Annotated in this window: 113 protein-coding genes and 1 other annotated feature (2 of these 114 running past the window's edge); of the genes, 39 read left to right on the top strand and 74 right to left on the bottom strand. The window is 40.9% G+C overall.

Going from position 1 to position 115,343, the window contains the following annotated elements; translation table 11 throughout:
* Both PSPO_RS04635 and PSPO_RS04630 read left to right on the top strand, forming a co-directional pair.
* Window positions 1-91, top strand: the end of a protein-coding gene (locus PSPO_RS04635) for a YceI family protein (RefSeq protein ID WP_010560592.1). 470 nt of this gene lie to the left of the window's left edge; the window shows 91 of its 561 coding nt (coding positions 471-561); the start codon falls outside the window, past its left edge; it ends in the stop codon at window positions 89-91.
* A gap of 134 nt (window positions 92-225) precedes the next feature.
* Window positions 226-519 (top strand): PAAR domain-containing protein, encoded by a 294-nt coding sequence (locus PSPO_RS04630; protein ID WP_010560593.1) that lies wholly within the window; start codon window positions 226-228, stop codon window positions 517-519.
* A 26-nt stretch (window positions 520-545) separates the two neighbouring features.
* Here the strand turns inward: PSPO_RS04630 and PSPO_RS04625 are convergent, their stop codons facing one another.
* The 24 genes from PSPO_RS04625 to PSPO_RS04510 all read right to left on the bottom strand — a co-directional run bounded on the left by PSPO_RS04625 (window position 546) and on the right by PSPO_RS04510 (window position 31,822).
* Window positions 546-1,781 carry an anthrax toxin-like adenylyl cyclase domain-containing protein gene (locus PSPO_RS04625; RefSeq protein WP_010560594.1) on the bottom strand — a complete coding sequence of 412 codons (1,236 nt, stop codon included), beginning with the start codon at window positions 1,779-1,781 and terminating at the stop codon, window positions 546-548.
* A gap of 9 nt (window positions 1,782-1,790) precedes the next feature.
* On the bottom strand, window positions 1,791-3,917 hold the full coding sequence (locus PSPO_RS04620) for a PDC sensor domain-containing protein (RefSeq protein ID WP_040642451.1): 2,127 nt from the start codon (window positions 3,915-3,917) through the stop codon (window positions 1,791-1,793).
* Between the two features lie 45 nt (window positions 3,918-3,962).
* Window positions 3,963-5,630 (bottom strand): hypothetical protein, encoded by a 1,668-nt coding sequence (locus tag PSPO_RS04615; RefSeq protein WP_148665226.1) that lies wholly within the window; start codon window positions 5,628-5,630, stop codon window positions 3,963-3,965.
* 191 nt (window positions 5,631-5,821) lie between these two features.
* Complete coding sequence (locus PSPO_RS04610) at window positions 5,822-7,066, bottom strand: hypothetical protein (protein ID WP_010560597.1); 1,245 nt, start codon at window positions 7,064-7,066, stop codon at window positions 5,822-5,824.
* Between the two features lie 29 nt (window positions 7,067-7,095).
* Window positions 7,096-7,623 carry a DUF6931 family protein gene (locus PSPO_RS04605; RefSeq protein WP_010560598.1) on the bottom strand — a complete coding sequence of 176 codons (528 nt, stop codon included), beginning with the start codon at window positions 7,621-7,623 and terminating at the stop codon, window positions 7,096-7,098.
* 9 nt (window positions 7,624-7,632) lie between these two features.
* A complete protein-coding gene (locus PSPO_RS04600; RefSeq protein WP_010560599.1) occupies window positions 7,633-9,645 on the bottom strand; it encodes a type VI secretion system Vgr family protein in 2,013 nt (670 codons plus the stop codon).
* A 23-nt stretch (window positions 9,646-9,668) separates the two neighbouring features.
* Window positions 9,669-13,031, bottom strand: a complete 3,363-nt coding sequence (locus tag PSPO_RS04595) for a type VI secretion IcmF C-terminal domain-containing protein (RefSeq protein ID WP_010560600.1) — start codon at window positions 13,029-13,031, stop codon at window positions 9,669-9,671.
* Window positions 13,028-14,167 (bottom strand): DotU family type IV/VI secretion system protein, encoded by a 1,140-nt coding sequence (locus PSPO_RS04590; RefSeq protein WP_010560601.1) that lies wholly within the window; start codon window positions 14,165-14,167, stop codon window positions 13,028-13,030. The genes PSPO_RS04595 and PSPO_RS04590 overlap by 4 nt, the downstream gene beginning before the upstream one ends.
* 1 nt (window position 14,168) lies before the next feature.
* Complete coding sequence (gene tssK / locus PSPO_RS04585) at window positions 14,169-15,488, bottom strand: type VI secretion system baseplate subunit TssK (protein WP_010560602.1); 1,320 nt, start codon at window positions 15,486-15,488, stop codon at window positions 14,169-14,171.
* Window positions 15,488-16,000, bottom strand: coding sequence for a type VI secretion system lipoprotein TssJ (tssJ, locus tag PSPO_RS04580; protein WP_010560603.1), 513 nt, complete (start codon window positions 15,998-16,000; stop codon window positions 15,488-15,490). The genes tssK and tssJ overlap by 1 nt, the downstream gene beginning before the upstream one ends.
* Window positions 15,985-16,803: a hypothetical protein gene (locus tag PSPO_RS04575; protein WP_010560604.1), complete on the bottom strand. Its 819-nt coding sequence runs from the start codon at window positions 16,801-16,803 to the stop codon at window positions 15,985-15,987. Before PSPO_RS04575 ends, tssJ begins: the two co-directional genes overlap by 16 nt.
* 3 nt (window positions 16,804-16,806) lie before the next feature.
* Entirely contained in the window at window positions 16,807-17,523 is a 717-nt protein-coding gene (locus PSPO_RS04570) for a substrate-binding periplasmic protein (protein ID WP_010560605.1), read from the bottom strand.
* 6 nt (window positions 17,524-17,529) lie between these two features.
* On the bottom strand, window positions 17,530-20,103 hold the full coding sequence (tssH, locus tag PSPO_RS04565; RefSeq protein WP_010560606.1) for a type VI secretion system ATPase TssH: 2,574 nt from the start codon (window positions 20,101-20,103) through the stop codon (window positions 17,530-17,532).
* A 10-nt stretch (window positions 20,104-20,113) separates the two neighbouring features.
* Complete coding sequence (locus PSPO_RS04560) at window positions 20,114-21,043, bottom strand: type VI secretion system baseplate subunit TssG (RefSeq protein WP_010560607.1); 930 nt, start codon at window positions 21,041-21,043, stop codon at window positions 20,114-20,116.
* Entirely contained in the window at window positions 21,034-22,836 is a 1,803-nt protein-coding gene (locus tag PSPO_RS04555) for a type VI secretion system baseplate subunit TssF (protein ID WP_233430457.1), read from the bottom strand. Before PSPO_RS04555 ends, PSPO_RS04560 begins: the two co-directional genes overlap by 10 nt.
* A 4-nt stretch (window positions 22,837-22,840) precedes the next feature.
* Window positions 22,841-23,284, bottom strand: a complete 444-nt coding sequence (gene tssE / locus PSPO_RS04550; protein WP_010560609.1) for a type VI secretion system baseplate subunit TssE — start codon at window positions 23,282-23,284, stop codon at window positions 22,841-22,843.
* On the bottom strand, window positions 23,285-24,565 hold the full coding sequence (locus tag PSPO_RS04545) for a type VI secretion system contractile sheath domain-containing protein (protein ID WP_010560610.1): 1,281 nt from the start codon (window positions 24,563-24,565) through the stop codon (window positions 23,285-23,287).
* Window positions 24,566-24,666: 101 nt separating this feature from the next.
* Complete coding sequence (gene tssC, locus PSPO_RS04540) at window positions 24,667-26,139, bottom strand: type VI secretion system contractile sheath large subunit (RefSeq protein ID WP_010560611.1); 1,473 nt, start codon at window positions 26,137-26,139, stop codon at window positions 24,667-24,669.
* Window positions 26,139-26,636, bottom strand: a complete 498-nt coding sequence (gene tssB, locus PSPO_RS04535) for a type VI secretion system contractile sheath small subunit (RefSeq protein WP_010560612.1) — start codon at window positions 26,634-26,636, stop codon at window positions 26,139-26,141. The genes tssC and tssB overlap by 1 nt, the downstream gene beginning before the upstream one ends.
* An 11-nt stretch (window positions 26,637-26,647) precedes the next feature.
* Window positions 26,648-27,178 carry an Hcp family type VI secretion system effector gene (locus PSPO_RS04530; protein ID WP_010560613.1) on the bottom strand — a complete coding sequence of 177 codons (531 nt, stop codon included), beginning with the start codon at window positions 27,176-27,178 and terminating at the stop codon, window positions 26,648-26,650.
* 65 nt (window positions 27,179-27,243) lie between these two features.
* Window positions 27,244-28,545 carry a type VI secretion system protein TssA gene (locus tag PSPO_RS04525; protein WP_010560614.1) on the bottom strand — a complete coding sequence of 434 codons (1,302 nt, stop codon included), beginning with the start codon at window positions 28,543-28,545 and terminating at the stop codon, window positions 27,244-27,246.
* A gap of 133 nt (window positions 28,546-28,678) precedes the next feature.
* On the bottom strand, window positions 28,679-30,589 hold the full coding sequence (locus tag PSPO_RS04520; RefSeq protein WP_010560615.1) for a sensor histidine kinase: 1,911 nt from the start codon (window positions 30,587-30,589) through the stop codon (window positions 28,679-28,681).
* Window positions 30,586-31,563: an ABC transporter substrate-binding protein gene (locus PSPO_RS04515; protein ID WP_010560616.1), complete on the bottom strand. Its 978-nt coding sequence runs from the start codon at window positions 31,561-31,563 to the stop codon at window positions 30,586-30,588. The genes PSPO_RS04520 and PSPO_RS04515 overlap by 4 nt, the downstream gene beginning before the upstream one ends.
* Window positions 31,564-31,579: 16 nt before the next feature.
* On the bottom strand, window positions 31,580-31,822 hold the full coding sequence (locus PSPO_RS04510) for a DUF6868 family protein (RefSeq protein WP_010560617.1): 243 nt from the start codon (window positions 31,820-31,822) through the stop codon (window positions 31,580-31,582).
* A 189-nt stretch (window positions 31,823-32,011) separates the two neighbouring features.
* On the opposite strand from PSPO_RS04510, the gene PSPO_RS04505 reads away from it, so the two are divergent.
* Window positions 32,012-32,293, top strand: a complete 282-nt coding sequence (locus PSPO_RS04505) for a YebG family protein (protein ID WP_040642448.1) — start codon at window positions 32,012-32,014, stop codon at window positions 32,291-32,293.
* Between the two features lie 45 nt (window positions 32,294-32,338).
* Here PSPO_RS04505 and PSPO_RS04500 read toward each other — a convergent pair whose 3' ends face one another.
* From PSPO_RS04500 to PSPO_RS04485, 4 genes are all read right to left on the bottom strand, one after another.
* Window positions 32,339-33,529 (bottom strand): amino acid aminotransferase, encoded by a 1,191-nt coding sequence (locus tag PSPO_RS04500; RefSeq protein WP_010560619.1) that lies wholly within the window; start codon window positions 33,527-33,529, stop codon window positions 32,339-32,341.
* A gap of 121 nt (window positions 33,530-33,650) precedes the next feature.
* Window positions 33,651-34,310 (bottom strand): GAF domain-containing protein, encoded by a 660-nt coding sequence (locus PSPO_RS04495; RefSeq protein ID WP_010560620.1) that lies wholly within the window; start codon window positions 34,308-34,310, stop codon window positions 33,651-33,653.
* Between the two features lie 312 nt (window positions 34,311-34,622).
* Window positions 34,623-36,272, bottom strand: a complete 1,650-nt coding sequence (locus PSPO_RS04490; protein WP_010560621.1) for an ATP-binding SpoIIE family protein phosphatase — start codon at window positions 36,270-36,272, stop codon at window positions 34,623-34,625.
* 3 nt (window positions 36,273-36,275) lie between these two features.
* Window positions 36,276-36,581 (bottom strand): STAS domain-containing protein, encoded by a 306-nt coding sequence (locus PSPO_RS04485; RefSeq protein ID WP_010560622.1) that lies wholly within the window; start codon window positions 36,579-36,581, stop codon window positions 36,276-36,278.
* A 179-nt stretch (window positions 36,582-36,760) separates the two neighbouring features.
* Between PSPO_RS04485 and yciH the strand changes: the two genes are divergently transcribed.
* On the top strand, window positions 36,761-37,090 hold the full coding sequence (gene yciH, locus PSPO_RS04480) for a stress response translation initiation inhibitor YciH (protein ID WP_010560623.1): 330 nt from the start codon (window positions 36,761-36,763) through the stop codon (window positions 37,088-37,090).
* A gap of 45 nt (window positions 37,091-37,135) precedes the next feature.
* Here the strand turns inward: yciH and PSPO_RS04475 are convergent, their stop codons facing one another.
* The gene (locus PSPO_RS04475) at window positions 37,136-40,153 is read right to left on the bottom strand and encodes an EAL domain-containing protein (protein ID WP_010560624.1); all 3,018 of its coding nucleotides are present in this window, start codon (window positions 40,151-40,153) and stop codon (window positions 37,136-37,138) included.
* Between the two features lie 191 nt (window positions 40,154-40,344).
* Window positions 40,345-40,461, top strand: a sequence feature (Phe leader region).
* Window positions 40,462-40,485: 24 nt separating this feature from the next.
* Between PSPO_RS04475 and PSPO_RS04470 the strand changes: the two genes are divergently transcribed.
* Window positions 40,486-41,643 carry a chorismate mutase gene (locus tag PSPO_RS04470; RefSeq protein WP_010560625.1) on the top strand — a complete coding sequence of 386 codons (1,158 nt, stop codon included), beginning with the start codon at window positions 40,486-40,488 and terminating at the stop codon, window positions 41,641-41,643.
* A 23-nt stretch (window positions 41,644-41,666) separates the two neighbouring features.
* On the opposite strand, the gene tyrA is transcribed toward PSPO_RS04470, so the two are convergent.
* From tyrA to ffh, 6 genes are all read right to left on the bottom strand, one after another.
* Window positions 41,667-42,794, bottom strand: coding sequence for a bifunctional chorismate mutase/prephenate dehydrogenase (tyrA, locus tag PSPO_RS04465; protein WP_010560626.1), 1,128 nt, complete (start codon window positions 42,792-42,794; stop codon window positions 41,667-41,669).
* 595 nt (window positions 42,795-43,389) lie between these two features.
* Window positions 43,390-43,749 (bottom strand): 50S ribosomal protein L19, encoded by a 360-nt coding sequence (gene rplS / locus PSPO_RS04460; protein WP_010560627.1) that lies wholly within the window; start codon window positions 43,747-43,749, stop codon window positions 43,390-43,392.
* A 34-nt stretch (window positions 43,750-43,783) separates the two neighbouring features.
* Complete coding sequence (gene trmD, locus PSPO_RS04455) at window positions 43,784-44,530, bottom strand: tRNA (guanosine(37)-N1)-methyltransferase TrmD (protein WP_010560628.1); 747 nt, start codon at window positions 44,528-44,530, stop codon at window positions 43,784-43,786.
* Window positions 44,531-44,548: 18 nt separating this feature from the next.
* Window positions 44,549-45,079, bottom strand: coding sequence for a ribosome maturation factor RimM (gene rimM, locus PSPO_RS04450; protein ID WP_010560629.1), 531 nt, complete (start codon window positions 45,077-45,079; stop codon window positions 44,549-44,551).
* Between the two features lie 16 nt (window positions 45,080-45,095).
* Window positions 45,096-45,344, bottom strand: a complete 249-nt coding sequence (rpsP, locus tag PSPO_RS04445) for a 30S ribosomal protein S16 (protein WP_010560630.1) — start codon at window positions 45,342-45,344, stop codon at window positions 45,096-45,098.
* Window positions 45,345-45,543: 199 nt separating this feature from the next.
* The gene (ffh, locus tag PSPO_RS04440) at window positions 45,544-46,923 is read right to left on the bottom strand and encodes a signal recognition particle protein (protein WP_010560631.1); all 1,380 of its coding nucleotides are present in this window, start codon (window positions 46,921-46,923) and stop codon (window positions 45,544-45,546) included.
* 169 nt (window positions 46,924-47,092) lie between these two features.
* On the opposite strand from ffh, the gene PSPO_RS04435 reads away from it, so the two are divergent.
* Entirely contained in the window at window positions 47,093-47,899 is an 807-nt protein-coding gene (locus tag PSPO_RS04435) for a cytochrome C assembly family protein (protein WP_010560632.1), read from the top strand.
* Window positions 47,900-47,996: 97 nt separating this feature from the next.
* A complete protein-coding gene (locus PSPO_RS04430; protein ID WP_010560633.1) occupies window positions 47,997-49,265 on the top strand; it encodes an HlyC/CorC family transporter in 1,269 nt (422 codons plus the stop codon).
* Window positions 49,266-49,394: 129 nt separating this feature from the next.
* Here the strand turns inward: PSPO_RS04430 and PSPO_RS04425 are convergent, their stop codons facing one another.
* Window positions 49,395-50,000 (bottom strand): transglycosylase SLT domain-containing protein, encoded by a 606-nt coding sequence (locus tag PSPO_RS04425; protein WP_010560634.1) that lies wholly within the window; start codon window positions 49,998-50,000, stop codon window positions 49,395-49,397.
* A 102-nt stretch (window positions 50,001-50,102) separates the two neighbouring features.
* Window positions 50,103-51,671: a glutamate--cysteine ligase gene (gshA, locus tag PSPO_RS04420; protein ID WP_010560635.1), complete on the bottom strand. Its 1,569-nt coding sequence runs from the start codon at window positions 51,669-51,671 to the stop codon at window positions 50,103-50,105.
* 269 nt (window positions 51,672-51,940) lie between these two features.
* Between gshA and PSPO_RS04415 the strand changes: the two genes are divergently transcribed.
* On the top strand, window positions 51,941-52,363 hold the full coding sequence (locus PSPO_RS04415; protein WP_010560636.1) for a hypothetical protein: 423 nt from the start codon (window positions 51,941-51,943) through the stop codon (window positions 52,361-52,363).
* A 39-nt stretch (window positions 52,364-52,402) separates the two neighbouring features.
* Here the strand turns inward: PSPO_RS04415 and clpB are convergent, their stop codons facing one another.
* The 3 genes from clpB to rluD all read right to left on the bottom strand — a co-directional run bounded on the left by clpB (window position 52,403) and on the right by rluD (window position 56,798).
* Complete coding sequence (gene clpB / locus PSPO_RS04410; RefSeq protein ID WP_010560637.1) at window positions 52,403-54,979, bottom strand: ATP-dependent chaperone ClpB; 2,577 nt, start codon at window positions 54,977-54,979, stop codon at window positions 52,403-52,405.
* A 107-nt stretch (window positions 54,980-55,086) separates the two neighbouring features.
* On the bottom strand, window positions 55,087-55,821 hold the full coding sequence (gene pgeF, locus PSPO_RS04405; RefSeq protein ID WP_010560638.1) for a peptidoglycan editing factor PgeF: 735 nt from the start codon (window positions 55,819-55,821) through the stop codon (window positions 55,087-55,089).
* A complete protein-coding gene (rluD, locus tag PSPO_RS04400; RefSeq protein WP_010560639.1) occupies window positions 55,821-56,798 on the bottom strand; it encodes a 23S rRNA pseudouridine(1911/1915/1917) synthase RluD in 978 nt (325 codons plus the stop codon). Before rluD ends, pgeF begins: the two co-directional genes overlap by 1 nt.
* Before the next feature lie 137 nt (window positions 56,799-56,935).
* Here rluD and PSPO_RS04395 point away from each other — a divergent pair, with 137 nt between their 5' ends.
* Window positions 56,936-57,700 carry an outer membrane protein assembly factor BamD gene (locus tag PSPO_RS04395; RefSeq protein ID WP_010560640.1) on the top strand — a complete coding sequence of 255 codons (765 nt, stop codon included), beginning with the start codon at window positions 56,936-56,938 and terminating at the stop codon, window positions 57,698-57,700.
* Window positions 57,701-57,772: 72 nt separating this feature from the next.
* Here the strand turns inward: PSPO_RS04395 and glnB are convergent, their stop codons facing one another.
* Window positions 57,773-58,111, bottom strand: a complete 339-nt coding sequence (glnB, locus tag PSPO_RS04390; protein WP_010560641.1) for a nitrogen regulatory protein P-II — start codon at window positions 58,109-58,111, stop codon at window positions 57,773-57,775.
* Window positions 58,112-58,293: 182 nt separating this feature from the next.
* On the opposite strand from glnB, the gene PSPO_RS04385 reads away from it, so the two are divergent.
* Window positions 58,294-58,830: a GspH/FimT family pseudopilin gene (locus tag PSPO_RS04385; RefSeq protein ID WP_010560642.1), complete on the top strand. Its 537-nt coding sequence runs from the start codon at window positions 58,294-58,296 to the stop codon at window positions 58,828-58,830.
* Window positions 58,831-58,878: 48 nt separating this feature from the next.
* Entirely contained in the window at window positions 58,879-59,400 is a 522-nt protein-coding gene (locus PSPO_RS04380) for a GspH/FimT family pseudopilin (protein ID WP_010560643.1), read from the top strand.
* 155 nt (window positions 59,401-59,555) lie between these two features.
* On the opposite strand, the gene PSPO_RS04375 is transcribed toward PSPO_RS04380, so the two are convergent.
* The 13 genes from PSPO_RS04375 to murJ form a co-directional block, all read right to left on the bottom strand.
* Window positions 59,556-59,960 carry a type IV pilin protein gene (locus tag PSPO_RS04375; protein ID WP_010560644.1) on the bottom strand — a complete coding sequence of 135 codons (405 nt, stop codon included), beginning with the start codon at window positions 59,958-59,960 and terminating at the stop codon, window positions 59,556-59,558.
* Window positions 59,961-59,962: 2 nt separating this feature from the next.
* Window positions 59,963-63,085, bottom strand: coding sequence for a pilus assembly protein (locus tag PSPO_RS04370; RefSeq protein ID WP_021033072.1), 3,123 nt, complete (start codon window positions 63,083-63,085; stop codon window positions 59,963-59,965).
* A 1-nt stretch (window position 63,086) separates the two neighbouring features.
* Complete coding sequence (locus tag PSPO_RS04365; RefSeq protein ID WP_010560646.1) at window positions 63,087-63,554, bottom strand: hypothetical protein; 468 nt, start codon at window positions 63,552-63,554, stop codon at window positions 63,087-63,089.
* Window positions 63,542-64,549 (bottom strand): PilW family protein, encoded by a 1,008-nt coding sequence (locus tag PSPO_RS04360; RefSeq protein ID WP_010560647.1) that lies wholly within the window; start codon window positions 64,547-64,549, stop codon window positions 63,542-63,544. The genes PSPO_RS04365 and PSPO_RS04360 overlap by 13 nt, the downstream gene beginning before the upstream one ends.
* A 2-nt stretch (window positions 64,550-64,551) precedes the next feature.
* A complete protein-coding gene (gene pilV, locus PSPO_RS04355; RefSeq protein WP_010560648.1) occupies window positions 64,552-65,118 on the bottom strand; it encodes a type IV pilus modification protein PilV in 567 nt (188 codons plus the stop codon).
* Window positions 65,119-65,226: 108 nt separating this feature from the next.
* Window positions 65,227-65,934, bottom strand: a complete 708-nt coding sequence (locus tag PSPO_RS04350; RefSeq protein ID WP_010560649.1) for a LytR/AlgR family response regulator transcription factor — start codon at window positions 65,932-65,934, stop codon at window positions 65,227-65,229.
* A 2-nt stretch (window positions 65,935-65,936) separates the two neighbouring features.
* On the bottom strand, window positions 65,937-66,947 hold the full coding sequence (locus PSPO_RS04345) for a sensor histidine kinase (RefSeq protein ID WP_010560650.1): 1,011 nt from the start codon (window positions 66,945-66,947) through the stop codon (window positions 65,937-65,939).
* A 15-nt stretch (window positions 66,948-66,962) separates the two neighbouring features.
* On the bottom strand, window positions 66,963-67,892 hold the full coding sequence (gene ispH, locus PSPO_RS04340; protein ID WP_010560651.1) for a 4-hydroxy-3-methylbut-2-enyl diphosphate reductase: 930 nt from the start codon (window positions 67,890-67,892) through the stop codon (window positions 66,963-66,965).
* On the bottom strand, window positions 67,892-68,332 hold the full coding sequence (fkpB, locus tag PSPO_RS04335) for an FKBP-type peptidyl-prolyl cis-trans isomerase (RefSeq protein ID WP_010560652.1): 441 nt from the start codon (window positions 68,330-68,332) through the stop codon (window positions 67,892-67,894). The genes ispH and fkpB overlap by 1 nt, the downstream gene beginning before the upstream one ends.
* Window positions 68,329-68,817 (bottom strand): signal peptidase II, encoded by a 489-nt coding sequence (gene lspA / locus PSPO_RS04330; protein WP_010560653.1) that lies wholly within the window; start codon window positions 68,815-68,817, stop codon window positions 68,329-68,331. Before lspA ends, fkpB begins: the two co-directional genes overlap by 4 nt.
* Window positions 68,818-68,826: 9 nt before the next feature.
* Window positions 68,827-71,655: an isoleucine--tRNA ligase gene (gene ileS, locus PSPO_RS04325; RefSeq protein ID WP_010560654.1), complete on the bottom strand. Its 2,829-nt coding sequence runs from the start codon at window positions 71,653-71,655 to the stop codon at window positions 68,827-68,829.
* 25 nt (window positions 71,656-71,680) lie between these two features.
* Complete coding sequence (ribF, locus tag PSPO_RS04320; RefSeq protein WP_010560655.1) at window positions 71,681-72,607, bottom strand: bifunctional riboflavin kinase/FAD synthetase; 927 nt, start codon at window positions 72,605-72,607, stop codon at window positions 71,681-71,683.
* 74 nt (window positions 72,608-72,681) lie between these two features.
* Entirely contained in the window at window positions 72,682-74,244 is a 1,563-nt protein-coding gene (gene murJ / locus PSPO_RS04315) for a murein biosynthesis integral membrane protein MurJ (RefSeq protein ID WP_010560656.1), read from the bottom strand.
* A 289-nt stretch (window positions 74,245-74,533) separates the two neighbouring features.
* Here murJ and rpsT point away from each other — a divergent pair, with 289 nt between their 5' ends.
* Complete coding sequence (gene rpsT, locus PSPO_RS04310) at window positions 74,534-74,794, top strand: 30S ribosomal protein S20 (protein ID WP_010560657.1); 261 nt, start codon at window positions 74,534-74,536, stop codon at window positions 74,792-74,794.
* Window positions 74,795-74,865: 71 nt separating this feature from the next.
* Here rpsT and PSPO_RS04305 read toward each other — a convergent pair whose 3' ends face one another.
* On the bottom strand, window positions 74,866-75,246 hold the full coding sequence (locus tag PSPO_RS04305) for a response regulator (RefSeq protein WP_010560658.1): 381 nt from the start codon (window positions 75,244-75,246) through the stop codon (window positions 74,866-74,868).
* 99 nt (window positions 75,247-75,345) lie between these two features.
* Between PSPO_RS04305 and PSPO_RS04300 the strand changes: the two genes are divergently transcribed.
* From PSPO_RS04300 to smrA, 3 genes are all read left to right on the top strand, one after another.
* Window positions 75,346-75,798 carry a hypothetical protein gene (locus PSPO_RS04300; RefSeq protein WP_040642527.1) on the top strand — a complete coding sequence of 151 codons (453 nt, stop codon included), beginning with the start codon at window positions 75,346-75,348 and terminating at the stop codon, window positions 75,796-75,798.
* Between the two features lie 94 nt (window positions 75,799-75,892).
* Window positions 75,893-76,132, top strand: a complete 240-nt coding sequence (locus tag PSPO_RS04295) for a hypothetical protein (protein ID WP_010560660.1) — start codon at window positions 75,893-75,895, stop codon at window positions 76,130-76,132.
* A 50-nt stretch (window positions 76,133-76,182) separates the two neighbouring features.
* Complete coding sequence (gene smrA, locus PSPO_RS04290) at window positions 76,183-76,758, top strand: DNA endonuclease SmrA (protein WP_010560661.1); 576 nt, start codon at window positions 76,183-76,185, stop codon at window positions 76,756-76,758.
* A gap of 14 nt (window positions 76,759-76,772) precedes the next feature.
* On the opposite strand, the gene PSPO_RS21935 is transcribed toward smrA, so the two are convergent.
* Both PSPO_RS21935 and PSPO_RS04285 read right to left on the bottom strand, forming a co-directional pair.
* On the bottom strand, window positions 76,773-76,907 hold the full coding sequence (locus PSPO_RS21935) for a hypothetical protein (RefSeq protein WP_267890920.1): 135 nt from the start codon (window positions 76,905-76,907) through the stop codon (window positions 76,773-76,775).
* 122 nt (window positions 76,908-77,029) lie between these two features.
* A complete protein-coding gene (locus PSPO_RS04285; RefSeq protein ID WP_010560662.1) occupies window positions 77,030-77,947 on the bottom strand; it encodes a 2-hydroxyacid dehydrogenase in 918 nt (305 codons plus the stop codon).
* Window positions 77,948-78,102: 155 nt separating this feature from the next.
* On the opposite strand from PSPO_RS04285, the gene PSPO_RS04280 reads away from it, so the two are divergent.
* On the top strand, window positions 78,103-78,768 hold the full coding sequence (locus PSPO_RS04280; RefSeq protein ID WP_010560663.1) for an OmpW/AlkL family protein: 666 nt from the start codon (window positions 78,103-78,105) through the stop codon (window positions 78,766-78,768).
* Window positions 78,769-78,858: 90 nt separating this feature from the next.
* Here PSPO_RS04280 and PSPO_RS04275 read toward each other — a convergent pair whose 3' ends face one another.
* A complete protein-coding gene (locus PSPO_RS04275; protein ID WP_010560664.1) occupies window positions 78,859-79,464 on the bottom strand; it encodes a peroxiredoxin C in 606 nt (201 codons plus the stop codon).
* A gap of 358 nt (window positions 79,465-79,822) precedes the next feature.
* On the bottom strand, window positions 79,823-80,545 hold the full coding sequence (gene fadR, locus PSPO_RS04270) for a fatty acid metabolism transcriptional regulator FadR (protein WP_010560665.1): 723 nt from the start codon (window positions 80,543-80,545) through the stop codon (window positions 79,823-79,825).
* Window positions 80,546-80,815: 270 nt separating this feature from the next.
* Between fadR and dsbB the strand changes: the two genes are divergently transcribed.
* Window positions 80,816-81,340 (top strand): disulfide bond formation protein DsbB, encoded by a 525-nt coding sequence (gene dsbB, locus PSPO_RS04265; protein ID WP_010560666.1) that lies wholly within the window; start codon window positions 80,816-80,818, stop codon window positions 81,338-81,340.
* A gap of 1 nt (window position 81,341) precedes the next feature.
* On the top strand, window positions 81,342-81,644 hold the full coding sequence (locus PSPO_RS04260) for a DUF6170 family protein (RefSeq protein ID WP_010560667.1): 303 nt from the start codon (window positions 81,342-81,344) through the stop codon (window positions 81,642-81,644).
* Window positions 81,645-81,666: 22 nt separating this feature from the next.
* Here the strand turns inward: PSPO_RS04260 and PSPO_RS04255 are convergent, their stop codons facing one another.
* Complete coding sequence (locus PSPO_RS04255; RefSeq protein ID WP_010560668.1) at window positions 81,667-81,987, bottom strand: ComEA family DNA-binding protein; 321 nt, start codon at window positions 81,985-81,987, stop codon at window positions 81,667-81,669.
* Window positions 81,988-82,150: 163 nt separating this feature from the next.
* Here PSPO_RS04255 and PSPO_RS04250 point away from each other — a divergent pair, with 163 nt between their 5' ends.
* The 4 genes from PSPO_RS04250 to PSPO_RS04235 are packed head-to-tail and all read left to right on the top strand — an operon-like array spanning window position 82,151 to window position 85,227.
* A complete protein-coding gene (locus tag PSPO_RS04250; protein ID WP_010560669.1) occupies window positions 82,151-82,885 on the top strand; it encodes a TrmH family RNA methyltransferase in 735 nt (244 codons plus the stop codon).
* Window positions 82,886-82,888: 3 nt separating this feature from the next.
* Window positions 82,889-83,623, top strand: coding sequence for a 5-oxoprolinase subunit PxpA (locus PSPO_RS04245; RefSeq protein WP_010560670.1), 735 nt, complete (start codon window positions 82,889-82,891; stop codon window positions 83,621-83,623).
* Window positions 83,616-84,308, top strand: coding sequence for a 5-oxoprolinase subunit PxpB (gene pxpB / locus PSPO_RS04240; protein WP_010560671.1), 693 nt, complete (start codon window positions 83,616-83,618; stop codon window positions 84,306-84,308). The genes PSPO_RS04245 and pxpB overlap by 8 nt, the downstream gene beginning before the upstream one ends.
* Window positions 84,301-85,227, top strand: a complete 927-nt coding sequence (locus PSPO_RS04235) for a 5-oxoprolinase subunit C family protein (RefSeq protein WP_010560672.1) — start codon at window positions 84,301-84,303, stop codon at window positions 85,225-85,227. Before pxpB ends, PSPO_RS04235 begins: the two co-directional genes overlap by 8 nt.
* 48 nt (window positions 85,228-85,275) lie before the next feature.
* Here PSPO_RS04235 and PSPO_RS04230 read toward each other — a convergent pair whose 3' ends face one another.
* The gene (locus tag PSPO_RS04230) at window positions 85,276-85,725 is read right to left on the bottom strand and encodes an Hsp20 family protein (RefSeq protein ID WP_010560673.1); all 450 of its coding nucleotides are present in this window, start codon (window positions 85,723-85,725) and stop codon (window positions 85,276-85,278) included.
* A gap of 219 nt (window positions 85,726-85,944) precedes the next feature.
* Between PSPO_RS04230 and PSPO_RS04225 the strand changes: the two genes are divergently transcribed.
* The 3 genes from PSPO_RS04225 (at window position 85,945) to PSPO_RS04215 (ending at window position 87,177) form a co-directional block, all read left to right on the top strand.
* Entirely contained in the window at window positions 85,945-86,436 is a 492-nt protein-coding gene (locus PSPO_RS04225) for a TlpA family protein disulfide reductase (RefSeq protein ID WP_010560674.1), read from the top strand.
* A 57-nt stretch (window positions 86,437-86,493) separates the two neighbouring features.
* A complete protein-coding gene (gene ppiC / locus PSPO_RS04220) occupies window positions 86,494-86,772 on the top strand; it encodes a peptidylprolyl isomerase PpiC (protein ID WP_010560675.1) in 279 nt (92 codons plus the stop codon).
* A 138-nt stretch (window positions 86,773-86,910) separates the two neighbouring features.
* Window positions 86,911-87,177 carry a GrxA family glutaredoxin gene (locus PSPO_RS04215; protein WP_010560676.1) on the top strand — a complete coding sequence of 89 codons (267 nt, stop codon included), beginning with the start codon at window positions 86,911-86,913 and terminating at the stop codon, window positions 87,175-87,177.
* A 79-nt stretch (window positions 87,178-87,256) separates the two neighbouring features.
* On the opposite strand, the gene PSPO_RS04210 is transcribed toward PSPO_RS04215, so the two are convergent.
* From PSPO_RS04210 to prmB, 5 genes are all read right to left on the bottom strand, one after another.
* Window positions 87,257-87,532 carry a YfcL family protein gene (locus PSPO_RS04210; RefSeq protein ID WP_010560677.1) on the bottom strand — a complete coding sequence of 92 codons (276 nt, stop codon included), beginning with the start codon at window positions 87,530-87,532 and terminating at the stop codon, window positions 87,257-87,259.
* A complete protein-coding gene (locus PSPO_RS04205; RefSeq protein WP_010560678.1) occupies window positions 87,533-88,660 on the bottom strand; it encodes an ATP-NAD kinase family protein in 1,128 nt (375 codons plus the stop codon).
* Entirely contained in the window at window positions 88,644-89,198 is a 555-nt protein-coding gene (locus PSPO_RS04200) for an elongation factor P hydroxylase (protein ID WP_010560679.1), read from the bottom strand. Before PSPO_RS04200 ends, PSPO_RS04205 begins: the two co-directional genes overlap by 17 nt.
* A gap of 86 nt (window positions 89,199-89,284) precedes the next feature.
* Window positions 89,285-90,385 carry a chorismate synthase gene (gene aroC, locus PSPO_RS04195; protein WP_010560680.1) on the bottom strand — a complete coding sequence of 367 codons (1,101 nt, stop codon included), beginning with the start codon at window positions 90,383-90,385 and terminating at the stop codon, window positions 89,285-89,287.
* 78 nt (window positions 90,386-90,463) lie between these two features.
* Window positions 90,464-91,396, bottom strand: a complete 933-nt coding sequence (gene prmB / locus PSPO_RS04190; protein WP_010560681.1) for a 50S ribosomal protein L3 N(5)-glutamine methyltransferase — start codon at window positions 91,394-91,396, stop codon at window positions 90,464-90,466.
* A 93-nt stretch (window positions 91,397-91,489) separates the two neighbouring features.
* Between prmB and smrB the strand changes: the two genes are divergently transcribed.
* Window positions 91,490-92,029 (top strand): endonuclease SmrB, encoded by a 540-nt coding sequence (gene smrB / locus PSPO_RS04185; RefSeq protein WP_010560682.1) that lies wholly within the window; start codon window positions 91,490-91,492, stop codon window positions 92,027-92,029.
* Window positions 92,030-92,075: 46 nt separating this feature from the next.
* Here smrB and sixA read toward each other — a convergent pair whose 3' ends face one another.
* Entirely contained in the window at window positions 92,076-92,561 is a 486-nt protein-coding gene (sixA, locus tag PSPO_RS04180) for a phosphohistidine phosphatase SixA (protein ID WP_010560683.1), read from the bottom strand.
* Between the two features lie 199 nt (window positions 92,562-92,760).
* Here sixA and PSPO_RS04175 point away from each other — a divergent pair, with 199 nt between their 5' ends.
* Together PSPO_RS04175 and PSPO_RS04170 are read left to right on the top strand one after the other, a co-directional pair.
* Window positions 92,761-95,496 (top strand): insulinase family protein, encoded by a 2,736-nt coding sequence (locus PSPO_RS04175; protein ID WP_010560684.1) that lies wholly within the window; start codon window positions 92,761-92,763, stop codon window positions 95,494-95,496.
* A gap of 46 nt (window positions 95,497-95,542) precedes the next feature.
* A complete protein-coding gene (locus PSPO_RS04170; protein ID WP_010560685.1) occupies window positions 95,543-97,792 on the top strand; it encodes a sensor domain-containing protein in 2,250 nt (749 codons plus the stop codon).
* A gap of 18 nt (window positions 97,793-97,810) precedes the next feature.
* Here the strand turns inward: PSPO_RS04170 and PSPO_RS04165 are convergent, their stop codons facing one another.
* From PSPO_RS04165 to fadI, 3 genes are all read right to left on the bottom strand, one after another.
* Window positions 97,811-98,011 carry a hypothetical protein gene (locus PSPO_RS04165; protein WP_010560686.1) on the bottom strand — a complete coding sequence of 67 codons (201 nt, stop codon included), beginning with the start codon at window positions 98,009-98,011 and terminating at the stop codon, window positions 97,811-97,813.
* Between the two features lie 122 nt (window positions 98,012-98,133).
* A complete protein-coding gene (gene fadJ, locus PSPO_RS04160) occupies window positions 98,134-100,266 on the bottom strand; it encodes a fatty acid oxidation complex subunit alpha FadJ (protein WP_010560687.1) in 2,133 nt (710 codons plus the stop codon).
* A gap of 1 nt (window position 100,267) precedes the next feature.
* On the bottom strand, window positions 100,268-101,578 hold the full coding sequence (gene fadI / locus PSPO_RS04155) for an acetyl-CoA C-acyltransferase FadI (RefSeq protein ID WP_010560688.1): 1,311 nt from the start codon (window positions 101,576-101,578) through the stop codon (window positions 100,268-100,270).
* A 287-nt stretch (window positions 101,579-101,865) separates the two neighbouring features.
* On the opposite strand from fadI, the gene PSPO_RS04150 reads away from it, so the two are divergent.
* The 9 genes from PSPO_RS04150 (at window position 101,866) to PSPO_RS04110 (ending at window position 110,419) form a co-directional block, all read left to right on the top strand.
* Window positions 101,866-102,069 (top strand): hypothetical protein, encoded by a 204-nt coding sequence (locus PSPO_RS04150; protein ID WP_010560689.1) that lies wholly within the window; start codon window positions 101,866-101,868, stop codon window positions 102,067-102,069.
* A 247-nt stretch (window positions 102,070-102,316) separates the two neighbouring features.
* Window positions 102,317-103,273, top strand: a complete 957-nt coding sequence (locus PSPO_RS04145; protein WP_010560690.1) for an AAA family ATPase — start codon at window positions 102,317-102,319, stop codon at window positions 103,271-103,273.
* A gap of 7 nt (window positions 103,274-103,280) precedes the next feature.
* A complete protein-coding gene (locus tag PSPO_RS04140) occupies window positions 103,281-104,213 on the top strand; it encodes a DUF58 domain-containing protein (protein ID WP_010560691.1) in 933 nt (310 codons plus the stop codon).
* A gap of 7 nt (window positions 104,214-104,220) precedes the next feature.
* Window positions 104,221-104,682, top strand: coding sequence for a DUF4381 domain-containing protein (locus PSPO_RS04135; protein WP_010560692.1), 462 nt, complete (start codon window positions 104,221-104,223; stop codon window positions 104,680-104,682).
* Window positions 104,675-105,655, top strand: coding sequence for a vWA domain-containing protein (locus tag PSPO_RS04130; protein WP_010560693.1), 981 nt, complete (start codon window positions 104,675-104,677; stop codon window positions 105,653-105,655). Before PSPO_RS04135 ends, PSPO_RS04130 begins: the two co-directional genes overlap by 8 nt.
* Window positions 105,652-107,544, top strand: coding sequence for a vWA domain-containing protein (locus PSPO_RS04125; protein WP_010560694.1), 1,893 nt, complete (start codon window positions 105,652-105,654; stop codon window positions 107,542-107,544). The genes PSPO_RS04130 and PSPO_RS04125 overlap by 4 nt, the downstream gene beginning before the upstream one ends.
* The gene (locus PSPO_RS04120) at window positions 107,538-109,154 is read left to right on the top strand and encodes a BatD family protein (protein ID WP_010560695.1); all 1,617 of its coding nucleotides are present in this window, start codon (window positions 107,538-107,540) and stop codon (window positions 109,152-109,154) included. The genes PSPO_RS04125 and PSPO_RS04120 overlap by 7 nt, the downstream gene beginning before the upstream one ends.
* Before the next feature lie 10 nt (window positions 109,155-109,164).
* On the top strand, window positions 109,165-109,719 hold the full coding sequence (locus PSPO_RS04115) for a sigma-70 family RNA polymerase sigma factor (protein ID WP_010560696.1): 555 nt from the start codon (window positions 109,165-109,167) through the stop codon (window positions 109,717-109,719).
* Window positions 109,712-110,419, top strand: coding sequence for a DUF3379 domain-containing protein (locus tag PSPO_RS04110; RefSeq protein WP_010560697.1), 708 nt, complete (start codon window positions 109,712-109,714; stop codon window positions 110,417-110,419). Before PSPO_RS04115 ends, PSPO_RS04110 begins: the two co-directional genes overlap by 8 nt.
* 144 nt (window positions 110,420-110,563) lie before the next feature.
* Here PSPO_RS04110 and PSPO_RS04105 read toward each other — a convergent pair whose 3' ends face one another.
* Window positions 110,564-112,117 carry an AbgT family transporter gene (locus PSPO_RS04105; RefSeq protein WP_010560698.1) on the bottom strand — a complete coding sequence of 518 codons (1,554 nt, stop codon included), beginning with the start codon at window positions 112,115-112,117 and terminating at the stop codon, window positions 110,564-110,566.
* 154 nt (window positions 112,118-112,271) lie between these two features.
* Here PSPO_RS04105 and PSPO_RS04100 point away from each other — a divergent pair, with 154 nt between their 5' ends.
* Complete coding sequence (locus PSPO_RS04100; RefSeq protein WP_040642524.1) at window positions 112,272-112,805, top strand: NUDIX hydrolase; 534 nt, start codon at window positions 112,272-112,274, stop codon at window positions 112,803-112,805.
* Between the two features lie 275 nt (window positions 112,806-113,080).
* Here PSPO_RS04100 and PSPO_RS04095 read toward each other — a convergent pair whose 3' ends face one another.
* Window positions 113,081-113,653 (bottom strand): MiaE family protein, encoded by a 573-nt coding sequence (locus PSPO_RS04095; RefSeq protein ID WP_010560700.1) that lies wholly within the window; start codon window positions 113,651-113,653, stop codon window positions 113,081-113,083.
* 60 nt (window positions 113,654-113,713) lie between these two features.
* A complete protein-coding gene (locus tag PSPO_RS04090; RefSeq protein WP_267890919.1) occupies window positions 113,714-114,382 on the bottom strand; it encodes a sulfotransferase family protein in 669 nt (222 codons plus the stop codon).
* 20 nt (window positions 114,383-114,402) lie between these two features.
* Here PSPO_RS04090 and PSPO_RS04085 point away from each other — a divergent pair, with 20 nt between their 5' ends.
* Complete coding sequence (locus PSPO_RS04085; RefSeq protein WP_010560702.1) at window positions 114,403-115,149, top strand: MBL fold metallo-hydrolase; 747 nt, start codon at window positions 114,403-114,405, stop codon at window positions 115,147-115,149.
* A 3-nt stretch (window positions 115,150-115,152) separates the two neighbouring features.
* On the opposite strand, the gene PSPO_RS04080 is transcribed toward PSPO_RS04085, so the two are convergent.
* Window positions 115,153-115,343, bottom strand: the 3' portion of a protein-coding gene (locus PSPO_RS04080; protein ID WP_010560703.1) for a hypothetical protein. Its footprint extends 106 nt past the window's final position; 191 of the gene's 297 nt are visible here — the last part of the coding sequence; its start codon lies beyond the right edge, outside the window — the gene reads right to left on this strand; the stop codon is at window positions 115,153-115,155.

Here is a 115,343-nt window from a genome sequence, read left to right as displayed (position 1 = left end):
TACTACAGCGATTCAAATGAAAGACTTCGGCTATAAAATGGATTTTGGTCAAATCGATTTCGACCTTCACATTGAAGGCATCAAAAAGTAATACGCTGATCACAGCGCATTTAGGCAGCAATTAATGCTGCCTTTTTTATAGCCCGCCATAATCGCAACCCTTGTTTAACACTCAATTCCGAGTACACTAAGACATAACTTCCAACTCGCCGGCAAGGAATTTAAATGCCAGGTTTACCCGCTGCAAGAATTACTGATATGCATGTTTGCCCTATGGTGACAGGCGTAGTGCCCCATGTTGGCGGCCCGATATCTGGCCCTTCTGTGCCAAACGTGCTTATTGGCGGTTTACCCGCAGCCGTAGTTGGCGATATGGCGGTATGCGTAGGCCCACCAGATGTGATTGTGAAAGGCAGTACATCCGTTTTAATTAGCGGCCGCCCTGCGGCACGAATGGGTGATACAACAAGCCATGGCGGCAATATCGTATTAGGCATGCCAAACGTATTGATTGGTTAAAAAACGCGCTTTAAAGCGCGTTTTTTTTAAAATCCTAAATCAATATTTTGATATTCTTTTAACGGGAAGCCTTTCATATTTCCGTGTTTTCCTAACCACTCAACAAGGATCTTCATCCACTGGAAGCCCAATTTAAAATTCCAAATAGGGTTAAATAACGGCACATAATCCATTTGCACTAACTGCGCCCGTAAAGTACGCACATCTTGTTCGCTTTCCATTATCCAAATTCTGCCATCTGGAAAGTAAATAACCGCTTCGTAATCGACTTCGTCCACCATAGGTCTTCCTGCTTCATCGCTATGGTGAATTACCCAACCACCACTGCCTAGCTTCATACAACCTGCATTTACGCGCACCGCGATTTCTTCAATCAGCAGTGATAAGTTTCCGGTATGTGCACCTTCTTGGCGTCCATATTCTTGATACGTGCGAATAAACGTGTCACTGCCATCAACATCGCGCTGCCAAAAGCCATCTTTTTTACCGTTGGTGGCTGCCTGCACTACTTTGCGCTCTTCCTCTGAGAAAAACTTATTTTTCGGAAATACGCCCCACAGATCGTAATCTCCAGTTTGAACGCCCTTAAAATTAGATGGCGCCTTGGCACCAAAGCCAAGCGGGTTAGTTAAACCACATACTTGAATATAGTTTTGATCTGTTGCGACGGTAATACTGTGCTTTCGCGCCTCAGGACAATGTGCAACCAATTCGTTATCTTGCGCATAACACACAGCCCAATCACTATTAGTTGGACTATAAGCGCGCGACGTTTGGGCGATTTGGCTTACTTGAATAAGTACGAAGTTATGCTTTTTACCATCTTTTGACGCAGCAGTAATGGTGTACATATGATCATTAATACGCTGCTCTCGGTAAGCTTTACCCGCTCGTAACATCAGTGCCGGCAACGCCGCTTTGCGTTCAGAGCTAATGTAAAGTGGAATCGCCATTGCGCCATACTTGTTCATCGCTTCTGTTACTTTGCCGTCTTGCCAGCTCCTTGCCGTGCTATCTGTGCCCTTTTTACCAAGAGACGGATCAGCCAAAACAAACCCAGCCATAGGCCCCCAATCAGACGATTTCGCTTTAACATGATAGCCTTTAGTGGCATAGCCTTCACGGATAAGCTGAGTTGCATAAATGCCAACAGCGCGTGATGCAACCACAGTGTCGGTCTCTTTCGCTACATTGGCGAAAACAGTTGAGTGTTCTTGTGGTATACCTGCAAGTTGTTCCGCATTTTCAATTCCATTTTTCATTTGTTTGCCTTAGTAGTAGGTCATTATTGTTGTTATAAATATCATCACAGTTAGCAGTGGCCAGAACCAAATATTCGCGATACGTTTGTAAAATTTAGCATCTCCTCGCGACGTTACCGCTTTGTAGTATTGATGCGCAATTAGCATAAATGCCGACGCGAGCAAGTACAGCAAGAAATAGAATATCTCAAAATACACTACTTCATCTATTTGTAGGTGTTCACGAATACTATAGTGGGCAAGTAAAATAGTAAAAACCACAGCGGTTATATTGTTACGTAAATCACCATACGGAGTGTATGCCATACTCACAATACATGCATAAAGTAAACACACCATAACCATTACGGGTAATAAAGTTGTTACAAAAGGGCCTAAAAATTCACGCTCTAAATTAATACTGTAATTAAGCTCGGCACTCACATCTTGATTCGTAAACGTTTCAAGACCAAAATTTGTATTATAGTTTTGAAACGTGTACTTAAAGTAGCTTTGTACCAGTTTCCACTCTTCCATTACAATATCAGTTGCGACAGCAGGGTTATCCGCTTTACCTAGTTGCTCGTATGACTCTAAATCAGGCACAAGCACCACATTACTGCCTAAGTCAGATGCATTTAAGCGCAACACAATATTTTTATGATCAAACGGGTATTTTGAGTAATCAAATTGCTGACGCGTAACAATTGAAAAGTGCCAGCCAACTAGTAATGAACCATCACTCAGCTCTTTACGAAAATCTTCTTCAATTGATGACTCTATCGCTTCGTTAAAGCCAATTTTGGCGCTCAAAAATGCACGCTGCTTAGTCGTTAATTTCTGCCACACTTTACCCGTTAAATGAACATTGTTAGCGTTAACGAATTCTATCGATTCTATATAAACCCCTGTCGCAACATAGTTAGGCTCATCAACACGCATCTGTTGCATTCTGTTGCTATAGCTAGTTTCGAATGCTTCTCGCTGCGCCGTGGAGGTGACAATAACCGTATCAGCTGCCTCTATTGCATTGAAACTGCGTGCAAAATCTAACACCACTATACTGCTCAGCATGAGTACAATTGAAATAGAAACATTGTTCTGCGTCCAATTGATTTTGCGTCTGCGCGTCAAAAGCAGAATAATGAAAATTAAAGTAGCGGCATAACAGCTAATCGCAATTATATTAGTTTGGCGTCGAAAATCTTTGTCGATTTCAAACATGTCTGACGACATTCGTGTAATCAACAACCAGTTTGTATGTGGGATTAGCGTGCACGCTGCATAGTGTTCGTCATTATCGAGCGTTTCGCCATTAAAGAACAAGTAGTCGAGTTCGGGGTTAAAGCACTGTTCAATTTGCTTGAGGTATTTAAATTCTTCCGTGCTTGCAAGCGACGCTTTATTCTCAGATTCGCGCACATGGGCATAAACCGGGTGAGAAATTAGGTTCTGTTCTGTTGAGAATATAACGCCATAACCACCTAAACCTAATTTAAGCTTTCTCAAAGACGCTGTAAGGTAATCCAATGACACATCAGATGGAATAACACCTAGTGGGTATTCGCCATTGGCTTTTGCCGATTCAGATGCATAAAACGGCACTGAGTAGGTCGTCATTAATACATTATTTTGCGGCTCATAATAGGGTTCGGTCCAAATTGGTCCTTCTTTTAATGGCCTGTGATACCAACTAAATTCAATGTCGGGTTTATCGTAATCCAGTAAGTCAAACTTGCGCTCTACTCCAGTTAGGCGTTCATAATAAGGGCTGAAATAACGCGTATATTTATCATATTGATACGGGTGAAAAGTCACATTAAGGGAAAAAATATCCGGGTTATTTTTAAACTCATATTCAAGTAATTCAGGCGCGTAGCGCTTATCGTCAAGCTGGGTAATTTGCTTTTCAAACTCATCAACATGGAACATTGTCTCTGATAATTTTTCGCCGATTTTCTCGGCCGCATCTAACGTCTGCTGCTTAACCTGCGCTCTCACTTCAGCTTGAAAACGACTGTGTTTTTGATAAATGGCAAAGGTTGCAAAAAGTGCGCTCAATACACTAAACAAAAGACAAAATACTAAAAAAGGGGTTATTAGTCGGTTACCCATAGTTCTAGCAACCTTAACACCAGAAGTTGACGATATTTCCATTGAGATACTTTTTGTTAATCACATTTTGAAAGCAAATACTTGACACTACAATGGTGATGACACCGTTTGCACTTGTTTTAACCGCAAGTCAATACTTCGAATTTCTGCCTTTAATTTATTCTTCAGATAGGTCAACCCCTGTTTGATGTCTTCATTTGCTCGAGATACAAAGCCTTTTATTGAAGACCCTAAAATCTCACAAAAACGCTTAAACAGGTACACAATACCTGCAATCAAAACGCCTACTACGTTTACTAAAACAATAAGTGCAGCTAGCACAAACTTAATCAACTTAGTTAAGATTTTAACCAGATAACTCAGTGCTTTTTTGGCCCACGCAACCATTTTATCCATAAACTTTCTCAAATCTGACTTTGCCGCTGCCACTTTACGCTTAAGTTCAGTGTTGTCTTTTAATGGATCGTTGAAAGTAAAATCAACCTCTTCAACACTTTTCAGTCGCTTAACAAAGTTTGCCTTGGCCTTTAACAGCTCTATTTCTTTTGCATCTTGATCCGGTGACTTTGTTTTATCACTGTATTCTTTAATATTTTTTACCGTATTTTTAGTGTCCCAAATAGCTTTGCCCGTTTTGTAAGTCACTTGCGTCACTGAATTGAGGCTACTCCCAGTCTTGGTCACCATATCAAACGTATCTAGCCCAGCGCTGAAACCACCTGATGCAATTGAAATGGTATTCATTACAATCTGACCTGTTTTTGTTCGAGTGCTGAGCTTTCTGAAATCTAACTGTGTTAAATCTACTTGGGGGTTTTGCTTTTTAGCCTTAACGAAGCTGTGGATTAATGTGGCAAACGAAGACAACACATCAAACACTTTTATCCAGCGAAATACACATAAAATAATGGTTGCGCCAAAGGACGCTATTGTCGCTACAGTTGCGGTTACTGCTGACAAAATACCTGTTGTTAACTCTTGCGTATATTTGAGCAACTTAGCTCTGTTAGCCTTGCCACTAAAGCCCATGTCAAACGCACCTTGGTTCCGCGTTTCTTTATCAATTAACCCGATTACTTTATAGGTGTTATAAATATCTTTAAGCGGAGTCATCCAGCCGGAGCGATTAATAATAACCTGCTGTTCACGTGCGCGTTTAGCTATTGGCACCAACTGGTCCAACTTATCCATATCAAAGTTTTCTAAATTAGTGCCACCATTCATTACTTCTAACTGAGTTTTAGCAAAAATCAGCATTTGTTTTTTCATGATAAGACCAATCTCTCGAAAATCTTCTTTTAGTGCTTGAAGCATTTGCCAAATCAGTTTTTCAACATCGTCTTTGGTATTCTCTTTTGGTAAAGGGTGATGAATGAGTTGTCCATAGGCGACATCTTTAAAATAGTCAGTGAGCTTGCCATAGTCAGCAACTGCCTTTTGACCTTTATAGGTTTGTAAAAAGCACTGAATTTTACTGTTGTATGGGCCTTGTACTGTATCAAACAGCAAACGCACATCTTTTTCACTTAATTTACTTTGACGGTGCTGAATAATAAGTTGTTTGGTTTGTTGCCACTGAAAACAAAAACTCTCCCACTGATTGTCACTGAGGTAGAACAACCACTCAAAGTTATCCAAACTGTCCATGGATTTCTTTTTAAACTCTTCAATGCTGCCGACTTCTTTAGTAAGTTTATCGATAGCTTTCAGAAATGAGCGGTTTTTGTTTGAACGAAACGAGTTGATCCGTTTCATAATTTCATCTAGTCGACGCAGCTTATTGTAATTGGTGGTATCTACTACATGTAAAACTTTACCAACCTTTCTAGCTGCCAGGTTCAGAGCGCGAGATAGAGACATATAATTTTTTATTATTAAGCTTTTTAATTAATTGAATATAAACCCAAACGGCAGAATGTCTAGCCCAATGAGCTATTTGATATCAACTACAATCCAGTGTTAACAGGAAATGCAGATAGATTACCCTTTACCACAAACGAGTTACCCATCAATACGTCATAATGATGGCGATTAACGAGGTCATTTTGTTTGTATTTTGTTTGTTGTGCTAAACCTAAAAACAGTGTCTTAAGCTGTTGAGGATTAGTTGATTTTATACGCTGTATTGCATCTATTTTACCAAACCAGCCGTTGGTCAATTTAGTATAGGATTTACTTTGCATTTTGGCATATTCTACCTCTTTAGCCAGAATAATCTGATAGCAACCTAGCAATTGTTCTTTAGTCAGTGCAGCAAAACTATTTGCCTTAAACTGACATCCCCAACTAGTAAGTGTTTTATACGCAAAGTCTCTCGTAACGTAACCCGGATTACTCAACATGGTATTTTTAATAGGCTGCTGTTGACCATCCTCTGCCGCGTTGCCTACCAATGTGCCATGTCTGCCCGGCATAAATGTTGTGTAGTATTTTGTTTTCTTATGTAATTCAGGCATACGCGCTTTAAATCCTGTAGAGCGTTCATCTTCAGCAAAGACCCCAACAAAATGCGCAACATTGCCGCCGAGTTTTTTGTAGTCTTTAAATGGGTTTACCCCCCCTGGTACAGGGTCAAGTGCAAAAACATTTACCTTAATATTTTTTGCCAGCGAATGTTTGTTTAGTAAATTGGCAAACTCAAAACAACTTACACCACCTCGGCTCCATCCAATCAAATTTAATTGCGTAATCGGTGCATTTTTTCGAGCCGTTTGAATACGTGTAACCAATGCTCTCATATGTGCTTGTAGATCATCACTCAGCTCAACGGCTTGCTGTAACCACTTATCATAAGCAGGAGTAGTACTTTTCGTAAGCACACCAAAGCCACCATGGGAATATTTAGCGGGTTTGCTGTCAATTAGTAGTTTTTGTGCTCGCTTTCGCGTTTCGCAATTTCCTTGTGAAAATGGAAAACCCAATACAACGGCTAAAGCGTGCTGCATATTACTGGCTATCCCTGAACCAAAAATAGGCGCCAAAGCGCCACCATAGTAGCTTTTGCTGAACTTGATAAATTCGGTCTCATTTCCACTGCCAACACCATCTACAATCATATAATCTTTATACTCAATGCCTGCTGCGTGTTGGGCCAAAGAACTAACAAGCTCCCCTTGGTGGAAGATATTTTTCTTGTTGTAATCTCTCGCATTTGACGAGGTACCACAAAAAAACAGTGTGAATGTACTCATAGTTACCCTCTTAATCGCGAATCAGACACTTATTCAACTTGAACAATCTTTTTTTCCACCAAGGATAATAATATCGCTGCATTAATAGCGTGACCAACCATATTATCCGGTGGCATCACAACCGGTAGTTCAGGCGCGACAATCGAGCCAGTGCCTGACCAAAATACAGCATAGCCTAACCATCCAGCCGCGGTATCCAACCCTACTCGTTCAGCTAACTGCTGAGCTCGAATTCGCATGGTTTCATTAGGTGAACTCAACCAGTTTGCAACACACTCTAAAATAGCGGCATTTTCAGCGGCGATCCGGTCATTGTTAGATAAAACACTTAGTCCCCAGCGTATTGCTGTCATTACCGGTAAACCGTGCGCAATTAATTGAATTGCATCATGTGGTAAGTCATTCTCAACAAGCTGTGAGACTGCCATATTAGGCTGCCAATCTGGATTGGGGTGTAATAGCGCTTTAGCATTATCTGACGCTTGGTATTTAGCCAATATCACACTGACTTTAGGTTGTTTTAGTTCACTAACAATTGCATCGGTAATTATATTCATTGTGATTATTTAATTTATTTTAACCAGTGCACCGGTAATTTCTGCCATCGCAGCACCACTGAGTTTTGCCATTGCTGTTGATGTTACCTGCGCCCCTGCGGTGCCCTCTAGCTTAGCAATTGCAGTCGATTTAACATTTGCTCCCGCGGTACCTTCAAGGTTCGCTTGTGCCGTCGCTTTTATATCAACATTTGCGTTAGCACTAATTTTAGTTGAAGCATTACTTGATGTAGTAAAATTCATTGCAGAAATTTTAGTATCTTGGCTCGATTTAAGCTCAATGCTCGACGCGTCTATTTTAACCCCTGAGCTGCTAATCGTAATTTTGTTACTACCCACTTTTAGCTCAATTTGAGTATCGCCTTCCAAGGTTATTTTGTCGGCTTTTAACGTGTAATTATTTTTTACCGTAACCGTTTGAGAATCTTCAATAGATGTGGTTTGCGTCTTTTTGATGGTAACTGAATCTTCAGCGTTTACTAAGGTTGTTGCGTTATTCGCCACTGTAATAGCGAAGTCTTTACCCGAAGTAAGTGATAACTTCTCCTCACCCTTTTTATCATCAAAACAAATTTCATGTGCAGTATCATCTGCCAGCCCTGTTTTAATGGTCGATTGCGTCGCATCTTTTTGGGCATAAGGTGGCTGGGTGTTTCCGTTATAAACACTGCCAATCACAATCGGCTGATCAATATCGCCATTGATAAAGTCAACTAACACTTCATCACCAATGCGCGGAATAAACTGCATACCGGCATTTACACCTGCCGTTTGCTGCATGACCCTTAGGTAACAACTGGTCGATTTTGAATCGCTCACATCCCATAAAAAATGCACTTTGATACGACCATCTTTATCTTGGTTAATTTCACCTTTGCTATCAAATGAACCACTGTCAGCAACCACGATGGCATTTGTTATGCCGGTGTTTCTGGGTTTTGCAGGGTATTTCGGTGTAATCGGTAATTTAGGTGAGCGACATGTAACACGGCATTGGTAACTAGTACTGAGGTTACTTTGTGATACTTCAATATCATGATGACATGCCAGCACATTGTAGTCGCCTTGCCATTGTGTATTGGGGTGATTTTTCACTGACAGACTGGTACCTACAGTGACAATATTTGCATCCGTTAGCATCACAATATTTTGCGATTCACTTTGCTGAGAGTCGCTTAATTGCTTCACCAAGGTAGTGCTGTCACTGTAATCCCCTTTGTCAGACGATAATGAAAAGTGCTCTAACTTTTTATTCGTAAAGGTTGCAATAGATGTTGATGAAACCTGTGCAGAACCTGACTCGGTTTTTGCCTTATCGTAATTGTAACCCGATAACGAAATGCTTTTTGCAATTAGCTTTTGCTCAGGTTCAAACTTGCTCATGAGTAAGTTTGATGCAGACTTAGTTAAGGTATGGTCAAACTTCGCAAGGCTATTTGCAGAAAAAGGGGCGCTTGCGTTTTGTACCACTAACGTGTGCTTTCCCTCGTCTTGGGTAAAGTAAAAAATAACCCCCGCTTCAGCCATAATACGAGTAACAAACTGATAATCCGTTTCGTTAAATTGCGTACAGTACTCGTTTTTTGTTGATGGCATAGCGCCAAATTTATACGCACCTTTAAAACCCGCATTATCAAAAATGTCGGATAAAATGTCTTTAACTGTTTGCGCTTGATAAATGCGATAGGTACGACAAAATTGCAGCAGTGAAAGCCAGCTAGATAAACTAACCTCAAAGCTTCGTATAGATTCAGCGTTGGCTTCGAGTTCGCGAACCTCGGTAACATAACCATTGTATTGCAACAGCGTATTTGGACGTCCCGCCACATCTTGATACCAAGTGATCGATAGCGACTTGCCAAGTTGCTCAAATACGTCTTCACCATCAGTGATAATATTCGTTGTGATGGAAAAACTAGTGTTTAAAACATCATTAACCTTGCAGCTACTGAGTCTATACTCTTTGCCTTGCTCGGTTTTAGCAACAAGGTAACTGGTTTCGCCTGCAATATACGTATCCATAACTTTCTCTTATTTCACGCTATTTATTTTAATAACGTTGCGGGTATAGTGAGCTCTGTAAAAAACAGTGGATTTAAGATACTGCTATTATCATCAATACCTTTTATCGCGATCGCAACACCTTGTTTATTTTTAAAATTAATGCTTAGCAATTCACTATTAGTGCTAGTTTGATGCTCACTGATAAAGCGGTAAATGCCCCAGCTTCCCTGGTAATTCAGTTGCTGCTTTTGATTGTTTAAATCTGTCAACGTGATTGTTAAATTTGACTCAGTAAACTCTTTAGGCCAGCTAAATGTTTTCGGGATTTCAGGGCCATGAGTATAGTGCAATGAGCGCTCACCCGATTGTAGTGTAAATGCACTGAGCTCTGGCGACATATTTCTCGCCGACACGGTAACAGCTACTTGAAGGTCATTATTACGGCCGTACAAACGTTTTTGTAACGCAATATACTGACTCATAAACTGCTCTACTTCGCTATTGAGCGTTATTACAGTATCTTTATCAAAAATAGCGAGCTGTTTTTGATTACCAACGTTTAAGAAGTGACTCAATATGCTATCGTTAAAATTATTTACCGAACTGCCTGGGGCGAAATAACTTCTCAGCGCTGTCAGCGATAAATCTGTGCCATCTTTATTGAACGGGTAAAACGGTGATATCGTGCTGTTGTATGGCTGTATTACGCTGTCTCGCCAAGTTTGTTGCAAATAAGCCGATACTTTTTCTTCAATATGATTTGCTGATTGTACAAGTACGAGGTCGATTAAATCAGCCACAACAGGCTCTGAATAATTGCCAAGCCACAGCCCTGAAAAGGCATCAAAACGGTTTTCAGTTTGTAATTGTTTAAAGTAAGTTAAGCCCGGTACTACATCGTTATCTGCTTTTGCTAACCACTTTTTCAACTCAGTAAACTCTTTAACAAGCAACTGGTATTCATTACTAATATCTTCACGCTTTGCGATGATCAGCGTGTTTTGTGAAAACGCGTGAGCCACCTTTTCACTAATTTCATTGTGTTCCTCAGCCTTTGCAATCGCTAATTGCTGCTCTTTATTTAATAAACGATTCGCCGAGCTCGCTAATTTGTCGAGTTTTTTTGCTTTTGCGGCTAATTTTTTCGGCGCTTTCGATGCGCTTTGCGGATCTTCAAACGTCGGCACTTCGACAGGTGGAATATTAATATAACTGCGCAGCGTGCTGTACAACTGCACTAATGGGGAAGTTTGTTTTTCGGTTAACGCATTTAACATTGGCTTTAATGTTAAGCCATCAACAAGTGTTATTTGCTGATAGTACTGCCGCCAAAAGCTAATGTAATCATTAATAAACTGGTACTTTAAGTAAGTACCAATACGGGTAAGCTCACGTTGCGATGGCGATGACTTGAATAAGCCATGATTGTCTTTCACCAACTGTTGCATAAACGCCGACTCAGGAATAAATGACAGCTGTTGCAACGCTGCAGGTGTAAACAATTGAGGCACTAAGAAGCTTGCATCATCACCGTTTAACTGAAACAGCTGCGTCTGCGTTGCCTCATCACCAAATAAAGATGTTCTAATATCAATTAAACGGGAAAATTCAGGCAATCGCTTTATATATTCATACATCAATTGATTCGTGTCTTGCATTGCAAGCTGACTATCAACAATCGCTAATAATTTGTCATTGGTGTCGATCTTTTCATAACCCAGTTGATAATAATCTTCTATTAGTGCAACAAAATTCTGAGTTTGTACCTCATCCAAAATACCACCCTGCTTTAATGACTGCGCAACATAATTCGCAACAACTTGTTTATTTGAACCACTAGCAAAAGACTCATAAACATCTTTAATATTAATGACTTTTAAATAGTCTTCGAGCTCTAGATAAACAAATAACTCTTCTTCAAGGTACTTTAATAAGGTCGGTTGCAATGCCAGACTTAATTGCTTTTGATAAAGCTCTGTATAGTGACGCTCGCGCTCAATTGAAGCCAGCACTGGTAATGCAAACCACGGCTGATTATGTTGCTCGGTATCAAACTTTGCGTAGGCTAGTCGTAACACTGTAAGTGGCTCGATAATAGATTCAGGGTCGTTGATATCGAACTGGGTATTATCAAGCTCTGTACGATACTGCTGATGAACGTCACCAAATTCTTGATGTAGCGTTTCGTTGTAAATATATGCCTGCCAACCAATCCAAGCTGCCACAGAAAATATCGTTAAGCCTACCGAAAACATGCCAACTTGCTTTACAAAGTGCTTAACAACGCGACGTTTATTTGTTGGCGCTGAATTCGACAGTGGTAATACTTGCGCCGCAAAGGTTTTAGTTAATTCTGCGCGCGGTTTTAAATTTGCGTCTCGTACAACCGGTAGCATCGTTTGATTTACTTCAATCAAGGTGTGCGCTGTGGCTAAATTGACCCGATACTCACTTGATTCAGACTCAACCAAATGAAAACTTGTTAACGTAAATGGCGATTCCAAGCCATTAAAGTCGAGCAAATCTTCGATAAAGCCTTCAACAGAAAGTTTTACATATTGGAGTTGCATTGAACCTAATAGCTGTTTGCGCTTGAATTCGTCATCTAGCTGCAGTGAAACTTGATGAATATTGTTAATAAACAACTTTTTAAACAGCTCATCACAGGCATGCGATAAGGAGTGTTGCACACCCGTTGTTTGATCGGCCAAATAGAAAGATAAGTCATCAATGTCCGTTTGCTGGTGCAGACTTTCAGCTAAGCCGTCCAGTTTGTTAACGCCACACAAAAACAAATGCAATGGCACTTGAATGCCGTTACGAATATAAATTGATTCAAGTTGGGCTTTAACATCACTTAAAAAGTCTTGCTTGGTTTTCTGTGAACGTTGAATCAGACTAAACGCATCCGTTAGCAATAACACGCCATTTAATGCTTGTTTAGGTCTAACAAAATTAAGCCATGCAAAAAAGTTTTCACGGGTTACGTTGTCTTTAGCTGTTACATGCCAAATTAGTGCCCCTTTAACATGATAAAGTGCAATATCAGGGGGCATATAAGACAATTTAACACGGTTAAACTGGGCAAAACTTTCACCCACACTTTCTTCAGACACAACTAAATACCAGGCTGTTTGATATAAATTGGCATTCAGTTTTAATTTTTTTTGTGCGCCGCGAATAAGACGCGAGTATTGCTTAAATTGATTACGTTTGTGTACACCGCGCAGTAAAGCTTGGTTGATAGTTGGCAGTGTAATAATCAAAACACCTACTAGGGCAATTGCAATACATGCCCAGTACAAGGTGTTTGAGTAATGAAAAATAGCATTAAGTATCGCCAGCACTATACCAATTATAATAAGTATTGCGCCGCTATATAGACGCACTAATGAACGGCTCACTGGTACTCCTTAATAAAAGGTGACACGCGACATAAACTTGAAAAATATGCGCTCACTTTTTTAGCCGAGGTGAAGCCGTCGGCAATAAAGCCTACTCGATGGCGCGCACCGTCATCTTCGATCACGGTTTGATAGTCTTCATTGCCGCACTTTTGTTGCAAAGCAAGCGCGCGTGAGCGCTCATAAAATGCACCAAGTTGCACAAAATATTGAGTTGCTGTATCAACTTGGGAGTCAGGCTGTATTTCAGGTGCGAGTGTAATTGGCGCGGTTGTCACGACTGGCTTTTGGTTATTTTCTTTAACGGTAAATTGCGCATTTTCAATTGAGATTGGTTTATGTTTTAACTGTTGCAAATGGGCAAAGGTATTTTTGGCCATTTCATCATATTCATGATGTTGGCTTTGATATATTTTGCCGACATAAACATTGTAAGAGATCAATCCAGCGAGCATTAAGAACACAATAAAAATAACAAAAGACGTAGCAGAAACGCCTTTAAATAAGCCATAACTAATATGAGATTTTCGCTCAACGTTTGCTAATGGCGAAACCGTGTTTTGTTCTTTAAATGCGCCTAGTTCAGTAATTGCAAAATTTACATCAGCAATAATTTTATTAAGCTCTGCTTGCTGCTGGTTATTAAACTTGCCCTTAAAGCCGAGCTGTAACAACAAATAGCAAATTTTAATAAGCTCAATATGCTTTTTTGGAAACTCCATTAGCTGCTTGAGTAAACTAAAAAAGGTTTCGCCGCTGTTACGAATACCAAACAATTGACTCACAAGCGTGTTATTTTGCCATTGAGTTGTATCTAATTTACATTCATAGCTGATGCGCTCATCAAAAAACGCAGCCCAAACAAAACACAGTTTATCAAGCAGTGCTGGCGCTATATTTTCATCGCGGCCACGGCGCTTTAGCGCTTTAAGTTCCGTTACCAACTTATCGCGCAAGTTATCAAGCGAATTTACTTCATCGAGTGACGCAACCGCATCAATCATCGGCAAAAACGGTAAACTCAAACGCAATAACGCTTCACCTTGCCATTCAATTTCATTGAACAGATCTTTAAGTGCAGTATTTTTTTCATCAACTAATGAAAACTGGTTAACGGTATAACTGGCTATTTGCATACTAGTTAATTAAAAATAATTTAACGTCTTCAACATAAATACGCGCATCAATATGTAATGCGAGCATCTCCTTGTTATCAAGCACTTTTTGCCACAGCACATCATTTAAATCAATTTGGAAATAGCTGGTGTTGGCACGCTCTTTTAACTCAGGTGGCGGAAATGGCAATGCAGTAACGTTTACCCCTTGCGTTGCATTTTTTATGCATTCAACAATGGATTTATTGCCCGCCAGTTTGAAACCGGTTTCAAATACTTCTTTGGCAATATTGGCCTCAGAAGATACCGCAATAATCACCCGTTGTGCTTGCCTCACTTCTACTTGCTTAATCTTTGCCAATAGCATGCGTCTGCTATCAAATAGCGATTTATCCCATAAATACTCAATTACATTTTGCTGTTGATTGATTGAAAGCTTGTCTTTTATTCGTGATATCACACTATGAAATTGGTGATACAAGTTTTCAAATGTCAGCGGTGTCCACGATGTGCGCGGTTCAAAATCAGCGCTCAGTAATGCCGATTCGAATTGCTTTAATTCATAAAAAAAACGTCCCAGCTTGTAGTGCTGTGTACGCTGTGTCGCTTCAAGCCATGGCAACCAGTGATAGATCAAAGAAAGAAGTTGTTGCTCTTTAAACAACACACTACCCGTTTGCGTTTCAATCGTTGCGTTTAAACGTGCAAGTAGCTGATTCGCTTTTGCATTCGCTAAGGTCTCAAGCTCTTTAATTCGTTCAAGCAAAATATCCGCGGCTCCTAAGCTAAGACAGTCAGGAATAAACGCGCGGTCAATCACCACTTCTCCGTTACCATTAACCTCTAACACTTTGCCAACGGCTAATTTAACGAAGCCATCTAAGTTATCTTCTTCGAGTTGCAAGGTGATATTAAGTGACGCATGTTCAACTTCAAGCTCAGCTTGTTCACTTGAGGTGAAATCAAACACTTTAGAGAAATGTGTTCGATAGCGAGATGTTGCAAGCTGATTGTTAAAGCTATCATTGCCAACCAACATAATTGGTACGGTTAAATAAACCATTTGGTCAACCGTACCTTCAGGGATATGCAAAGCAATCTCGCTTTCTAAATTGAAGTATTGACCATCTGGTAAAATGCCTTCGCATGCTTGAATTGAAAACTGCCCAAGATTAAGCAAACCTTCATTTATTTTTAAACGGGTTAAACCACAATGTGGCGTCAACTCTCCGGTTTTCAGCCTGCTATAATTCTGTATTACGCCTTCTAAATGCGCATCCATCTGTTGAAAGTGCTGAGGATACAAAAAGGTGCCATCGCGCCAAACGATTTTATTATTCATTATGCTGCTCCCCAGCTAAATAGACTATCCCACCAACTTGGTTGTGGTACCACATTAAAGGTCACTGTACTGCCTTGAATTCCCAACCAAACAACCGTGTCTTTCGATAAATCCTCTGGCAATGTAATCAAGGCTTTTGCTGCACTTTTTTGATAGTCTGTAAATTCAACTAATACAGCTAAATGGCGCACACCTGGCAACAATTCTATGGTCTTAAACTCTGAGGTTTGCGGCATCACAGGATACCACCTTTGACGCTCTATCAGCTGCTCAGCCAACACTGATTTATCGTCATTAAATAGCGTAATAAAGTCGCTTTGCATAAAGCGATCTGACTTTTCAAGCTGATACAAGCGAACCGCCACTGGATTGGCGGTATTATTTGACCAATTAAGTTTTTCATTGGTCTCCAGTTTTAGCTGAATAGGCAGAGAAAAACGCTTCAATAAATCGTTGCTCGAGCAACCAAATAAACTAGCGATTATTATTAATATAATTATTTTTGCATGCATTCTATTAATAGCGCTTTAAACTGACGTTTAAAATGCCCTTCATTTTGTTTTCGCTGATAATAATTCTTGTATGCGACCCACTGTTTGTTGTTCCAGCGTGATGGCGGTCCAACCATCTCTTCAATCATCTCAGGATCAAACTCTTTAATAAACTGCTCAACAACATCATCCAACATCATAAGCAATTGTTTTTGCTGAATCCATGGATTTTGTGACACTTCTAAAAGTTTATCTAACTTCTTTTCAACCGTATGAGAATAAGCTCCTTGTTGGCTTGATACATCAACTTCCTGATAAGCATGATAATCAACGAACTCATCCTCTTTTGATTGATGCTCAGCCACTTGATCAAGTTCACTTTCAAGATCGGCAAAGATATTACTGGCATCAAATTCAACATTCGAAACCGTGTCATAAAAATCACTCGTGGCATTATTCGCCTTGTCTGAATCGTTGATTGATTCAGTTTGCATATCCGTGTCGGCCGAAAATAATAGGGTGTAACCATTAACCGCTATCACATCACCGTCACTTAAAGTAACAGACGAATTGGCAATTTGTGCTCGTTGGTTAACCGCAACCCCTTCAACTTTAGTCAGCAGTTTAAAACGACCAGTTGTCACATCAGGCGAAACTCGAAAGTAAATAGCGCCCGCGTCTTGGTTTGCATCAACTGCGGGTAAAATTAAATCACATTCAATTGATCCACCTAACGCCACGCCTGCCTCGGTGACAGTTGCCATGCGAGATAATAAGCGAACGTCTTCGGGGCACTCTGTCACTTGTAACATTGCCGAATTCATGAGTTAGTTCCCCGTATCCTGCACCAGGCAATTAGACGCTGCAGTATTAAATGATTGTAAAAACGTCGGATGCTCATTTAAAAAAGCCTTAGAAAACAATACACCAAGCGCTATATTCCCATAGTGCTGACGCGAAAAGCGAGTACTTTGCAAATTATGCTTTGATAATTCATAACTAAATTCTTGTTCATCCAGCAATATCGCGTCTACTTCATGGCTCACTAACAATTGCACCAACTCTCCGGCATCACGCGGCTTTTTCTGTACGTTATATGCTTGGCGTTTTAAGGTTAACCATTCGTCTGAGCCAAAATCAGCAGCCACTTTATATTTTTGATAAAGCGGGTTAGTTGTCGCGACATTAATTTTAGGGCCTGTAAAATACCAATAAAGGTGCTTTTGTGCCAACGGGATAGAAAGCTCACCAAATTCACTTCGCCTTTCGCTGTTAGCCACAGCAAAAATAGCATCAAGTTGGCCAGTACGCAGTCGTAACTCAACGTCAACCCAATCACTAAACTCTGCTTTAAACGGCGTTTCCATGCGATTAAAAGCACACTTTACTTGGCGAATGACATCACCATAAACTTTACCGTTCTCAACATAATGATATGGGTAAACTTGGTGCGTCGCTAAACGCACCCGTTCAATCGCCAAACTGTTAGCTGTAACGAATAAGCTCGATACAAGCAGCACAGAAGAAAATGCTCGATACCACATTAAATGTTATTCAACCTTCAGTTCAAAATCGGTCGCATCGGCAACGCCCGTAATCGTTACGCAGGTTACTGCATCACCATTACTAATTCGTTCGATGCATTTTTCTGCTAATAGCGGCATTAAATTACGGTTAACGATTTGCTCAATCGCGCGCCCACCGATAGTTGGCTCATTACCTTTGAGCACTACATAATCGATAAACGACTGATCATAATCCAATGATGCACCATAGGTTTCTGACAGCTTTTGTGAAATTCGTTTTAACGCAATGCCCGCTATTTGTGCTAATTCATCAGTGTTGAGTGGGTAATATGGAATAATATTACAGCGACCAAGAAACGCTGGCTTAAAGTACTCTTGCAGTGCCGGACGCACGTTATCAACCAGCTCGATTAAATCGGGACGCGTGTCCTGTGCATCACAATAGTCCACTATCGCGCTATCAGCCGCATTTGAAGTCATAATAATCAGCGTATTACGGAAGTCGATATTACGTCCTTCACTATCTTGAATGCAGCCTTTGTCAAAGATTTGGTAGAAAATATCATGCACACTTGGGTGGGCTTTTTCCATTTCATCAAGTAGTAGCACACAATATGGATTACGACGAATTGCCTCTGTTAGCACTCCGCCTTTACCATAACCAACATAGCCAGCCGGAGAGCCGAGCAACATAGATACCTTGTGCGCTTCTTTAAATTCGGTCATGTTAATAACCGTCATATCTTGTTCGCCACCAAACAGTTGGTCGGCTAACGTAAGCGCCGTTTCAGACTTACCTACACCACTTGGTCCACACATTAAAAACACACCAACCGGTTTGCGTTTATCTGTTAAACCTGCGCGCGACACACGAATGCTTTTCGCCAACTCATGCATTGCATGTTTTTGACCAATAATTCGTTGATGCAACGACGCTTCAAGTGTCAATAATTTCGCTACTTCATCTTTTAGTAAATTCCCAATAGGAATCCCTGTCCACGCACCAATTACCTCGGCAATGGTTTGTTCATCCACAATAGCATGAACCATTGGCGCTTCACCTTGCAGTGCTTTTAACTTGTCTAACGATGCTAAGAAGTCGCCTTGCTGTTCACCGCTTTGAATTGCACTAAGTTGATCGACTAATTCTTTTTCTTTTTGCCACTGCTGGTTAATCGCTTCAAGTTCAGACTCAAGTTGTGCTTTTTTTGCTTGCTTTTCAGCGATGCTGACAGCTTGGTTACCGAGCATCTCGTTTTCTTTACTAAGCGATACAAGTTCATTTTCAAGGTAGCGAATTGACTGCTCAACCTTCTCTAATTTTGCTGGCTTGGCACTTTGCGTTAATGCGATACGCGCACATGACGTGTCTAAAATACTAATCGCTTTATCAGGCAGCTTACGACTTGGCAAATAACGTATTGATAAGTTCACCGCGGCTTCCAATGCTGCCTCGGTAATAAACACTTTGTGGTGCTTTTTGAGAGATTCAGCGACGCCTCGCAGCATTTGTAATGCATCGTCTTCATTTGGCTCATCAACTTTTACAACTTGGAAACGACGTGTAAGCGCAGGGTCTTTTTCAAAGTACTTTTTATATTCTTCCCATGTGGTCGCTGCAAGCGTTCTAAACTCGCCTCGTGCAAGAGCTGGTTTTAGTAGGTTCGCCGCATCATTTTGCCCTTCTGCACCACCAGCACCAATTAAAGTATGTGCTTCATCAATAAATACCACAATCGGTACATCGGCATTTTTAACTTCGTTAATGACATCTTTTAAACGATTTTCAAATTCGCCTTTAACGCTGGCACCCGCTTGTAATAGACCTAAATCTAATGAATGAATTTGTACGCCAGATAAAACGGGAGGAACTTCATCATTCGCAATTTTTTGCGCGAGCCCTTCTACAACAGCGGTTTTACCTACTCCAGGTTCACCGACAAAAATTGGGTTATTTTGGCGTTTTCGACATAGAATATCGATTGCTAATCGCACCTCGTCAGCACGCCCCGAAACCACATCTAATTCACCATTTTTAGCCGCTTGGGTTAGGTTGACCGTATATTTTTCAAGTGCCCCATTGGCAATTGGTGCTGCAGGCGTCGCACCTTGGCTTGTGGCGCTTTTCGCCGCGCCAATTACAAGTGACTTTATATATTCTTTTAAGCTTTCAATCGAAACATTATTAAGCGCCTCAAAGTGATGGCGGTTCAATGAAAGCGGATCGGTTTGTAGCATTGCAAGTAACAGATGCAACCCCACTACTGCATTATGCGAAAATTCGACCGAGGCAATTAACCACGCTGATTTAATTAATTCGATAACATCAGGACTAATTGTAGGTTGCCCCGAATGTGTTTTATCTAAACGTGCTAGCGCCTTTTCTAGTTCAGCTTGAAAAGCAGGTAAATCAACTTTTTGTGATTCAAGGAATTGCAGTAACTTAGCGTCACGCCCTTGCAACAAAGAAACCAACCAATGCTCTACTTCAATTGCACCAACTTGCGACTTCATCGCATCTGCTGCTGCATATTCCAACGCATTTTTTAGGTTATTGTCCAAAAAGGAAATGAGCTTTGAAATTGATATTTGTGACATAAAAATCCTTTTAGCTCGACAGAGCCCTTACGGTTCGTTTATTTGTTCCATGCAGTGTGGCTAAGTTTGAGTTAATACCTAACACCAGCGCATGCTGTTTATTCTTGGTAAGTGCTAAACACGATTTATCTGGACCAGTATATTCAGCCTCAACATTAACTACAACTTCGTGATTAACATAATACTTACAAATTGATTTGATTGATTGTAAAACGTCCATTGCAGCGCTATTTTGCTGTTCAATTTGACTAAAAAATGCAGAGTCGTCTATTTTCACTACCACATTTAGCGTTCGACCCAATTGCACAAACGTTTCTCCTACAATAGCGCCATGACCTAGCTGACACCCCCCTAAACGACTGCGCGCCGTTTGCGGGATGGGCTTTTTTTCTAGCTGATTAAGCGCAATGGTAAATTGAAACGGAAAATAATACGCCAAAAGCAACTTTAAATTGTTCAGTGAATGACTCTCACCACGCACAACCAAAGTTGCCGGCAACATATTTAATTCTTCGTAATGGGCGGTAAGCGCTTCAAAATAACTCTGTTTCAACGCATTTTGCTGTTGTTTATCACCGCACTTTTCGGCGCGGTAAACAATTGAGTTATATGAATCAAGCTTCACTGACTGACGCACCATCGCATCATCAAAAATAGCAATAAAGCGTAAATAAGCGCGATTAGATTTTAAGTATGCTTCTTTTAACCAATCTAAAATAAAATGAGGTAAGCCGCCATTAATGCCGAACAAGGTTGCTTGATGCGAACGCACAACCAAGTGTTGGTCGGGTAATTGGGTGAACTTAATGTACTTATCGTGATATTGATTAGAAAACAAATCTTGTTTATAGCTAATTTTTTTAACACCGAGTACTCGCGCTAAGCGATTGAAATGAAGCACCGACTTTACTTTATAAAGTGCCTTTTGCTTTAGCTGCATACGCGAACCCCTAGCTGCGCATCAAACGTTTTAACCGGCCAATTGAAGCTAGTGTACGATACCGATAACTGGCAACAACGGTCAAATGCAGTCTGTGCTAAGAAGAAGTCATTAAGCAATGCAATAAATAAGGAATAGTCCGCATTGAGCTCAGAGTTATCCAAGGTCAATTCAATTTTCATACCTGGTACAAACACCATTCGCCCTTCCAGTAAAAACGGGGCATTAATCTTTTTAGCGGCAACGTTGTAGATGACGTTTAGCTCATGGTGCGTGGCATTTGAGTTAATGAATAAGCGCAAAAACCCTTTGAGGCTTTCTTTGGCATTATCCGCCGTTAATAACTGCGACATATTAAACGACAATAACTTGAGCATATTCCAATAATTCTGTTCATCGGTAGTTGCTTGCGTTGGCTGTATTGCTACACCGCCAACGTTAAACTCACCTGCAAGCGCCTCTTCTGTATTGACAACAATTTGGTTACCAACATGCACTTTGTTTGCTAAATGTGCATCAAAGCAGGTTACCTCTGCGTAGGCATTAAAACCATTAGGTAACTCACTGCTAGAGTGATTAATTGGAAATATTAGATGCTGAACTTCCTGCCCTGATAAGGCTTTAATATTTCGACCGCGGCCAAGTTTTGTTGTTTGTGACCAATACAATTGCTGATTAAAGTCGATCGCTTGTTTGCCCAGAATCGGTGGAATTTCTACCGCACCTTCAGTATCAACGCGCAGTACCCGATCAATTGAGTACACTTGAATATTCGACTGACTTGCATCCGCAATCACAGGGTACGAAAGCTCTTGATAATTAACACGGATTGGCTCAGATGTTTGATGAAACAAGTTACTAAACAGGGTTTTGTTTATTTTTACTTCTAGTTTTTTCTCATCTAATAGGGCTGCGCCTAGCTCGTTTAAATAGAAATCGAGATACACGCGTTGACCTGCTTCAACCGCAATATGATGAGGGTTGCGCAAAATAAAAAAGTGGCGCTTATCAGGAATAGAAAAATACTCTTTGAGCTTAAAGTAAACGGGCACTTCATTGCTAGCAATTGGCGATACAATAAAATCATCATCAATCACCAGCGGCTTAAAGTTATCTCGGCCAATCGATACCGACTGCGCTTGTTCATCAACCGTGATTGCAACGTCTATTAAAGCCTGATTAATAACATCAGCAACATTACGACCTATCGACTCATTACTAAAATGAAGTTGCAACGGCTGCGCCAACACTTGGCGCATATCAACTTCAAGACTAATTGGATCGAGCGCAACACGAAGACAAAAAAGCGCGTGCTTGGTGTCTAGGTTACTTGGAATCGCATGCTCAAAAGGCGTTTGCTCTAATTTAAAGAAATCAATTTTAATTGGGCTAAAAGTGATGGGTAATGAATTACATAAGGTAACCTGAGTGTTGTCATCCCCTTTATTAATGACTTCCAACTCAACTTCAATCTTTTTATCGAGAAATACAGGCTTGTTAAAATCATCTGGATTTGGATTAAAGTGTGCTTTCACGACTGTTGGCAAAGGTTTAAACAGATTAGGTGAAACAATTTGCGCAAATTCTTCAATATGGCGAGTGCGCAGCGAATCGATTTGAATTGCATTTTTTGCCGATACCCAGGCAAAGCTATCAACTAAACGTGTAACGTTCGGATCTTCTTGCCCTTTGTCGTTGAGGTTAATGTGTTCAGCTTCACGTCTAAAACGCTTACGAAACCCCTCCAAGCCACTTCTAATGCTCGCAAGTTCATCTTCAAAGTGTTTTAACATGCGATTAATCATAATTTGTGTCGTTCTCTATCATGACAGTCATTTTTGTCAGATTTATATCTGTATCAAACTGGAGCAATTCTTTTTTACCATTTATTAGTAGCATTGCAGATACTTCAAATTTGAGCGTATTAGTTAACTTGGCTTTTTGCGAGTCATCAACATAGCTCACTTTTATATCTTGCAGGCGTGGTTCAAACTGCATAATTTTATTTTTTATTCTTAGTGCAATTTGCTCACCTGAATTTAGGCGACTAAACAATGCCATATCTTCTATACCGAAACACAAGTTTGAGTCATCACTCAAACTGCCATCGCCTTGGTGTAAACTCGCTGCTTCGGTTTTTAAAATCAAGCCAATGTTGTGATGAATAGACAACACAATTTCATCCATTGAGTTAGTGCCAATTTCATCCTGTTCCAAATAAAACGCGCTAAAAAATGACATTTATTCAACCGCCGTCGATAAACTAACTAAACTTGCAACGCGGTCGTATTGGTACTGTGGCATTAAATCAATTTGGCAACTGTAACGCTTAAGGCTGCCAGGTTCTTCATCCACCGTTACTTTCGCCGATCGTAACGGCATACCAGCTAAGGTCACCTCATCATTAACGATCGAGTTAGAGCAATACTGCTCTAACCAATGGCTGATGCGGTTCTCACAGTCATGGGGTTCCATAGCTGCGCCAATCATTTGTCTTAATTGCAGTTTAATATAATGGGCAATTCTGCTGATCATTAATGTTGTTTGAATCAAAAAGCGATTTTCACCGTCTTGCTCTAATTTAACCGAACTGTTCGATTGGAAAAAATAGCGATTATTTAGAGGGTTGTAAAAAATCGGAATTAACCCTAATTGGGATAAAAACGCAGCACTAGAAGCCGACAAATGAATTTTAAAGCGTGGTTCTAAATTAGCTTTTAAACCATAGTTTTTAATTGCACTGCCACCTAGCGAGTCTAGCTTGCGCGACTTTAAAAAACCAAACCAGCGCACACGATTAAACTCAATAATTACGTTTTTTAAAAACGTGGTCGCAGCATTGCCCCATTTAAACGCTTCGGTTTCGTCTTCATTAAAGACAAAACCAGCGGGGTAATATTCGTAACTTTCCCGAATCGCTACTTTATTAAATACCAAGCCGAGAAAATGGCTATTTGGGCTTTCTCTTAAGCGATGCCACGTATCAAAGTCGTGATCCGTCAGTACACGTTTTACTTTTTCTACATCAGCCAAATACTGTTCACCTTGAGCGCCTAAAAAACCATCGTCAGCATCGAGTAGAATTGGACATAAACTCTTTTCACCTAACGCAGCAAGCAACTCTAAGGTATATAAATCATCAAACTCGTTATCGTAATCAAAGTCTAATGTTAAATTGTGATCGATAACCACTAAGCCATATGGCTCACCACCTAAGGTATTAAACTCTTTATTCGCGATTAAATTAAACAGACGTGAGTGCGATACCGAAGTAGAAATATTTAAATCTTGCGATATTTCTCGCCAAGAAATATTAAGAATGCGAACTTTTATCGCTTTATAGTTAACAGGTAAACTGGTTAGCTCCTGTAAATTAAGCCATCGAGCTTCTAAAGCTTGGAACTTTTTGTCAGACATCACTTTAGATAATTGAGCACTGATAAGTTGGTCAATTTCAGCAATCAAATTGTACGCTAACGCTTTTGATTGTTCTAATGAAGCTGTCTGATCGCTCAGATTCACACAGTATTCCTTGTTTTTATTATTTTTAAATCAAAAGCGAGGTGCTAAAACAGCACCTCGCATAGCGGCAACTAACCTAAATAAGTTGCCCTGATGTGGCATTAGCCCGGTAGGCTTGCAACCATACGTACAGACGTTGTTAACTCTTCCATCTGTAACCACGGTCTTAAATGCGCTACCGCCGAGTATGAACCTGGGCGACCCGGCTGTTCGATAACTGAGATTTGCGCTTCCGCTAGTGGCGTTTTCGCACGTTCTTCGTTACCCATTGCTCCAGAGTTGGTATACATCGCAATCCATTCACTCATTTGCTTTTGAATGTCGCTTGCTTCCATATTTGAACCAATGTTGTCACGGCCCATTACTTTTAAATAATGTGCAATGCGGCTACTTGCCATAATGTACGGTAAACGTGCTGAAATAGCTGCGTTTGCCGTTGCATCTGGGTCTGTGTATTCTTTTGGCTTCTGAGTCGTTTGACCACCTAAGAACACGGCATAGTCAGAGTTTTTATAATGAACAAGTGGTAAGAAACCTAAATCACTTAGCTCTTTCTCGCGCTCATCCGTAAGGTTTACTTCTGTCGGACATTGCTGGGTGATATCACCTGAGTCAGTCAAGTAAGTTAAGTTAGGTAACGCTTCTACTTTACCGCCATTATCCATACCACGAATAGCAGTACACCAACCAAACGCTTCGAATGCGTTATTCATGTTCAACGCCATATCGTATGCAGCATTTGACCAAACAATCTCATCGTTGCTTGCTGGTTTTGGATTACCTGCGTTATCGTTTGCAAGCTCTTCAAAGTTAAATGACTTAATCTTTTTACCTTTAAAGCCGTACGGTAAACGAGCCATAGTACGAGGCAGTGTTAACGCAACATAACGTGCATCATCACTTTCACGGAATGAATTCCATGACGCATAACTTGGCGAATCAAAAGCAGGTGCAATTGGCTTGCCTTCACTAAACGTTGAGAAGCTGCTTAGTTCGAACATTTCTGGCGATGCTGCAGCAATAAATGGCGCATGACTTGCCGCTGCCACTTCACCCATATAGCGCAGTAAAGCAACATCTTCATCAGATTGAGAAAATTCATAGTCACCTAATAGTAAACCATAAGGTTCACCACCCGCTGTACCATATTCGTGTTGATAAAGTGAGTTAAATAGTGGGCTACGGTCAACTGCTGGTGCATCTTCAAACTGCTCTAACAACTCATCTTTTGAGATGTTAAGTAGTTTTACTTTTTGTGATGTGCCTAATGCGCTGTTGCGGATCAGTTTCTGTAAACCTAACCAAGAACCTTCTAACTGTTGAAAGTTATCTTTTTGCATAATCTGTGACAGTTGCTCTGACATTTTTTTGTCAATCGCCGCTACCGCATTTGCAATTGTATCGGTAAGGTTTTTATCCCATGTAACTGTGCCTGACATCGCTTCTTGCGTAAGCGACGTTAATAGCTCTTTGGTTCTGTCTGGTGCTGTTTGGCTTGTTGCGCTAATTGCTCTGTCTAAAAATGACAGGCTTTCACCTTCGGCAGCTGATCCTTGTTGTAACTCTTCAGACATTATTCTTCTCCCTTCACACCAAGTTCTTCTGATAATGAGCTAAGCGAATCAGCGCTTTGCAGAATGTCTTTTAACAGCTTTTCAAAATCGCGCGAACGGTCTGCTTTACTCAATAATTCATTTAGTTGATTGCGCGTTTCAAGTAATTTCTTAAGCGGTTCGATGCGCTGAACTAACGCATCCGGCTCAAAGTCTTTCATTGATTCGAACTCAAGATTTACTTCAAACTGGCTATCATCATTTTCAATTACGTTATCAACTTTCAGCGATAACTCAGGCTTGATGCGGCCAAGAACTTCGTCAAAGTTATCTTGATCAACTTGAATAAATTCACGATCTTCTACTTCTTTCGGATCTTCTTTGTCACCTGAAAAGTTACCTAATACGGCTGAAACAAAAGGAAGTTCTTTCTTCTCTGTTGCGCCATTAGTTTCCACATCGTAAGTGATACTTACACGGTTTTTACTAACACGCTTATGTTGCGAATTAAGTGCCATTTTTAATTACCTTATTTTAAGTCTGCCGCAGAAGTTAACTGGTTACCAGTTGCGTCGTACTTAACAGAAGCTGCTTTTTCTAACTTACCGCCTTCATCTTCTACGAAGAAGATTTGCTCAATTTTAGTATATGTTAGCGAGAATGATTCACTTGGCTGGCTGCCATCGCTACCTGAAATACTAAAGTTAGCCATACGTGCTTCTTCTAGTGAGATAACAAAGTAAGGAACAATGCCTTTACCATCGCGAGATGGTTTAGTCATTACAAGCTCAACAGTTTTACCATCTGCACCTGGTTGGAATAAATAAGTTAAAAGGTATGGTGTCGCACCATCGTATCCTTTAGAAATACTAATTTCGCCTAGCGCTACCATGCCGTTATCTTGGTTATTTGCGTTGCCGATATCAACCGACACACCACGCATAGCACCCCAAGAAAGGCTATCTACTGCAAACCAACCTTTTTTGCTATTTAAATCAGCTACAGTTGCAGCGCCCTTGATGCTATCGTTACCATCGATTCTCATGAAGATTGATGCCATCTTACATTCTCCTTAAATATTTATTATTTTGCCCTACTAAATGTAGATGCAATCTTTACTAATTTTTACCATAAAGGGCCTGAACTCGACGTTGTGTCAGTTTCAGGTTCCTTTGTTTGATTTGGTTCAGCTTGAACAACTGGCTGACTTACTGCTATTTCAGATGCTTGCTCAACTTCTTCTACTTCAGCAATTGGTGCTGTAATAGCTATATCGTCATTGAGCAATTCGCCTAAATCGTTATCTACCCCTGTTAGCTTGCGGATTTCAGCAAGTTCTGGGGATTCTTTTTTGATCAACTCGCCAAGCAATTCTGAAAACGACATATTGCCCCAGCGAATCGCGCGAGCAATAAGGTACGGAATAGGACTATGGGGTTCTGTTTTTTTGAAAAAGACCGCAATGCGATTAAGATCTTCAAGTGCATTTTCGCGTGTATACGCTTGAGTAGCAGCAACAGGTGTACTTGCCACACTTGGTGTAGCCTGTACCACTTGCGTAGTTGCTGGTGTTGTTGACTCAACCGCACTATTTTCAGTATTCACGGTTTGAGGTTGAACCGCTTCACTTGGTTGTTCGTCTTGTTTATCAACATCTGGGAAAAAGTACAGATACATTAATTTGATCTGTTTTAAGTTGTCGCGAATAAAACGAAAACCCAACAAAGAATGGCCAAATTTATTGCGATAACCATTAATAAATAAGTCGATATCACCGATTTTCTTATCGAGCTCAATAATGCGGCTGAACTGTTCTGTTAACAGCTTTTTATTCGCCTGCAACTTAGTGATAAAGGTCCCTTTAACTTGTTCAAGTGAACCTGATTTTTGATCCGATAAGTAATCGCTGTAAGTATAATCATCGATTAATGGGAAACGCATAAGTGGAACATTAAGTAAGCCAGAGCTTGGGCTATCACCGGTTAATTGCTCAAGTGCACGAGTCTGATTCTCACAGTGTTTTGCCGCGACTTGATCTTCGTCAAGCTTGGCAACCTTCTTCTCTGGTAACTTAGGATGTATGGACTCATTTAATGCATTTAATGCATATAAAAAGTCGTCTAACCCCTCATTAAATGCTGAAAGGTTACTGTTATTAAATGCCAACGCCGCTAACCACCACACAAACACTTCAATATCGCGTGACTCTTGTTTAAGTGTTTGGGCACATGCTTGTTGCAGGTTATTCCAATCCTCAAAATTTTCACGTTGTAAATCGAGATCTTGTGAAGAAGTAGGCGTTTCTAATAGTTTACGTAAGCTTGATTGGGCTATATTTAGTAGATTTCGAAGTTCGCGAAACTTAGTTCGCTCTTCTCGTAAATATATGCCAGCGTCTAACTCAGTGTCGTCAGTATAGAGCAACATAAAAGTTAAAGGCTCATCCCTTTGTCATTATTATAAGTATAACGATTATTTTGGAGCATTATGGGGTAAAGTCAAGGTAAGATTGACCAAGTTATAACAGTTCAAACCACTAAAATTTACAATCTATTCAAACTCATTCGATTTTTGTAATAGGTGCAACAGTGGGTAGCTTAATATCAAACGATACGCCACTTTTCCCCTGCGATTGACACAATTTAATTTCTCCACCAAGCACACCGGTTACAAGATTAAACACAATATACAAGCCTAAACCACTGCTTCCCTCGCCAAGACGCGTCGTGAAAAATGGGTCGAATATTTTATCGCGATGCGCAATATCAATACCTTTACCGTCATCGGTGTAATTAATCACAATAAAATTTGCGTCGCTTTGCTGTATTGAAATGTTAATTTTGCCTTGTACACTGTCATCAAACCCGTGAACCAGCGAGTTGTTGATTAAGTTAATAAAGACTTGCTCAAAAGCACCTGGAAAGCTGTCTATTTCGACATTTTCTAGCCCGTGAAAACTGACCGTATTGCTTGACAGCAATTTTGTATTTAAGGTGTTAACCACTACCTCGAGTGTTTGCGCTAAATTAAACACACGGCGTTTATTGCTGGTATGGTCGCCGCTAATCTGTTTAAAGTTTACAACCAATTCACTTGCCTTGTGACAATTATTGGTGACTAGCCCAATCGCTTCTTCTAATTGCTGAAGATGCTTCGACAGGGAGTCAACTGATAGCGATTTTTGCTTAAGTTCATTTGCAATTTTATTATGAACCTCAAGTGCAAAGCTTCCTGCTGTAAGCGCCACGCCAATTGGTGTGTTTAACTCATGTGACACACCCGACACTAAACTGCCAAGTGACGCCAACTTTTCGCTTTGTACAATTTGTTGCATCGCACTTTCTAACGCTTGGTTTTGGGCGCTTAATTGCTGCGTACGCTCTAACACTCTTTTTTCGAGTTTTTCATTAAGTTCAGTCACTTGCTGTTGGATTTGTTCTAACTCGTGATGTTCTCGCTCTAAATTGCGATAACCTTCCACTAAATTATCTGCCATTGAATTAATTGCCGCGGCAAGCTCATTAAATTCATCGATTTTTCCACCGCGAATGCGTTTATCGAGGTCTTGATGTGCAATTTCAATTGCTAATTTTTTAACACGCTCTACTGGACGAGACATAAGACGCGCAACAACCAAACTGACGAATATCGAAACAATCAACAAAATGGCAATCTGTAACAATAAAAATTGACGGTAATTAGCAAGGTTACGATTGTGTTCTTGCGCCGTTTGTATCAAGGCAATTTGCCACTCAAACGGTTTGATTTTTGCGTAACTTTTATAAACATTATCACGCTCTTCCAAGCGCTTTTGTCGCTGGCGTGAATCTGCGATTGGCGTTTCGTTTGCGCTAATCGTTAGCCACTGAGAATAGGTTAGGTGTTTTGCAATGCTATTTACGAGTTGTTGAATCGCCGATGTTTCTAACATTAAGCGCAAATACCCTACTACCTTCCCATCACTGCTGCGGATCGGCGATGAAAAATAAATACTTTCAGGGTCCTTATTGTTTGCACCTGAATAATGCATTACTGGTGCTGGCGACATAGATTGACGTTTAAAGTAAGCGAATGACGATTCATCTCGGCTCTGTTGGCCAATTCGAATGTCTTGAATGTTTTTACCCGCTGTATTAATAAGCGCCACCGAGGTAACATTCAATGTGTCTTTTACGATCACATTTCGCAAAATAGCATTTATTTCAGCGAGTTGTGCTTCTTGTTCAGTACCATAAGCGGTAAGAAAGTTGGCAAACTGGGGAATATTACTGTCGGCACGTACATACTCTAAAATTGTATTTAAATATGATTCAACGCGTTCTTTACTGCGGTTAAGCGTAAGACGTCGCACCGTGGCTTGGTTTTGTTCGTTAGTTGCGACTTTTTGCGTATACGCAATATATGAAATAAACGATGTAGGAAGCACTAATGAGGCCAACAAAATGGCACTCAATACAAACTTTAGTTTCATTGAATTAACCGGGCATCTAGTAAACGCTCGCTGCGAATTGGTTTAGCAATGATCCCTTGCCCAACATAAAATTGATTGTACACACCAATAACACTGTTTAAGCCTGCGCTATTTTGCGACGTAAATGCTGCAAAATTATCCGCTCGATTTAACAGTTTAACGCCATTTAACTTAATACTTTGCGGTGTTTGTTTGATGACTCGCGCAATGATTTCATTACCTTTACTTGGATTTTCAAGCCACCAAGCTTGCGCCTCAAACCACGCATCAACAAACCCACGCGCTGCCTCATGATTATTTTCAATAAACGCGCTTTGCATCGCTATAACATCTGGAATTAAGCCCGGTGTTTGGGCACTTGAGTACACAACGTGCGCACCACCTGCAACCATTTCATCTACGTAGGGTTGCCAAGTATGTGCATAGTCGATGCTATTATTGTTAAGTAACTTCGCAGCATGCGACACTTCGATATTCATTAGCGTCACATCATCAATTGCGATGTCGTTTGCATCCAAAAAGCGGCGTACTAATAACTCACCAAAACCACCTAAGTTGGTGCCAATTTTAGTGCCTTTAATCACTTGTTGGTCACTTCGCGCTAAAATCGCGTCACCGCCACTCGACTCGTCTGCCACCATAACAATGCGTGCATCAGGGTACTGCTGTGAAAGGTTCATTACATCACCCAGTGCTACCGCAATCGCGTCATACTCTGCCGCCGCAAATTTAGCTAACATGCGGTCGGTATTACGCGGGATTGATAACTCTAAACTAATATTGCGCTTTTTTAACATACCCAACTCATCAGCAAGAATAACTGGGTAATAACCTGGCCACAAATCAATTGCCAAACTAATCGAGGTAATTGATGCCTGATTAAGTTTACTTTGACGATTCCCGTTATCGCAGCCTGATAAAAATATCAGCATGGCGATAAAGCAAACCTTTAAAACTCCTTGTAAGCGGAACATTTCAAAAAGGCCTAAATCACATAATTAACTTAAGAGTTAAATAAGGAACGAGATTAAAGAAAACAATTAAGATCTTATAAAAAGCAAAATATTGAATATAAACTACATTCAATGCTTTATGCTCTACGTTAAATAGCTGGCTGTGAATACTGACAATGGTGCTGCGAAAAAGTAAAAAAATCACCATGCTAACGCTAACGATTAAACAATTAGCAATGGTCGCCCAACCGAGAAACGTTGTTATCTGATCAATTGACATTAGAACCCCTTAATCTTTTACATAATGTAAGATTAATGTACTTGCTGTAGCGGTGCAATGTTATCAAGCATTTAGTCGCTAAAATTGCTTACCACAGCGGGGTTCTGTAAGGTGTGATTATAATTACACTTTATTTTTTTTTCGTTACTGCTATAGTACTGTATAAAACAACAGTTAAGAAGGTGCAATATGGCCGTTGAGGTATGTTACAAAGTAGTTAGAGATGGAGTCGAACGCATGACATTTACATCAAAAAAAGAGGCAGACGCATATGACAAAATGTTGGATATTGCGGAAGCACTTGAAGCCATGCTTGGTGAAGTTGATGTGCCGTTAAGCGAGCAACAAAATGAAGCGCTGGCCCTTGAAATGGCAAAACGTAAAGACCAATTTATTGCAGCTTTAAAAGGGGGAAAACCAACCCCGCCTAACAATAAAGCAAAAGTAACTGATATTAAAAAAGTAAGTTAAATAAAAAAGCCACCGTGAAGGTGGCTTTTTTATTTATGCGTAAATTTACTTAATTACAGTTGCAACTGCATCGGCAAAGTAATCTAAGTTTGCTTGGCTAACGCCTGCTACATTTACACGGCTTGAGCCGACAATGTAAATTGAGTACTCTTTTTGTAAACGTTCAATTTGCTCTGGCGTGATACTTAAGAAAGAGAACATACCATGTTGTTTTTCAATAAATGAAAAGTCTTGTGCAACGCCACGGCTATGAAGCGCCTCAACAATCGTACTACGTAAACCATTAATACGATTACGCATTTCCGCAAGCTCTTGATGCCACTCGGCAGTTAGCTCTTCACTACCAAGAATAGTATCAACAATTGCAGCACCGTGAGCTGGCGGCATTGAATAGATACTGCGCACAACACTTAATAGTACTGAGTTAGCAACGTCGGCAACTGCGCTCGATTCTGAAATAATTGAACACGCGCCGATACGCTCGCGATATAGACCAAAGTTTTTAGAACAAGAAGAACAAATGATCATTTCATCAACTGTTTCAGCTAATAAACGTAAGCCTGCCGCATCTTGTTCAAGGCTGATTCCAAAACCTTGATAAGCAATATCGATTAACGGCGTAAAACCAACTTCTTTTGCAAGATCTGCAACTTGTTGCCATTGCTCTGCGTTTAAATCCATACCGCTTGGATTATGACAACATGCGTGTAACAACACGATATCGCCTTTAGGAACTGTCTTTAAGGTGGCCATCATTTCATCAAACAATAAGCCTTTATTCTCGTAATCGTAATACGGATATTCTTTAACTGTTAAACCAGCAGCTGAGAATAAACCAATATGGTTTGCCCATGTTGGTGTAGTTACCCATACGCTCGCATTTGGGTTTGCTTTTGCGATAAATTCTGCAGCAACACGTAGAGCACCTGTACCACCTGGTGCTTGCGCTGTGCGAACACGGTTTTCTAAAAGCGCTTTATGCTCACCCAGTAATAGAGATTCCATTTTTGCACAAAAACCTAAATCACCAGCTAAGCCAATATATGATTTACTTGTTTCATTTTCTAAACGAAACGCTTCAGCTTTTTTTACACAGCTTAAAATTGGGGTATCACCCTGTTCTGTTTTATAAACACCAACGCCTAAGTCGATTTTATTTGGATTTGTATCTTGGCGATATTTGGCCATCAAACCTAAAATTGGATCCGTTGGTAATGGCTTTAAGTTTGCAAACATAGTTATCTCTTAAATTGAATTTTTGCTATGGGATGAAGCCCTAGCTTACCATACTCTCTGTTGTGGAGAAGTATCTAAAGAAAATTTCATGGCGATAATCAATAGAACTTTTTGCTTTAGATTATTCAGGTAAGTAATTGGGTACTATTTCACATACAGCCTGTAGTAAAGCTAGTGCATCACTCGTAAACACATCATTATTAAACGCTTCGGCGTCAATAATGCCAAGTACTTCGCCAGATTTCGAAAAGTAAGGCAGGCAAACTTCCGATTTAACTGCGGGATCGCAAGTATAGTACTCGCCGCCATTAGCAACATAGTGTTCTACGTTGTTAATCACGCGTCCTTTGCCATAAAGCGCAACAAAGGCATTGTTGCTAATACGCGCATAGTCTTCATCAACAGGAAAAAGTGGGCGGCTTGGTTTGCCAAAATAGCTTAATTTAAGTAGCTGCGTTTGATTATCAATCGAGCGTGATTGGTAAATACCAAACCAATCAATTAGGTTTTGTTGCTCAACAAATTTAACGATGCGAGCAAGTGCAGCCATTGCATCAACATTTTTTTGGCGCTTATCTACATGCTGCGTAAGATCAAACGGCGCTTCTTGCAACTGACCGAATAAGCTACAGGTTCCGCCCTCGCCCAATTCAGGAATAAGGTACTGCCACGTAATATCCAAGTGATCTGTTTGCGTAATTTCATTTTCAATTAATTGACGGAAATCAGCCACTTTTTGCGTATCTAAAACGTAATCTGAAAAATCTATTGAATTAGCCATATAGCCATCTAAACATCTTTTAAAAAATAAAGTTTACATGGCTTATATTGGTTTATGCAATACTATTCTTAACTTAAATTACAAATAAATTTAGATTACGTAGTTAATGGCATTTATGGGCCGTTACAAATAAGGTGAATAGAAAATCAAATGGACATTTTAAATGTGCTAACCAATTGAGCGTAGTAGCTTGTACTGCAAATTTGGCACTTTTTATTGAGACCACCTAACCTTTTGTTTTTATAAAAAATAAATATGGCAAAGTAACAAATCAAAGCAGCTTTTAACATGCTGTTTTATAATGGTACCACTTTAATTATGTAATAGTGAGTACGTTACAGTGATGCTATTTCCGCTCTCATTTTGTGAAACTGATTCAGCAATCTCTTTAATTAAGCCCAAGCCACGGCCATGAAAATTATTGTCGTCATTAGCAATATTCTTCCTTGTAAAACCATCACCTGAGTCCGTTATTGTAAAACTTATTTTGGGGTCTTCTGGTAAGTAGCTCACATCAATATTAATCGCCCCTGCCGAAAGCTCTGCTAATCGCTCAGCACGAAGTTCGTAGTACTCACAAAACCCTTCATCACTATCTTTTAAACAGGACTCGAGCCCTAATACGCCGTGTTCTAGTGCATTGTTAAATGTTTCAGAGATCAGCAAAAACAAATTAGAGCGATGCTCAGAACAGCCTTTCATCGCACAAATCATTTCAACAACATCAACAACTGGATCAGTTTGTTTTAAGCGTTCTGCATCTAATGTCATTGCCATGTTTAACGGCGTTGTCATGTATTCATCGCTCAATTGGGGCTCAATATTTGATGGTCTGCATTTTACCAACGCTAAACTTAAATCATCTTGCTGATCTTGCTTACCCGTAAAACGCCTAACCGAGTCAACAATGGAGCCTAATTCAGTAAACGATGAAGCCGTCACCTTGCGCAGTAATCGTTCTTCACCAAAAAATTCGCCTTTGGTATTTTCTGCCTCGATGACACCGTCGGTATACAAGATAATTTTGTCATCTAATTCCGTTTCTACGTAAATAGTATCGCGTTCAAATTCGTATTCTTCGAGTATACCTAATGCCATATGGCGCGATGTTAGCTTCTGCTTAACCTTGCCTTCTTTACTCAACAGAAAACTATCAGGAAGCCCTCCCAACCAAGCTGAAAATGATCGACCCGAGCTGTTTAGCTCAAGAATCGTTGCCGCGCAAAACATGTTGCCTGGTAATAATTCACTGAGAGTTGAATTTAATTCAGCGGCAATATCGCCAACAGGTAAACCTTTTTGCGTCATTGAATAAAAGATTTTTGATGCTGGAAGCGCTCCCATCGCCGCTGCTAACCCATGGCCGGTAAAGTCCCCCATCAAGACATAAATGCCGCCGGTACAACTCGGTGCCATTAAAAATAAGTCACCGTTAAACATGGATGCCGGCGATAAATTAAATTCAACAAGTTCAGGTAACAAAAAGCGCTTTTCCAGCGCATTTTCAAAAATATGTTCAACTAGCTCGTGTTCGCGTTCAGTATGTAGCTGATAGTAAGCAAGTTCTTGGTTTTGTTTGTAGGTTTTTATACTGAATTCGCGTGTCCGCGCATGGGCTTTAATTTTTGCCGAAAGAATTACTTTATCGAAAGGCTTATTCAAAAAGTCATCACCACCAACCTGCAAGCATTTTTCTAGGCTGCTTTTGTCATCCAATGCGGTGATAAAAATGATAGGAAGATATACATCTGCAGATTTGGCTTTTAGCAACGGCGCTACTTCAAAGCCATCCAATTTAGGCATTACAACATCAAGCAAAACCAAGTCGGGAGAAAACTTATCGAAAACCGTTAGTGCTTCTTCTCCGTCCGAAGCAAGGGCAACGTGGTGCTGCTCTTGCTCTAGCATAAAACGCAGTAAGTTACGATTTAGCTCCTGATCATCGACAACCAGAATTTTCATGGCTCAGTCGATGTCGAACTTTTTATCAAAACGAGAGATTTGTAAAATTTTCTTAATTTGAGGTCTGCAATTTGTAATATGAATACTGCTCACAGAGTCGCCTAACGACTTTTTCATATTTAATAACATTCCCAGTGCCGAACTATCCATGTAATCGGTTTCACGTAAGTCGATAATTACTTTTGGAGTACTTACGCCAACATCGGCATATGCGCTCCTAAATGATTGTACTAAGTTAAAGTCAAACTTGCCTTTAATCTCAATCGTAAATAATTTGCCATCTGGCGATAGAGCCTTATTCAAACTCATTTAATTCTCCTTGGAATGTCCTAATGCCTGCTAAATTTACGCCATTCGCTTTACTTAAATTAAGTACTTAACCCGCTAATTTGCAAATATTATCTTAAAAAAACTAAAAATAAATTGAACAATAATATGGTTGCAAAATTATGATAAACTTGCGTCATGCGTATTTACTTGGATTTATTATGTCAGACTCAAATTTAGTCTATTCCACAGAAACCGGAAGAATAAAACAGCCAAAAGAAGCACCTGAGCTCGATGTAAAATTATTTAAAGACGGTGCGGTGCGTATTGAACGCCAAACAAAAGGACGAAAAGGCAAAGGAGTGATGCTCGTTGTTGGAATTGATCCAAGCGCTCATGACTTAAAGAAGCTAGCCAAAACTTTAAAGTCTAAAATGGGTCAAGGTGGTGCAGTCAAAGACGGTATCATTGAAATTCAAGGCGATGACCGCGATAAGTTGAAGGGTTTGCTTGAGCAGCAAGGCTTCAAGGTGAAAATTGCAGGCGGATAATAGACATTGCTTGGTGATGGCAGCTAGCCATCACCAAATTAAACGCTAAAAGTGTATACCTTTCATTTTATCTATCATCAACGAAATCTCATGTTCTGGTACCGGCTTACTGTAATAATAACCTTGTACTACATCACACTTATTCAGCTTTAAAAACTCAATTTGTTCATCGCTTTCAACGCCTTCAGCAACCAGCTCTAAATTAAGCTTTTGCGCCATAGCGATAATTGCTGCAGTAATTTCCATATCATTGCTATCTTCTGGAATATCTTTAATAAATGAGCGGTCAATTTTTAAGATATCCAGTGGGAAGCGTTTTAAATAACTGAGTGACGAGTATCCCGTACCAAAGTCATCTATCGACAACGATAGCCCAAGCGATTTTAATTGATGCATTTGCTTAATAGAGCCTTCAACATCGCCCATTAGCATACTCTCAGTTAATTCTAGGTGCACGCGCTCAGGCACGATACCTGTTTTCTTAATCACCTTTTCTAGTAAAGGAATTAGACTCGTATCTTTAAATTGGCGTGCTGATAAATTAATAGAGATGCTGCTCTCATGATCTTTAAGCGCCATACGCTGAGCAAATGCACACGATTCCCACAATACCCACTCACCTAATTCAACAATTAACCCAGTTGTTTCAGCAATTGGAATAAACTTATCTGGCGCAATATGCCCAAGTGTTGGGTGGTGCCAGCGGATCAGTGCTTCAAAACCGACTATCTTCTCGTTGGTAATATCAATTTGCGGTTGATAATAAAGCTCGAACTGTTGTTCTTTAATCGCTATGCGCAGTTCATTTTCAATAAATAATCGCTCTTTTGCCGCGGCATCAAGGGTGTCGTTATAGAAGTAATAAGTGTTTTTACCTAACGCTTTTGCTTCATACATTGCAAGATCGGCATGTTTCAGTAACACATCTTCTTCAGGGCTTTGATCCGATGCCATTGTAATACCGATACTGGCGCTAACAATCACCTCGTTACTACCTAAGCGAATTGGCTGGCTTAAGGTATTTTGGATGGTGAGTGCCACTTCTGTGGCTTTTTCGCGGTCATCGATACCACTGAGCAACACAGCAAACTCATCACCACCAAGACGGGCAATGGTATCTTCAGCTCGAAGACGCTTTTGTAGGCGTTGTGCTACTTCCAACAGCAGTTGGTCACCCGCATCATGGCCTAATGTATCATTGATACGTTTAAATTCATCTAAATCAAAATAGAACAGAGCAAACGAGTAATGGCCGCGCGATGCTAAGGCTAAAGATTTTTTAAGCTGCATTCTAAATAACGCACGGTTGGCAAGCCCTGTTAGCGTGTCGTAATACGCCAACTGTTCCATTTTGCGCTGACTTTCTTTTACAAAGGAAATGTCTTGCGCAGAAGCAACATAGCTATAAACTTTGTGGTTATCATCGCGAATTGGTGAAACAGATAACGACACCCAAAGTGCACGTTTGTCATTGTTATGCAGTAACGTGTCACCTTTCCAGTGATGGCGCGAAAGTAAGTCCTGAACGATATCCTCAACCAAAATCATCATATCGGGTTCCATTAATACAAGTAATGGTTGTCCAATAAAATGACTTTTCTCAAACCCTGTCATTTCAAGCAATTTAGGGTTCACGTATTCAATATTGAGATTTTCATCGGTAATTACGATAGCTGAACCAGAGAATTCAACGGCTTTTGATAATCTTCTTGCGCGCTGCTCTGCTTGCTCTTTTTCATCTAGCTCTTGGCGTAAATCACGCATGGTCTTTTCGAGCTTGCCTGCCATTGCGCCAAACTCAAAATTGAGCAAGCCGATTTCGTCTTTGTTAACCGTTAGGTTTTGCGCCGTAGTAAATTGCCCTCTTGCAACTTCTCGCGAGCTTGCAACCAATGCTTTAATACGTTTAATTACTAAATGAGAAAGCGTTTGATGCAGCAACAATACGACCAACACAGCATATAAAATAAACAAGCCAAAAAACTTTACTTCTATTTCATCAATCGCCGAAAGTGCTTCAGAATGGGTTTTATAAACACCAATATACCAATCAAAATCACTAAACTTTTTGATGCTGAAAATATGCTTGCTGTCGTCAATGGCAAATTCACCCTGCAACTCATGACGCTGACTTGTTAATAGTTGGTCTACTTGATTACGCAATTCATCTGGTAACTGGTTTTTAGTATCCAACGAATCGTTCATGCTGCCGCTGAGGCGATTGATAATATCTGTTTTACCTTCAAACTGAATAATTTGTCCTTTGCCGTTTAACACAAACAGCTTGGCATCACCCACTTTGTCAGGGAACATCGCCTGCAGCTTTGGCAACTCAATATCACTGCCAGTAACGCCTTTAAATTCTCCGCCATAATGTAACGGTACAATAAGGCTAATAACCCAGCGCTCCCAAATGTCATCATAATAAATGGGGGTCCAGGTTGCTTCTAAGTTAGGGTTAAATTCAGGCGTTCCAATTTCGTAAAAAACATCCTGCCTAAAGTCATGGCTTGCCGGCACATTTAACGCCCAGTTTGGTGGCGATATGCGAATAAAACGGTCTTGGCTAATAAAGTAAAAATTAAAAAAGGTTTCGTCGGTTAAAATCGGCGCGATTTGCGACCATACTTTTTCTGTTTGCGAAAAAATACGTTTATATTCGTGACTATAGCTTTGCTGAGGAAGGAAAGCCGCAGAACGAACACCCGCAACATTGGTACTTGAAGAGCTGCGAATACTGCCGTCTTTACCAAAAACCAACTTACTCGGCACGATTTTTTCAGCAAGCGCGCTTTCGGAATAAAGGGCTTCTGTAACTATGGTATTGGCATCAATTGCGATGCGCTTTTTCTCATTAAGTAGGTTTTCAAAACGGCTAACAAATGGCTTCGATAACTCTGTTAGCACACCAAACTCTTCAAAAAGCAGTTGTTTGCGCTCAGATTTAACCATCAAGTACGCAGCAGATAATCCAGCTATTAAACAAATGGCTGATATTAATATGGATAACTTGGTACTAAGTGCGTTAATGCCAAAACTCGCATCCAAATGTTTAGAGTTCACAATGTAACCTTACTTCTGCTGCAACTCGTTGATTGTGGTGCTTGGAACTATAAAAGAATCTCACTAATTTCTACACCTTTTTTTCGGTTTATTGCAAAAAAGCCATAATAAATAATGAAAAAATCTGTTTTGGCATAAGTTACTCTCAATTTACTGTTGACTTTAACAACACTTATTTCTAAATTCGGGTATATGAACAAATTAATCTTTAACTTTAGCTTCTTTTTTCACCATCCGTAACTCGGGAGGCGACTTTGTCACGAACAAGCTAAAGTCAAACTAAACCTCCCACTGGGAGGTTTTTTTTTGCAATTGGGAATGAGGAAAAGAAAATGTCCAATGCACTTGAGTCCCTACGTCGGGATATCAATGAGATAGACTCGGAGTTACTAGTCTTACTCGCCAAAAGACGTCGCGTCAGCCACGGCGTTGTTGAGTATAAAATTGCCAACAACAAACCGATCCGTGATGAGCAACGTGAACAGGCGTTACTAGAAAAACTCATTAGTTATGGCAGTTCACTGGGGCTTGACGGTTATTACGTAAATCGTGTGTTTCAAACCATCATTGAAGATTCTGTACTGCATCAACAAGCAATGTTGCAGCAGAACCTAAATCCAGATCTGCACACAGAAACGAATCGCGTTGCTTATTTGGGTGGTCAGGGCTCATACAGCCAGCTTGCATGCCATAAATACTTCAGTCGTCGCCCTGGCAAACTTGTTGAACTAGGGTGCAGTAGCTTTAATGAAATCACCAATAAAGTAGAAACTGGACAGGCCGATTTTGGTTTATTACCAATCGAAAATACCTGCTCAGGCAGTATTAACGAAGTATATGACCTATTGCAGCACACACAGGTATCGATTGTTGGCGAACTAACACAAGCGGTAGAACATTGTTTAGTAGCAAGCCCGGGAGTTGCCATTGAAGAAGTGACGAAAATATACGGTCACCCGCAACCATTTGCTCAATGCAGCCAATTTATTAGTAATTTAAGCGGCGTACAACTGGCCTACAGCGACTCAACATCAAGCGCACTGAAAGAAGCGCTACAAGATGATGCAGGTGCTGCAATCGCATCTGAAGACGCAGCTCGCAAGGCTGGATTAGTGGTACTTGAGCCTAACCTCGCCAATCAAAGCCATAACCACAGCCGCTTTATTGTTGTTGCGCGTAAAGCAGTTAAAGTATCTAAGCAGATCCCGACTAAAACAACATTAATTATGGCAACTAAGCAGTCAGCCGGTGCGCTTGCTGATGCACTGATGATTTTCAAACAGCATAACATTAACCTAGTAAAATTAGAGTCTCGCCCAGTACCGGGGAATCCATGGGAAGAAGTATTCTATGTTGATCTAGAAGCAAACATCGATTTGCCAGAAGTTAAAAAAGCGCTAGATGCGCTTAAAGAAGTGACTGCCTACATTCGTATTCTTGGTTGTTACCAAAGTGAAACGTTGAGCGCCGTAAGCGTTGCAACTGAATAAAAAAAGGGGCGCTAAGCCCCTTTTTAATAATCTAACACTTTCGCGTCATTTGCCTTACTCAATAACGCTTTGCTTTGACTTAAAAAGGTACTGGCAGAATCTGAAAAAAAGGTTTTTGCAGCGGCAAAGTCATCAATTAATCCCGCTTTATCATTTTCCTTCAATTTTTCAAAGGTTTGTTGGAAAACCTCACAATACTCTTTCATCAAAGGTGCGACGTCTTCAAATTGCGCTAACATAATATCGCTGTAAAGCTCTGGCGACTGTGCAAATAAGCGCCCTACCATCATTAATTCCAAGTGATAAATAGGCGAAGAGCAAGATTCTATTTCTTCAAGGCTATGGCTTTGTTTCGCCAAAAATTGACCATAAACAAAGGTCGTTAAGTGGCGCATTACCTGCACAATTTGCATCGCTTCATCGTGCTTTTTAGCATCCATAGACACTAAATTACAACCCCACACGGTAAGCTGTTCAAGTAAGGAACTCGCTACGTCACAGGGCTTATTTTGACAAACAACAACGGTTTGCTTTACCCAATGAGGAATATCGGGACCAAACATCGGGTGTAATGCCAGTACCGGTCCTTGATGGTGAATTTCCATCGCTTTGAGTGGTGATGATTTAACGCTGGTAATATCAACCAATAAACACTCAGGGTGTAGTTTTGGCATATCTGCAATAACTGATTCAACCGCATGAATTGGCACAGAGACAATCACGCAACGTGCTTCAGATAACAAACTATCACGCTCACTTTGATTATCTTTATCAAGCACGTTCACCTGATAACCCGAGCGCTCTAACTGACGCATGAACAATTGGCCCATTGCACCTTTACCACCCACTATCACCATTGGCGATAAGTGCGGCGCAACGCACGCTAAACCGAGTTGTTGATTTTGGTAAGATTCACGCATAAGTCGACGCAATACATCCTCGACTAATTCTGGGCTTACCCCAGCAGCAATTGCTTGTGATCGCCGTGCATCAATTAATTCGGTTTCTCGCGATGGTACATAAACGGGTTGACCTTGTTGTTGCTTATAAGCGCCAACTTGAGCTGTGATATGATTTCGTTTAGCTAATAGTTCAACAAGTTGCCTATCACATTCATCAATTTGATCTCTTAACGTATTCAGTGCGCCCATTACAAAGTAAACCTTTCTTTACAGCAAGTAAATTAATATATACAAAATAATATCAAGCTATCTCGCTGAGTAAAAGTGTTAAAATTAAATACGTTATACAAGTTAGCTATTTAGCCCATATTTAAGAACTCTTTCTAGGGTGTTAGCTTTCTTGTTAGATACAGCGCGGAATTTTTAACAGACTTAGGACATTAAGTTCTGGAGTCGCTATTTTTAAGAGGTTATTCCACATCAATAAACCTGAATATCACATGCAAATATTCAGCTCACCAACGATGTTGCCTAAATCAGATAATACAAATATCACAATTTCAAGTAAGTGAATCAGCAAACCTCTCCACAGTATAGTTAGTAGTGTGCGAAGAATTAGAGGCTTGTTGAGTAAATTCGTATTGCTGTGACTACCAAGGTTTGGTGTGTAATTCAATAATACCCGCAACGCACATCAATTAAGAGTTTATCGAAGTTAATAATGAGTTGAATCTGGTAGGCTTGTGTAGATACGTTCTTTGTTTGATAGGTAATTTTTTGTTTTATAAAAACAAAACAGGCTGAGCAAAGCTCAGCCTGTTTAGATTCTGAAAGTTCAGACGTATTAGTTAAGTTTTTCTTTAATACGTGCAGACTTACCAGAACGCTCACGTAGATAGTAAAGCTTAGCACGACGAACTGCACCGCGACGCTTGCGCTCGATGCTGTCGATTAGTGGGCTGTGTGTTTGGAAAACACGCTCTACACCTTCGCCGCTTGAGATCTTACGTACAGTGAAAGAAGAGTGAAGACCACGGTTACGCTTAGCGATTACCACACCTTCGAACGCCTGTAGACGCTCTTTGTTACCTTCTTTAACACGTACTTTAACAACTACTGTATCACCAGGGCCGAACTCTGGTACGTCAGATTTAAGTTGCTCATCTTCAAGCACTTTAATAATATTTTGGTTTACTTTTGCCATTATATTTCTCACATTTCCTAGGAGTAACTGTCTTCTAGCCACAAACATTATGTTCTTGCTGAAATTCAGCGAGTAACCTTGCTTGCTCCTCAGTCAGAGCTAGGTTTTGCAACAAGTCCGGACGTCTAAGCCAAGTTCTACCCAACTGTTGCTTTAAGCGCCAGCGAGCGATTTCTTTATGGTTTCCACTGAGCAATACAGCGGGCACCTGCTTACCATCCAATAATTCTGGCCGTGTATAGTGAGGGCAATCTAATAAGCCGTCAGAAAATGAATCCTGCTCGGCAGACTGATTGTGACCTAACACGCCTGGCACTAAACGAGATACTGAATCGATTAATGTCATTGCAGCGAGTTCGCCACCGGATAATATAAAGTCACCAATTGACCATTCTTCGTCAATGTGTGATTCAATTAACCGCTCATCTATACCTTCATAACGACCTGCCACTAAAATCAACTTTTTATGGTTTGCAAGTTCTTGCGCACCTTGTTGATCTAGCTTTCTACCTTGTGGTGATAGATAGATTACCTTTGCCCCTTCACCCGCTGAAGCTTTCGCTGCATCGATGGCATCTCGCAATGGTTGCACCATCATTAGCATACCAGGGCCACCGCCGTATGGGCGGTCATCCACAGTTTTATGCTTATCAAAAGCATAATCACGCGGACTCCAACAGTTAAAATCGATTAAACCGTTTTTAACTGCGCGACCAGTAACACCTTGCTTTGTTACCGCATCAAACATTTCAGGGAACAGTGAAATAACACCGAACCACATGTGTGCCTGTTGCGACATTTAAAAGCTAGGATCCCAGTCTACGGTAACTTCTTTAGCATCTAAATCCACCTTTAACACTACGCTCTCGGTTAAATATGGAATTAAACGTTCACCTTTTCCAAATCCGTCGTTAGGGTTAGCTTTAACCACTAAAACATCATTAGAACCTGTTTCTAGCATGTCGTCGACCTTACCTAAATCGTAACCTTTATCAGTTACTACAGTAAGACCGATGAGATCTCGCCAATAAAACTCACCATCAGGTAAGTCTGGCAATTGTTCTTCAAAAACAGCAATTTCAGCATTTGTTAACACATTTGCTTGGTCACGGTCTTCAACATTTGCCAACTTGGCGATAAAACCTTTGTTGTGACGACGCCAGTCGACCACTTCAACGGTTTGCCAGTTTCCTTGTTGCCCTATCAACCATGGGCTGAAATCAAAGATCCCTTCGGGATCATCAGTAAATGAATGAACCTTAAGCCAACCCTTAATGCCGTAAGGGGCGCCGAGTTTGCCTGCTATAAATTTGGCTTGCTCTTGACTCATGGTTACATTACGCCTATTAAGCCGCTTTACGAGCGTCTTTAACTAACTTAGCTACACGATCAGAAAGACCTGCACCTTGACCTACCCAGTGATCTACACGATCAAGGTCTAGGCGAAGTGATTCTTCTTGACCACGAGCTAGTGGGTTAAAGAAACCTACTTTCTCGATGAAACGACCATCACGCGAGAAACGGCTATCCGCAACCACGATTTGATAGAATGGACGCTTCTTAGCGCCGCCACGTTGCAAACGAATAGTTACCATACCGTCCTCTACATAGATTGATTGATTTCATTAACATAAAAACTAATTTTACTTCCCTAACGGGAAGCCCGAGAATTGTACGAATTTTTACTCTGATTGCAAGTTAAAATGCACTCTTTTGGCTACTTTGTGACAGTTATACCAACATCAATACAAAAAAAGCACCAAAACTGGTGCTTTTTTAACAACTTTGCAAAGTTTAGAATTTCGGGCCGCCGCCACCCATCATGCCAGGTGGCATCATGCCTTTCATATTGCGCATCATTTTCATCATGCCGCCTTTGCCTTTCATCTTCTTCATCATTTTCTGCATTTGTGTAAATTGCTTTAATAGCTTATTTACGTCTTGCACTTGCGTACCAGAACCTGCAGCGATACGCTTTTTACGAGACCCTTTAATGATGTCTGGGCGCTCACGCTCTTTTGGCGTCATTGAGCTAATGATGGCTTCCATTTGATTAAAGGTTTTATCACCAACTTGGTCTTTAATCGCATCTGGCAAGTTTGACATACCCGGCAGCTTATCAAGCATGCCCATCATGCCACCCATGTTTTTCATTTGGCGTAATTGGTCAGCGAAGTCTTCTAATGTAAAGCCATCGCCCTTCATTACCTTCTTCGCCATTTTTTCAGCTTTCTCTTTGTCGACTTTCATTTCGACTTCTTCAATTAGAGAAAGCACATCACCCATACCTAAAATACGTGACGCAACACGATCTGGGTGGAATGGTTCTAACGCATCAGTTTTTTCACCGACACCAATAAACTTAATTGGCTTACCTGTGATATGACGAATTGATAGTGCAGCACCACCACGGGCATCACCGTCAGTTTTAGTCAGTACAACACCGGTTAGTGGCAGTGCTTCGTCAAATGCTTTTGCGGTATTCGCAGCATCTTGACCTGTCATTGAGTCAACAACAAAGAGTGTTTCTACCGGCTTAATCGCACCGTGTAACTCAATGATTTCTTCCATCATCTCGTTATCAACGTGCAAACGACCTGCGGTATCAACAATTACGACATCGATGAATTTCTTTTTCGCGTGGTCAATTGCGCCATTGGCAATATCGATCGGTTTCTGTGAAATATCACTTGGGAAGAATTCCACATCAACTTCGTTAGCAAGGGTTTCTAGCTGTTTAATCGCAGCTGGACGGTACACGTCGGCACTCACAACTAACACAGATTTCTTTTTGCGCTCTTTTAAGAACTTAGAAAGCTTACCAACACTGGTGGTTTTACCTGCACCTTGCAGACCTGCCATCATGATAACCGCTGGCGGTTGTGCCGCTAAGTTAAGCTCTTCGTTTGCTTCACCCATGGCTTTTTCAAGTTCTTCACGAACGATTTTAATGAAAACCTGACCTGGGCTTAAACTTTTAGTGACTTCAACACCTACAGCACGTTCTTTAACTGTTTTTACAAATTCACGCACTACCGGTAAGGCTACATCCGCTTCGAGTAGTGCCATACGCACTTCGCGCAGCGTATCTTTTATATTGTCTTCAGTTAATCGGCCTCGACCACTGATATTTTTCAGGGTTTTACCAAGGCGTTCCTGTAAGTTCTGAAACATTCACGTTAATCCAAACTAATATTTTGCGAGAATTATACCTAAGAAACAGGAATAAAAAAGCTTTGCAACGGTAACTAAAGGTTATTTTCCTATTCTGGGCTAGGCTTTTAGCGATTGATAAAATACAATGAGGTAAAAATTTTAATCGAAACCGATTTTAAACAAAGTCATGAATTTAATTGTTTTAACTGTAATTGCGAGTCTGTTTTATAGCCTTTCCACTATGCATGTGGTGAGTAAGTTATTTGATAAGCAAGGCCCAAATCAAAAGAAGACTTTGTTGCTTAGCACTGTTGCTATTTTGTTGCACCTTGCTGTGATTGTTAATTCGATTTTCACTGAAAGCGGGCAAGACCTCAGCTTTGCCAACGTTGCACTATTAATATGTTGGCTAATTGTGGTGTCGGTAACGACCGTTTCCTTGCGCTTTCCTGCCACCTTATTACTGCCGGTTGTGTATGGCTTTGCCGCAATTTTATTAATCGCCAGTTTATTTATTCCGCATCATGTTATTTTGCAATCGGTTAATTTTGAATTCGGATTGGTGTCGCATATTTCGCTTGCCTTTATGGCCTACTGCGTGCTGATTATTGCGACTTTATACGCAATTCAATTTTACTTTATTAATCGCCGTTTAAAGCAAAAAGACATGTCGATAGTGACCAGTCACTTACCGCCTTTAATGCTGGTAGAAAGGCAGTTATTCCACCTGGTTTCAATGGGCTCGTTGCTACTTACATTTGCCCTCGCAACAGGCTTTTTATTTATCGATAATATGTTTGATAAAGGCTATATCCATAAAACAGTATTATCGTTACTTGCCTGGGCGTTATTTGTCACTGTTGCGTGGGGCCACAAGTACCGTGGCTGGCGCGGCAAAAGCAGTGTAATTACGACAATTTGCGCGGCAACATTACTTACGCTTGCGTATTTTGGTAGCCGCTTTGTTCAAGAAATTATTTTGGGTAAGTTTTAGTACCTTTGGTACGAATTAGCTTATACAAATAGAGCACTTGACTAATCACCTCAACTAAGAGTTAATACTCTTTCGACAGTTTTTAAAGGATCCCTCATTGGACGCCATATCGACGAGTACTTTATTCATCATTCTTGGTGTATTGATACTACTTTCAGCTTATTTCTCTAGCTCAGAAACGGGCATGATGTCGCTAAACAAATATCGTTTACGACACCTTGAAAAAGAACACCATAAAGGCGCCAAACGGGTTAGCAAGCTGTTACAACGTCCAGATAGACTGATAGGGTTAATCCTAATTGGCAATAACCTTGTTAATATTGCGGCATCATCTGTTGCAACTATTATCGGTATTCGCTTATTTGGTGACGTAATCGGTATTGCCGTTGCCACTTTTGGTTTAACCTTTGTCATTTTGATTTTTGCTGAGGTAACGCCAAAAACATTAGCAGCACTGTATCCTGAGAAAGTGGCCTTTCCAAGTTCATTTATTCTTAACTTTTTACTCAAGTTACTCTACCCGCTGGTTATTTTAGTAAACCTTATAACCAATGGTATTTTAAAACTGTTTGGCATTAGTCCTGAGCAAATTGAAGAACACAGTTTAAGTAAAGAAGAACTTAAAACAGTAGTGAACGAATCCGCTGCTTTATTACCTGAACGTCACCAAAATATGTTGGTATCGATTCTTGACCTTGAGCAAGTAAAAGTTGAAGACGTAATGGTTCCTCGCAACGAAATTGTGGCGATTGATGTAAACGACGATTGGAAGCTGATTATGCGTCAGCTTACCCATGCACAACATACCCGTGTTTTGCTATACCGTGAAAATATTGACGACACAGTTGGCTTTATTCACGCTCGCGACGCGCTACGTTTACTGACTAAAGAGCAATTTACGAAAGCGACTTTGCTTCGCGCAGTACGTGAAATCTACTACATTCCAGAAGGTACGTCGTTAAACGTACAGCTACTTAAGTTTCAGCAAGCAAAAGAGCGTATTGGTATTGTGGTAGACGAATACGGAGATATTCAAGGCCTCGTAACCCTAGAAGATATTCTTGAAGAAGTAGTGGGTGATTTTACCACCAGCATGACACCAACACTGAGTGAAAACGTGCACCCGCAACAAGATGGTTCATTCTTAGTTGATGGCAGTGCCAACGTGCGCGACCTCAATAAAGAAATGGATTGGGATTTTCCGACCGATGGCCCGAAGACCTTAAGCGGTTTAATTATCGAGTTTTTAGAAGATATTCCAAGCGAAAAAGTCAGTATGCGTATTTCAGGCTACCCTATCGAAATTGTTGAGGTAAATGAAAACACCATCAAGCTGGCGAGAATTATGCCTGAGTATAAGAACTAAGAGTTTCAGGTTTCAGGTTTCAGGTTTCAGGTTTCAGGTTTCAGGTTTCAGGTTTCAGGTTTCAGCAGAAATTAAAAGCAGGTTTTAGTAATAGTCTAAAACCTGTTGTCTGAAGGCTAAAACTTCTTGTTAACTAAACAAACGTTGTAGCCAATTTTTATTTAAATCATCTTCGCACTTTTTAAGCTGCACACCATAATTACCGGTACGCACTTTCACCTTTTGCGCCGTTTTCATTAACCATGCTTTTTTCTTGTAGGTACCACGGCGATAGCCGCCCCACCCTTCATGGTAATTTAAATATTGCCCGTATGCATCCCACTTCGATACACCATTTATTTTATGAGTGTTGTAAACAAACCAGCCCATAAAATCGATAGCGTCGGCAAAATCGTCTCTGTCTGCGCCGCTATTGCCACTTTTACTTACATAATCATTCCATGTTGGTGTTTTTGCCTGTGAATATCCGTAAGCAGAGCTCGCCCTACCCGTTGGAATAAAGCCGAGGAAGTATTCCATTGGAGGCGCTGCATTATGCTTAAAAGAGCTTTCCTGAAACATCATACTCATCAGTAAGTGCTTTGGCGCTCCCCATTTTTCTTGCGCATCTTTGGCATCAAAATACCAATCTCGATGTTCAAAAAATATATCACATAGGTTATTCGGGTTTTGCGGTGGTGGCGTGGCACAACCGGCTAATGTGGCGGTAAGTACAAGTGGGATAATTTTTTTCATAATAATTTTGAACTTTTGTGTCAAAACCCTATCTCAATTATTAAGCAAAACACATTGTTTCATCCCTGAAAGTGAAACGCGGCCATTTAGCCGCGTTTTTTATTACTTAAAATAATCATCTAAGAACTTAACAAAGCTTTGCGTATCGCTGGCCTCTATTTCTTTTTGCTTGTTGTGTGATGCCACTGCTTCACGTTCAAACAAGGCTTGATCAAATACTTGATAGCCTTTGCCAAGCGTATTCTGTTTATATTCACTTGCCAGTTTTAGCGCGTAATAACCATTATCTTCTTGCTGTTCCAGCAAATGCGCTAAGAACTGTCCTGAATAAGTCAATTCAGGGTTTGCAACAGATTGTTCAAGCTTGCTAATCACCGCGCTATACTCTTGAGTACCAAATGCCTCGTCAAAGAGTTTCGCAATTTTCTTAAGCTCAGTGAAAATATCGCCAGCCCAATCACTGAGTAAATGCGCTTTGCCTTTATTAGACAATGCTAATCCAGGCTCACGTCCTTGATTAACAACAAGATCTAAGTTTGCCTGGGTTTCTACTTGTTCTTGCCACGCAAGGTCCTGTGCTGGTTTGATTGCACAATAAAGTAAGAATACATCTAAAAACTGAATCTGTTCTTTGCTGATCCCAACTTCAGAAAACGGGTTAACATCAAGTGCTCGCACTTCAATGTACTCTACTCCACCTTCAGCGAGTGCTTCGCTTGGCGTTTGCCCCGATTGCGCGTTTCGCTTTGGTCGGATCGGTGAGTAAAACTCATTTTCAATTTGCAAAATATTTTGATTAAGCTGCTTTGCTGGTTCGTCGCGGTAATCGCCAAACTGCTGATACAAATCAGAAGTCATTGAAATCGCTTGCTTAAAGCCCTCTAAATATTCTTCAAGACTGTTGTAGGTAACACGCAAGCTTGACTGCGCACTGTTGGTGTAACCTAAATCACCTAATCGCAATGACGTAGCATAAGGTAAATATAATGTGCCTTTACCTAATGACTCAAATGGTAAATTAGTTTTACGTCCACCTAAGAACGAACTGCACAATGCTGGAGATGCGCCAAATAAATAGCTGATCAGCCACAACTCTCGTTTGAAATTTCGAATCAACGAAAAGTATTTACCTGAAATATAATCACTTAATTTATTGCTGTTGCCTTCAATTTGCTGCAACTGTGTCCAAAACGCTTCAGGAAACGATAAGTTAAAATGCACACCGGCAATTGCTTGCATCATGCTGCCGTAACGATTTTTCAACCCTTGGCGATACAAAGTCTTCATTTTACCGACGTTTGAACTGCCATAGTCTGCTAATCGAATTTCATCCTGATCTTCAATAAAGCAAGGCATGCTCAACGGCCACAACTCTTCGCCATCAATGTTTGCTAGCGTAAATTTATGAATATCTTCAAGCTGCGCAAGTGTTTGCTCGATATCACTACAGGCAGGCGTAATAAATTCAAGTAAAGACTCGGAAAAATCGGTTGTGATATATGGATGCGTTAGCGCGCTGCCAAGCGCATTATGATGTGACGTTTTTGCAAGACGGTGCTTATCTATACGTAAACACTCTCGCTCGACACCTCGTTTGATACCCTTTAATACGCTCGCTGAGCCTTGTTCAGATAAGGTACTTAGTATCGAATCTATTGACACTGTTTTCAAAAATTCAGTCCTCTCACCGCGAGTCCTAGTAAGGTGGTCGCTTTTTCAATATCTTAACAATGTATGGTCAACATTACGATACCTCAAGGTGCGATGGTAAAATTATTCGTAACTAGATTTTAATAGCATTAGTACAAGATTATTTACTCTACCTAAAAGAATAATGAGATTAGTAGCTTAGGTAGATAACCAGCGCTTAAAAAGGCAGTAGCCTTAGCCAAAAGCTTGCGCTATAGTTACATTATATTTAGTCAAAGGAAAGTTAAACTATGTACAGGTTTACTGTCATAACCCTGCTACTAACAGCCCTTAGCTGCTTCATCGCCAAGGCCGATGCGAAACAGTTAACCGTTTATAGTTGGGTTGATGAAAAAGGCATTGCCCATTTTTCATATGTAGAACCATCGCACAAAAGTGGTGTTCGCTCATTTGAGCTAAAAGATCATACGTCGTTTGGTGCCGAAAAACGAAAACTAGAACTCGGTAGCGATACAGCTTCAGATAAAGCAGATCCACTGATTGCACGTAAAAAAGAATACTGTGAAAACGCAAAACATAATTTAAGCGTATTAGAGAATTACGACCAAGTTAGTCAGGTTGATGAAAACGGCCAAGAAGTGACTATTTCAGGTAGTGCTAAAGATAAATACAAAAAACAAGCACAACAGCGTATAAAAGCATTTTGCGAATAAAAAAACCACCCAATTGGGTGGTTTTTTCTTTGTTATGTTTTACTTTGAAGCAATGGCTATTTCACCGTCATGACAATCAACAACAAAACAACTTCCCGCTTTGAACTCACCCGATAACAGCGTTTGTGCTAATGGATTTTCAATGGTTTGCTGAATGGCACGTTTTAATGGACGTGCGCCAAACACTGGATCAAAGCCCGCTTCTGCAATTTTAGCCAGCGCCGCATCCGTAAGTTCAAGCTGATATCCATTATCTTGCAAACGTTGTTCAAGGCGTTGCAATTGGATCTTCGCAATATTTTCAATGTGCGCTTGTGCTAACGGATGGAATACCACTGTTTCATCAATACGGTTAATAAATTCAGGCCTAAAGTGCTGACCAATCACCGACATCAAAGTGTTTTTAAGTCCTTGGTAATCGTTATTACTTGCTTGCTCTTGGATCACATCTGAACCTAAGTTGGAGGTCATAATAATCACCGTATTCTTGAAGTCGATAGTGCGCCCTTGCCCATCAGTTAAACGACCATCATCAAGCACTTGCAGCAAGATATTGAAAACATCAGGATGCGCTTTTTCAACTTCATCAAGCAATACAACTGAATACGGCTTACGACGAACCGCTTCGGTTAGATAGCCACCTTCTTCATAGCCCACATAACCTGGAGGTGCTCCTACCAAGCGCGCGACTGAGTGTTTTTCCATAAACTCAGACATATCAATGCGCACCATAGCTTCTTCTGTATCGAACATAAAGTTGGCAAGCGCTTTCGTCAGCTCGGTTTTACCAACCCCTGTTGGGCCTAAGAATAAAAACGAGCCAATTGGACGATTGGGGTCTGCCAAGCCTGCGCGCGAGCGACGTATCGCATTTGACACCGCCACCACAGCTTCATCTTGCCCCACTACTTTCTCGTGCAGTTTTGCTTCCATTGAAAGTAGTTTATCGCGTTCACCTTGCAGCATTTTCGCTACCGGAATACCAGTCCAACGAGAGAGGATCTCAGCAATTTCGTTTTCACCAACTTTGTTAACGAGTAAGCTCATATCCTGCATTTCGGCTTGCGAAGCTAAATCAAGTTTGCGCTCTAACTCAGGGATACGACCATATTGCAATTCACTCATGCGCTGTAAATCGCCAGCACGTCTTGCCACTTCTAAATCTAATCGCGCTTGTTCTAACTCAGTTTTGATTACTTGCGTGCCCTGCAGCGATGCTTTTTCCGCATTCCACACTTCATCTAATTCATTGTACTGGCTATCAAGTTGTTTGATCTGTGCCTGAATATCTGCCTGACGCGACTTTGATGCGTCGTCAGTCTCTTTTGCTAACGCGTTATCTTCAAGCTTTAACTGAATAATTTTTCGCTCTAATCGATCTAACTCTTCAGGTTTTGAGTCAATTTGCATGCGGATATGTGAACCCGCTTCATCAATCAAATCTATCGCTTTATCTGGCAATTGACGGTCGCTGATATAACGATGAGAAAGTGTTGCCGCAGCAACAATCGCAGGGTCAGTGATTTCTACCGTATGATGCAGTTCGTAGCGCTCTTTTAATCCACGTAAAATCGCTATGGTGTCTTCTACGCTTGGTTCTTCAACCAATACTTTTTGGAAGCGGCGTTCCAACGCTGCATCTTTTTCAATGTACTGACGATACTCATCAAGTGTTGTCGCACCGACACAATGAAGCTCACCACGAGCAAGCGCAGGCTTAAGCATATTACCGGCATCCATTGCACCATCACTTTTACCAGCTCCCACCATAGTATGGATTTCGTCAATAAATAGAATAACCTGCCCTTCTTCTTTGGCAAGTTCGTTGAGAACTGACTTGAGACGTTCTTCAAATTCACCGCGGTACTTTGCACCGGCTACAAGCGCGCCCATATCGAGTGATAATACACGCTTATTTTTCAGCCCTTCAGGCACTTCACCATTAATAATACGTTGTGCGAGCCCTTCCGCAATCGCCGTTTTACCCACCCCTGGTTCACCAATGAGTACGGGGTTATTTTTAGTACGGCGCTGTAATACTTGAATCGTACGGCGAATTTCTTCATCGCGACCTATTACAGGATCAAGTTTACCTAACTCGGCGCGTTCAGTTAAATCTACGGTAAATTTCTCAAGCGCTTGGCGGGTATCTTCGGCATTTGGGCTATCAACTTTTTGGCCACCACGAATCGCGCTTATTGCGGTTTCAATCTTGTTTTGCGTTAAACCAAATTGCTTAAATAAAGTGCCCAGCGGCCCTTTATCTTCACAGGCAACTAAAATGAAGATCTCGCTAGAAATATAGGAGTCTTTGCGTTTTTGTGCGTACTTATCACATAAGTTCAGCAAGTTAGCCATATTATGTGACAACTGAACATCACCGCCCACACCGTCAACTTTAAATAACTTGTCGATTTCCGCAGACACTTTGGTCATCATTTCATCGGCATTAACACCTGCTTGTGCCAACAATGCTCGTACGCTTGAACCGGTTTGCGTAAGCAAGCTATACATTAAATGAATTGGCTCAATAAACTGATGGTCGCGGCCTAGTGCCAATGATTGCGCATCAGCAAGTGCAGCTTGAAATTTGCTAGTAAAACGATCTAATCGCATGCTTGATACCCTTAAAAAACTTAACTGTAATTATAAATGGGTATAAATTTTTTTAAGATCAAGAGAAAGGTAAAAATAGGTTAAAAATAATTACACAAAAAGTAAGGTCAATCAGCAATATAAATTATGTGTGCATTACGACCAGTGACGCCGTCGCGACGGTAGGAAAAAAATAAATTTTGTTGCGTGACGGTGCAGTATTCACCACCTGATATTGAGCTAACACCTTGCTTTTCAAGTACAATACGTGCCAACTGATAAATATTCGCAAGGTACTTATTAGGCTTGCCATCAATCGGCTGAAAACAGCTAATAGCGCCTTCATTCTTGTTACAAAACGCACTCTTTACGTCATCACCTACTTCAAATTTTTGCGGTCCAATTGCTGCACCTAAATACGCAATCAATTGGCTCGATTTAAAACAATTGAATGTATTTTCAATCACGCCATTTAATAAGCCACGCCAACCGGCATGAATTACCGCCACTTCATCACCCTGCTTTGAGCACACAAATACAGGCAAGCAATCTGCCGTCATAATCGCCAAAGGTTGATTCACCTGTTGCGTGTAAAGTGCATCAGCGTCATACAATTGATTTGCATCAGTTTGCGCATCAACACACACCACGCGAACACTGTGCGTTTGCGATAACCAAAAAGGGGCTTGTGGTAACAGGGCTGTTAAACGTTTGCGGTTTTCTGCTACATCTAGCGGGTTGTCATTTACGTGCTGCGCCAGATTTAACGACGCAAACGGCGCTTTTGAAACGCCGCCTTGTCGTGTTGTGGAAAAGGCAATCACCCTGTTCGGTACTTGCCACTTTGCTACAAGCGTGTCCACTAGTACCCAATATTAGGGTTAGCTTTGGTATCTTGACGAAGCGCTTCTTTTAATAACTTCATATCGTCTGGAATCGGCGCTTGCCAACTCATCAATTCACCGGTAATTGGATGTTCAAGCTCCAATTTTACCGCGTGTAGTGCTTGACGTTTAAAGTTGCGAAGCACTTCAATAAACTCTGGAGTCGCATTTTTAGGCGGACGAGGTCTGCCGTGATATAGCGGATCACCAATCAAAGCATGATTTAAGTGCGCCATATGCACACGGATTTGGTGCGTACGTCCGGTTTCAAGTCGCAAACGTAAGCGCGTGTGCGCTCTGAATTTTTCTGCCACACGGTAATGCGTTACAGCAGGTTTGCCAAATTCAGTTACCGCCATGTGCGTACGTTTTGTATGGTGACGACCAATTGGCGCATCTACCATGCCACCTGCGGTCATTGTGCCATTACAAATCGCCTCGTATTCACGCGTAAAGTTGCGTCTTGCTTGCAAGTTAGCAACTAAATGGGTCTGTGCTGGTACTGTTTTAGCTATCACCATCAAACCCGTGGTGTCTTTATCAAGACGATGCACAATACCGGCACGCGGTACAGAGTCGATATCAGGATAATCGTGCAGCAACGCGTTAAGCATAGTGCCATCAGGGTTGCCGGCACCGGGGTGCACAACTAAGCCGGCAGGTTTGTTAACAACTAAAATATGATCGTCTTCATACACTTTATCGAGGTCGATTTGTTGTGCTTCAAACACCACTTCGGTTTCGAGTTCAGCATGGATTTCAATCTGCTCATATCCCATTAATTTTTCACGCGGCACGTTACGTACCTCACCATCGACCTTTACCATATTGTCGAGGATCCAGTTTTTAATTCGCGAACGCGAATAATCTGGGAACATTTTTGCTAAAACTTGGTCTAGACGTTTACCGCCCAGTTCAATTGGTACTTCAGCTGATAATGTAATTTGCTCTGCCATTGTTCCGCTTAATTATGTAAAATCCAATGCAAGCTATTGCTTACTCGGTTAGAATCGCTAATATGCATAGTTTACTCGGTTTTGCTGACTGAGCCTAGGGTGGAATCCCAAACAAGATAATAAAAAGGTGTATTTTAATGACAAACGTAGTTGGGAAGCGTTCGCTTAGTAAACGTTCATTAGCGCTAGCGCTTGCAATCTCAGTGTTATCAGCATGTTCTTCAGCGCCGGACGAAGAAGACATTCAAAGAGTTCCGAATAAATCGCCACAGGCACTTTATCAAGATGCCAAAGAAACGCTTGATTCAGGTTTATATGTACGCGCAATCGAGTTACTAAGCGCGATTGACTCACGCTACCCATTTGGACCGCTATCAAAACAAGTTCAGATGGACCTTATTTACGCCTATTATCAATCAAATAATACCGAACAGGCTACGGCAACCATTGACCGTTTTATTAAATTAAACCCAAATCACAAAGATTTAGATTACATGTATTACATGCGTGGTTTAGTAAATATTAAAGCTCATGAAAACGCATTCCAAGAGTATTTTGGTATTGATCGCGCTGATCGCGACACCAAGCGCACACGAATCGCATACGAAGATTTTGCTACGCTTGTTAAAAATTACCCTGACAGTAAATACACTACCGAAGCCAAAAAACGCATGGCGTGGCTGCTTAATAAAATGGCACGTTACGAGCTAAAAGTGGCAAACTATTATTATGATCGTGAGGCATACCTTGCGGCGGCAAACCGCTGTAAGTATGTAGTAGAGCACTTTTCAAAAAGCAGTTATACCAAACAAGCCCTTGAGCTAATGGTAAAAAGCTACGATAAGCTTGGGCTGAGTGAGTTAAAAAATAATGCACAAGCCGTGCTAGATGCAAACAAATAAACGTGCACTTGGTATGCAAAAAAGGGGCTAGTTCAGCCCCTTTTTTATGTTTAAAAGCTTAAAAAAATAAGTTTATATAGCAGCTTCGTCTTCTTCTTTTGTACGAATACGTACCACGCGCTCAATATCAGAAACGAATATCTTACCATCACCAATTTTGCCTGTTTGCGCCGTTTCTACAATAACATCAACGGCACGGTCTACATCTTCATCGGCAAGTACAATATCTAATTTTACTTTCGGTAAAAAGTCCACCATGTACTCGGCGCCGCGATACAGTTCGGTATGCCCTTTTTGCCTACCAAAACCTTTCACCTCGCATACCGTCATACCTGTGATGCCGATTTCTGACAGCGCTTCACGAACGTCATCGAGTTTAAATGGTTTGATGATTGCTTCTATTTTTTTCATAGATATGTTTCCAATATGCTTAATGCCACCATTCTATCGCGTTAACTAATCAATTCAAGGTATTTACTTATAGACATATTGGTAATTATTTTCATCAATATAAATAACTGTTCTAAAAGAATTATACAATCTACTAGTCTGGATTTTTCAAAAGCGTATAATTACTAAAGGAGGTACAAAATATGAAATATGTACAACAAGGTGTCACGTTACTTGAAGTCATGATCGCTGTTGCTATTTTAGGCATAGTAGCAGCAATAGCACTACCGAATTTAGGCTCAGTCATGGAATCAGATCGTGCCGATAATTTTATTACCGAATTTAGCAGAACAATCAAATACGCTCGAGCAAAAGCTACAACTACAGATGAGTTTGTCGTAATTTGCCCTATAGCAAACCCGAATGGCGGAGGGGGTTGCTCTTCTGATTGGAAGAACAATCCAATAGTTGCTTTTGTTGATAAAGAACAAGATTTTAACTTGAATACAGATACAGATCTTCTGATTAGAACTATGTCATTGCCCAACTCTCTCGACAATGTGATTCAAGGTAAAGGCACTACTGCAATTACCATTGATGGTCAAGGTAGAGTAAACCAAGAACATCAGTTTGTAATTTGCCCAAATGGAAACAATGACAATACGTCAGCACTTCAAATAAGTTTATCGGGTAATACTTGGAAATTAGGACGTAATGTATTAACTTGCGGCACCGTATAATTATACTACCCTTGTAGATACAATTTAATATTTATTAAGGCTTCAAGGATGAAGCATTATACGGATGGTTATTCCCTTGTAGAGGTATTAGTGTCAGTTGCTTTAATCGGCACATTAGCAAGTCTTACTCTACCTAATTTATCTCGCGTTGCAGCCCAAAACCGCCTAGATAGTTCAATGTATACTATTTTAAAAACGATGCATTTAGCTAGAGCTGTGGCAGTATCTAATTCAACCTATGTGACAACTTGTCCCCTTATATCTGGAAGCTGTACAAAAAGTTGGAACAATAAAATTTTTACTTTTAACGATTTAAACGCGAATTTATCTTTGGATGAAAACGAACAAATAATAAAAGTCCTAGATAAAATCAATATTAACGATGAGCTTTCCTACCCTCGCCAAGCCATAACATATAGACCAAATGGTTCAATCAGTTTTATGCAATCAGGCAGCTTCATTTACTGTAATAAAACTTACCCTCGTCTAACTGGTAACCAAATCACAGTTAGTCAAGTAGGTCGAGTGCGTATTCGAGACTCTGATAGGTGTACAACTCCTGATTTATAGCGCACAAAACTCCTATTAATTGAAGCACTAATAATTCATTAACAGTATATTCTCCCTTTAAAATTAAATAATGCCAACATGTTCGAGTAACACAAAAAAGCACCCCGCTGGGTGCTTTTTATTTAACATCTTCCATCCTGAGTCAGAATAACATTTTACCTGTTCCAGCAGGTTGCATCGCCACCTGAACCGCTTGATGTTTTTTGACCCAAATCATCAATCTTAAAACTGGAGCATTCAGGGTCTTTTGTGGCAGGATAATCAAGCGGACTAGCTGTTACAGAAAATGCAGTTCCGTCAGAAGTAAGCGTAAGAGTAAATAGCCCCGAATCGCTTTTATCTGACACTCCCAAATCACTTAGTGCTGACGTATATCTATGGTTATCTGCGAAAAACTGCTCTTGCCTACTTGCGATGTCTAAAAGAGAAGTCATTGCCTCTGCACGCGAGCCTTTGTAAAGGTAATTAACGTAAGAAGGATATGCAAGAGCTGATAAAAACCCTATTATTCCAACTACTATTATCACTTCAATCAAAGTAAAGCCTTCGTGTTTTTTCATTACTAATTAACCTTGTTACTTGTTTCACGATACATGTAGCTGCGATGTGTTTTAAAACCAGCAAAGCCACTTGTTAAATTAATCTTACAATTTTCACCATTTTCGTCGCAAACGAGTTCTGGGACAGCACTGTCATTAATCGATTTCGCCTTTATAATGCCTGAATTGTTTTCACCTGCTCCAATACCAATAAGCAAGAACTGAGACTTTTCGTCACCATCCTCAGAAAAAACTAATTCTGGTGTAGGAGGAATACTATCGCCCGTTTCAGTGTATGTATCCTTGTATACATTAACTGCATAGTGTAAATGAAGTGCATATAAACGGCCAGTGCCACCAGTTAGCGAACATTCATCTGTATTTGGAGAACCAGCCATAAAAGTCGGAAAATAAGCAACTCCTCCAATTATCGCTGGCTTAGCTAAAGCTTTTTCACCCATTCCAGATAGTGCATATTTCCATCCACTATACTTTGCTAACTCAGCTTCTTTAGCAATAAAGTCATCTGGTGCTGATGTTAAGCTACCAAATGTCGATGTATCAATCGCCATTAAATCATCCGAGTCAATACTCGCTGGCGGATTAGATTTAAATGATTCTGTAATAACATTGATGTCTCGCATCATGTACAAACTATCATTACTGGACTGATCTAAAGGACTAGTTCTATCACCACTACCTATTACTACAGCTTCAAATGGAACTATCATACGTGTTGCACTAACGACTTGGTTATCAGTTCTAAAGGTTGTCACCCTGCTGTAATAACTGCGTGCAACCTCTGGTTGATAAAAGAATTTACCTGGCAAGCTAGCGAATTCAAATGCAGACCAATCAGAGGTGTTAGAGCCAGCTAAATCGATACGCCAAACTTTACCACCGGTATCCGCTGCGTATAGCCTATCTGTGTATCCATCATAATCTGAATCCAACGTCGCAATTCTTCCAACAATACTGTCATTGCCGTCAAATGAAATGTCATCAGTGCTCCATACCTCATTACCTGTTTCAGCATCTACAATGTATACACCAGCTCCAACAGTATTGCTGGCACCATTTTCAAATTGCTCCTTATCATAGCCTGCACCAAATACTAACAATGGTTTTTCTGCGTAGGATGGTAAATTTATATAAATCACCCTAGGTTGAGACCAGGTTTGCCCTAAATTAGGATAATCAGATGCCCCCTTGGCCCAGAGTAGCTTCGGATTCTGGCGGTCGGAAATATCTAACGCATAATAAGTGCTACCGCCTCTTCGCATCCCCATAAATGCCCAAACTTTTTCTGTTGAGTTAACTTTACCGTCACCATTAGCATCATCATGATAGATAGTCGGTGTTAGATCCATTCCATACAACTTACCTGGAATATTATCTCTTAAGCCAGGTTGAATACTAAACAACTCAGAAGGAATAAATGACCAAACTTCCGTTGCTTTAGTTTCACTAGTATCTTCAAAAAAATGGACAAAGCCAGCATTAGTACCAAACAGTAAATATGTCGAGTCATTACTGTCATTGCCCGCAGTGCCATATGTAATGGCCGCAGGCTTTGAATGAAGTGCATCTCCTAATATATGGTCACGTAAAGCGACTTCACCTTCTTCATTTTTTTCAATGCCCCTCATCCAATCCATCATGTCTTTGGCTTCCTGATCAGTAGCACTGCTACCAGAATAATCTTTGAGTGCAACCTTTATCTTCGCTAGAACAGTTGTATTTTCGCTACTGAAATCCCCCAAGTCCGTGAATATTTTTCGTTGAACAGGATTTGTAATTTGCTCATCTAATCCACCTAACATTACATTACTGCCATCTTTGGAAGGAACATCTCCTTCGCTCGGCTCATAATCGCGCCAAAATGTTTTAGCCTCTTTATCTATTTCACCTTTGCTATTAATTGCGTTCTTATTGTCCTGATCAACAATATTGTATCCATTAATTTTCAGCTTTTTAATGTTACCATTCCAACGAGATGAACCTAACGGCGAAAACAGTGAGTAATAAACATACTCTTTCGTTCGAGTGCTATCACTCTGACTCGCTGCAACGGATGGAGATGTAAAGTTACCCGATACTTCAACTATTTTCCGCAATGTTGCCTTTAAGTTCGTGTTTAACTGAGTCGGATCGCTGGTATCATAATAATCACCATCTCCTTTTTTAGCCGCGGCCTCTAGCATCCCTTGACCTTTCTCGCTCATACCGTTACCAAAACCAATAGTGAAAGTTTTAATATTATTTGTTTTTTGGTCTTTTGAGTAAACATCGTTATTCGCCATAAATTCAGCAATTCGTGGAAAATGCTGATACATTGCGGCTAGAGTATATACGTTTCCATTTTTGTCTGTGTATGTTGCATCTGTGTAACTGGCATCCGGTAACAGACCTTGTATTGAAGCAGCAGCATTGTGATAGTTACCGCTTGAACTAGGATCACCATCGGTCATCATAATGAAGTATGCATCATTATCACAACGTGGTTGATAACTTCCGTTTGGGCCTGTTAGATTTGCAAAAGGGGAAATGTAATACCCGTCTTTTTCTATCGATTTGTCACGTTCGCTGTCTAAATACCCTCTTTCAAACACGGGGCCACCACTAAAGTAACTATATGCTTGATAAGCTGAATCTGTTATCGGCGTACCACCAGAGCCATCTAAGTTGTTGACGATTGTTTTTAAGTCAGCTTTTGATTTCTTTCCAATTCCCGCAACTATATAGCTAACATAACTATCAAAAATACCAATACCGAATTCAACATCTTTTGAATCTTCAATAACACTAGTTACTGCTTCTTTGGCGACCTGTAAACGACTTGCAGGACATTCTTTATAGGTAGCATTATAACCATCACGACATTTAAAAACGCTTCCATTTACTGTTTTACTAACGCAATCAATTGTATTGTTATAAAAGTCACGACATCTATTACCGTTAACTGACGAGTATTGCATACTGCCTGAAGTATCAAACATCAACATTACTCTCGCTTTCTCTTTCTCTTGTAAAAGTGCATTAATGTATAGCTCAATGTCCTCTGCAAACGCGTTCGGACTCAAACAAAGAATAGAAATAAGAAAACAAACTAAAACTCTCATTTTCGTATACGATTTAGCTATCATTTTAAGAACCTCCCATCATTTCTTGTTCAATACCCGTATTTAGTGTCATCGTATGTTTATTCCCTTTACCATAACTTTTTGAAGTAATTAACTTTAAGTAATTACATTTCATCCTTGGTGTTGGCGCAAAACGTGGCGGACAATCTAATAAATCCGATACAGTACTGTTATTTTCATTAACCATTACAATGTTAGACCCCGATGTAGAGAGCGTGATGGACTCTGACGGATAAGCTCTTTTCTTCATTAGAAATCTATTGCCCGACTTTTTCGCCAATTCATCTTTAATGGCCTCTTCAGTATTACCTCGTGCGACTGACTCTGTCATATAGCTTTCCTGCGTAGCGATAATCATCTTACTATCGAGAGCACTGCCACTCATAACGCTAACAGCTATTCCTGATACCATTAAAATCATTAATATTGCACCAACAAGAACAACACCCTTTTGTTTATTTAAATTGCCCATTGATCTGTCCCCACATTTACTAAGCGTACAGTTGATGTTAATAGTTTACGTCTGAAGTTATCATCAAAGCTTAACCTTCTTGTATGTTCGCCTTCTCCACCCAAGATAAAAGTCTGACTTCCTGGAGGATTATCTCTATCCTCTTCAAGCGTTCTAACAAGTATAAAAATTTGAACACTGGTAACGACTGCGTTTTGTTGGTCCCAGTCAGTCTGAGACATTTGTGATGATGTTTTATACATATCCACACGTGAATCACTATTTGTGTCTAAACCAAACAAAAAACGAATATTTTCAACTCCTTCCATCACTGTTTCAGAAATCATCTCTCCATTTGAGAGACGCATTCGCCTTAATGTCGGTACTTCTACAGCTTTACCATTAAGTGTGTATGACTGATCCTGAACAAAATATACATTGTGTGCATACTCCCAAACTTTTGCATTCCCACTGGTGCTCAGCCCGCCTCCAGTCCCTCTTAAAAAACGTGCCGTTTGGGGAGTGCCAATAAAGTAAGTATTTGAAGAAACAGTGGCTCCAGTAACTTCTTCACCCAAAACACGCTTAACTTGAAGAATATCACTACCCGAAGTTGGACTACTTATACAACTTAGTTCATTTGATGACTCTGCTTCTTTTGAATAAAATACTTTAAAAGCAGAATTGGAACCCAATTCTGGAAATGTTCCATTGTTAACACCTTCGAAGCAATCGTCTGATGGAGAGCTCGGAGGAGCATTAGTTAGAAAAGAAGCATTGGGTGTAAGCAAAAAATTCCCCCAAAAGCCGGCTAACTCGATATCTCTTTTTAATATATCCATAGCCAGTCTACCTGACTCCTGGAGCTCTCCCATATCTAAAGTATCGGAAGTACTCATCTTCATGCCCATATAAGTGAACATGACACCGGCAAGCACAAAACCACCGACAAACAAAGAAAGTAGCAATTCAAGCATTGTAAAACCTAGCTGGTTTTGTAAGTTACTTTTGGTCATTATCAAGCCTCCCTCATAAACACATAACTATCCAATACAACAGTTCTACGGTTTGAAATCGTCCCACACTGAATATCTTTATTTGTAGCTTCAGTTAGTTTTTGTCGTCCTTGCCAAGCCACCACTACTCTGAGAAAAACACCATTGTCATCCGCCGTAGGTCTAATACATACAGTGCCATTTGCAAGTGTTCCTGTGTTATCTGCAACACGTAACGCTTTTTGCCATTGAGAAAGATCATATTCTGCAATATCACTCGAAGAACAACGTATATTTAAACAATTTTTCGACACAGGTGTATTTTTATAACTAAAAGTTTTACTATAGTTAACTACGATATCTGCTGTGTCGTTCGCTCTAATTCTTTCCATTATATCGTTAGCGAGCGCCAACGCTGCACTACGTTGGTTAGCATCGTAACTGGCCTGCTTTGCATTAGTTTGCAACGCTACAGTGCCAAGTAAACCCACTGTCAAAATAATAAAAGCTACAAGCACTTCAATAAGTGTGAAGCCTTTGTTTGCTTGTTGCCTTGGTAATGAGGAAAAAGGTGACGAGTTTGCTCTCATTTTTCATTCATCCTTTAAGCTGAAAATTTTCTAGCTTAATAATCGCTGAACGAAATATGAAACTCAATTAACAGGGTGTTAACGGTTAAGATTTCAGATAAACGGTAGTTATTGCTGAATTAGCTGTTTAATATGCGGCCACTCGCGTCTGCTAACTTCTACTTTTTCATTAAAATCTAATAGTTTAAGCCAGTGCTTGTTGTGATCTTGGCCAATTTCGGTCAAGTAGCTTTGATTAACAATTGTGTTGCGGTGCACTCTCACAAAGTAAGATTCAAATTCTGATAAGAGTTTTTTTAACGAACCTTCAATTAATACGCTTGTATTTGGCGTAATGACACGCAAGTATTTATCTTCCGAACGAACGAGTCGAACATCTGATACCAACACACTTTTGTGAATTCCACCTTCGATGTACTCAATAGCGGCCTGCTGCTTTAAAGCAGTTTGCGCGCGATGTGAAATTTTCAGACCATCTATCGCTTTTGCAAGTGCAACTTCATCAATCGGTTTAACTAAATATCCTTGCGGTGCTACCGCAAACGCAGGAAGCGCTTTATCTGGGTAAGCGGTGATAAAAATAATCGCGGGCGGTGGGTTAAATTCTTTCAATTTTTCAGCAAGTTCTATCCCTGATAATCCAGGCATTTCGATATCAAGCAATGCTAAATCTGGCACTAAGTCGCTACACGCCAGTAACGCCTGCTCAGCGTTTTCCGCAAGCGACATTATGTTAAAGTCTGGTCTTAATTTTTGCAGTAAACGTGCGATCCGCGCGCGCGCTAACGGTTCATCATCAACAATTAATACATTCATTGCTATCTCGGGATCACCAACTTAGTGCGAAAACTATCGCCTTGAACAAAATGAGTCAATTTTGCCCGTTTACCAAAATACATTTGCAGCCGCTCTTTAATATTCTCTACCGCAATACCATTGCTAGGCCTCGATTTAGATGCTTCAGGCAAGTACGGATTATCGACAATGAGCGACACTGAACTGTTACTTACTAATAATTGCACTGAAATATGCGATGAACTCACACTTGGCTCAACGCCATGGCAAATCGCATTTTCTAAAAGAGGCTGAATAGTCAACGCAGGTATTTTAAGTTCAGGTAAGTGCTCTGGAATTTGCCAATCAACGGTTAATCTATCACCAAAGCGCCAAGACTCAACTAGCATATATTGTTGGGCTAATAATACGTCTTTTTCAAGTAAAATCGCTTCATCGCAATGCATTGCAGCACGGGATAAGTCTGCCAGCGCTAAAATTGTTTTTTCAGCATCTTGTGCATCGTGATACACCAATTCAGCTGCCATATTAAGACTGTTAAACAAAAAGTGTGGTCTGATCCGAGCTTGTAACGAACTTAACTGCGCCTTAGTGGCGACTTGTTCTGAATGGCTGCGCTCTGCATGCATAATGCTAAATTGCGCGTAAAGCATTGCGATTATAAACGCGATAAGCAAATTTCGTGTTAAAAATTCGAGCAGCGAAATGTCATCTAAAATCTCAAACGAATAAACAAAGTAGCTGGTTGCAACTGTAAAACCGCATATAAGTAGGACTAGTACAATAAGTTGCTGCTGATAACTTGCTTTTTGCAACTGACTTTTAAGCAAATAAATTGACGTTAAACTGGTGAGTGAAACAAAATGAATAAACAGACTAACGGGTGCGAGGGCAAGCCAAGGGTCGCGGTGAATAAGAGGTGAGAAGGTTAAAATAACGGCCAACAGTTGGCCGACAATAATTACTGCTAACAGTGCGCGGTCATTAAGTAAGCTTGCTAATAAATCGCCTTTAATTTGATTCATCGAAATCATTAGCAAGCCTTGTCGTTATCTCAATTCAGCAGGTACCGCAAAGATGATATTTTCTTCTTCACCTGGGTTTTCAATTGCTTCTGTGCCACCCCATGCTTTGAGTTGGTCTACCACTTGTTGCACCAAGACTTCTGGTGCAGATGCTCCTGCTGTTACACCGACACTCGTTACACCTTCAAACCAGACTTGTTCCATTACGCTTGCATCATCAATTAAGTGTGCAGGTGTTCCTACTTTTGCACTTAACTCACGTAAACGATTTGAGTTAGAACTGTTTTTAGCGCCAACCACTAATACTAAATCACTCTTATCGGCTAAATCACGCACCGCATCTTGGCGATTTTGTGTTGCATAGCAAATATCGTCTTTACGCGGACCATGAATGTTTGGGAATTTTACTCGCAGCGCATCAATCACATCAGCAGTATCATCCACCGACAGTGTTGTTTGGCTACAGTAGAACAAGTTATCCGCATCTTTCACTGAAAGTGTTGCTACATCTTCTGGTGTTTCCACCAAGTAAATGCCGCCGTCATCATTGTCGTACTGACCCATAGTACCTTCCACCTCTGGGTGACCATGGTGACCAATTAACACACATTCTGTGCCTTTGCGGCTAGCGCGTGTTACTTCCATATGCACTTTTGTGACAAGTGGACAGGTTGCATCAAACACTTTAAGCTCGCGACGTTTAGCCTCTTTGCGTACCGCTTGCGATACGCCGTGAGCGCTAAAAATAACAATGTTATCGTCAGGTACCTGGTGCAATTCTTCAACAAAAATTGCACCGCGATCCTTAAGACGATTAACCACATATTTGTTATGCACAACTTCGTGACGCACGTAAATAGGCGGCTTAAATAAGTCTAAAGCACGTTCAACAATGCTAATCGCTCTATCAACCCCTGCGCAAAAGCCACGAGGGTTTGCTAACAAAATTTTCATTAATTTCGCACTTCTAAAATTTCAACTTCAAACTCAACCTGTTGTCCCGCTAATGGATGATTAAAATCAACCGTTACAGAGTCACCCGCCACTTCGCGAATTAAACCAGGAAGGTCGGTGCCATCAGGTTGTGTAAACGCGATAATTGCGCCTACTTCAGCCGGTGTATCTGAACCAAATTTACTGCGGTCAACATAGTAAACATTATCAGGATTAGGCATACCAAATGCATCTTCTGGCGCCAGCGTAAAGCTTTTTTCATCGCCTGCGTATAAGCCTAACAAACACTTTTCAAAATTTGCAGTTAAGCTACCATCACCCATCACTAGTTTAGCTGGCTTGTTATGAACTTTCGTTGAATCGGCAGCTGAGCCATCTTCTAATTTGATTGAAAAGTGAAAAATTACTTCTGAGTTTTCACCAATCTTTAAATCTGTCATTTATCGCTCTCTTTTTGCTCAAAAAACGCATCAAGTAACAGCAACGCTGCGCCAATGCTGATTGCAACATCAGCAATATTAAACACAGGGAAATCATATTGCTGGTAATATACATGTAGAAAGTCTATTACGTATCCATGTACTAAGCGATCAATCAAATTACCAATTGCACCTGCTAACACTAATGCGTACGCACTGCATAGTAATTTGTTAGTTGCTGGTAATTTTTTTAGCCAATAAATCAGCAGTACACTGATCGTCACTGCGATTATACTAAAAAAGTATTTTTGCCAGCCACCCGCTTCGCTTAAAAAGCTAAATGCAGCACCATAGTTGTGCACATAAGTGAAATTAAATACTGGCAGAATATCAATTGTTTGGTAGAGAGACATTTCTGTGCTCACTATCCATTTAGTAATCTGGTCTAGTGCCAGCAAAATGATGCTGAGCACTAACCAAATTAGACCACTACGTCCTTTTAACACACAAATCCCCTATGCAAATTGACGAACTTCACCTTCGCCATCTACGTTGGTTACACAGCGGCCACAAATATCTTTGTGCTCTTCGTGAGTGCCTACATCATCGCAGTAATGCCAACAACGCTCACACTTTTCTGCTGATGTTGCTGCTACCGAAATAAACAAACCGTCAATTTCGCTTGCAACCGCATCTGCTGGACGGTTTTCTTTATTTTCAACAACAGCTTTTGAGGTAAGCAATACGAAGCGTAACTCATCGCCAAGCGCATTCAGTTGCGCTTCAAGCTCAGTTCCCACATACAAGGTAACTTCTGCTTGCAATGTTGCGCCGATTTTCTCTTCTTTACGTGCAGCTTCAAGTACTTTGTTTACCTCAGCGCGCACTTCTAAGAGTTGCTGCCAGAAAGCGTTATCTAGCTTAGCTGAATCTGCTTTCACCAGACCTTGGTACCATTCACCTGTAAATACAAACTCATCACGCTTACCTGGCAGTACTTGCCAGATTTCTTGTGCAGTGAAGCTCATAATTGGTGCCATCCAGCGCGTCATTGCTTCAGCAATATGATAAAGCGCAGTTTGACATGAACGACGTGCAACACTATCGGCTTTTGCTGTGTATTGACGATCTTTAATTACATCTAAGTAGAACGAGCCTAATTCAACGGTACAGAAGTTCATTAGCTTTTGTGTTACTACCAGCATTTGATATTCATCGTATGCTGCAACTAGCTCGTCTTGTAATACAGCGGCACGGTCTAAGATCCAACGATCAAGAGCAACCATTTCATCTGCTGCAAGCATATCTGTTTCTGGATTAAAACCATTTAGGTTCGCTAATAAGTAACGTGCAGTGTTACGAATACGGCGGTAACGATCTGCTGAACGTTTGAAGATTTCGTCCGAAACTGTCATCTCTGCTGTATAATCAGTAGACGCAACCCATAAACGCAGGATATCTGCACCCATTTTGTTCATGATATCTTGCGGCGAAATTACGTTACCCAGTGACTTCGACATCTTGCGACCATTTTGGTCAACCGTAAAGCCATGTGTAAGCACTTGCTTATATGGTGCGTGACCGTTAATCGCAACTGATGTCATCATTGACGACATAAACCAACCACGGTGCTGGTCAGAACCTTCAAGATATAAATCAGCAGGACCTGTTAGTTCTTCACGTGCATCAACAACACATGCGTGTGTTACACCTGAATCAAACCAAACATCTAAGGTGTCTTGTACTTTTACGTATTGCTCTGCGTCTTCAGCACTTAGTAGCTCAGTTACTTCTAAGTCATACCAAGCTTGAATGCCCTTTTCTTCCACCTTTGCAGCAACTTGCTCGATAAGCTCGGCAGTATTCGGGTGAAGGCTACCTGTATCTTTATCAACGAATAACGCAATTGGCACACCCCACGTACGCTGACGTGAAATACACCAATCCGGGCGGCCTTCAACCATGTTCGCAATGCGGCTTTCGCCCCACTCTGGTAGCCACTGAGTCTTTTTGATTTCGCTTAATGAATCTTGACGCAAATTTGCCTGATCCATACTAACGAACCACTGCGGCGTTGCACGGAAAATAATTGGCGTTTTATGACGCCAGCAATGCGGGTAACTGTGATTAAACGCATGATGATGCATTAATGCGCCTTTCTCAGTTAATACGTCAATTACGCTCGCATTCGCTTTAAATACATGTTGGCCTGCAAATAGTTCAGTATCAGGTAAGTACACACCATTAGCACCCACCGGGTTAGCTACTTCTAAGTTATATTGCTGACCCACAACAAAGTCTTCTTGACCGTGACCCGGTGCAGTATGAACCGCGCCCGTACCAGAATCTGTTGTTACGTGCTCGCCTAAAATCACAGGAACCGTGAAATCGTAGAATGGGTGATTTGTTTGCAATAATTCAAGGTCTGAACCTTGGCAATAACCAAGTGCATGGAACTTATCCACGCCATAACGATCCATTGCATCTTTTACTAAGTCAGATGCTAATACTAAACGCTGCTTACCTTGTTCAGTTTCAATTTGAACTAAGCTGTACTCAAGACCTTCATGCACTGCAACCGCACGGTTAGCAGGCAGTGTCCAAGGTGTTGTAGTCCAAATAACAATGCTAATATCGCCTTCGCCTTCATGACCATCCGCTAAGTTAAACTTAGAGATAAGTGCTGCTTGATCAGTAAAGGTGAACTTAACATCGATTGCAGGCGATTGCTTGTCTTGGTACTCAACTTCTGCTTCAGCAAGTGCTGAACCACAATCTGTACACCAATGAACTGGCTTAGAACCTTTATGAAGGTGACCGTTTTTAATAATGCGGCCTAATACGCGAATCGCGTTTGCTTCAAAGTCGAAGTTCATTGTTAAGTAAGGCTTGTCCCAATCACCGAATACACCAAGGCGTTTAAAATCTGCCTTTTGGCCTTCAACTTGCTTTTTAGCGTAGTCGCGGCACTTTTCGCGGAATTCGGCAACAGATACTTTTTTACCTGGCTTGCCTACTTTCTTTTCTACTTGTAGCTCAATTGGTAAACCGTGGCAGTCCCAACCTGGAACATACGGTGCATCAAAGCCTGAAAGCGTCTTAGACTTAATAATAATGTCTTTAAGAATTTTATTTACAGAGTGACCTAGGTGAATATTGCCATTCGCATACGGAGGGCCGTCGTGCAAAATGAAAGATTTCTTGCCTTTCTTAGCGGTGCGAATTTGACCATATAAGTCTTTTTCGTACCAAGATTTAAGCATTTGTGGTTCGCGTTTTGCTAAGTTACCACGCATTGGAAACTCAGTTTCCGGCAAATTTAAGGTATGTTTGTAGTCGCTCATTTAATTCTACTTTCCGTATCGGCTACTAAATTAAATCAAAATAGGCTTTTGCATCGTCAACATCACGCGAAATTTGCGCTGTTAACTGGGCAAAGCTATCAAACTTTATTTCATCTCGAAGTTTATGCACAGGTGCAACTTCGATAATCTGACCATAAAGGTCACAATTAAAATCAAAAAGGTGCGCTTCTAAAAGGGTGCGCTTGCCATTAAATGTTGGCTTAGTGCCAATATTAGCAACCCCGTAATAAATCTTATTTGCTACTGTGACTTGTACACAGTACACACCACTTAACGGACTAACTTGTCGTTTAAGCGGAATATTTGCCGTCGGAAAGCCTAGTTCTCGACCCTTCTTCCAGCCATGTACCACTTTACCAATAACACTGTAAGTTCGGCCTAACATTTCATTTGCCAGATGAATATCACCTTGGCTCAATGCTAAGCGAATTGCAGTGCTACTCACGCGGCAATCTTTTTGTCGCAAGCTTGCGGTACTTTTTACATTAAAGCCATGCGTTGCACCGCTTATTTGTAACATTTGATAATTGCCACTGCGACCTTTACCAAATCGAAAATCATCGCCCACAGTTAACGCAGCTACGCCAAGTTTTTCAACCAGTACGTGCTCAACAAACTCGTCAGCAAATTGATTCGCAAATTTCTCGTTAAATTTTATACAAATAACACGTTCCACCCCTAATTGAGACAATAACGCTAGTTTGTCTCGTAAACGTGTTAAACGTGCTGGTGCATCACTTTTTCTAAAATACTCTTGTGGCTGAGGTTCAAATATCATTACCGTACTGGGCAATTGATATTGTTTTGCATCTTGAATTAGCCCTTTGATAACCGCTTGGTGACCTAAATGCACACCATCGAAATTACCAATGGTTAATACACAGCCTTTATGTTTTGGCCTTATATTGTGTATACCGCGGATTAACTCCATTACGTACTAGCAAACCTCAAAAAAAAGTGAATTAAAATTTAAGCGCCCGATTATAGACTTTTTTTACTCGATTATCAGTTAATATTTTTTATTTGTCTGAATCGCACACCCATGAGCACAAGCAGTAAAAAATAAACAACTACTGCGACCACGATAAATCCACTTAACAAAGCCACTTGTTGCATAAAGCCTTGCTGCTGCCATGGGAAATAGTGCTGTAATTGAGAAACAGCTAAAAACATTAAAATACTGGCTATTAAACACTTTACGAAGAACCATACAGTGGTTTTCGACACCCCATAAACACCCTGCTTGTGCAAAAAGTAATAGAGTAAAATTGCATTACAGGTAGCTGAAAGCGATGTTGCCAGCGCTAAACCTAAATAGCCAAACATTGGGGCTAGTATTAAATTAAACACCATATTTAATACCATTGCGGCTACGCCAATTTTGGCTGGTGTTTTAGTATTTTGTTTCGCGTAAAAAGCGGGGGCCAGAACCTTAATCAACATAAAGCTTAACAGGCCAAACGCATACGCAGTAACACCCATTGCCACCTTTTCAATATGATTGCCGCTGGCCATAAATTCCCCATGACCAAACAACACATTAATAATCAAAGGCGCTAACACTATTAAACCAAAACAGGCGGGAATGCCAAGCCAAACAACAAAACGTACGCCCCAGTCGACTGTGGCTTGAAACTGTTTAGGATCATCATTGACATGTAGCTTAGACAAGGTAGGCAAAATAACTGTCGCAATACCAATACCAAATAAGCCAAGTGGAAATTCAATTAAACGGTCAGAATAATAAAGCCAAGCAACTGAGCCGGTAACTAAGAACGATGCAATCACTGTATCTAACAACAAGTTGATTTGGCTTACCGAAACACCAAACATTGCAGGTAACATTAACGTACGCACTTTCTTTACGTTTTTATCGCGCCACGCAAATGTTGGTTTTACCAGCACATTATTTTTTCGTAAAAATGGCAGTTGAAACAAAAGCTGTACTAGGCCACCGATAAACACACCAAGTGCCATAGCAAATGCACCAAACTCAAATTTATCGTGAAAGTAATATGCGCAACCAATAATAGAGATATTTAATAAAACAGGCGTAAAAGCGGCAACCGAAAACTGGTTGTAGACATTGAGTACTGCGCCAGATAACGCCACAAGACTAACAAAAAACAAATAAGGAAAGGTTAATTTAAGCATTTGACTGAATAGTTCATACTTAAACCCTTCTGCACCGCCAGTAACATATTCATTGTACCAACCCGGTGCAAATATCGCGGCAACTACACCTGATCCTAACACCCCAAGAATTGTGACAATTAATAACACCGTACCGAGTGTGCCTGCTGCTTGGGCTACAAATATGCGTACTCCGTTGTCGCCGTCTTTTTCTTTTACTTCAGTTAATACGGGTACAAAAGCTTGCGCAAATGCTCCTTCGGCAAAGAGGCGACGTAAAAAATTGGGGATTTTATTAGCAAATAAAAAAATATCAGCAGCAGCACCTGCGCCGAGTAAATGAGCCGTAACCGCATCGCGAACCAATCCTAAAATACGGGAAATAAAGGTCATTAAACTCACAACCATGCCCGAACGAAATAGGCCTTTTGCCACTGCTCCCCCTACGCTTTAATAACCGACAATAAAATTAAGTTGCTCAGTATGCCACAAACTTCTTATGTGGTGACACACGCGTATGCAGTTTATAACGATAAATTATCGTGTGAAGTACTAGTATTGCTAAGTGCTTATTTGATATACTCCCGCCACTTGTTCGGTTGAGGCAAGCCAGTACAGCAATTAAGCTAAACTAAAGTACAAAAGTCATTGACTTTTGTACTTAATGTTGGCATATTCCTCGGCCTTTAAATTAAGCTTATTTTAAGATTGTTAGGAGCAAACCTTGGCTAACATCAAGTCTGCAAAAAAACGTGCTATTACGAGCGAAAAGCGTCGTCAGCACAACGCAAGCCGTCGTTCAATGATGCGTACTTTCTTCAAGAAAGTAGTTGCTGAAATCGAAGCGGGTAACAAAGAAGGCGCACAAGCAGCTTTCGAAAAAGTAGTTCCAGTTTTAGACCGTTACGCAACTAAAGGTCTAATTCACAAGAACAAAGCAGCTCGTCACAAGAGCCGTCTTGCTGCAAAAATTAAAGCACTTTAATTAGTACTTTATTTTGCAAATAAAAAAACCGGTTAACACCGGTTTTTTTATGTCTCAAATTTGTATCGCAACTAAATTGCCAGCTCAGGCAGTAGCTTCTTCAAAATACCTGCAATCTTTTTTGGTGAAAATGGCTTTACCACAAACCCTTTTGCACCACGTTCAATCGCGTCCTTAACGTTTTCAACCGTTGAGTGTGCCGAAACCATGACCACATTCGCCTCGGGTGAAATCTCGTTAATTGATTTGATCAGTTCTTTACCATCACCATCTGGCAATTCAATATCTAAAAAAATCACGTCGTATTGATGGTTTTTAATCTGTTCCAAACACGCTTGTGCAGTTGATGCTTCGTCTATGTTTGCTAAACCAAAATGAATCAAAGTCTGGTGAAGAAAGTTTCTCACTGTCCCTACATCATCTACTATTAAAATAGCGTGCTCACCACTCATAAATCGTCCCGTATTTATTAATGAATTATAATGTTAAACTTATATACTTATAATTCAGATCACAAATTAATGACACTATTGTCAAACGAAATTATACATATGTCTATTAAAATTAAGCGCCAGTCGTTAATGGGCGACTCAGCCAGCAAAAAAAAAGTAAAACAAAGAGCCACAAAAAAACAACCAGCTCAAAGTCCTTCGCAGGCTGAAATTCAAGCCGCACAAAAACAAGTAGCAGCCAAAGTAGAAGCTAAACCGAAAAAAGGCTTATGGTTAAGTTTAGCCTTTATTGCCCTAGCCGCTTTAATTACTCCCAAACCACAATTAATCTCGTACCAAAAGCTTAATGTAGTGGGTACGAGTATCTATTGGCCTGGTTTTTTAGGTCTACCAGCAACCATTTTTGATTCCGACCTCACCCTTGCAGGCGAAATCGACCAAGGAAAGATCTTTTTATGCGATAACATTAATCAAAATGTAGGTTGTCATAAATATCAAGTAGTTAAGCAGGAAGGTTTTATTTCGGTGATCTTGAGCTTATTTTCGGATTAGTTTTTTTTATTATAAAATTGTAGATTTTCTCGTTTGAACAAAAACTAGAATGCTCCGATAATTCGCGCCAATTAGTATTATCGGAGGCACCAAAGTGGAAAACTTAATTTTTTTATCAACAAACCTAACAATTGTCGCTTTATGTATTGGTGCATTTTTTATTAGTAATACTAAGGTTATCAAGCTATTTGCCGCAATTTCATTAGTTGCACTTTTTATTATGCAAAGTATGAATACTGCGCCACAACAGCATTTGTCAAATATCACGCTTATTCTGATTAATGCGTTTTATCTATTTAAAGTTTATACCCAGTATCAACTAGAACAGAATTAAGCATAACGATACAATAGTGACATGATTTCGTAACCATTTGGGGCCATATCATGTCACATTCCGATTCTGACCTTTTTTTACAGCAAATGGCTGATGTAACGCCACTCAAACAAGACGCTGTTTCAACCCCAACCTCTAACGCTAAGAACGCGCTAAGTAATTTCTACAAGCAACAAAGCTCAAAGCAAATAAGCTTACTAAATGATGCATTGAGTAGTGCAACTGTTGAATACGTTGAACCCGACGATTACATTAGCTACAAATCTTCAGGCCTTCAGGCTGGCGTATTTAAAAACTTGCGACTTGCCAAATATGATATCGATGGCAAAATTGAGCTGCAGGGCCACTCCATCAAAGAAGCACAGGATAAGTTAATACAAGAGTTGTCTGATTGTCATCGCCGCAACATACGTGTTGTGCTTATTAAACACGGTGTTGGCAAAGAAAATAGCGAACAACCAGCTAAATTAAAAAGTCATGTAAATGCGTGGCTTGTGCATTTCCCGTTTGTACTTGGCTTTCATAGCGCGCAAACCCATCACGGTGGCTATGGCGCAGTTTACGTATTGTTGAGTAAAAACGAACAAGCAAAACTTGCAAACAAAGAAATTCACGCAAAAAAATAAGGCTCTATTGAGCCTTATTCTGCATTTGTTACTACTGTATTTTGGTTTACGGCTTCATCAGCCTGAGTGAACCAAGCACTCACTCCTAAAAAAGCAACCAATAAAGCGACTGAGCTTAATTTGATCCCTTTTGCCATTGCGCGGTGCATAACTCCCCCAATAATTTTGTTTTTTTATTATTGTTTTAGTACATAAACTGTACTGGAGAATCATTCTAAACAATTTACAAATTTTAACAACCCATTAAAATGCTGGTTTTACAACCAGTAGTTTAATAACCTAAGTCACAGTCTACGGTGTTCACAAGCGCTTGGCCCGCTTTTAATCTCAAATAGTTATCACACAACTGACGTGTCACTGTATCAACATTGCTAAGCGCCGAGCAATGAGGGGTAATAGTTATTGCGCTATGCTGCCAAAATGCATGTGTTTGCGGCAAAGGTTCAATACTAAACACATCCAAAATGGCATGCGCTACCTGACCTGAATCGAGATTAGCTAATAGACTTTGCTCATCGATTATATCGCCGCGTGCAACATTAATAATCACAACACCTTTTTTGGTTTTTGATAAAAACGAATGATCAATCATATTGTGGGTATGTTTAGTTGAGGGCAATAAGCACACAATATAGTCGGCATCACTTACCGCTCGTGCTAAATCATCTTGCGCATAACTAGTAATGCCCTCTAGTGATTTAGCGGTTCGCGACCAAACACTGACATCAAAGCCATTTAGTTGCAGTAAATTTGCGCTGGCAGTACCTAGCTGCCCTGCGCCAAGAACTGTTACCTTATTGCCCATTCTTGCACGTTTTGGCTTCCACAGTTTTTCTTGTTGCTGCTTAACGTATAATTCAACTCGATGTTGATACGCTAAAATATGCGTGAGTACGTAACGGCTCATATCGCTTGCTAAGTTATCATCAACAATACGGGTAATTGGCACATTGGGTAAACCATCGTACTGCAATAAACTGTCTACGCCAGCACCAAACGACGCAATCGCCTTACAATTAACAAACGGTGCTAACGATCCTTTCGGTGGTTGCCATGCAACAATGTATTCAACCGCGAGTGCATCACTCACTTCTGGCCACACCTGAATTTTAACGTCAGGCAATATACTTTGAAATTTTTCGATGAGTTTATCGAGCTTGCGGTTGGGGATTACTAATAAAATACTCATAAACGAACTCTAGGCTGTCAAAAACTTAATCTAAATCAAATTCTAATGTGGATAGACCGTATTTGACTATCAAAACTTGATCTAGAACAGCTTTTAATTTTTCTAGCTACCGATAATAGCCACATCAAAACAAAAGATGATTCGGGAGATTATCGATGAAAAAATTACTAACTACAGCATTACTAACTTCAGGTTTAATCGCAGCACCAGCAATGGCAAAACTAAGCGTTAACGTAGGTGCAATCAACGTAAACCCTGACAGCGGTACAAGCTACTTAAATGAAATCCCAACAGCGGGCGTTTCAGTAGACAGCAACACCCAGCTAGGTATTACATTTGACTATGCAATTAACGATAACTGGGTAGTAGAGTTAGTAGCAGCAACACCATTTAGCCACGATATTTCTGGTGAAGGTAAAATTGGTGATTTAGCTATCGGCGGCGCAAGCATTGGTTCAACTAAACACTTACCACCATCACTGTTTGCACAATACCACTTCGGTAGCGCTGGTGACAAGTTCCGTGCATTCGTAGGTGCTGGTGTTAACTACACAATCTTCTTTGACAGCGAAGCGGGTGCAGACCTAAAAGCAGTATTAGGTACTGATGATGTTAAACTTGAGCTATCAAACTCATTTGGTTTAGCAGGTCAAGTAGGTGCAAACTACATGATCAATGAAAAGTGGGGTATTCACGCAATGGCTTCTTACATCGACATCGATACAGATGCTGAAGTATTTGCAGGTGGCAACAAGGTATTAACGTCAGACGTTGCAATCGACCCATTTGTATTTATGTTAGGTGCTAAATACAAGTTCTAATTAGAAATTAAACCATAAAAAATCCGGCAATTGCCGGATTTTTTATATCTTTTAAAAGCTGCTAAAATGCAGCTTTTAACGAAAAAAGACTTATAGGTCACCTTCGTTTTCAGAAAGGAATGCAGCAACGCCAGCTGGACTTGCGTCCATACCTTTTTTACCTTCTTCCCAACCAGCAGGACATACTTCACCGTGCTCTGAGTGGAATGCTAGTGCGTCAACCATGCGAAGCATTTCGTCGATGTTACGACCTAGTGGTAAGTCGTTAACTACTTGGTGACGTACGTTACCTTCTTCATCGATAAGGAAAGAACCACGGAAAGCAACGCCAGCTTCTGGGTGCTCAACGTCGTATGCTTGACAGATTTCGTGTTTAACGTCAGCAACTAGTGCGTATTTAACTGGACCAATACCGCCTTCGTTAACTGGTGTGTTACGCCATGCGTTGTGTGAGAATTGTGAATCGATAGAAACACCGATTACTTCTACGCCACGCTTTTGGAATTCTTCAAAACGCTTGTCGAAAGCGATTAGCTCTGAAGGACATACGAATGTAAAGTCTAATGGGTAAAAGAAAACAACTGCTTTTTTACCTTTGATTGCTTCGTGTAAGTTGTAGCTATCTACGATTTCGCCGTTACCTAGAACTGCTGCAGCTGTAAAGTCTGGTGCCTTGCGGCCTACTAATACGCCCATTATTTTCTCCAATTATTTATAATGAAATATCCAGTTTTGATGATTAATCATCATCTCTGGCAATAAATATAATGCCAAAATAAAAAAAACCAAGAGGGCTTGGCTTTTATTTTTATACTGCAGAAAGTTTAACGAATCGATGTAGTTAAAGATAATCAATTAAAACGATAAGGCCATTCGATAAAAACGATTATGATAGAAATCACACAATTGTGCGTTCTAGCTTATCAATCATTGTTGTTTTTGCACGACACTTTTCTTACGGTAGGTAAGAGGTTTCACCTACCTTGCTATTTCAGCAATAAAAACAAAAAAGCCAGCAATTGTGCTGGCTTTCGTTGGGTAAGCGCGCAGTTAATTACGCATCTTGCTCCATAATATCTTCAGGCATAGTTTCTCTAATTTCTTGCCATAATGCGCCTGACTCTAGACCATATTTACGCACTAAGAAAATAGACTCATCAAACTTGTCTTGCTCTGCTAGTGCTTTTAATTCTGCAAAAAACTTAAGTGCTAACTTTCGCGTACGCTCATCGGCAAAGTAATGACGCGCAATGCGTGCGTAAAAACCTTTGAAACCATTTAACGTTAATACGTAAATTGGGTTACCACAGGCAAATGCAAGTTCGTGATGCATGCGGTAGTCGTAATCTGCAAACGCTTCAGCTGTGTCGGCTAAATCATCAGCACGAGACAAGGTTTCGATTACTTTATCAGGATTTGTTTTAATCGCTGAACGCGTATAAATAGCACTGATATTGGTACGCGCTGAAAGCAACTGGTCAATTAGTTCGGGTACTTTAGTTGAGTCTAATTTAGCGAGCGTTTCTAGAATATTAAGACCCGACGTTTCCCAATAATTATTAACACGCGTTGGCTTACCGTGTTGAATAGTCAACCAGCCGTCGCGCGCCAAACGCTGTAGCACTTCACGTAAAGTTGTACGTGTTACACCTATAAGCTCTGAAAGCTCACGCTCTGCTGGTAAAATTGAACCTGGCGCAAATTCGCCGTTCCAAATCGATTCAACTATGTATTCCTCAGCAAATCCCGCAGGGCTTTTGGCTTTAAAAATTCTCATGAAGTGTCCAGTCGTTCTTGTAATGCTTTTTTAATCAAACTGATTGTACCAGATGCGATTGTTTGCACAAGCAAATAAATGCATAAGATAAAATAGTCTGTAAACTGTTTTTACCAAAGCTCTGTTAATGTTTGTAACGCATTTCACAATACAAAAATCACGCAAACCTTGGTATTTACGCCGTTTTACAAAATTCCATCGAAAATTCGTGCGAAGCAGTGACGTTTTTTTTATAGTGTGCCCCATTATCAACGAATTTTAGTATCGCCTATGTTTTCAAAACTTGCTCACTTGCCGGAACAACGCTTACCTTGGCTTCTATTAGCGGGCATCGCTCTTGTCCTAGAAGGTGCTGCACTTTTCTTCCAATACGCAATGGATTTAGGGCCATGCGTAATGTGCATTTATCAACGTACTGCGATGCTGGGGCTATTGTTTGCAGGTATTGCAGGTGCGATTAAACCGCAAAATGTCTTTGCTCGTGTTATCGGATTTACGCTTTGGGCTATTTCAGCAATTTGGGGTTACTTAATTGCTGCCGAACATATCGCTATGCAAAATAATACCGACCCTTTTGCTTTTGCAGGTTGTGCATTTGAGCCGAACTTCCCTGAGTTTTTACCGCTGCACCAGTGGATGCCATGGTTTTTTGAAGTAACCGGTGATTGCGGAAATATCAGCTGGCAATTTCTTGGCTTGAGTATGCCAGGTTGGATGCAAGTGATCTTTGCGATTGCCAGTGCGGTATTGTTTGTTGTGTTAATTACGCGTTTGGTTTTCGCTAAAAAGATTTAATATGTATTTCTCAACAAAAAACATTCCTGAATTAGATGGTTTATCAGTTCGACAACGACAAGAAGTTATTCACTTAGCCGTGGCGAACTTGCCGGCCAGCAAAAAAATTACACTCAATGTAGTAAAAATAGCGTGTTTAACACCCATATTTTTGCTGTTAGCAAATATTGAATCTTGGTGGTTGCTTTTATACTTACTAATAGTGGGTTTGTGCTATCCACTTATAACTACACCACTCACACTAATGTTTATTAAACCGCTGCTTAAAGAGGCGCGAGCTGAGTTCGAAAACAATAATAAATAAAGGGGCAAACGCCCCTTTTTAATTAAAACGTTACTCTACCTTTCAGTTTGGCGATTGACCTTTCACCAAATCCCTTAATTTCATTCAATTCCTCAAGGGATTTTATTTTTCCATTCTGCTCACGATAGTTAATAATTCTAAGCGCTCGCGATTCGCCAATACCGGGCAAGGTAGCTAACTGCTCTGCATTCGCCGTATTTACATTGACGAGCTCTAACTTAACAACCTCTTCAACGTTGCTCTTTGTCGGTTTTGTCGCTTGTGACTCTGCGTTCACAGAAAAAGTGATTGAAGTAATACCTAATAATAATGCGCCAAGTACTGGCAGTGAAAGTAATTTCATTACGCGCTCCTTTGCGTTGAGGTTCAAACCATTTGAACGAATTGTGAGTATATAAAGCATTTGCCTTACACTTTTAGGTATAGGCCAAAAATTCTTATTGTCAAAACCCTTCCGCCTAAAGCGATGAGTGATATAATTTTGGGAGAATTAAGAAGGGTACATTATGATCTCTAAAAACCAGCTAAAACAATTACGTGCGTTATCTCAAAAAAAACAGCGCAAGTTACAAAATTTATTTTTAGTGCAAGGTGAAAAAAACGTACTCGAATTACTCGACAGCAATTTAGTTATTGAACAGCTTTTTGCAACCCAAATTTTTTGCGAAAAGCACGCTTCACAATTAACTGACCTCAACATCATCACTTGCGAAGAAGAGGAACTTGCTAAAGCCAGCACTTTAGTAAGTAATAATGCCGCCATTGCGATTGTTGAAACGCCAAAACAAAGTGAGCCAAATAGCCAAGGTATTTCCATTGTGCTTGATGGTGTTGCCGATCCAGGCAATTTAGGCACCATTATTCGCGTGGCCGACTGGTATGGCATTAATGAGCTGATTTTAAGCCCTGACTGTGCAGACCCTTATAATCCAAAAGTGATCAGCGCGACAATGGGAAGCTTTACCCGTGTCAACATTATTCAAACTGAATTAACTGACTACTTTAGTAAGCAAACTCGTCCTGTCTATGGCGCTTACTTAGGCGGCGAAAGCATTCACGCAACCCACTTTGAAAGCGACTTAATATTAGTGATGGGTAGCGAATCTCACGGTATTCGCGAGCATATTGCCAGTACGATTACTAAAAAAATAACTATACCTGCATTTGGTCAGGCTGAATCACTCAATGTTGCTATGGCTAGCGGCATTATTCTCGATAACATCAAACGCTGCCAAGGATAAACCATGAAGCTCAATTGCGATTTAGGTGAAAGTTTTGGCCAATACTCACTTGGTTGTGACGAACAAGCCATGGCAGTAATTGATATGGCAAACATTGCGTGTGGCTTTCATGCTAGCGACCCAAATGTAATGGCGCAAACACTGAGTCTAACGAAACTTCATAATGTTGAGATAGGTGCGCATCCAAGTTACCCAGACAGGCAAGGTTTCGGCAGGCGTAGCATGCAACTATCAAATACCGAGCTGACCAATTTACTGCACTACCAAATCGCAACACTCGAAGGCATGGCAAAAGTACAAGGGCTTAGCCTTAGCTACGTAAAACCACACGGCGCACTTTATAACGATATGATGGCAAACTCCGAGTTACTTAACACCATTGCACAGGCAATCGCAAGTTACCCCAGTGAGTTAAAGTTAATGGTACTAAGTAAAATAGATAACAGCCAAGCAATTAAAATCGCACATAAAGCCGGCATTGAATTACTGTTTGAAGTCTTCGCTGATAGACAATACACCCCTGATGGTTCCTTGGTATCACGTAATCTTGAAGGTTCTGTGCACAATGAAACCAAGTTACTTGAGCAAGTGAGTGAGTTAAAGCAGTTTGGTACGATCACCACCCGTGATGGCAGTAAGTTAACACTGCAATGTGACTCGTTATGTGTTCACGGTGATAACCCTAGTGCAGTTGCTCAAATAGCAAAAATCAAACAGATTATTGGTAGCAATGAGTAACCCTAGCTATCGCATTTTTGATGCGAGCGAAAATGCCGTAATAGTTTACTTTAGTGATATTGTTTCAAGCGAGCAAACGCAAAAAATCGCTGCCTTTTCACACGCTTTAAAGACGTCACTAGGTGAATTAATTGTTGATGTGACCATTTCCTACACCAGTGCGTTAGTTACTTATCAAAGCCTGACTATTGATCACTTCTCAATAAAGCAAAAAATTAAAAGCGTACTAACCCAGCTAAACGATACTGCATTTTTAGTAAAACAAATCGAGTTACCCGCCTATTACCATAGCGAAGTGGGTGCTGATATCAACGCCATAGCAAAAGCAAAAAACCTGACTGTAACTGATATTATCAAATACCATAGCGAACAAATTTACAGTGTATTTGCAATTGGCTTTGCCCCCGGTTTTGCTTTTTTAGGTGAAGTAAACCCAATACTTGCCACTCCACGCCTTGCTACTCCTCGTAAAAAGGTAGCCAAGGGTTCAATCGCCATCGCGGATAGGCAAACTGCGGTTTATCCAGCTGCTTCACCCGGTGGTTGGAATCTTATTGGCAACTGCCCTGTTTCACTATTTGATGCTGCGAATACCCCACCTTTGCCTTTTAATATTGGCGATAGCGTGAAGTTTATACCGATTGAGCGAAACGAATTTATTCGCTTAGGAGGCCACATTGACTAGCGTTCTCAAAGTGATAAACCCGGGGCTCTATTGCTGCGTTCAAGATTTGGGGCGATTCGGGCAAAACCATTTAGGCCTTACCACAGGTGGATGCCACGACCCATATGCCTTTAAAGTTGCCAATGCCCTTGTCGGCAACCCAATTAATAGTCCTGCACTTGAGTTAACACTAGGCGGCTTTCGTGCGGAAGTACTAGCGCCAATAACGATTGCACTCACAGGGCCAAATGTCGGGTTTACGATTAACAATAAAAGCCAAGTGCTTTGGCAAAGTATTCAAGTAGCACGTGGCGATGTAATTGAAATTGCAACGCCCCACATTGATTTGAGGCACACGCTTGCAATTTCAGGTGGTATCAAGGCGCAGTCCCATTTTACAAGTGTTAGTACTGTCATGCGTGAAGGACTTGGCTGCAAAGTTGAAGCTAATTCACTAATAAAACAGCAAGCACCTCGTTTTACAAAGCAAAAGAGGTTACCTGCTAACTTAATACCTAACTATTGCCAAAACTCACCGCTTAATATGGTGCTTGCATTGCAACATCATGAATTTTCAACGGTTGATATAAACCGCTTTTTAAGTTCAAGTTATACCATAACTGGACAAAGTGACCGCATGGGTTATCGTATACAAGGTGCTGCATTAGAAAGCCCAACCGGTGCACGATTTTCTGAGGGTATTAACCTAGGTGCAATACAAGTCCCTGCCGATGGCCAACCCATAGTACTTTTAAATGATCGCCAAACCATTGGCGGCTATCCGAAACTTGGCTCAGTCACTGCATTAGATTGTGCAAACTTATTACAAAAGCGCGCAGGTGATGAAGTGGCGTTTAATGCGATTAGCATTGAAAAAGCGCAAAACCTTAATCACCTCGCCCAAGTCAAATTACAGCGCGCGCTCGACGCCTTAAACTAAAAAAGCGCCTTACGGCGCTTTTTGTGGTTGGGAAATCTGTTTTAAAGTTTATGCTTCTTCAAGTAACTCTTGCGTTGAGTTAATGGCAATTTTACGTGGCTTATGCGCTTCTGGAATTTCGCGAAGCAAAGTAATGTTCAATAAACCGTTTTCTAAATTTGCGCCTACAACTTTAACATGATCACCTAACTGGAATTTGTGCTCAAAGTTTCGCTCAGCAATGCCTTGGTGAATAAATTTACGCTCAGCTTGCGACTCTTTTTCAGCTTTCACGCCCGATACTTTTAGCGTGTTTTTCTCTGTTTCAATGGTTAACTCAGATTCTAAAAAGCCTGCAACAGCCATGGTGATTTGATAGTCATTTTCACCTAAAAGCTCAATATTATAAGGCGGAAAATTTGATTGTTTGGTATTGCGGCTCGCGTTATCCATCATTTGAGCTAAGTGATCAAAACCGATGAAAGAACGATAAAGTGGAGATAGATCTAAATTACGCATAGTATATATCCTCATAAAGCGATAATTGTCTTAAAAACGACTCTCCTAAAGCGGACAAGTCTTAAATAAAGTCAGGCAATTCAAATTGTTACCTGATTAGAAAACCCTTATGGCGTCTTCATAACTAGATATGTGGTGGCTAAATTCTTTTTCAAGGTATTAATTTAAATTTTTTTAATTAACCACCCTAAACTCACCTTTAGAGAACACTTCAACCCTATGAAATTAAATATAAAAAGTATCATTTCAAATATTTTATTTTTTTCTGTGATTTTTTTTGTGATCACCACTTTTCAGCAGCGAAACTTACTCAGTAACGACCAACCTGCGCCCTATTTTAATTTAGAGACACTACAAACCGGCGAGCGAGTATCCATTAAATCGCTACAAAACCAACAAACGGTGATTTATTTTTTTGCCCCTTGGTGCACCGTATGCAAACTCAGCATGCCAAACCTCGATAAACTGGCTAAAAATGGCAGTATCAATGCCATAGCCATTGCCGCTGACTATGAGAGCAAACAACAGGTTGAAGCATTTGTAGATGAACTATCCCTCAGCATGCCAGTGTTATTAGCCGATAGCCACACCGCAAGTAATTATAAAATTTCTGCGTTTCCCACTTATTATGTGATTTCAGAAGATTTAAAAATTATTGCCAAGTCGATGGGTTACTCCACAGAATTAGGCCTAAGAGCTCGCAGCTTTTAGACAAAATAGCCATAAGCCATTAAAATACGCGTATCTTAATTTGCATTCGAGAATCCAATGCCTAAAGCATGCGCTTATCACATCTTAGTTAATACTGAAAAACTTTGTTTAGAATTAAAAGAGAAGCTTAAAAAAGGAGCTGACTTTAACAAGCTTGCAAAACAACATTCAACATGCCCGTCGCGTAAACGCGGTGGCGACTTAGGTGAATTTAACAAAGGCGATATGGTAAAAGCATTTGATGATGTGGTTTTTAAAAAGCCATTATTTGAAGTGCATGGCCCTGTAAAAACAAAATTTGGTTATCACTTAATTAAAACGGTTTACCGTACTTAACCTGATCTTGGGATAACAAAAACATTTTTATTTAAAACACCCATCGTTATTTGCGAATGATGCGATTGAGTTAATCAATTTCACAAAAACGTTTTTCACTGACACAATGGGTTCATTAAATTTAAAGAGGAAAGAATAATGTTTACAGTAATTTTTGGCCGTGATGGCTGCCCATTTTGTGTTCGTGCAAAAGAATTAGCAGAGCGTTTAACTCAGGAGCGTGATGATTTTAAATTCCGTTACGTAGATATTATTAAAGAAGGCGTATCAAAAGCGGATTTAGAAAAATCAGCTGGCAAGCCATGTGAAACAGTACCTCAAATCTTTTTAGATCAAAAACACATTGGCGGCTTCACCGATTTTGAAGCATACGCGAAAGAGCACTTAGGCTTATACGCTGAGTAATACCAATTCAGTTATGTGTATAAAAAGTAAAAAAAGCAGCCATTAGCTGCTTTTTTGATATTGAAAATGCACTAAAAGCTTAAACAAGCTCTTTTACTTTTTCCCAAATCGCAACTACATGATCGCGGTCTTCATCGGTTAGTTCACCATTGCGATATGCTTTAACCAGTGACTTTTCAATTTTTTCATTTAATTCATCGCAGCTTAAATCATCACCTTCAACTTGCGCGTAACCTACTTGCAAGTCAAAGTGTCCACGTAAGTAACCACTTGCAAACAGCTCATCATCGCTCGCTGTTTCAATTAGTTTGTCAAAGTACTCATTGGCCTTATCAACATACGCTAAAAATTGCATTTATTTTTCCTCTTCAAGGCCCACTGCATACATCACATGATCGTTGTATCCAGTTACCACTTTTATAAAACCTGATAGTTCATCATCTAACACGCTGTCGCCTGTGTCACAAATAAGCGGACGGCCATTCAGCGCTTGCAGTTTACGTTTAGTTGCAACCACAATAATATTTTCTTTGCCCACTTGGCGAATAAGTTCAGGGCTAAGCTGCTGATTACCACGGCCAAAAATATGACCTTGCCCACCAATTAAGGTGATCACAATTTTAGTCGGTTTGCCCTTGGTTAAATCAATTAACTGCTGTGCGGTGCAATCTGCGGCAATAACGTCTTGGTCGAGCACAACATCGACACCGAGTAAGGTGTTTTCAAGCCCCATTTCATCCATAATCGCAGCAACGGTAGAGCCAGAGCCCATTACATAATATTCGTCATCTTCCATTTCTGACACTACATAGGCCGATAAGTCAGCAAGTACTAACTCATCCGTTTCTTTGCCGCCGCTTTTAACTGCTTGCACATAGCGTAATTCGCTTGGAACCTGCATTTCGCCATAGCGTTTGGCTTTTACAACCCCTTCACGAAATGCCGATTCATCAATATCCATTACATCCGCATCTGAAAGGGTAACTAGCTCGCCGTTTATCAACATTTCAACAACGCGCCCTGCTGCTTTGGGGGTAATCGCATATACGCCAGAATGAATTTTACAACCAGCAGGAATACCGAGTACGGTTGTATTATCGCTAACCGCACTGCACACATTGCGCGCTGTACCATCACCACCAGCAAATAAAATTAAATCAACGCCTTGTTCAATTAAGGTTTTAACCGTTAGTTCGGTATCAGCGGGTGATGTGTTCTCACCAACGGTCAACACAACCTGAGTAGCAAAACCCATTTCTTCAGCAAGGGTTTGCCCCATTTTGCCACTTGGGGTAAATATTTGAATCTGTTCTTTATAAGGCAAAAGCACTTCAAGTGCCGCTTGGGTGCGCTTATGCGATTTAGGTTCAGCACCAAGGGCAAGCGCCTCTTCAGTAACATTATCACTGCCTTTTAGGCCAACACTGCCGCCTAAACCAGCAACAGGGTTGATAATAAGGCCGAGTTTAAACTGCTTCGTCATTGATTAATTCATCCTGCCAAGTAAATTGTGCACGTGTTAGTGGGTATGGTGTGTCATAAAAGTCGCATAACGCCTTAATTAAGGTCTCCGTACGCTTATTAAACCCGCTATCAAGTAATTCATATACCTTTTTGTAAACCTTACGCTGAAACGCAAAGCGACACGTTTGTGCGCCGTTTAAGTTATCTGCTGATACATTAAAATTAAAGCCAGCTGCAACACTGAGTGCCCATTCAATTGCTTGTGGATGCACTTCCACTTTTTCAAATTCGGCCTGCTGCGCTTCATCACGCCCATCTGGGCAATACCAGTAACCATAATCTTCTAATAAACGTCTAGCCTCACCTGCCACTAACCAATGCGCCACTTCATGTAGGCCACTGGCATAATAGCCATGGGCAAATTCAATGCGATGAAATGCTGTATTGTCATCTGCAGGCAGATAAACCGGCTCGCCATCGCCTTTCACTAAACGTGTGTTTAGTGTGCGCTCAAAACAGCTATTAAAGATGGTAATTAAATCTTGATAACAATGCATAACGATAGGTACAGCAAAAAAGTGCTGGCATTTTAGCAAAAATAAAAAGGGGCTGAAACAGCCCCTTTTTTAAATATCTACGGTAATTATTCCGCTTGCCCTGGAATCGGGCCAGGCTGCACGTTGACATGCTTATTTTGCCCTTGATGACGCAATAAGTGGTCCATCAAGGTGATTGCCAGCATGGCCTCTGCAATTGGAATTGCACGAATGCCCACACACGGATCATGACGTCCTTTGGTGATCATCTCAACCGCTTCGTTTTGCGTATTAATGCTTTTACCTGGCACTGTTATGCTCGATGTTGGTTTAAGCGCAATAGATGCCACAATATCTTGCCCTGTTGAAATGCCCGCAAGAACACCACCTGCGTGGTTTGAGGTAAAGCCTTCAGGAGTGATGGTGTCGCGGTGCTCCGAACCTTTTTGCTCAATCACTTCAAAACCGTCACCGATTTCAACGCCTTTTACAGCGTTAATGCTCATCAGTGAATGGGCAATTTCAGCATCTAAACGATCAAACACTGGCTCACCTAAACCCACCGGTACATTTTTCGCAACCACAGTAACTTTTGCGCCAATTGAATCACCTTCTTTTTTCAGCGCGCGCATATATTCATCAAGCGCTTCTAGCTTCGTGCTATCGGGAAAAAAGAATGGGTTTTCTTCAACCACAGACCAATCAAATTGCTCTGCTTTAATTGGTCCAAGTTGCGATAAACACGCATTAATTTCAACACCATGAAATTGCTTTAAATACTTTTTAGCAATTGCGCCTGCGGCAACACGAATGGCTGTTTCGCGTGCTGATGAGCGACCGCCACCACGGTAATCGCGGATACCATATTTGTGCCAGTAAGTATAATCACCGTGACCTGGACGATACACATCGGCAATTTTTGAATAATCTTTCGAGCGCTGATCGCCATTTTCGATAAGCAAGCCAATGCTGGTGCCTGTCGTTTTACCTTCAAAAATACCCGATAAAATTTTAACGGCATCTTCTTCGCGGCGCTGCGTGGTGTAACGACTCTGCCCAGGCTTTCGTCTGTCTAAATCGATTTGCAAGTCAGCTTCACAAATATCTAACCCCGGCGGGCAGCCATCGACCACCCCACCCAGTGCAATACCATGGCTTTCGCCAAAGGTACTCACCTTAAATAATTGACCAATACTATTTCCGGCCATAACGTCTCATGTCCTCATTCCCAAATGGCAGCGTTGGTAGATACAGTGCCGCCAAACTGCGTTTTTTTAACTTAGTGACTATCCTAAATGTGCAATTAAATCTTGTTTATTAATTGCAAACACGCCTAAGCCGCCGTGTTTAAATTCAATCCATTCAAATGGCACACCAGGATAAAGCGCTTCCATATGTACCATAGAATTACCTACTTCAACAAATAACCAACCGTTATCAGTTAGATGCTCTGCCGCTTCATTTAATAATGTACGAGTAACATCAAGGCCATCTTCACCAGAAGCAAGGCCTAGTTCAGGCTCGTGATGAAATTCGTCTGGCAAATCGCCCATGTCTTCGGCATCAACATACGGTGGATTTGCCACGATTAAATCGTATTTTTGACCCGGCACGCCAGAGAACACATCCGACTGAATTGGGAAAACACGATGGTTTAACTGGTAATTTGAGATATTAATATCCGCGACTTCTAATGCATCAAATGAAATATCAACCGCATCTACTTCGGCATTTTCAAACGCTTGCGCTAGTGCAATAGCAATACATGCCGAGCCAGTGCACATATCTAAAATTCGGGTAACTTCTTGCTCTGGGTCTAGCCAAGTATCAAACTTTTTATTGATAAGCTCAGCAAACGGTGAACGCGGCACTAATACGCGCTCATCAACATAAAATGGTAGGCCTGCGAAATATGCTTGATTGGTTAAGTAAGCAACTGGAACACGTTCATTAATGCGCGCTGCAATTAACGCCACCAGCGTTTCTTTTTCAGACGTAGTTAGTTTGCTGGTAGCAAGCTCTTTTGGCGCATCTATCGGCAAACTTAATGCTGGCATAATTAACTGTACTGCTTCATCCCACGGGTTGTCTGAACCGTGACCAAAGAAAATACCTGACGCTGCAAACTGACTGGTCGTCCAACGTAACCAATCATTAATTGTATTAAGCTCTGTAACGGCTTCTGTTTGCATTGCCGAATCTAAAAATGCCTGTTCCATAATCAAGTTTCACTAGTGTTTAAAAGCACTATTGTAACGGTTTAAAGGCGCAATACTCTAGGTTTTTTACATATTTTTGGATACAATCGCGCCATGAAAAAAGATCACTCACTTTCCGATGATGACATTGCCCTTTTTCGCAGTGAAATGTCTGGCTCAAAGAAAATAAGCCAAGACACGGTTCATTTTAAAAAAGCGCAAAAAGCACCAGAGCAAACTACTAACACTAAGGTAAAACAGCTCGATGCTGAGTTTTATTTTTCGGATGAATACATTCCTGACATAGACACATCGGGTACCGTTAACTTTGTTAAGCCCGGTGCGGATAGCTATTTAGCCAAACAACTACGCCGTGGTGACTTTGCTCCTGAACTTATTTTAGATATGCATGGCATGAATAAAGAGACGGCAAAGCTGGAGTTAGCAGGCCTTATCAGCGCCTGTAAAAAGCGTCATTTACGCTGCGCATGCATCGTGACGGGTGTGGGTGAGCGCGTATTAAAACACAAAGTGCCACATTATTTGGTACAACACCCTGATGTGCTGGCTATTCATCAAGCGCCGCTTGAATATGGTGGGCGTGGCGCGTTACTTATTTTAGTGGATATTCCGGAAGATCCGTTTTTCCGCTAATGTGTTTCAGCTAATAAAAAATGACTCAACTGAGTCATTTTTTGTTTTAAGAAGCTTTTTCACCAACATCCGGTAAATGCATGGCTACTAACTCAGCTAAACCTGACTCTTCATTATAATGAATCTCAGCGACCGCTGCTGTTGCAAAAATTGGCATATTATCAGGACAAAATTGCTCAACGATATAACTCACAATTGGCATATGAGCGACCAAAATCCAGTTATTTAGATTAGGTTTGTAATTGATCATTGCTTTAATCAGCTCTGCAGCGTTTTCAGCATCGCCACTTGGAATAAAGTCGTCAAAACTGTCTTGATAACGAATGCTTTCTTGCTTTGCCGTAATAATTTCGGCCGTTTGCAAAGCACGAAGATAAGTACTTGTTAGTACGGCATCTATTTTACAATCCTGCTGTAATTTACTCGCCATTGCGGCCACTTCAAGTCGACCTATATCTGTTAGCATTCTGTTTTGGTCATTTACCGTCAAAGACTGTGCTTGACCATGACGCATAATAAAAATTTTTTTCATAACAATGCTCAATAAGGCAAAACCGTAAAACTACAAAAAATAACGACTTTGCTATAGCCAAATCTATGATATGTCCGCTATATTAGCTTTAAAGCAATAAAAACTCAGGTAGTTTTTAGTTTAGCTGTGTTGCTTCCAGATCCACTTCAATCGTGTTGATAAGCGATTATTCTTTTCTTTATTAGATACGGAGCAAACCTTGATAACCAGCAGCAATGATAGCAGAATTTATCAGTCCCTAAAACTGGACAATGGTCTAAAAATCTTAGTGATTGAAGACGCTGCCAGCGATAAATCAGCGGCGTCACTTACCGTAAATTGCGGACACTTCGACGACCCTATCAGCCGTCAAGGTTTAGCACACTTCTTAGAACACATGCTATTTTTAGGTTCAGAAAAATACCCTGAACCGGGCTCTTTTTCACAATTTTTATCGCATCACGGCGGTAATTGTAACGCGTGGACAGGCACAGAGCATTCGAGTTACTTTTTTGAAGTCCTGAACGAACACTTTTTACAAGCGCTTAGTCAGTTTGCTGATATTTTTCATGCGCCGCTTATTTTACCATCTGCATGCGAGAAAGAGCGCAATGCCATTGATGCAGAATTTAAATTAAAGCTGAAAGACGATTCACGTCGCATTTACCAAGTCCATAAAGAAACGTGTAACAGTGCCCACCCATTCGCGAAATTTTCGGTCGGCAACCATCAAACCTTAGTCAATAAAAACGAATGTATTAGCGAAGAGATCCGCGCTTTCTTTTTAAAACACTACCAAGCACAAAACATGACCCTAGTGATTTCAAGCAATACGCCTTGCGAACTCATGAAGGTTAAAATAGCGCAACTATTTAATTGCCTTAGTGGCAACCCTAAACGCGAAAAACCCAATATTGAAGCACCACTTTATCTGCCTGAAAACATGTGCCAGTCAATTTATATTGAGCCACACAAGCATATGCAAAAGCTCATTGTATCGTTTGCGCTGCCCAGTATTGATAATTTTTACCGCGAAAAAACAGTAAGCTTTATCGCCCACCTAATTGGTTACGAAGGCGTAGGCTCACTTTATTCGGTGTTAAAAAAAGCGGGATGGATTAACGGACTCAGTGCCGGTGGTGGTATTAATGGCAGTAACTTTAAAGATTTTAATATTAGCATTGCACTGACCGACGAAGGCGAAAAACATAAAACCGCCATTGTGGAATACCTGTTTTGTTACCTGCAGCTGATTGCCAAAGCCGAAACCCCGTTGTTAGAGCGCCTTTACCAAGATAAAAAAGTGCTGATGGACATCGCCTTTAATAATCAAGAGAAATCCCGCGTACTGGATTGGGTTAATAGTTTAAGTGTGAATATGCATCACTACCCAGATGAACACTTAATTTATGGCGATTACATAATGACAGGCTTTAACCGTGATCAGTTTGATAATGTGTTCACGCTGTTAAATGCCAATAATATGCGCCTGATTCATATCCACCCTGACGTGCCAACCGATGCCAACGCAAAGTGGTATGGTACGCCTTATAGCATCAACAAAATATCGCAACCTTGGTTAGACTCACTAGAAAAAGTAGATGCGAACGCCGTTGAACTAACCCTGCCAACCAGCAACCCATATTTAACAAAGCCGGTTGTGCTGCATCCGATAGAGCACAAATATAAAACACCGGAAAAACGCGTTTCAAGCGACACGTTCGAATTTTGGTATAAACAAGATTCCACCTTTAGAGTCGCCAAAGGTCATTTTTACTTGGCGCTAGACAGTAAAATTACGGTGCAAAACGTTAAAAACATGGCGATGACACGCCTGTTTGCTGACCTTTTTATGGATAAAGTCGCTGAGCAATTTTATCCGGCTGAATTAGCGGGCATTAATTATCAGCTTTCAGCTCACCAAGGCGGTTTAACGCTGCACACTTGGGGGTTAAGTGGTAATCAAATTGAATTAATCGGTGAAATTTTAAATGAATTATTGATCTGCAAATTTGATTCAATTCGCTTTTATGAATACCAACGTCAGCTTGTTCGTCATTGGCAAAATGGCAACCAAAGTAAACCTGTTAGTCTTTTATTCTCAGAACTGAGCGCTACATTGCTACCGTGGAATCCAACGCCGTTAAAACTTGCCGAAGCGATTGAACAAATCAGTTTCTGTGAGTTTAACGCATTTTGTAGTCAGTTATTTGAAGCCCTGCACTGTCAAATTTTAATGCATGGCAACTGGACGCCATTAGAAGCCGACGATTGTTTAGCATTAATCAGAGAAAAACTAAAAACACGCACCACTATTGATGATTTAAACCGCCCTATCGTAACGTTAGATAACAAACAAGAGCAAACCCATGATGTGCCGCATCCTGACAATGCGCTGGTAAGTTACTTCCAAGCAAGCTCTGATTCAATCAGCGAAAAAATCAGGTTAATGGCACTAAACCATTTAATCAGCCAAGACTACTTCCACGATATGCGTACCGAAAAACAGCTTGGCTATTTAGTTGGCTCAGGCTTTGCGCCTTTAAATAATCGCGCTGGTATCGCATTTTATATTCAGTCGCCAGAAATATCGGCCGATGTGTTAGCCCAACACAGCAATCACTTTTTAGCCAACTATCATCAGAAAATTGGCGCCATGAGCGATGAAGATTGGCAACAAGCCAAACAAGCATTAATGATGCAAATTGTTGAAAAAGATAAGAACCTACGTCTTAAATCACAGCGATTTTGGCTGGCAATCGGCAATGGTGATGGCCAATTTAATATGCAGTACCAGTTAAAAACAGCGCTATTGCAATTAAGTAAGGCGCAATTAGTAAGTTATAGCAAACGTTTGTTTAGTGAAAACAGTACACGTCTTGAGCTAAAAACCAAAGAAAAGGCGGTAAAACAAGCAACTAGTTCACAATCGGCCAAACAAGCTTTGACACCATAAAAACAATCCCTTAGTGTAAGGGGGTTAAATACAATGCGTTAAGCCAATGCCCAATAAAATAATAAAAATAATTGCTGGGTTTACTGGTTTGTTTACTGCTTTTTCAAGCGATGCACACCAACCCACGCTACTAGACTCCAAGCTGGTGATCCCACTTGCGCTCGCAACATTGAGTTTGCTGATAGCGCTGGTTGCTGTTTTGCGCCTGCGACGCTCGCAACTTGCCTTAAAACGTTCAGAACATCGATTTAAAAACAGTATATTAGCAAGTGGCGATGCTGTTTGGGATTGGCACATTAGTGAGCATCGTTTAGAGCGCATTAATGACGGCTTATTTAATGCCATTGACCACACTCCCGATTTACCACCTAATAAATCAAATATCCACCCATCTGATCTACTGCACGTTGAGCAAATTCTTAAAAAACACCTGTCAGGGGAAATTTCGCATTTCGAAGCGAGTTACCGTGCGAAAGATGCAAATGGCGATTGGCGTTGGGTACTCGATAAAGGCCGTGTAATCGAGACCGATACAGACTTAAAACCATTGAGAATGATGGGCACGGTTAAAGACATTGGCTCGGTAAAACAAACCCAAGAACGTTTAAACTTACTGGCAAACTGTATTGAAAACCTCTCAGATCCCATTGTTATTTTTGATGCAAATTTTAATATTGTTGAAGTAAATCAGGCCTACTTAAGCTATTTTGGCGGCACTACTGCAAATCACATTGGTACCCCTTACCGACTTCCAGGTTACGACAAAACAAAAACAAGCCAGCTTTACAAAGCAATACAAAAAAAATCGCACTGGCATAAAGAACTAACATTTAGCAAAGACAAGCAAAGCACGTTTTTCTCACTTTCTATTGACCGCATTGATAACAAAAAGAGCAATCTGCGCCACTACATTGCGGTTTACAACGATGTAACCGACAACAAGCAAACTGAATTGGCACTGCAAAAACTGACCAATCGCGATCGCTTAACCGGACTACCAAACCGTAATCAGTTCTTTAGCAATATGAAATCCCTTGTCGGTAGCAAAAACCGCCATGCATTATTAGTATTTGATTTAGACAACTTTAAGAAAATTAACGATAGTTTAGGCCACCACGCAGGTGATATTTTATTGTGCCGTTTAGCATCGCGTCTATCCAAACGCACTCGTGAGCGCGACCAGTTCTATCGCCTAGGCGGTGATGAATTTGCACTTGTAATGCAAAACACTAATGATATTCATACCATTACACAAGCTGCCAAAAGCTTTTTAGCGCTGATTGAAGCGCCATTCCATATGTCTGGGCACGAGCTTGTGATCACCTCAAGTGTGGGCATTGTGCTCTTCCCTGAAGATGGCAATACACCAGAACTACTGCTTAAAAACGCAGACACGGCAATGTACCATGCAAAACAACATGGTAATCGTTACTTATTCTTTAACGATGCAATGAATCGCCAAGCGGTTAAGCGCCTACAAATCGAAAACTTAATTCGTTATGGCTTGAAAGAAGACCACTTTAAAGTGTTCTACCAGCCTAAAATGGACATTAACAGTGGCGAACTTGTCGGCATGGAAGCGCTAGTGCGCTTTATTACACCAAATAAGGGCCTAATAAGCCCAGCCCAATTTATTCCAATCGCTGAAGAAACAGGCCAAATTGTTGAAGTAGGTGAAGTGGTGCTCGAAAAAGCCTGTCGCGATGTAAAAGACTGGATTAACCGCGGTTTATTTGATGGTCGTGTGGCAGTGAACCTTTCTGCAAAACAGTTTATGCAGCCAGATCTCATTGGCAGTATTGATAAAATACTAAAACGTGAAGGGCTCGCGTCGTACTACTTAGAACTCGAAATCACCGAAGGCACTATCATGGAAGATCCAAAAGATGCTATTCGCATTATGAATACGCTAAGTGCTCGCGGTATTCATTTAGCAATCGACGATTTCGGCACCGGTTATTCATCTCTCGCTTATCTTAAACAATTTCCGCTAAACACATTAAAAGTCGATAAAGCCTTTATTGACGACATGGGAAATGAAAAAGGTAAGAATATGGTCGATTCAATCGTGACGATTGCCCACAACCTTGGCTTATCTGTGGTAGCTGAAGGTGTTGAGTACGAAGATCAAGTGGAGCAATTAAAAGAACTAAACTGCGCGACAGTGCAAGGCTATTTTTACTCTAAACCGCTTTCACATGAGCAATTTGAACAGTTTCTACTAGCTCGCTGTAAAGAAGCGCATTTGCCGCCAAGAGATTTGGAACAAGAAGTAAAGCTCAGCCTAGTGCAATAACACACTAGGCGCTCTTATTTATGCACTAATACGTGTAAAAACAAAGCCTAGTGACTTTCTTAGTAACATTCGCTGTTTAACATTAATTACACTATATACCGCAGGCCCAGTTAATAACCCCGCGATCGCCCAGCGCTTGCCAACTAATCCAAAGCGGCCCGCCACAACAGCGCTCATATAACCATTAATAATTAATAACGCGAATAAATACCAAAGCATCGCTTCTCACCAAGCACAACATAAAATCGGGGCGCTATAGTACAAAAAAAAGCTCAAAAAATCGATGATTAATTGAGCTTTCAGGGTGAAATCTATACTAAACGTTTACTGAACAAGAAACCTTAGCTTGCGCTTGCCTGCTCTGTATAAAACGCTGCTTTAGCTTCTGCCATCGCGATTAATGGCTCGCACGGTGTAAAATGCTTATTGTACTCTGCAAATGTTGCTAAGCGCGATGCTAAATGCCCTGCACCTAACGAATCCATGTAACTAAATGGACCGCCAAGGAACGGTGGGAAACCAATACCAAATATCGCACCGATGTCACCATCGCGTGCACTTGCAATAATGCCTTCATCTAAGCAGCGTGCCGCTTCGTTTAGCATTTGCGCAACACAACGCTCTGCAATTTCTTCTTTATTCAAGCGTGGATTTTTACTAACACCAAGCAATTCATACACAGACTCATCGACTTTTTTATCTTTCTTATCGTAAACAAAAAAGCCTCTGCCACTTTTACGACCTAAGCGACCCGCATCAATTAAGCGTGAGAAAGCATCTGGTGCTTTAAAACGCTCACCCAGCTCTTTTTCAAGAATTGGGGCGATTTTAGAGCCAATATCAATGCCTACTTCATCAAGTAGTGTCATTGGGCCTACTGGGAAACCAAACTCAACTAAGGCTTCGTCAATCTTTTCAATTGGCTCACCAGCAAGTAATAAGTTTGCCGCTTCGTTAACGTAAGGCGCTAAAATACGGTTTACATAAAAACCCGCTCTGTCTTTTACAACAATCGGTGTTTTACCTTGCTTACGAGCAAAGTTTACAACGCGCGCAATGGTTTCTTTTGCTGTTTTCTCATGAGGGATAATTTCTACCAGCGGCATTTTTTCAACCGGTGAGAAATAATGAAGACCAATTACATTTTCAGGACGCGCAGCATTTTCAGCAATTTGACCTATTGGCAGCGAAGATGTGTTCGATGCAAAAATGGTATTTTCATTACAATTTGCTTCGATATCAGCAACCATGCTTTGCTTTAGTTTTAAATCTTCAAATACCGCTTCAATAGCGATATCGGTATTCTCAAACCCAGCGTAATCGGTGCCGCCAGTAATACGCGCCATTTGAAGCTGCAATTCAGCTTTAGATAAAATACGGCGCTTTTGCTTTTTGTTTAGAATTTTAAAGCTGTAGTTAAGTGCACCAGAAATGCCTTTTTGCGCAATGTCTTTCACACGTACACGGGCACCTGCTTTGCATGCACTGACATGTGCAATGCCCGCGCCCATTAAACCACCGCCTAGCACAGCAACATTTTCTGTTGGCTGCGATTGTTCATTCCACTCTTTTTTCATTTCAGTGGTAGCAAAGAAAATACCGCGCAGCGCTTTCGATTCTTTGCTCATTACCAGATCAGCAAAGCCTTGCGCTTCAATTTCATAGCCTTTAGCTGGTGCCATTTCAGCAGCAGCACGAATTGCTTTAATTATGGCAAATGGCGCAGGATAGTGACCACCTGTTTTCTTCTCAACATTTTCAGTTGCTTTTTTGAAGATAATATTGCGACCAAATGGGTTCGACTCGAGTAGTTGAGACACTTTACCAAGCTTAGGTTTAATGCTCTTACGCTTTCCTTTAACAGCAAATTTAAGCGCCACATCAAGTAGTACACTATTAGGTACTACATCATCAACAAGGCCTGCTTTTTTAGCTTGTTTAGGACGCACTTGTTTACCAGTTAGTGTCCATTCAAGTGCTTTTTGAATCCCTACCAGCTTAGGTAAACGTTGTGTACCGCCACCGCCAGGCAATAAGCCTAACTGTACTTCAGGCAAGCCCAACTTGGTATTGCTGGCATCACTAGCAACACGATAATCACACGCCAGTGCAAACTCTAAACCACCACCTAAGGTTGCACCATTCATTGCTGCAACGGTTGGGAAAGGTAGTTTTACTAAATCAGCAAATACACTGTGACACGTTTGTGATAAATACAGCGCGTCATCACGGGTTTTCGCGTTATCCAGCATTTTAATATCAGCACCTGCGATAAAATTATCTGGCTTACCGCTGATGAATACCATGCCTTTAATATTTTGCTCAACACCTTGTTTAATAACCGTATTAAGGTCATCAACAAAGCTGTCGCGCAGGGTATTCATTTTTTCCCCTGCTACGTCAATGGTGACAATCGCAATGTTGTCATCATTAACCTTAAAATCAAAAACTGAGTTCGCTTGTTCAGCTGTCATACTATGCTCCCTCTAAAACGAATGCCGCACCTAAACCACCTGCAGCACATGCTGTTGTTAATGCAAGGCCACCGCCACGACGATTTAATTCATTTAAGCTTTGTGTAATTAAACGTGCGCCTGTTGCTGCAAATGGGTGACCATAAGCAAGTGAACCACCGTTTACATTAAACTTATCCATATCGATTTCGCCAATCGCCTTAGAACGGCCTAACTTCTCTTGGGCAAATTTATCACAGCCAAACATCTTCATGTTAGCAAGTGCTTGAGCTGCGAATGCTTCATGCATTTCAATTAAATCAAGATCTTGCAACGTGATACCCGCTCTATCAAGCGCCATTGGCGTTGAGTGTGCAGGACCCATTAGCATATCTTCATGTACGTCAATCGCGCTAAACGCGAAGCTACGAATATAACCTAAAATTGGGTAACCAAGTGCTTTTGCTTTTGATTCGCTCATCATTAACACAGCTGCCGCACCATCAGTTAGTGGCGTTGCATTTGCAGCCGTTACCGAACCATGTTGACGGTCAAATACCGGACGTAATTTTGCGTAGCCTTCAACTGTTGAGTTTTCACGGATGTTGTTATCGCGCTCTAAGAAACCTTTGTAAGGCGGCACATGTGCAGTCATTACTTCGTTACTTAGTAAACCGTCATTCCAGGCTTTTGCCGCAAGTGAGTGTGAACGATGCGCCATTGCATCTTGATCAGCACGGCTAATGTTATGAGTTTTTGCCATTTGCTCTGCGGTTTGGCCCATTGAAAGACCCGTTGAGTATTCAGCTACCGCAGGTGGTACTGGCAGTAAATCTTTGAAGCGCAATTTCGAAAGAATTTTAAAGCGCTGACCAAAGGTACGCGCTTTATTTAAATCAACAAGGCTACCCGCTAATTTTTTACTTACGCCAATTGGTAAAACAGATGATGAATCCGCGCCGCCAGCAATACCGACATTTACAGAACCGGCAATAATTGACTCGGCTACGTTGGCAACTGCTTGGAAACTAGTCGCACATGCACGTGACACAGAATACGCATCTACCGATACTGGCATGCCAGTACCCAGTACAATTTCACGCGCAATATTTGGCGCTTCTGGCATTTGAACAACCTGTCCGAAAACCAGCTGATCGATTTCATTTTTATCAAGATTCATGCGTTCAAGCATTTCATTTACAACCATTTTACCCATATCTAATGCAGGTACGTGGTGGAAGTAAGTAGCTTGTTTTGCAAATGGAGTTCTCAATCCGCTGACAACGGCAATTCGGTCGCCTTTTGTTGTTTTTAGTATATTTTGTTCAGACATAGGTTGTTCCTCTGGTTACAGGTCTGACCTGTTATCAAGTTTATTGATTCTAAACAAGGTATCTTTGTTTGCCAATAGCAAAGCGTAAGTTTTTGTCAACCACCCTTGCCGACTTCCCTTTGCTGTGATCGCGGTAAAAGTCTTCTGCTAGCTATCGCGTTAACCACAATATTCATTGAATAACATTTAATCACAAATTAAAACAAAGGATTACGGGGGCTCTCTGTTTTTTCACCGAAATAAAAGTAACAATTTCCATATTACAAACACGTTAGATGGAGAGCGCTATGAAGCTAACTCAATACATAAAACTGGAGCTAGGCACGCAATGGACCGCTAACACAATTTCAGAACAAACCCAAGGTGCACTTAGCAAGCGTACGGCTAATAATTGGTACAATGGTGAAAAACGTCCCATTCTGGAACTGGTTATCGACGGTTTAAAATACCGCAAAATGCAAAGCGAACAAAACAGCAACGAAAGCGCCTAATACGCACGAGTGTTGACATTATCACTGCCAAGCTGCATTTCCGATGCAGCTTTTTTTGAACTTTTTATTACTGCCACCATCTTAGCCTCTGTTGTTCTTGCCTCATAAAACAAATGCGAAGATCAACACACCTAATTTTTCCCGATACATTTATTAACGTAAGCCCTTGGCTTAACTAACAGCTTAAGTATAATCTAGCGGTTAAGAACTATTTAAGCCAATTAAAACAATAAGGATAGCGACTAACATGGCGGTATCAGCGTTTGTTCAGCTACAAAATTATTTAGACAGCCAAATCATTGGCCAACCAGAACTTACTCAAGCACTTTTACTAGCATTACTTGCTGATGGGCACCTACTTGTTGAAGGTCCTCCAGGTCTTGCTAAAACCCGTGCAGTAAATGCGTTGGCACAAGGTGTTGAAGGCAATTTCCAACGCGTACAATTTACCCCCGATTTATTGCCGGCAGATATCACAGGAACCGATATTTATCGCCAGCAAACCAGCGAATTTGTGTTTGAAGCAGGACCGTTGTTTCATAACCTTGTGCTCGCTGATGAAATTAACCGTGCGCCAGCAAAAGTTCAATCAGCTCTATTAGAGGCCATGGCAGAAAGACAAATCACGGTAGGTAAAAAAACGTACCCACTGCCAGAGTTGTTTCTTGTTATGGCAACGCAAAACCCGCTAGAGCAAGAAGGGACCTACCCGCTTCCAGAGGCGCAGCTTGACCGTTTTTTATTGCACCTTAGTATTGATTATCCAGACGCACAAAACGAGCTCGACATATTACGCCTAACCCGCGGTGAAGCGCTGTCAGAAGAGCAAGTTAAAGCACCACAAATTTCGCAACAAACCTTGTTTGAATCGCGCAAGCAAGTGCTTTCACTGCATTTATCAGAACCACTTGAACGCTATCTTGTGCAGCTAATAATCGCAACACGCCAAGCTGAAAAGTTAAGCCCAGAGTTAGGCCGCTGGATAGAATACGGCGCAAGTCCGCGCGCTACAATTGCGCTCGATCGCTGTGCCCGAGCGCATGCATGGCTCGCTGGTCGTGATTTTGTCGCACCTGAAGATATTCAAAGTGTATTTGCTAATGTGCTACGTCACCGCATTATTTTATCTTACGAAGCGCAAGCAGATGGCGTAAGCAAAGATGATGTACTCGCCGAGATAATCGCGCGCGTGGTAGCACCTTAAACCCATTATGAATACACAAACTGCACAACTCGCCGAACTGCAAAGCAATGGTGTGGAGCTCTCGCTCAATGAGTTGATGGCGTATCACAACAAAACCACCTTGCTTGAGTTAACGCCAAAACGCAAAGTGAAGCACCACAATGCGGGTCAATATCTTGCGCCACATAAAGGCCGAGGTATGGAATTTGCCGAAGTTCGACATTATCAACCGGGTGATGATGTACGTGCCATCGACTGGCGTGTTACCGCTCGTACCGGAATCGCCCATACCAAGCTATTTCAGGAAGAAAAAGAACGCCCCGTTTTTATTTTGACTGACTTTAGCGACAGCATGATCTTTGGCTCTCAGTTGCTTTTAAAATCTGTGCAAGCTGCACATTTGAGCGCACTGATTGCATGGAGTGCCGTTCAGCGCGGCGATCGCGTTGGCGGGTTAGTGTTTAATCATAATGCCCATTGGGAGCTAAAGCCCGCTTCACGTCAAAGTGCTGCATTAAAGCTGTTTCATAATTTACAGCTTGCCCACCAAGCAGCATTAAGCAGTAAACTCGACGGCGAATCGCAAACGCTAAATGATCAATTAAATCGTTTAGTACACTTAGCAAAACCAGGCTCCTTGGTGTATCTCATTTCGGATTTTCATCATTTAAGTGAAGATATGGCAAAGCAACTACTGTTATTAACCCGCCACTGTGAGTTAATTGCCTGCCCTATTTTTGATCCTATGGAACGTGCGCTGCCGAATGTTGGCGAGCAACTTTCACTAAAATCAGGTAATCGCCAAGCAAGTTTGCCGCTGGCTAACGCTAAATTTCGCGAAAGTTATGCGGCAAAAGCCAATGCCCAGCAAAATGCGCTTTATCAGCTATTACATAAATCAGGGTTAGCGCTGATGCCTTTTAGTGCAGCGCAATCAATCACCGAACAATTAAAGGGATAATGATTTAATGGCGACACCAACATCTCCGTTAGATAATTTGCATGATGTTATCGCACCTGCGACAGTGCCTTGGTGGCCTCTTTCGCTGCCCGCTATAGCAATCATTGCAGTAGTCCTATTGCTACTCGTTATTGCCAGCTATGCAATTTACCAACGTCATCTACTCAATAAAGCTAAAAAACAAGCAATTAAAGAAAGTAAAGCATATCAATCTTGCAATTTAGATAATGTACAGGCGTTGCATTTGTTATTGAAACGTCTTGTAAAACACTACTATGGCGCAGAAGCTGCTAGTCAAAGTGGTGAAAAATGGCTTGAGCTTGTCGCCGCAACATCAAAAATAACGCTCAGCAATGATCAGCTAATGCGCTTGTATCAAGCCGAAAATAATGAACCACTTACCGATTTTCATAACAAGCTGACACAGGCTATTAATCGTTTTAAAGTAAAAGGAGCGATTAATGTTTGAGTTTGCTTGGCCATTTGCCTTTTTATTATTGCCGCTGCCGTTTTTACTGCGTAAGTTACAAAAAAACAAACAAGTCGCAACCGTCAGAACAACGGCGCTTTACCACAACCCAGTAGTGCAAACCGGCAACATATCGCAACCAACACGTTTTTCACTTTGGCCTTGGCTTATTTGGGCATGTTTATGCGTTGCCCTAGCGCACCCTAAGTACTATGGCGAACCAATTCAGTTACCCAACGAAGGGCGTGAAATTATGCTGGCTGTCGATTTATCTACCTCAATGCGTGAGCAAGATATGCAATATCAGGGGCAGTACATTGACAGATTATCTGTAGTTAAAGCTGTACTTAATGAGTTTATTACTGCCCGCACTGGCGATCGACTAGGCCTTATTTTGTTTGCCGATACCGCATTTTTACAAACGCCACTCACCCGCGACTTAACCACAGTCGCTAAAATGCTAGAAGAAGCGCAAATTGGCTTGGTGGGTCAAGCCACCGCAATAGGCGACGCACTCGGCCTTGCTGTAAAGCGTTTTGCTTTAAAAGAAGACAGTAACCGCATACTTATTTTATTAACCGACGGACAAAATACCGCTGGTAATTTAAGCCCAGAAGAAGCGCTGATCCTTGCTAAGGATGCGGGAATCAAAGTATATACCGTTGGTGTAGGTGCCGACAGCCAATCAAACTTTTTTGGCTTTCAAATGCAGCGTGGTAGCGCATTAGATGAAGGCTTATTAACAGAAGTTGCACGTGATACCGGTGGCCAATACTTTCGCGCAACCGACGTGGCAAGTTTACAGCGCATTTATCAAATGCTTGATCAGTTAGAACCCATTAGCGATAACAGTGAAACCGTAAGACCGCAAAAAGCGTTGTTTTATATTCCATTGTTTATCGCAGTGCTACTGCTATTCACGCAAACATTAGTAAATAGTATTCGTAGTTTAACAACACGGAGTGGCGCATGACGTTAGAATTTATTCGCCCTGAAGCCTTTTACCTATTACCGTTAGTTACCTTGGTAATGGCATTGCAGTTTATTAAAAAACGTAAACATATTAGCAATAGTCCCATCGCCCCTCACCTTGCACAATTTCTGTTAGATGGTGAAACCAAACACAGCAAAACCAATTCTCTGTGGTTAAGCTTATTTTTGCTTGTCAGTGTTGTCGCACTTGCAGGACCGAGCTGGCAATCACAACCGTTACCAGTTTATCAAAGCAAGCATGCGCGCGTGTTAGTGATGGACATGTCTCGCTCAATGTACAGCCAAGACATAAAGCCCAATCGCTTAACACAGGCACGTTTTAAAGCACTTACACTGACCGATATTTTGAAAGAAAGTGACTTAGCACTCGTGGCATACAGTAACGATGCTTACACCATTTCTCCACTGACGTCAGATCACCAAACGCTCGCCAACCTCATTCCGAGTTTAAGCCCAGAGATTATGCCTGTGCCGGGTAGTAATACCTTTGCTGGTATCAATTTAGCGGTCGAGTTACTGAACCAAGCAAGCGTGACCAATGGCGAGATTTATTGGATCACTGATGGTATTGATGATTTTGATGAAAGCCGTGACATTGAGAAACTATTAAATAAGCACAATATCAAACTCAATATCTATGCGGTAGCAACCGAACAAGGCGCGCCAATTCAATTGCCAAACGAAGGTTTTTTAAAAGATAACTACGGGCAGATTGTTATTCCAAAAGCCAACTTTAGCCTATTACAACAACTTGCCTCAAATACGGGTGGTAAGTTTAATTACTATCAAGTAAGTGATGCCGATCTTGCGCTATTTAAGCCTACAAACACTAACCAAGACGATGTGGTAAAGCGTGAGCAAACCAGCCAACAACCCATTGATGGCGGTATTTACTTAGTATTTTTACTTATTCCACTCGGTTTTATGATGTTAAAACACCAACCTAAATTTTTATTAGGCCTTTGCTGCCTATTTGTATTTAAACCAAGTGTCAGTTACGCATTGTCACTACCGAGCTGGTTATTAAATGACGAGCAAAAAGCGCACCAAGCGTATCAACAGCAAGATTATAAAGCCGCAAGTAACGCTAAGACTGCGAATTTATCAGGCTCTGCGCTATACCAACAAGGTGATTTCGAAAACGCGCTCAAAAAGTTTAAGCAAGATGGCAGCGCAGAGGGACTTTATAATCAAGGTAACGCCTTAGCAAAATTAAATCGTTTTGATGAAGCGATTGAGGCTTATGACAAAGCCTTAGCCCAGCAACCTGAATTTAAGCAAGCGCAAGAAAATAAAGCCTTATTAGAAGATTTGAAGCAACAGCAGCAAAATCAACAATCTCAAGATGGTGAAAATCAAGAGCAAGACAAGCAGCAACAAGGCGACAATCAGCAACAACAAGACCAACAATCTGGCCAACAAAACCAGCAATCAAATGAGCAAAACCAGCAAAATGGTGAGCAATCTGAGTCTCAAGACCAGCAAAATCAAAACGGCGAAAAGAGCGAAGGTGAAAAGCAAGAAAATAACAATCAGCCGGATATGAAAGCTGAGAGTTCGCCTGAGCAACTAGAGCAAAAAGAACAACACGCTAACCCTTCAGATAAAGAGTCTGAACAACAGCCAGAGGGTGAAGCAGAGCAACAAGCCGAACAACAGCAACAAGCTGAGCAGCAAATGCCACAACAGCAGGCTACGCCAGCGCCCGAGCTAACCCCAGAAGAAAAAGAGCAAGTCCAGATTATTAATCAGCTACTACGCAAAGTACCGGATGATCCGGCTATTTTGTTACGCAATAAAATGAAGTTAGAAAGTCAAAAAAGATATCGTCAGCGCATCCAGCAGCAAGGAGTTGAGAAGTCATGGTAAGTCGCTTAGTTGTTTTAGTTAGCCTTGTATTACTGCCTTTGCAAGCGATAGCAGCACTCACTGCCAGTGTTGATCGCAACCCAGTATTAGCCGGTGAATTCTTTAATTTGACAATTCGTGCTGAACAAAATGTAAAAGGTGAACAGCCCGATACCACACCACTCTTAAAAAACTTTGTAGTGGGTCCTACATCAGTGCGCAGCAACACCAGCATAATTAACGGCCAAGTAAATCACACCACACAGTGGCAAGTGGAATTAATGGCACGTAACCCTGGCACGTATGAAATACCCAGCTTTTCTGTTGCCAACATGCAATCTAATCCGCTTAGCGTTAAAGTCGTGCCATCGTCAACCGCTGATAATCAGAGCAAAGATGTGTATATCGAAACAAGCATGCAAAGCGATACGTTATACGTGCAGCAAGCTGGCGTATATACCGTTAAATTATTCCTTGCTAACGACTTAACTGAGGGGCAATTAGGCTCTCCAGAGCTAGAAACCGCTAATGTATCCCAGCTTGGTAAACAAAAAGAGAGTTACGAAATTATTGATGGCATTCGCTATTTAATTATTGAGCGTAATTACCTTATTCAACCGCAAAAAAGCGGTCAATACACTATCAAGTCACCCTACTTTAAAGGCCGAATTCGCGACAATTACCGCACTCGTGCGGCAAGTGCTGTGGGTAAAGATATTCAGTTAACGATTAAACCTATTCCACAAAGTAGCTCTGGCAACTGGTTACCAAGTGAACTTGTTACCTTAAATGAAGAGTGGCAACCAGAAAAGCAGAGTTATCAAATTGGTGAACCAATTACCCGTACCATTACTGTTACGGCACTTGGCATTACCAAAGAACAATTGCCTGAAATCAATTTACCTACAATTAACGGCGTGCGCAGCTATTCAGATCAAGCGGAAAGCAATAACCTAGTACGAAATGGTAAAGTTATTTCACAAAAAGTTGAGTCATTTGCGCTTATGCCTCAAGCTCCGGGCAGTTATACTTTGCCTGAGGTTCGCGTACCTTGGTTTAACATTATTACCAACCGCACTGAGTACGCCACACTTCCGGAGCGCAAGTTAACTGTGGTTGGTGACCCTAACTTTGTGCAACCAGCCATCTCTGCGCCAATTCAGAACAACGCGTTACCTGAAAGTACGCAAACAAACACAGCGAATCAAACCACGTTTGAAACCCCATTTTACTACTGGCCGCTAGTTTTTCTGGGCTATGTATTGTGGTTAATCACCTTAGTTATTTGGTGGATAAAACGCAAACCGGCAACGCAAACAGGCAATAACGATGTAACGCCTAAGCAAAGCATAACCCCCTTGCCTGAACTCAAAGAAGCGTTAAAACAAAATAATCAACGCGCATTTTATCATCAATTAGTAAAACTGTGTAAGCTACATACAGGCAGCGCAGATTTAACTAAACTCAACAATATGGTGAACAACTCGCAATTTGCTGAGTCGGTAAATCACTTACAAGCAAATTTATACGCCGGTAAAAATCACGCGGTCGACCTAAAGTTTATTTACCAGCAGATAAATAATTTAAATAAAAAAACCAAAAGCGAGAATGAGTTAACCCAACTCTATTAAAATAGTTTTAATGTTTGGAAAGAAAAAACAGCAACGTCAGGTCTTAATTGACATGGCTGATAAACAAAAACGATATGAAGCGTTAGTGAATGTGTATCACAAAGAGCTATATCGCTTCGCATACTGGTTAGCAGGTGACCCAACGGTTGCCGAAGACCTTGTGCAAGAAACTTTTTTGAGGGCTTGGCGCTCGCTTGATTCACTACTTGACCAGCAAGCAGCTAAAGCATGGTTAATCACGATTTTACGTCGTGAGAATGCGCGCCGTTTTGAGCGTAAACAATTTGATTACAGCGATGTTGAGCAAGATACGCTATGCGATACGCAAACCTTAGATATGGAACAAAACGCAGAGCGTTCACAGCTACAAAAACGCATTATGCAACTCGATGAAGAGTACCGTGAACCCTTGCTTCTGCAAGTAGTAATGGGGTTTAGTGGTGATGAAATCGCATCCATTTTATCACTTAACAAAAACACCGTAATGACACGACTATTTCGTGCTCGCAACCAATTGAAAGACAATTTACAACCAAGTTTACAAAGGGGGATCAACAATGGATGAATTAGAATTACGACGTCGTTTATATGCTGATCCTAATACCAGCGACAAAGACGTGCTCGATGCGCTTGAGTCAGACCCAGATGCACACGCATTTAGTAACGAGCTAAAAGCCCTTGATAACGACATTGAGCAAGCACTTAACATCCCTGTGCCAGAGAGCCTCGCTGAGCGCTTGGTGTTAAATCAGTCATTGCATGCGTTTCAAACTCAGCGTAAAAAAACACGTGTTCATTTAGCATTGGCAGCATCTGTGGCGTTTTTATTTGGCGTGTCGTTCACTTATTTAAATATGGGTGCACCACTTAATTTAGAGCAACACGCACTTGCTCATGTTTACCATGAACCTAGCTCGCTTACTAATGTAAATCACAACTTTAGTTTGCAAGAAGTAAATGCAAAACTTGCCAGCTTTGGTGGTAGTTTTAGCGAATTACCAAACCAAGTAAGCTACCTTACCTTTTGTGATTTTAAGGGGCAAAAAAGCCTGCATTTGGTATTTCAAACAGAGCAAGGCCCGATGACACTGTTTATTGTACCAAGCGAGAATCAGTATCGTACCGAGTCTTACTTTTCGGACGAATCATTTGATGGTGCAACTTACCAAGGCCATAAAGCAAATCTCATTTTACTCGGTGAAAAAGGCCAAGCACTCTCGCCTTACAATGACAAATTGCAAAATTCACTGCAATGGCGCATTTAATAAAAATAGAATGTAGCTTAAACAAAAAAACAGCAGGTATTAACCTGCTGTTTTTTTGTTTGGGCTGTAAGCTATACGTTATGCCAACGCGGTTAGCAAAACGTTTAGCCCACAAGAATGATTAGCTATTTACATGAACCGCTATCACCCATAGGTATAATTTGCTTGTAAACCTAATTGTAAACCTAGGCCCCAGTAAGCAAGTAAGAACAAGGTCCAGCCAATCATAAAGGCAATTGAGTATGGGATCATTAACGCGATTAATGTACCAATTCCGGTATTCTTAACATACTTTTGACAGTACACCACCACTAGCGGGAAATAAGGCATTAACGGCGTGATAATATTTGAGCTTGAATCACCAATACGGTAAGCCGCTTGTGTTAAGTCTGGCGAAATGCCCAACTGCATTAACATAGGTACGAAAATTGGTCCTAGCAGCGCCCATTTTGCACTACTTGAACCAACAAACAGGTTCACAAAACCGGTTAAGAAAATAATGCCCACCACAGTTACCGCACTTGGTAGCTGCATTGCTTTTAGTACTTCGGCACCTTCAATAGCGAGTAACGCACCCAGATTCGATTGCGAAAACGCAGCAATAAACAGTGCACAGAAAAACGCCATAACCACATAATACGCCATGCCATGCATTGCTTTAGTCATTGCATCTATCATGTCTTTACTTGATTTAAAGGTACCCACTACAAAACCGTAAACCGCCCCTGGGATCCAGAAAACCAAGAAAATAATCGGCACGATAGATTGCATTAATGGCGCTTTAAAATCAGTAAGTGAGCCTTCTTTACTACGAAGTGGAGAGCTTTCACCCCACGCAGCATAAGCAAGTAGCGCAAGGCCAGCAATCATGACAGCTGAGGCAATGTAAAAGCCTTTACGCTCGGTGTCATTAATTTGATCAAAGCTCGGTAAGTCATCGGTGTTGCCATCAAGCTCGACCTTGTTTAGACGCGGCTCGATAATTTTATCCGTGATATACCAGCCAAGTAGCACGATAAATAAACTCGACGCCGAAGTGAAATACCAGTTATTGAGTGGATTCACTTCAATAGTAGGGTCAATAATTTGCGCTGCACTTTGGGTAAAGCTTTGTAGTAACGGATCGATTCCCGATGGAATAAAGTTAGCACTAAAGCCACCACTTACACCGGCAAACGCTGCAGCAATACCGACTAATGGGTGACGCCCCATGGCATAAAAAATCACACCTGCAAGCGGAATTACTAATACATAGCCAGCATCAGTTGCGGTGTGGCTAACAATCGCAATTAAGATTACGCAAGGTGTTAATAGCGCCTTCGGTGTGCGTTTCAACATTAATTTTAGACCAGTGTTAATGTAGCCCGAATGCTCAGCTACACCTACACCGAGCATTGCAACAAGTACTACACCGAGCGGCGCAAAGCCGGTGAATGTTTTAACCATATTCGCTAAAAAGGCGGCAAGGCTATCACCAGTAAGTAAGTTATTAACAACAATTGCTTCGCCGGTGCGCGGGTCGATTGCTGAAAACGTGTAATTTGAAAAAATTGCAGAAAGTACCCAAATCAATAACATTGAGAACAAAAATATCATTGCCGGATCTGGCAATTTATTTCCTACATACTCAATACCATTAAGAAATTTATCTATGGGTTTTACTTTTTGTGTCTGTGCATCAGTGTTACTCGATGACATGGTATTTCCCTAATAGTTATTATTCTTGCTAATTTATCATAAACGATGTGGCGATAAAGGAAACTTAATTTGTTTTAACGTGTCGTTTAATTTGCGTTTATATTCTAATTTCACGGTGCTACTATGCGTGCCTTTTAACAATTTGGTAATTTTTATGCAGGTAATAAAAGAGTTTAATTTTGTTGATGAACTCGCGCTCAATCAGCATCAACGCATATTGCGCCCCGCTACACGTGCTATTGTAACCAAAGGCCAAAACATTTTATTACTACACACCGAACGTTATCGTGATTACTCCCTGCCCGGTGGCGGAGTTGATCATGGCGAGAGCTTGCAGCAAGCGTTAATTAGAGAGTTAACCGAAGAAACCGGCGCACGCGAAATTGATAATATTACGCCATACGGCTTAATTCGTGAGTTTCGTGCTAATTACAAACAAGCAGATCAATTAATCGAAATGCTCTCTTATTGCTTCACCTGCACAATTGACGATGAATTCGACCAGCAAAATTTAGAAGATTATGAGATTGCCAATGGCATGACGGTACACTGGGTAGATATAAATAAAGCCATTGCTTACAACAAGCAAACAATGGCTGAATCAGATAAAAAAGGCATCAGCATAGTGCGCGAAACCTTTTTACTTGAGCATATTGCAGCAAATTTGCTTAATCCTTCGTGCGGATAAGCAAAACTTATTAGGGTCTGTTGACCTTTCAAGTTCGTCTTTTGCAGCAGTTTGATTGGGTTTTATACAAGGCAGAGGCTGCGTGGCATAGTTATTCTATGTGAGCCAGCCGATAACACAGTAGAAAAGCCAATCAAGCGCTGCCGAACGGTTCTTTTGAGCGCACTTTTCTCATTGTTGCTCGATATTCGCTTAGATTAAAAGCCACACATCGAGCGCCGCGATAAAAGCACGCTCAAAAAGAACAAAAATATAACAGCAAAGATCAACAGACCCTAGTGAAGCGCCGCGGTATGCGGCAGCTTGGCACAGATTTCGGCTTCTGCTTCTAAAATCTCTTCTAAACGCGCATCCACTTCGGCTTTATCAAAATATTCGTACGCCAGCTCAACAAACAAAAATGCGTGCTTTTCTTCTGATTTTGCGATGGTAACGTAAAAGTCTTTTTCTTTACCCTCAGCAAGTGCCTCAGCAACCAGAGAGAAACGCTCGTAACCACGGGCTTCAATCACCGCAGCAACTAGTAAACGGTCGAGTAAAAATACGTCTTTACCTTGGCGAAATAGCGCACGTAAATCTTTTACATACGAATCTTTAGTGTCTTTGCCTAACGTAATATCGCGCTCTAGCAGAATTTTCACTACTTGCTTAAAGTGGATCATTTCTTCAAGCGCTAAGTCAGTCATTGCACGCACTAATTTGCGGCGATCTGGGTAATGCGAAAGCATTGATAGTGCCATGCCCGACGCTTTTTTCTCAGCGGCTGCGTGGTCTTGTAAAAAGGTATCAAAATCGGCCATTACCGCTTCAGTCCAAGAAAATGGCGTTTTGTATTTCAGTTCAAACATACTTGGCTTAATGTTAGTAATTCAAATTAGGCGCAGTTTAATGGTCAGCTTCAAAGATGTCTATTTTAAATCCGCTTTACCATTGCGTGTTGAGTCGAGTTTTAGAGGGCTTTTAATTTGTTTCCACGCCGTAACTTTGCCGTTTACGTTGAGTTGTTCAAAACCGCCTTTCTCTTGCTTGCCCAGAAACGAACAAAATTGCTGATAACTGTTATCATCAGACAAGTTAACTACTAAGTGCTGGTTATCGATGCGCTGCAAAAAGTCCATTACCTTTGCTTTATGTGATAAATAACATTGTGTTAAATGCGCATCATCTAACATAGTTTGCTTATTTAGCGGATAAAAAATCTCGCCATAACAGCGTTTTAAGCTTGGAAAAAAACCACCGTGTTCAGTTAGCAGTCTATCTGCCATTCGCGTTAACAATACTTTGATTGATGGCAACCAGCTTGCTAAATCCCGCTCAAGGTAAATAAACTTTGCCGTAGGGTATTGCTGTAACAGCGTCTCATAATCGTTAAAAACCGGTGTGTCTGCGACAAACTCAGCTCTATCTAACGTTGATTGAATATACACTGTATGCGCCGTTTTAAAGCCTAATGCGAGCGCAGCGGCACACACACTCGTTGTGCCAGTGCGGGGTAAGCCTAAAACAAAGATTTTCTGACTGCTAATAAGACACCTCTTGAGTGGTCTGATGAGTTGCGATAAGCTGAATAATATCACGTTTAAACAATGCGCTTATTATGCAACTACATAACTTAAATGGACACATACAATCGATCTATTTAGTAGAATATCCAGATAAATTAATGCTGTTGGACGGATGCTGCCGCGCGGATTGTGAACTCGTTGCACGTTTTATTACACAAGAGCTAAAGCGACCATTATCAGATCTAAAATTGATTATGGTTACACATATGCACCCTGATCATGCCGGTGGTGCACACAAACTGCGCCGTATGACAGGTGCAAAAATCGCAACATCAAACGCACCTGGTCATTGGTATCAAGGCTTTGATGGCATTATGATGCACATTACCGATATTTTATTGGCGCGTTGGGTTGCCAGTCGTAAAGGTAAAAAACAAGCCTTTATGTGGTACCCACGTAAGCTTAAGGCCGATATTTATTTGCCTGATGGTGTGAGCATTCCTGATTTTGATGAGTGGCAAGTACATCATAGTCCAGGCCATACTGACAGAGATATTTGCTTGCATCACATTCCCAGCAATATGATTTACGTCGCCGACCTTATGGTGAACGTAAAAGGAAAGCTGATCCCGCCTTTTCCAGTTTTCTACCCCAAGCGCTATCTTAATTCATTATTGATGCTAAAAACATTAAAACCAACCTCAGTACTACTAGCCCATGACGGCAAAATAAATTTCGCTGATATCGATTTTAATTACTTACTAAAAAAAGCGCCAAGTATCCCGATGACACATTGGCGCTCTGTAAAAAGTAAGTTAAAGCAAATTACTAAAAGTTAAAGCCTAAGGCTTATTAACTGCACAGCTGTTATACAATGTCATCCATTGCTCATAGCTGAGAGATGACGCTGTCTGACAAGTTTGCGCCTTAATTTCCTTTAGCTTGCCCGATACACAACCGGGTCTGAAATCGTGGCGCATTGCAAAACGCTCTACCTCATATTGCTGCATTTCGCTCATGTAGGTCACAGGAT

This window comes from Pseudoalteromonas spongiae UST010723-006, assembly GCF_000238255.3.
GTDB classification, from domain to species: domain Bacteria; phylum Pseudomonadota; class Gammaproteobacteria; order Enterobacterales; family Alteromonadaceae; genus Pseudoalteromonas; species Pseudoalteromonas spongiae.
The sequence above is the reverse complement of the archived record's forward strand: the minus strand, read 5'-3'. Positions and strand labels throughout refer to the sequence as shown.

Excerpts from the sequence above, each read along its gene's own strand:
- PSPO_RS04630 (WP_010560593.1), top strand. The coding sequence starts at position 226 with ATGCCAGGTTTACCCGCTGCAAGAATTACTGATATGCATGTTTGCCCT.
- PSPO_RS04625 (WP_010560594.1), bottom strand. The coding sequence starts at position 1,781 with ATGAAAAATGGAATTGAAAATGCGGAACAACTTGCAGGTATACCACAA.
- PSPO_RS04620 (WP_040642451.1), bottom strand. The coding sequence starts at position 3,917 with ATGGAAATATCGTCAACTTCTGGTGTTAAGGTTGCTAGAACTATGGGT.
- PSPO_RS04615 (WP_148665226.1), bottom strand. The coding sequence starts at position 5,630 with ATGAAACGGATCAACTCGTTTCGTTCAAACAAAAACCGCTCATTTCTG.
- PSPO_RS04610 (WP_010560597.1), bottom strand. The coding sequence starts at position 7,066 with ATGAGTACATTCACACTGTTTTTTTGTGGTACCTCGTCAAATGCGAGA.
- PSPO_RS04605 (WP_010560598.1), bottom strand. The coding sequence starts at position 7,623 with ATGAATATAATTACCGATGCAATTGTTAGTGAACTAAAACAACCTAAA.
- PSPO_RS04600 (WP_010560599.1), bottom strand. The coding sequence starts at position 9,645 with ATGGATACGTATATTGCAGGCGAAACCAGTTACCTTGTTGCTAAAACC.
- PSPO_RS04590 (WP_010560601.1), bottom strand. The coding sequence starts at position 14,167 with ATGCAAATAGCCAGTTATACCGTTAACCAGTTTTCATTAGTTGATGAA.
- tssK (WP_010560602.1), bottom strand. The coding sequence starts at position 15,488 with ATGAATAATAAAATCGTTTGGCGCGATGGCACCTTTTTGTATCCTCAG.
- tssJ (WP_010560603.1), bottom strand. The coding sequence starts at position 16,000 with ATGCATGCAAAAATAATTATATTAATAATAATCGCTAGTTTATTTGGT.
- PSPO_RS04575 (WP_010560604.1), bottom strand. The coding sequence starts at position 16,803 with ATGAATTCGGCAATGTTACAAGTGACAGAGTGCCCCGAAGACGTTCGC.
- PSPO_RS04570 (WP_010560605.1), bottom strand. The coding sequence starts at position 17,523 with ATGTGGTATCGAGCATTTTCTTCTGTGCTGCTTGTATCGAGCTTATTC.
- tssH (WP_010560606.1), bottom strand. The coding sequence starts at position 20,103 with ATGTCACAAATATCAATTTCAAAGCTCATTTCCTTTTTGGACAATAAC.
- PSPO_RS04560 (WP_010560607.1), bottom strand. The coding sequence starts at position 21,043 with ATGCAGCTAAAGCAAAAGGCACTTTATAAAGTAAAGTCGGTGCTTCAT.
- PSPO_RS04555 (WP_233430457.1), bottom strand. The coding sequence starts at position 22,836 with ATGTTAAAACACTTTGAAGATGAACTTGCGAGCATTAGAAGTGGCTTG.
- tssE (WP_010560609.1), bottom strand. The coding sequence starts at position 23,284 with ATGTCATTTTTTAGCGCGTTTTATTTGGAACAGGATGAAATTGGCACT.
- tssC (WP_010560611.1), bottom strand. The coding sequence starts at position 26,139 with ATGTCTGAAGAGTTACAACAAGGATCAGCTGCCGAAGGTGAAAGCCTG.
- tssB (WP_010560612.1), bottom strand. The coding sequence starts at position 26,636 with ATGGCACTTAATTCGCAACATAAGCGTGTTAGTAAAAACCGTGTAAGT.
- PSPO_RS04530 (WP_010560613.1), bottom strand. The coding sequence starts at position 27,178 with ATGGCATCAATCTTCATGAGAATCGATGGTAACGATAGCATCAAGGGC.
- PSPO_RS04525 (WP_010560614.1), bottom strand. The coding sequence starts at position 28,545 with ATGTTGCTCTATACTGACGACACTGAGTTAGACGCTGGCATATATTTA.
- PSPO_RS04520 (WP_010560615.1), bottom strand. The coding sequence starts at position 30,589 with ATGAAACTAAAGTTTGTATTGAGTGCCATTTTGTTGGCCTCATTAGTG.
- PSPO_RS04515 (WP_010560616.1), bottom strand. The coding sequence starts at position 31,563 with ATGTTCCGCTTACAAGGAGTTTTAAAGGTTTGCTTTATCGCCATGCTG.
- PSPO_RS04510 (WP_010560617.1), bottom strand. The coding sequence starts at position 31,822 with ATGTCAATTGATCAGATAACAACGTTTCTCGGTTGGGCGACCATTGCT.
- PSPO_RS04505 (WP_040642448.1), top strand. The coding sequence starts at position 32,012 with ATGGCCGTTGAGGTATGTTACAAAGTAGTTAGAGATGGAGTCGAACGC.
- PSPO_RS04500 (WP_010560619.1), bottom strand. The coding sequence starts at position 33,529 with ATGTTTGCAAACTTAAAGCCATTACCAACGGATCCAATTTTAGGTTTG.
- PSPO_RS04495 (WP_010560620.1), bottom strand. The coding sequence starts at position 34,310 with ATGGCTAATTCAATAGATTTTTCAGATTACGTTTTAGATACGCAAAAA.
- PSPO_RS04490 (WP_010560621.1), bottom strand. The coding sequence starts at position 36,272 with ATGAAAATTCTGGTTGTCGATGATCAGGAGCTAAATCGTAACTTACTG.
- PSPO_RS04485 (WP_010560622.1), bottom strand. The coding sequence starts at position 36,581 with ATGAGTTTGAATAAGGCTCTATCGCCAGATGGCAAATTATTTACGATT.
- yciH (WP_010560623.1), top strand. The coding sequence starts at position 36,761 with ATGTCAGACTCAAATTTAGTCTATTCCACAGAAACCGGAAGAATAAAA.
- PSPO_RS04470 (WP_010560625.1), top strand. The coding sequence starts at position 40,486 with ATGTCCAATGCACTTGAGTCCCTACGTCGGGATATCAATGAGATAGAC.
- tyrA (WP_010560626.1), bottom strand. The coding sequence starts at position 42,794 with ATGGGCGCACTGAATACGTTAAGAGATCAAATTGATGAATGTGATAGG.
- rplS (WP_010560627.1), bottom strand. The coding sequence starts at position 43,749 with ATGGCAAAAGTAAACCAAAATATTATTAAAGTGCTTGAAGATGAGCAA.
- trmD (WP_010560628.1), bottom strand. The coding sequence starts at position 44,530 with ATGTGGTTCGGTGTTATTTCACTGTTCCCTGAAATGTTTGATGCGGTA.
- rimM (WP_010560629.1), bottom strand. The coding sequence starts at position 45,079 with ATGAGTCAAGAGCAAGCCAAATTTATAGCAGGCAAACTCGGCGCCCCT.
- rpsP (WP_010560630.1), bottom strand. The coding sequence starts at position 45,344 with ATGGTAACTATTCGTTTGCAACGTGGCGGCGCTAAGAAGCGTCCATTC.
- ffh (WP_010560631.1), bottom strand. The coding sequence starts at position 46,923 with ATGTTTCAGAACTTACAGGAACGCCTTGGTAAAACCCTGAAAAATATC.
- PSPO_RS04435 (WP_010560632.1), top strand. The coding sequence starts at position 47,093 with ATGAATTTAATTGTTTTAACTGTAATTGCGAGTCTGTTTTATAGCCTT.
- PSPO_RS04425 (WP_010560634.1), bottom strand. The coding sequence starts at position 50,000 with ATGAAAAAAATTATCCCACTTGTACTTACCGCCACATTAGCCGGTTGT.
- PSPO_RS04415 (WP_010560636.1), top strand. The coding sequence starts at position 51,941 with ATGTACAGGTTTACTGTCATAACCCTGCTACTAACAGCCCTTAGCTGC.
- clpB (WP_010560637.1), bottom strand. The coding sequence starts at position 54,979 with ATGCGATTAGATCGTTTTACTAGCAAATTTCAAGCTGCACTTGCTGAT.
- rluD (WP_010560639.1), bottom strand. The coding sequence starts at position 56,798 with ATGGCAGAGCAAATTACATTATCAGCTGAAGTACCAATTGAACTGGGC.
- PSPO_RS04395 (WP_010560640.1), top strand. The coding sequence starts at position 56,936 with ATGACAAACGTAGTTGGGAAGCGTTCGCTTAGTAAACGTTCATTAGCG.
- glnB (WP_010560641.1), bottom strand. The coding sequence starts at position 58,111 with ATGAAAAAAATAGAAGCAATCATCAAACCATTTAAACTCGATGACGTT.
- PSPO_RS04385 (WP_010560642.1), top strand. The coding sequence starts at position 58,294 with ATGAAATATGTACAACAAGGTGTCACGTTACTTGAAGTCATGATCGCT.
- PSPO_RS04380 (WP_010560643.1), top strand. The coding sequence starts at position 58,879 with ATGAAGCATTATACGGATGGTTATTCCCTTGTAGAGGTATTAGTGTCA.
- PSPO_RS04375 (WP_010560644.1), bottom strand. The coding sequence starts at position 59,960 with ATGAAAAAACACGAAGGCTTTACTTTGATTGAAGTGATAATAGTAGTT.
- PSPO_RS04370 (WP_021033072.1), bottom strand. The coding sequence starts at position 63,085 with ATGATAGCTAAATCGTATACGAAAATGAGAGTTTTAGTTTGTTTTCTT.
- PSPO_RS04365 (WP_010560646.1), bottom strand. The coding sequence starts at position 63,554 with ATGGGCAATTTAAATAAACAAAAGGGTGTTGTTCTTGTTGGTGCAATA.
- PSPO_RS04360 (WP_010560647.1), bottom strand. The coding sequence starts at position 64,549 with ATGACCAAAAGTAACTTACAAAACCAGCTAGGTTTTACAATGCTTGAA.
- pilV (WP_010560648.1), bottom strand. The coding sequence starts at position 65,118 with ATGAGAGCAAACTCGTCACCTTTTTCCTCATTACCAAGGCAACAAGCA.
- PSPO_RS04350 (WP_010560649.1), bottom strand. The coding sequence starts at position 65,934 with ATGAATGTATTAATTGTTGATGATGAACCGTTAGCGCGCGCGCGGATC.
- PSPO_RS04345 (WP_010560650.1), bottom strand. The coding sequence starts at position 66,947 with ATGATTTCGATGAATCAAATTAAAGGCGATTTATTAGCAAGCTTACTT.
- ispH (WP_010560651.1), bottom strand. The coding sequence starts at position 67,892 with ATGAAAATTTTGTTAGCAAACCCTCGTGGCTTTTGCGCAGGGGTTGAT.
- fkpB (WP_010560652.1), bottom strand. The coding sequence starts at position 68,332 with ATGACAGATTTAAAGATTGGTGAAAACTCAGAAGTAATTTTTCACTTT.
- ileS (WP_010560654.1), bottom strand. The coding sequence starts at position 71,655 with ATGAGCGACTACAAACATACCTTAAATTTGCCGGAAACTGAGTTTCCA.
- ribF (WP_010560655.1), bottom strand. The coding sequence starts at position 72,607 with ATGGAGTTAATCCGCGGTATACACAATATAAGGCCAAAACATAAAGGC.
- PSPO_RS04305 (WP_010560658.1), bottom strand. The coding sequence starts at position 75,246 with ATGAGTGGTGAGCACGCTATTTTAATAGTAGATGATGTAGGGACAGTG.
- PSPO_RS04300 (WP_040642527.1), top strand. The coding sequence starts at position 75,346 with ATGTCTATTAAAATTAAGCGCCAGTCGTTAATGGGCGACTCAGCCAGC.
- smrA (WP_010560661.1), top strand. The coding sequence starts at position 76,183 with ATGTCACATTCCGATTCTGACCTTTTTTTACAGCAAATGGCTGATGTA.
- PSPO_RS21935 (WP_267890920.1), bottom strand. The coding sequence starts at position 76,907 with ATGCACCGCGCAATGGCAAAAGGGATCAAATTAAGCTCAGTCGCTTTA.
- PSPO_RS04285 (WP_010560662.1), bottom strand. The coding sequence starts at position 77,947 with ATGAGTATTTTATTAGTAATCCCCAACCGCAAGCTCGATAAACTCATC.
- PSPO_RS04280 (WP_010560663.1), top strand. The coding sequence starts at position 78,103 with ATGAAAAAATTACTAACTACAGCATTACTAACTTCAGGTTTAATCGCA.
- PSPO_RS04275 (WP_010560664.1), bottom strand. The coding sequence starts at position 79,464 with ATGGGCGTATTAGTAGGCCGCAAGGCACCAGACTTTACAGCTGCAGCA.
- fadR (WP_010560665.1), bottom strand. The coding sequence starts at position 80,545 with ATGAGAATTTTTAAAGCCAAAAGCCCTGCGGGATTTGCTGAGGAATAC.
- dsbB (WP_010560666.1), top strand. The coding sequence starts at position 80,816 with ATGTTTTCAAAACTTGCTCACTTGCCGGAACAACGCTTACCTTGGCTT.
- PSPO_RS04260 (WP_010560667.1), top strand. The coding sequence starts at position 81,342 with ATGTATTTCTCAACAAAAAACATTCCTGAATTAGATGGTTTATCAGTT.
- PSPO_RS04255 (WP_010560668.1), bottom strand. The coding sequence starts at position 81,987 with ATGAAATTACTTTCACTGCCAGTACTTGGCGCATTATTATTAGGTATT.
- PSPO_RS04250 (WP_010560669.1), top strand. The coding sequence starts at position 82,151 with ATGATCTCTAAAAACCAGCTAAAACAATTACGTGCGTTATCTCAAAAA.
- PSPO_RS04245 (WP_010560670.1), top strand. The coding sequence starts at position 82,889 with ATGAAGCTCAATTGCGATTTAGGTGAAAGTTTTGGCCAATACTCACTT.
- pxpB (WP_010560671.1), top strand. The coding sequence starts at position 83,616 with ATGAGTAACCCTAGCTATCGCATTTTTGATGCGAGCGAAAATGCCGTA.
- PSPO_RS04230 (WP_010560673.1), bottom strand. The coding sequence starts at position 85,725 with ATGCGTAATTTAGATCTATCTCCACTTTATCGTTCTTTCATCGGTTTT.
- PSPO_RS04225 (WP_010560674.1), top strand. The coding sequence starts at position 85,945 with ATGAAATTAAATATAAAAAGTATCATTTCAAATATTTTATTTTTTTCT.
- ppiC (WP_010560675.1), top strand. The coding sequence starts at position 86,494 with ATGCCTAAAGCATGCGCTTATCACATCTTAGTTAATACTGAAAAACTT.
- PSPO_RS04215 (WP_010560676.1), top strand. The coding sequence starts at position 86,911 with ATGTTTACAGTAATTTTTGGCCGTGATGGCTGCCCATTTTGTGTTCGT.
- PSPO_RS04210 (WP_010560677.1), bottom strand. The coding sequence starts at position 87,532 with ATGCAATTTTTAGCGTATGTTGATAAGGCCAATGAGTACTTTGACAAA.
- PSPO_RS04205 (WP_010560678.1), bottom strand. The coding sequence starts at position 88,660 with ATGACGAAGCAGTTTAAACTCGGCCTTATTATCAACCCTGTTGCTGGT.
- PSPO_RS04200 (WP_010560679.1), bottom strand. The coding sequence starts at position 89,198 with ATGCATTGTTATCAAGATTTAATTACCATCTTTAATAGCTGTTTTGAG.
- aroC (WP_010560680.1), bottom strand. The coding sequence starts at position 90,385 with ATGGCCGGAAATAGTATTGGTCAATTATTTAAGGTGAGTACCTTTGGC.
- prmB (WP_010560681.1), bottom strand. The coding sequence starts at position 91,396 with ATGGAACAGGCATTTTTAGATTCGGCAATGCAAACAGAAGCCGTTACA.
- smrB (WP_010560682.1), top strand. The coding sequence starts at position 91,490 with ATGAAAAAAGATCACTCACTTTCCGATGATGACATTGCCCTTTTTCGC.
- sixA (WP_010560683.1), bottom strand. The coding sequence starts at position 92,561 with ATGAAAAAAATTTTTATTATGCGTCATGGTCAAGCACAGTCTTTGACG.
- PSPO_RS04170 (WP_010560685.1), top strand. The coding sequence starts at position 95,543 with ATGCCCAATAAAATAATAAAAATAATTGCTGGGTTTACTGGTTTGTTT.
- PSPO_RS04165 (WP_010560686.1), bottom strand. The coding sequence starts at position 98,011 with ATGCTTTGGTATTTATTCGCGTTATTAATTATTAATGGTTATATGAGC.
- fadJ (WP_010560687.1), bottom strand. The coding sequence starts at position 100,266 with ATGACAGCTGAACAAGCGAACTCAGTTTTTGATTTTAAGGTTAATGAT.
- fadI (WP_010560688.1), bottom strand. The coding sequence starts at position 101,578 with ATGTCTGAACAAAATATACTAAAAACAACAAAAGGCGACCGAATTGCC.
- PSPO_RS04150 (WP_010560689.1), top strand. The coding sequence starts at position 101,866 with ATGAAGCTAACTCAATACATAAAACTGGAGCTAGGCACGCAATGGACC.
- PSPO_RS04145 (WP_010560690.1), top strand. The coding sequence starts at position 102,317 with ATGGCGGTATCAGCGTTTGTTCAGCTACAAAATTATTTAGACAGCCAA.
- PSPO_RS04140 (WP_010560691.1), top strand. The coding sequence starts at position 103,281 with ATGAATACACAAACTGCACAACTCGCCGAACTGCAAAGCAATGGTGTG.
- PSPO_RS04135 (WP_010560692.1), top strand. The coding sequence starts at position 104,221 with ATGGCGACACCAACATCTCCGTTAGATAATTTGCATGATGTTATCGCA.
- PSPO_RS04130 (WP_010560693.1), top strand. The coding sequence starts at position 104,675 with ATGTTTGAGTTTGCTTGGCCATTTGCCTTTTTATTATTGCCGCTGCCG.
- PSPO_RS04125 (WP_010560694.1), top strand. The coding sequence starts at position 105,652 with ATGACGTTAGAATTTATTCGCCCTGAAGCCTTTTACCTATTACCGTTA.
- PSPO_RS04120 (WP_010560695.1), top strand. The coding sequence starts at position 107,538 with ATGGTAAGTCGCTTAGTTGTTTTAGTTAGCCTTGTATTACTGCCTTTG.
- PSPO_RS04115 (WP_010560696.1), top strand. The coding sequence starts at position 109,165 with ATGTTTGGAAAGAAAAAACAGCAACGTCAGGTCTTAATTGACATGGCT.
- PSPO_RS04110 (WP_010560697.1), top strand. The coding sequence starts at position 109,712 with ATGGATGAATTAGAATTACGACGTCGTTTATATGCTGATCCTAATACC.
- PSPO_RS04105 (WP_010560698.1), bottom strand. The coding sequence starts at position 112,117 with ATGTCATCGAGTAACACTGATGCACAGACACAAAAAGTAAAACCCATA.
- PSPO_RS04100 (WP_040642524.1), top strand. The coding sequence starts at position 112,272 with ATGCAGGTAATAAAAGAGTTTAATTTTGTTGATGAACTCGCGCTCAAT.
- PSPO_RS04095 (WP_010560700.1), bottom strand. The coding sequence starts at position 113,653 with ATGTTTGAACTGAAATACAAAACGCCATTTTCTTGGACTGAAGCGGTA.
- PSPO_RS04085 (WP_010560702.1), top strand. The coding sequence starts at position 114,403 with ATGCAACTACATAACTTAAATGGACACATACAATCGATCTATTTAGTA.